The sequence below is a fragment of the Moraxella osloensis genome (assembly GCF_001553955.1).
Lineage (GTDB): Bacteria > Pseudomonadota > Gammaproteobacteria > Pseudomonadales > Moraxellaceae > Faucicola > Faucicola osloensis.
This window is the reverse complement of sequence record NZ_CP014234.1, coordinates 2,188,759-2,304,101: the sequence shown is the minus strand read 5'-3', so window position 1 is coordinate 2,304,101 and position 115,343 is coordinate 2,188,759. Positions and strand designations below refer to the sequence as shown.

At 44.3% G+C, this 115,343-nt stretch carries 103 protein-coding genes, 4 tRNA genes and 1 other RNA gene (2 of these 108 only partly in view); 52 read left to right on the top strand and 56 right to left on the bottom strand.

The window, feature by feature from the left end; all coding sequences use genetic code 11:
- The 7 genes from AXE82_RS10165 to AXE82_RS10135 form a co-directional block, all read left to right on the top strand.
- Window positions 1-1,849 carry the 3' portion of an HD domain-containing protein gene (locus AXE82_RS10165; protein ID WP_167541449.1) on the top strand. 317 nt of this gene lie to the left of the window's left edge, so the window shows 1,849 of its 2,166 coding nt (coding positions 318-2,166); its start codon lies beyond the left edge, outside the window; the stop codon is at window positions 1,847-1,849.
- 27 nt (window positions 1,850-1,876) lie between these two features.
- The gene (locus tag AXE82_RS10160) at window positions 1,877-2,257 is read left to right on the top strand and encodes a Rid family detoxifying hydrolase (RefSeq protein ID WP_062334358.1); all 381 of its coding nucleotides are present in this window, start codon (window positions 1,877-1,879) and stop codon (window positions 2,255-2,257) included.
- A gap of 148 nt (window positions 2,258-2,405) precedes the next feature.
- A complete protein-coding gene (locus AXE82_RS10155; RefSeq protein ID WP_062334355.1) occupies window positions 2,406-4,646 on the top strand; it encodes a primosomal protein N' in 2,241 nt (746 codons plus the stop codon).
- A gap of 131 nt (window positions 4,647-4,777) precedes the next feature.
- Window positions 4,778-5,911, top strand: coding sequence for a cation diffusion facilitator family transporter (locus AXE82_RS10150; protein WP_228140535.1), 1,134 nt, complete (start codon window positions 4,778-4,780; stop codon window positions 5,909-5,911).
- Window positions 5,912-6,195: 284 nt separating this feature from the next.
- Window positions 6,196-6,951, top strand: coding sequence for a hypothetical protein (locus AXE82_RS10145; RefSeq protein WP_100269686.1), 756 nt, complete (start codon window positions 6,196-6,198; stop codon window positions 6,949-6,951).
- A gap of 18 nt (window positions 6,952-6,969) precedes the next feature.
- On the top strand, window positions 6,970-8,838 hold the full coding sequence (locus AXE82_RS10140) for a monovalent cation:proton antiporter-2 (CPA2) family protein (protein ID WP_062334353.1): 1,869 nt from the start codon (window positions 6,970-6,972) through the stop codon (window positions 8,836-8,838).
- 62 nt (window positions 8,839-8,900) lie between these two features.
- Entirely contained in the window at window positions 8,901-9,428 is a 528-nt protein-coding gene (locus AXE82_RS10135; RefSeq protein ID WP_100269684.1) for an O-acetyl-ADP-ribose deacetylase, read from the top strand.
- Window positions 9,429-9,727: 299 nt separating this feature from the next.
- Here AXE82_RS10135 and AXE82_RS10130 read toward each other — a convergent pair whose 3' ends face one another.
- Both AXE82_RS10130 and AXE82_RS10125 read right to left on the bottom strand, forming a co-directional pair.
- Complete coding sequence (locus tag AXE82_RS10130) at window positions 9,728-10,012, bottom strand: YbdD/YjiX family protein (RefSeq protein WP_036598588.1); 285 nt, start codon at window positions 10,010-10,012, stop codon at window positions 9,728-9,730.
- An 85-nt stretch (window positions 10,013-10,097) separates the two neighbouring features.
- On the bottom strand, window positions 10,098-12,188 hold the full coding sequence (locus tag AXE82_RS10125) for a carbon starvation CstA family protein (RefSeq protein WP_406946765.1): 2,091 nt from the start codon (window positions 12,186-12,188) through the stop codon (window positions 10,098-10,100).
- Window positions 12,189-12,739: 551 nt separating this feature from the next.
- On the opposite strand from AXE82_RS10125, the gene AXE82_RS10120 reads away from it, so the two are divergent.
- From AXE82_RS10120 to scpB, 6 genes are all read left to right on the top strand, one after another.
- Window positions 12,740-13,729: an LpxL/LpxP family acyltransferase gene (locus AXE82_RS10120; RefSeq protein WP_062334955.1), complete on the top strand. Its 990-nt coding sequence runs from the start codon at window positions 12,740-12,742 to the stop codon at window positions 13,727-13,729.
- Between the two features lie 136 nt (window positions 13,730-13,865).
- Window positions 13,866-14,957, top strand: a complete 1,092-nt coding sequence (gene trpS, locus AXE82_RS10115; RefSeq protein ID WP_062334344.1) for a tryptophan--tRNA ligase — start codon at window positions 13,866-13,868, stop codon at window positions 14,955-14,957.
- A 10-nt stretch (window positions 14,958-14,967) separates the two neighbouring features.
- The gene (locus AXE82_RS10110) at window positions 14,968-15,582 is read left to right on the top strand and encodes an O-methyltransferase (RefSeq protein ID WP_062334340.1); all 615 of its coding nucleotides are present in this window, start codon (window positions 14,968-14,970) and stop codon (window positions 15,580-15,582) included.
- 109 nt (window positions 15,583-15,691) lie between these two features.
- Window positions 15,692-16,216: a nuclease-related domain-containing protein gene (locus AXE82_RS10105; protein WP_237049450.1), complete on the top strand. Its 525-nt coding sequence runs from the start codon at window positions 15,692-15,694 to the stop codon at window positions 16,214-16,216.
- Window positions 16,213-17,001 carry a segregation and condensation protein A gene (locus AXE82_RS10100; protein ID WP_062334333.1) on the top strand — a complete coding sequence of 263 codons (789 nt, stop codon included), beginning with the start codon at window positions 16,213-16,215 and terminating at the stop codon, window positions 16,999-17,001. Before AXE82_RS10105 ends, AXE82_RS10100 begins: the two co-directional genes overlap by 4 nt.
- Window positions 16,998-17,543 (top strand): SMC-Scp complex subunit ScpB, encoded by a 546-nt coding sequence (gene scpB, locus AXE82_RS10095; RefSeq protein ID WP_062334329.1) that lies wholly within the window; start codon window positions 16,998-17,000, stop codon window positions 17,541-17,543. The genes AXE82_RS10100 and scpB overlap by 4 nt, the downstream gene beginning before the upstream one ends.
- A gap of 13 nt (window positions 17,544-17,556) precedes the next feature.
- Here the strand turns inward: scpB and AXE82_RS10090 are convergent, their stop codons facing one another.
- Together AXE82_RS10090 and AXE82_RS11915 are read right to left on the bottom strand one after the other, a co-directional pair.
- Window positions 17,557-18,663: an RNA-guided endonuclease InsQ/TnpB family protein gene (locus AXE82_RS10090; protein WP_062334326.1), complete on the bottom strand. Its 1,107-nt coding sequence runs from the start codon at window positions 18,661-18,663 to the stop codon at window positions 17,557-17,559.
- Window positions 18,664-18,713: 50 nt separating this feature from the next.
- Window positions 18,714-18,875, bottom strand: a complete 162-nt coding sequence (locus AXE82_RS11915) for a DUF805 domain-containing protein (RefSeq protein WP_228140534.1) — start codon at window positions 18,873-18,875, stop codon at window positions 18,714-18,716.
- Between the two features lie 391 nt (window positions 18,876-19,266).
- On the opposite strand from AXE82_RS11915, the gene rluB reads away from it, so the two are divergent.
- On the top strand, window positions 19,267-20,130 hold the full coding sequence (gene rluB, locus AXE82_RS10085) for a 23S rRNA pseudouridine(2605) synthase RluB (RefSeq protein ID WP_062334324.1): 864 nt from the start codon (window positions 19,267-19,269) through the stop codon (window positions 20,128-20,130).
- Window positions 20,131-20,213: 83 nt separating this feature from the next.
- Here rluB and AXE82_RS10080 read toward each other — a convergent pair whose 3' ends face one another.
- The 5 genes from AXE82_RS10080 to AXE82_RS10060 all read right to left on the bottom strand — a co-directional run bounded on the left by AXE82_RS10080 (window position 20,214) and on the right by AXE82_RS10060 (window position 24,249).
- Entirely contained in the window at window positions 20,214-20,936 is a 723-nt protein-coding gene (locus tag AXE82_RS10080) for a hypothetical protein (protein ID WP_062334321.1), read from the bottom strand.
- Window positions 20,937-21,125: 189 nt separating this feature from the next.
- On the bottom strand, window positions 21,126-21,446 hold the full coding sequence (locus AXE82_RS10075) for a hypothetical protein (protein ID WP_007115494.1): 321 nt from the start codon (window positions 21,444-21,446) through the stop codon (window positions 21,126-21,128).
- A 104-nt stretch (window positions 21,447-21,550) separates the two neighbouring features.
- On the bottom strand, window positions 21,551-21,859 hold the full coding sequence (locus AXE82_RS10070; protein ID WP_227713355.1) for a hypothetical protein: 309 nt from the start codon (window positions 21,857-21,859) through the stop codon (window positions 21,551-21,553).
- Window positions 21,860-21,894: 35 nt separating this feature from the next.
- Window positions 21,895-22,653, bottom strand: coding sequence for a ribulose-phosphate 3-epimerase (rpe, locus tag AXE82_RS10065; RefSeq protein WP_406946750.1), 759 nt, complete (start codon window positions 22,651-22,653; stop codon window positions 21,895-21,897).
- A 474-nt stretch (window positions 22,654-23,127) separates the two neighbouring features.
- The gene (locus tag AXE82_RS10060) at window positions 23,128-24,249 is read right to left on the bottom strand and encodes an endonuclease/exonuclease/phosphatase family protein (RefSeq protein ID WP_062334316.1); all 1,122 of its coding nucleotides are present in this window, start codon (window positions 24,247-24,249) and stop codon (window positions 23,128-23,130) included.
- A 315-nt stretch (window positions 24,250-24,564) separates the two neighbouring features.
- Between AXE82_RS10060 and asd the strand changes: the two genes are divergently transcribed.
- From asd to AXE82_RS10045, 3 genes are all read left to right on the top strand, one after another.
- Window positions 24,565-25,707 (top strand): aspartate-semialdehyde dehydrogenase, encoded by a 1,143-nt coding sequence (asd, locus tag AXE82_RS10055; protein ID WP_062334313.1) that lies wholly within the window; start codon window positions 24,565-24,567, stop codon window positions 25,705-25,707.
- A gap of 454 nt (window positions 25,708-26,161) precedes the next feature.
- Complete coding sequence (locus tag AXE82_RS10050; protein ID WP_062334310.1) at window positions 26,162-27,631, top strand: type IV pilus assembly protein FimV; 1,470 nt, start codon at window positions 26,162-26,164, stop codon at window positions 27,629-27,631.
- A gap of 157 nt (window positions 27,632-27,788) precedes the next feature.
- The gene (locus AXE82_RS10045; RefSeq protein WP_062334307.1) at window positions 27,789-29,243 is read left to right on the top strand and encodes a hypothetical protein; all 1,455 of its coding nucleotides are present in this window, start codon (window positions 27,789-27,791) and stop codon (window positions 29,241-29,243) included.
- Between the two features lie 96 nt (window positions 29,244-29,339).
- Here the strand turns inward: AXE82_RS10045 and AXE82_RS10040 are convergent, their stop codons facing one another.
- The 4 genes from AXE82_RS10040 to AXE82_RS10025 form a co-directional block, all read right to left on the bottom strand.
- Window positions 29,340-29,876, bottom strand: coding sequence for a gamma carbonic anhydrase family protein (locus tag AXE82_RS10040; RefSeq protein ID WP_062334304.1), 537 nt, complete (start codon window positions 29,874-29,876; stop codon window positions 29,340-29,342).
- 105 nt (window positions 29,877-29,981) lie between these two features.
- Window positions 29,982-31,077, bottom strand: a protein-coding gene (gene prfB, locus AXE82_RS10035; RefSeq protein WP_115304597.1) for a peptide chain release factor 2 whose coding sequence is annotated in 2 segments (ribosomal slippage) — window positions 29,982-31,004 and window positions 31,006-31,077 — 1,095 coding nt in all. Because the reading frame shifts where the segments join, the coding sequence is not laid out codon by codon here.
- Window positions 31,078-31,178: 101 nt separating this feature from the next.
- Window positions 31,179-31,883 carry an HAD family hydrolase gene (locus AXE82_RS10030; RefSeq protein ID WP_062334298.1) on the bottom strand — a complete coding sequence of 235 codons (705 nt, stop codon included), beginning with the start codon at window positions 31,881-31,883 and terminating at the stop codon, window positions 31,179-31,181.
- A 30-nt stretch (window positions 31,884-31,913) separates the two neighbouring features.
- A complete protein-coding gene (locus AXE82_RS10025) occupies window positions 31,914-32,783 on the bottom strand; it encodes an energy transducer TonB (RefSeq protein ID WP_197931426.1) in 870 nt (289 codons plus the stop codon).
- 412 nt (window positions 32,784-33,195) lie between these two features.
- Between AXE82_RS10025 and AXE82_RS10020 the strand changes: the two genes are divergently transcribed.
- Window positions 33,196-33,912: a hypothetical protein gene (locus tag AXE82_RS10020; RefSeq protein ID WP_062334292.1), complete on the top strand. Its 717-nt coding sequence runs from the start codon at window positions 33,196-33,198 to the stop codon at window positions 33,910-33,912.
- Window positions 33,913-34,001: 89 nt separating this feature from the next.
- Here the strand turns inward: AXE82_RS10020 and AXE82_RS10015 are convergent, their stop codons facing one another.
- The 17 genes from AXE82_RS10015 to rplU form a co-directional block, all read right to left on the bottom strand.
- On the bottom strand, window positions 34,002-34,886 hold the full coding sequence (locus AXE82_RS10015) for a ferredoxin--NADP reductase (protein WP_062334952.1): 885 nt from the start codon (window positions 34,884-34,886) through the stop codon (window positions 34,002-34,004).
- Between the two features lie 94 nt (window positions 34,887-34,980).
- On the bottom strand, window positions 34,981-36,501 hold the full coding sequence (locus tag AXE82_RS10010) for an NADH-quinone oxidoreductase subunit N (protein WP_062334290.1): 1,521 nt from the start codon (window positions 36,499-36,501) through the stop codon (window positions 34,981-34,983).
- Window positions 36,502-38,088: an NADH-quinone oxidoreductase subunit M gene (nuoM, locus tag AXE82_RS10005; protein ID WP_062334287.1), complete on the bottom strand. Its 1,587-nt coding sequence runs from the start codon at window positions 38,086-38,088 to the stop codon at window positions 36,502-36,504.
- Between the two features lie 5 nt (window positions 38,089-38,093).
- Window positions 38,094-39,995 (bottom strand): NADH-quinone oxidoreductase subunit L, encoded by a 1,902-nt coding sequence (gene nuoL, locus AXE82_RS10000; protein WP_062334284.1) that lies wholly within the window; start codon window positions 39,993-39,995, stop codon window positions 38,094-38,096.
- 7 nt (window positions 39,996-40,002) lie between these two features.
- Window positions 40,003-40,326, bottom strand: a complete 324-nt coding sequence (nuoK, locus tag AXE82_RS09995) for an NADH-quinone oxidoreductase subunit NuoK (RefSeq protein WP_007115476.1) — start codon at window positions 40,324-40,326, stop codon at window positions 40,003-40,005.
- A complete protein-coding gene (gene nuoJ / locus AXE82_RS09990; RefSeq protein WP_060996375.1) occupies window positions 40,326-40,970 on the bottom strand; it encodes an NADH-quinone oxidoreductase subunit J in 645 nt (214 codons plus the stop codon). Before nuoJ ends, nuoK begins: the two co-directional genes overlap by 1 nt.
- Window positions 40,967-41,518, bottom strand: a complete 552-nt coding sequence (gene nuoI, locus AXE82_RS09985; protein WP_062334282.1) for an NADH-quinone oxidoreductase subunit NuoI — start codon at window positions 41,516-41,518, stop codon at window positions 40,967-40,969. The genes nuoJ and nuoI overlap by 4 nt, the downstream gene beginning before the upstream one ends.
- 15 nt (window positions 41,519-41,533) lie before the next feature.
- Window positions 41,534-42,589 (bottom strand): NADH-quinone oxidoreductase subunit NuoH, encoded by a 1,056-nt coding sequence (gene nuoH, locus AXE82_RS09980; protein WP_115304598.1) that lies wholly within the window; start codon window positions 42,587-42,589, stop codon window positions 41,534-41,536.
- The gene (gene nuoG / locus AXE82_RS09975; RefSeq protein ID WP_062334279.1) at window positions 42,589-45,591 is read right to left on the bottom strand and encodes an NADH-quinone oxidoreductase subunit NuoG; all 3,003 of its coding nucleotides are present in this window, start codon (window positions 45,589-45,591) and stop codon (window positions 42,589-42,591) included. The genes nuoH and nuoG overlap by 1 nt, the downstream gene beginning before the upstream one ends.
- A 9-nt stretch (window positions 45,592-45,600) precedes the next feature.
- On the bottom strand, window positions 45,601-47,073 hold the full coding sequence (gene nuoF / locus AXE82_RS09970) for an NADH-quinone oxidoreductase subunit NuoF (RefSeq protein ID WP_062334277.1): 1,473 nt from the start codon (window positions 47,071-47,073) through the stop codon (window positions 45,601-45,603).
- Window positions 47,070-47,579 (bottom strand): NADH-quinone oxidoreductase subunit NuoE, encoded by a 510-nt coding sequence (nuoE, locus tag AXE82_RS09965; protein ID WP_007115470.1) that lies wholly within the window; start codon window positions 47,577-47,579, stop codon window positions 47,070-47,072. Before nuoE ends, nuoF begins: the two co-directional genes overlap by 4 nt.
- Window positions 47,580-47,592: 13 nt before the next feature.
- Window positions 47,593-49,395 (bottom strand): NADH-quinone oxidoreductase subunit C/D, encoded by a 1,803-nt coding sequence (nuoC, locus tag AXE82_RS09960; protein ID WP_415622280.1) that lies wholly within the window; start codon window positions 49,393-49,395, stop codon window positions 47,593-47,595.
- Window positions 49,396-49,539: 144 nt separating this feature from the next.
- Entirely contained in the window at window positions 49,540-50,202 is a 663-nt protein-coding gene (locus AXE82_RS09955) for a NuoB/complex I 20 kDa subunit family protein (protein ID WP_062334271.1), read from the bottom strand.
- Window positions 50,203-50,295: 93 nt separating this feature from the next.
- Window positions 50,296-50,823: an NADH-quinone oxidoreductase subunit A gene (gene ndhC / locus AXE82_RS09950; protein WP_062334268.1), complete on the bottom strand. Its 528-nt coding sequence runs from the start codon at window positions 50,821-50,823 to the stop codon at window positions 50,296-50,298.
- Between the two features lie 528 nt (window positions 50,824-51,351).
- Window positions 51,352-52,041: an outer membrane lipoprotein periplasmic chaperone LolA gene (lolA, locus tag AXE82_RS09945; protein WP_062334266.1), complete on the bottom strand. Its 690-nt coding sequence runs from the start codon at window positions 52,039-52,041 to the stop codon at window positions 51,352-51,354.
- A 366-nt stretch (window positions 52,042-52,407) separates the two neighbouring features.
- Window positions 52,408-52,671 (bottom strand): 50S ribosomal protein L27, encoded by a 264-nt coding sequence (rpmA, locus tag AXE82_RS09940; RefSeq protein ID WP_036591251.1) that lies wholly within the window; start codon window positions 52,669-52,671, stop codon window positions 52,408-52,410.
- Window positions 52,672-52,711: 40 nt separating this feature from the next.
- On the bottom strand, window positions 52,712-53,023 hold the full coding sequence (gene rplU / locus AXE82_RS09935) for a 50S ribosomal protein L21 (protein WP_062334263.1): 312 nt from the start codon (window positions 53,021-53,023) through the stop codon (window positions 52,712-52,714).
- Window positions 53,024-53,463: 440 nt separating this feature from the next.
- Between rplU and AXE82_RS09930 the strand changes: the two genes are divergently transcribed.
- The gene (locus AXE82_RS09930) at window positions 53,464-54,384 is read left to right on the top strand and encodes a polyprenyl synthetase family protein (RefSeq protein ID WP_228140554.1); all 921 of its coding nucleotides are present in this window, start codon (window positions 53,464-53,466) and stop codon (window positions 54,382-54,384) included.
- A gap of 168 nt (window positions 54,385-54,552) precedes the next feature.
- The gene (locus AXE82_RS09925) at window positions 54,553-55,638 is read left to right on the top strand and encodes an alpha/beta fold hydrolase (protein WP_062334257.1); all 1,086 of its coding nucleotides are present in this window, start codon (window positions 54,553-54,555) and stop codon (window positions 55,636-55,638) included.
- Window positions 55,639-55,652: 14 nt separating this feature from the next.
- Here the strand turns inward: AXE82_RS09925 and AXE82_RS09920 are convergent, their stop codons facing one another.
- Entirely contained in the window at window positions 55,653-56,231 is a 579-nt protein-coding gene (locus AXE82_RS09920; protein WP_062334254.1) for a TetR/AcrR family transcriptional regulator, read from the bottom strand.
- A 288-nt stretch (window positions 56,232-56,519) separates the two neighbouring features.
- On the opposite strand from AXE82_RS09920, the gene AXE82_RS09915 reads away from it, so the two are divergent.
- The 3 genes from AXE82_RS09915 (at window position 56,520) to AXE82_RS09905 (ending at window position 62,834) form a co-directional block, all read left to right on the top strand.
- Window positions 56,520-57,905 carry an efflux RND transporter periplasmic adaptor subunit gene (locus AXE82_RS09915; protein ID WP_197931427.1) on the top strand — a complete coding sequence of 462 codons (1,386 nt, stop codon included), beginning with the start codon at window positions 56,520-56,522 and terminating at the stop codon, window positions 57,903-57,905.
- A 14-nt stretch (window positions 57,906-57,919) separates the two neighbouring features.
- Window positions 57,920-61,183, top strand: coding sequence for an efflux RND transporter permease subunit (locus tag AXE82_RS09910; RefSeq protein ID WP_062334251.1), 3,264 nt, complete (start codon window positions 57,920-57,922; stop codon window positions 61,181-61,183).
- Between the two features lie 76 nt (window positions 61,184-61,259).
- Window positions 61,260-62,834: an efflux transporter outer membrane subunit gene (locus tag AXE82_RS09905; protein ID WP_227713356.1), complete on the top strand. Its 1,575-nt coding sequence runs from the start codon at window positions 61,260-61,262 to the stop codon at window positions 62,832-62,834.
- A gap of 91 nt (window positions 62,835-62,925) precedes the next feature.
- Here the strand turns inward: AXE82_RS09905 and AXE82_RS09900 are convergent, their stop codons facing one another.
- Window positions 62,926-63,534 (bottom strand): thioesterase family protein, encoded by a 609-nt coding sequence (locus tag AXE82_RS09900; protein ID WP_082741464.1) that lies wholly within the window; start codon window positions 63,532-63,534, stop codon window positions 62,926-62,928.
- Between the two features lie 150 nt (window positions 63,535-63,684).
- On the opposite strand from AXE82_RS09900, the gene hemB reads away from it, so the two are divergent.
- The 8 genes from hemB to AXE82_RS09860 all read left to right on the top strand — a co-directional run bounded on the left by hemB (window position 63,685) and on the right by AXE82_RS09860 (window position 72,657).
- The gene (gene hemB, locus AXE82_RS09895) at window positions 63,685-64,689 is read left to right on the top strand and encodes a porphobilinogen synthase (protein WP_062334245.1); all 1,005 of its coding nucleotides are present in this window, start codon (window positions 63,685-63,687) and stop codon (window positions 64,687-64,689) included.
- A gap of 463 nt (window positions 64,690-65,152) precedes the next feature.
- Complete coding sequence (locus AXE82_RS09890; RefSeq protein WP_062334242.1) at window positions 65,153-65,365, top strand: hypothetical protein; 213 nt, start codon at window positions 65,153-65,155, stop codon at window positions 65,363-65,365.
- Window positions 65,366-65,588: 223 nt separating this feature from the next.
- Window positions 65,589-67,628, top strand: a complete 2,040-nt coding sequence (locus AXE82_RS09885) for a UvrD-helicase domain-containing protein (RefSeq protein WP_062334239.1) — start codon at window positions 65,589-65,591, stop codon at window positions 67,626-67,628.
- Window positions 67,629-68,027: 399 nt separating this feature from the next.
- Entirely contained in the window at window positions 68,028-68,597 is a 570-nt protein-coding gene (locus AXE82_RS09880) for a porin family protein (protein WP_062334236.1), read from the top strand.
- Window positions 68,598-68,772: 175 nt separating this feature from the next.
- Window positions 68,773-69,237 (top strand): dUTP diphosphatase, encoded by a 465-nt coding sequence (dut, locus tag AXE82_RS09875; protein ID WP_062334233.1) that lies wholly within the window; start codon window positions 68,773-68,775, stop codon window positions 69,235-69,237.
- A 112-nt stretch (window positions 69,238-69,349) separates the two neighbouring features.
- On the top strand, window positions 69,350-70,918 hold the full coding sequence (locus AXE82_RS09870; RefSeq protein ID WP_062334230.1) for a phosphomannomutase/phosphoglucomutase: 1,569 nt from the start codon (window positions 69,350-69,352) through the stop codon (window positions 70,916-70,918).
- A gap of 61 nt (window positions 70,919-70,979) precedes the next feature.
- Window positions 70,980-71,876, top strand: a complete 897-nt coding sequence (argB, locus tag AXE82_RS09865) for an acetylglutamate kinase (protein WP_062334228.1) — start codon at window positions 70,980-70,982, stop codon at window positions 71,874-71,876.
- Window positions 71,877-72,150: 274 nt separating this feature from the next.
- Complete coding sequence (locus tag AXE82_RS09860) at window positions 72,151-72,657, top strand: BLUF domain-containing protein (RefSeq protein WP_062334226.1); 507 nt, start codon at window positions 72,151-72,153, stop codon at window positions 72,655-72,657.
- Between the two features lie 132 nt (window positions 72,658-72,789).
- Here the strand turns inward: AXE82_RS09860 and rnpB are convergent.
- The 4 genes from rnpB to coaD form a co-directional block, all read right to left on the bottom strand.
- An RNA gene (gene rnpB / locus AXE82_RS09855) (RNase P RNA component class A) lies at window positions 72,790-73,144 on the bottom strand.
- Window positions 73,145-73,172: 28 nt separating this feature from the next.
- On the bottom strand, window positions 73,173-73,586 hold the full coding sequence (locus AXE82_RS09850; RefSeq protein ID WP_007115445.1) for a PaaI family thioesterase: 414 nt from the start codon (window positions 73,584-73,586) through the stop codon (window positions 73,173-73,175).
- Window positions 73,587-73,652: 66 nt separating this feature from the next.
- A complete protein-coding gene (locus AXE82_RS09845) occupies window positions 73,653-73,916 on the bottom strand; it encodes a YfhL family 4Fe-4S dicluster ferredoxin (protein WP_062334223.1) in 264 nt (87 codons plus the stop codon).
- 43 nt (window positions 73,917-73,959) lie between these two features.
- Complete coding sequence (coaD, locus tag AXE82_RS09840) at window positions 73,960-74,484, bottom strand: pantetheine-phosphate adenylyltransferase (RefSeq protein WP_062334220.1); 525 nt, start codon at window positions 74,482-74,484, stop codon at window positions 73,960-73,962.
- Window positions 74,485-74,903: 419 nt separating this feature from the next.
- Here coaD and smpB point away from each other — a divergent pair, with 419 nt between their 5' ends.
- Together smpB and AXE82_RS09830 are read left to right on the top strand one after the other, a co-directional pair.
- A complete protein-coding gene (smpB, locus tag AXE82_RS09835; protein WP_062334217.1) occupies window positions 74,904-75,374 on the top strand; it encodes an SsrA-binding protein SmpB in 471 nt (156 codons plus the stop codon).
- Entirely contained in the window at window positions 75,371-76,162 is a 792-nt protein-coding gene (locus tag AXE82_RS09830; RefSeq protein ID WP_062334214.1) for a methyltransferase domain-containing protein, read from the top strand. The genes smpB and AXE82_RS09830 overlap by 4 nt, the downstream gene beginning before the upstream one ends.
- Here the strand turns inward: AXE82_RS09830 and AXE82_RS09825 are convergent.
- Window positions 76,159-77,361, bottom strand: a complete 1,203-nt coding sequence (locus AXE82_RS09825) for an extracellular solute-binding protein (protein WP_197931428.1) — start codon at window positions 77,359-77,361, stop codon at window positions 76,159-76,161. The two genes, AXE82_RS09830 and AXE82_RS09825, sit on opposite strands and share 4 nt — an antisense overlap.
- 167 nt (window positions 77,362-77,528) lie before the next feature.
- Window positions 77,529-78,209 carry an alpha/beta fold hydrolase gene (locus tag AXE82_RS09820; protein ID WP_062334211.1) on the bottom strand — a complete coding sequence of 227 codons (681 nt, stop codon included), beginning with the start codon at window positions 78,207-78,209 and terminating at the stop codon, window positions 77,529-77,531.
- Between the two features lie 259 nt (window positions 78,210-78,468).
- Here AXE82_RS09820 and AXE82_RS09815 point away from each other — a divergent pair, with 259 nt between their 5' ends.
- Window positions 78,469-79,344, top strand: coding sequence for a rhomboid family intramembrane serine protease (locus AXE82_RS09815; RefSeq protein WP_062334209.1), 876 nt, complete (start codon window positions 78,469-78,471; stop codon window positions 79,342-79,344).
- 150 nt (window positions 79,345-79,494) lie between these two features.
- Complete coding sequence (locus tag AXE82_RS09810) at window positions 79,495-81,033, top strand: fumarate hydratase (RefSeq protein ID WP_062334208.1); 1,539 nt, start codon at window positions 79,495-79,497, stop codon at window positions 81,031-81,033.
- 252 nt (window positions 81,034-81,285) lie between these two features.
- On the opposite strand, the gene AXE82_RS09805 is transcribed toward AXE82_RS09810, so the two are convergent.
- Window positions 81,286-81,507 carry a PspC domain-containing protein gene (locus tag AXE82_RS09805; RefSeq protein ID WP_060996353.1) on the bottom strand — a complete coding sequence of 74 codons (222 nt, stop codon included), beginning with the start codon at window positions 81,505-81,507 and terminating at the stop codon, window positions 81,286-81,288.
- A gap of 483 nt (window positions 81,508-81,990) precedes the next feature.
- Here AXE82_RS09805 and nadR point away from each other — a divergent pair, with 483 nt between their 5' ends.
- From nadR to AXE82_RS09770, 7 genes are all read left to right on the top strand, one after another.
- Window positions 81,991-83,064: a multifunctional transcriptional regulator/nicotinamide-nucleotide adenylyltransferase/ribosylnicotinamide kinase NadR gene (gene nadR / locus AXE82_RS09800; RefSeq protein WP_065252132.1), complete on the top strand. Its 1,074-nt coding sequence runs from the start codon at window positions 81,991-81,993 to the stop codon at window positions 83,062-83,064.
- A 121-nt stretch (window positions 83,065-83,185) separates the two neighbouring features.
- On the top strand, window positions 83,186-83,932 hold the full coding sequence (gene pnuC / locus AXE82_RS09795; protein ID WP_062334204.1) for a nicotinamide riboside transporter PnuC: 747 nt from the start codon (window positions 83,186-83,188) through the stop codon (window positions 83,930-83,932).
- 182 nt (window positions 83,933-84,114) lie between these two features.
- The gene (locus tag AXE82_RS09790; protein WP_062334202.1) at window positions 84,115-84,570 is read left to right on the top strand and encodes an Mpo1 family 2-hydroxy fatty acid dioxygenase; all 456 of its coding nucleotides are present in this window, start codon (window positions 84,115-84,117) and stop codon (window positions 84,568-84,570) included.
- A 150-nt stretch (window positions 84,571-84,720) separates the two neighbouring features.
- Window positions 84,721-85,911, top strand: a complete 1,191-nt coding sequence (locus tag AXE82_RS09785) for a hypothetical protein (protein ID WP_062334200.1) — start codon at window positions 84,721-84,723, stop codon at window positions 85,909-85,911.
- 440 nt (window positions 85,912-86,351) lie between these two features.
- Complete coding sequence (locus tag AXE82_RS09780; RefSeq protein ID WP_062334198.1) at window positions 86,352-86,723, top strand: HAD-IIIC family phosphatase; 372 nt, start codon at window positions 86,352-86,354, stop codon at window positions 86,721-86,723.
- Between the two features lie 43 nt (window positions 86,724-86,766).
- Window positions 86,767-88,341 (top strand): aminoglycoside phosphotransferase family protein, encoded by a 1,575-nt coding sequence (locus tag AXE82_RS09775; protein WP_062334197.1) that lies wholly within the window; start codon window positions 86,767-86,769, stop codon window positions 88,339-88,341.
- Window positions 88,332-89,081, top strand: a complete 750-nt coding sequence (locus AXE82_RS09770) for a glycosyltransferase family 2 protein (RefSeq protein ID WP_062334194.1) — start codon at window positions 88,332-88,334, stop codon at window positions 89,079-89,081. The genes AXE82_RS09775 and AXE82_RS09770 overlap by 10 nt, the downstream gene beginning before the upstream one ends.
- A 74-nt stretch (window positions 89,082-89,155) precedes the next feature.
- Here AXE82_RS09770 and AXE82_RS09765 read toward each other — a convergent pair whose 3' ends face one another.
- The 6 genes from AXE82_RS09765 to AXE82_RS09740 all read right to left on the bottom strand — a co-directional run bounded on the left by AXE82_RS09765 (window position 89,156) and on the right by AXE82_RS09740 (window position 95,845).
- Window positions 89,156-90,232 carry a WavE lipopolysaccharide synthesis family protein gene (locus tag AXE82_RS09765; RefSeq protein ID WP_062334190.1) on the bottom strand — a complete coding sequence of 359 codons (1,077 nt, stop codon included), beginning with the start codon at window positions 90,230-90,232 and terminating at the stop codon, window positions 89,156-89,158.
- A 188-nt stretch (window positions 90,233-90,420) separates the two neighbouring features.
- Complete coding sequence (locus AXE82_RS09760) at window positions 90,421-91,392, bottom strand: HpcH/HpaI aldolase/citrate lyase family protein (RefSeq protein WP_062334187.1); 972 nt, start codon at window positions 91,390-91,392, stop codon at window positions 90,421-90,423.
- Window positions 91,393-91,469: 77 nt separating this feature from the next.
- Complete coding sequence (locus tag AXE82_RS09755) at window positions 91,470-92,606, bottom strand: cysteine protease StiP domain-containing protein (RefSeq protein WP_062334184.1); 1,137 nt, start codon at window positions 92,604-92,606, stop codon at window positions 91,470-91,472.
- Window positions 92,607-92,608: 2 nt separating this feature from the next.
- The gene (locus AXE82_RS09750) at window positions 92,609-93,439 is read right to left on the bottom strand and encodes an HAD family hydrolase (RefSeq protein WP_062334180.1); all 831 of its coding nucleotides are present in this window, start codon (window positions 93,437-93,439) and stop codon (window positions 92,609-92,611) included.
- 96 nt (window positions 93,440-93,535) lie between these two features.
- Complete coding sequence (locus AXE82_RS09745) at window positions 93,536-94,735, bottom strand: phosphoribosyltransferase domain-containing protein (RefSeq protein ID WP_062334177.1); 1,200 nt, start codon at window positions 94,733-94,735, stop codon at window positions 93,536-93,538.
- Window positions 94,736-94,762: 27 nt separating this feature from the next.
- Window positions 94,763-95,845, bottom strand: coding sequence for an ATP-grasp domain-containing protein (locus tag AXE82_RS09740; protein WP_062334173.1), 1,083 nt, complete (start codon window positions 95,843-95,845; stop codon window positions 94,763-94,765).
- A gap of 443 nt (window positions 95,846-96,288) precedes the next feature.
- Between AXE82_RS09740 and AXE82_RS09735 the strand changes: the two genes are divergently transcribed.
- Entirely contained in the window at window positions 96,289-98,340 is a 2,052-nt protein-coding gene (locus tag AXE82_RS09735; protein ID WP_082741462.1) for an OPT family oligopeptide transporter, read from the top strand.
- A 195-nt stretch (window positions 98,341-98,535) separates the two neighbouring features.
- On the opposite strand, the gene AXE82_RS09730 is transcribed toward AXE82_RS09735, so the two are convergent.
- Window positions 98,536-100,050, bottom strand: a complete 1,515-nt coding sequence (locus AXE82_RS09730) for an aminoacyl-histidine dipeptidase (RefSeq protein ID WP_062334170.1) — start codon at window positions 100,048-100,050, stop codon at window positions 98,536-98,538.
- 228 nt (window positions 100,051-100,278) lie between these two features.
- Here AXE82_RS09730 and tauA point away from each other — a divergent pair, with 228 nt between their 5' ends.
- The 4 genes from tauA (at window position 100,279) to tauD (ending at window position 104,019) form a co-directional block, all read left to right on the top strand.
- Window positions 100,279-101,358 carry a taurine ABC transporter substrate-binding protein gene (gene tauA, locus AXE82_RS09725; RefSeq protein WP_065252133.1) on the top strand — a complete coding sequence of 360 codons (1,080 nt, stop codon included), beginning with the start codon at window positions 100,279-100,281 and terminating at the stop codon, window positions 101,356-101,358.
- A gap of 29 nt (window positions 101,359-101,387) precedes the next feature.
- On the top strand, window positions 101,388-102,167 hold the full coding sequence (locus tag AXE82_RS09720; RefSeq protein WP_082741461.1) for a taurine ABC transporter ATP-binding protein: 780 nt from the start codon (window positions 101,388-101,390) through the stop codon (window positions 102,165-102,167).
- A gap of 154 nt (window positions 102,168-102,321) precedes the next feature.
- Window positions 102,322-103,125 carry an ABC transporter permease subunit gene (locus tag AXE82_RS09715; RefSeq protein WP_062334938.1) on the top strand — a complete coding sequence of 268 codons (804 nt, stop codon included), beginning with the start codon at window positions 102,322-102,324 and terminating at the stop codon, window positions 103,123-103,125.
- A 30-nt stretch (window positions 103,126-103,155) separates the two neighbouring features.
- Window positions 103,156-104,019, top strand: a complete 864-nt coding sequence (gene tauD / locus AXE82_RS09710; RefSeq protein ID WP_228140533.1) for a taurine dioxygenase — start codon at window positions 103,156-103,158, stop codon at window positions 104,017-104,019.
- Between the two features lie 138 nt (window positions 104,020-104,157).
- On the opposite strand, the gene AXE82_RS09705 is transcribed toward tauD, so the two are convergent.
- Window positions 104,158-104,233 (bottom strand) — tRNA-Arg (locus tag AXE82_RS09705).
- Between the two features lie 290 nt (window positions 104,234-104,523).
- Between AXE82_RS09705 and AXE82_RS09700 the strand changes: the two genes are divergently transcribed.
- From AXE82_RS09700 to nagZ, 5 genes are all read left to right on the top strand, one after another.
- Entirely contained in the window at window positions 104,524-105,117 is a 594-nt protein-coding gene (locus AXE82_RS09700) for a c-type cytochrome (protein WP_007116371.1), read from the top strand.
- Between the two features lie 159 nt (window positions 105,118-105,276).
- Window positions 105,277-106,236 carry an ABC transporter ATP-binding protein gene (locus AXE82_RS09695; protein ID WP_062334164.1) on the top strand — a complete coding sequence of 320 codons (960 nt, stop codon included), beginning with the start codon at window positions 105,277-105,279 and terminating at the stop codon, window positions 106,234-106,236.
- A 1-nt stretch (window position 106,237) separates the two neighbouring features.
- The gene (locus AXE82_RS09690) at window positions 106,238-107,011 is read left to right on the top strand and encodes an ABC transporter permease (protein WP_007116373.1); all 774 of its coding nucleotides are present in this window, start codon (window positions 106,238-106,240) and stop codon (window positions 107,009-107,011) included.
- Between the two features lie 29 nt (window positions 107,012-107,040).
- Window positions 107,041-107,892 (top strand): NADPH-dependent 7-cyano-7-deazaguanine reductase QueF, encoded by an 852-nt coding sequence (queF, locus tag AXE82_RS09685; RefSeq protein ID WP_062334161.1) that lies wholly within the window; start codon window positions 107,041-107,043, stop codon window positions 107,890-107,892.
- A gap of 135 nt (window positions 107,893-108,027) precedes the next feature.
- Entirely contained in the window at window positions 108,028-109,068 is a 1,041-nt protein-coding gene (nagZ, locus tag AXE82_RS09680; protein ID WP_062334157.1) for a beta-N-acetylhexosaminidase, read from the top strand.
- Window positions 109,069-109,216: 148 nt separating this feature from the next.
- On the opposite strand, the gene AXE82_RS09675 is transcribed toward nagZ, so the two are convergent.
- The 9 genes from AXE82_RS09675 to gltB all read right to left on the bottom strand — a co-directional run.
- Entirely contained in the window at window positions 109,217-109,741 is a 525-nt protein-coding gene (locus AXE82_RS09675) for a hypothetical protein (protein ID WP_065252134.1), read from the bottom strand.
- A 278-nt stretch (window positions 109,742-110,019) separates the two neighbouring features.
- Window positions 110,020-110,095: transfer RNA gene (locus AXE82_RS09670), tRNA-His, on the bottom strand.
- 31 nt (window positions 110,096-110,126) lie between these two features.
- Window positions 110,127-110,200, bottom strand: a tRNA-Arg gene (locus tag AXE82_RS09665).
- A gap of 61 nt (window positions 110,201-110,261) precedes the next feature.
- Window positions 110,262-110,338, bottom strand: a tRNA-Pro gene (locus tag AXE82_RS09660).
- A 152-nt stretch (window positions 110,339-110,490) separates the two neighbouring features.
- On the bottom strand, window positions 110,491-111,627 hold the full coding sequence (nadA, locus tag AXE82_RS09655) for a quinolinate synthase NadA (protein ID WP_062334152.1): 1,137 nt from the start codon (window positions 111,625-111,627) through the stop codon (window positions 110,491-110,493).
- Window positions 111,628-111,817: 190 nt separating this feature from the next.
- Window positions 111,818-113,257 carry a lipopolysaccharide biosynthesis protein gene (locus tag AXE82_RS09650; RefSeq protein WP_172460497.1) on the bottom strand — a complete coding sequence of 480 codons (1,440 nt, stop codon included), beginning with the start codon at window positions 113,255-113,257 and terminating at the stop codon, window positions 111,818-111,820.
- Window positions 113,258-113,290: 33 nt separating this feature from the next.
- Window positions 113,291-113,476 carry a hypothetical protein gene (locus AXE82_RS09645; RefSeq protein WP_062334149.1) on the bottom strand — a complete coding sequence of 62 codons (186 nt, stop codon included), beginning with the start codon at window positions 113,474-113,476 and terminating at the stop codon, window positions 113,291-113,293.
- 155 nt (window positions 113,477-113,631) lie between these two features.
- On the bottom strand, window positions 113,632-115,053 hold the full coding sequence (locus AXE82_RS09640) for an FAD-dependent oxidoreductase (protein ID WP_062334146.1): 1,422 nt from the start codon (window positions 115,051-115,053) through the stop codon (window positions 113,632-113,634).
- 164 nt (window positions 115,054-115,217) lie between these two features.
- Window positions 115,218-115,343, bottom strand: the end of a protein-coding gene (gene gltB / locus AXE82_RS09635) for a glutamate synthase large subunit (protein ID WP_062334143.1). The gene runs 4,344 nt beyond the window's last position; 126 of the gene's 4,470 nt are visible here — the last part of the coding sequence; the start codon falls outside the window, past its right edge; the stop codon is at window positions 115,218-115,220.

The window sequence follows — 115,343 nt, the reverse complement described above, 5'->3', positions numbered from 1 at the left end:
CGCGACTTTTTACCGCATTATTACCGCAACGCTAGAAGACCCGCGCGTGTTGATTGTCAAATTGGCTGACCGCTTGCACAATATGACCACCATTGAAGCTGTGCCTGAAAAAAAACAACAGGCAACCGCACAAGAAACGTTGGATTTTTATGTGCCGTTTGCTCGTACGCTTGGGCTTAATGATTTAGCCGACTATATCGAGATTTTATGTTATCGCAGCCTAAATGCGCCTATGTATAACAAGTTATCCGATAAGCTTATGCAGCATGGTTTGGGGCGCACCTTTCAACAAGAAGCTATTCATAACTATTTAAATATCGTTTTGAGCCGACTGGATGTTAAAGGTTATGTCAAAGATGTCGATAATCGCGTGACTTTGTTTCGCCAGTTCTTTAAAAACCGCGGCGAAATCACCGATTTGCTGTGGCATTATGAATTTATGCTGGTCATGGATAAAGTGGAAGACTGCGACCAAATCGCCAAGTATTTTATCAATAAATACCAAATTGCGCCTGAGTGTATCGAAGACAATATCCGCCATCCGCGTGCGGGGGGCAACCAATCACTGACCATTACCTATAAAAACGGCCATGATACCATCAAAGTGGTCATTCTGACTAAAACCATGCTCAAAACCACCCGTTTAGGGATTTTGATGGGTGAAGCAGCATCGCCTCTTAGCCAGTCAGTGATTCAGGCTTCTCTACGCAATCTGCAAAACTTGATTGCCGACAATCAAAGCGATATCGAAGAGCAGCCATCTGATGCGGTGACGGTGGTCGATAAACTGATTGGCTATCTTCACGAACGTAAAATTATTTGCTATACCCCAAACGGTGATGCCTATGAGTTGCCGCGCGGCTCCACAGCGCTTGACTTTGCTTATACTATCAGCACCCATATCGGTAACCGTGCAACGGGCGCTGAAATCAATGGCGTAGAAGCCAAACTGGGTACGATTTTGAAAACTGGCAATAGGGTCAAAATTCATACCGACCCCAATGCGATTCCAAAAGCCGAGTGGCTGGGTTTTGTGGCAACCAATAAAGCGCGGCGTGCGTTATTTGAATGGTTAAAAGGCTTAAATCCTGAGCAAAAAGAGCACGAAGGTAAAACTGCCTTTGAGCGCGCGCTTAAAACGCAAAATCTTTCACTCGCTGATTTGAGCGATGAACAATGGCAATTGCTACTTGATTGGCGTGGCTTACAGGATAAAAGTGCGTTCTTTACCGAGTTTACCACAGGTAAATTGCTGCCGCAAATTGCCGTTTCGCGCTTATTGACCCAAGAGCAGCTTGCCAAAAACCAAGCCAGCGCCCATGCCGCTAACCAACCACAAAGCTTGATTGCGGATGCAGCCAACATGGAGATGAATTTTTCCAGCTGTTGTCATCCTGTGTATGGCGACCCGATTGTCGGGCATATTTCAAAAAATGGCTTGGTGGTGCATCGACATAAATGTTTTTCAATTGATGAAATTCGCCGTGTCAATGAATACCAAGTGATTCCGCTACATTGGCGAGTGTCTAACAGTGAGGATGAAGTATCGAAGCGTATTTATTTTGATGCTGCGCTAAAAATTAATCAAAACCTGACCGATGAGCAAATCAGCGATTTAATCTTTATCGTGCGTGACACTCAAGCAGGTTTTGAATATATCGAACAGCGTAATGGCTATACCTTGCTGTTTGTGGTGGTGCAAAGCCGTGACCAGATTGCAAGCTTAATCCAGCGCCTACGCACCTTCTTGGGCTACCCCAATATTGTAAGGCTGTATCAATGGAATGACGAAGTGCTACTTTCTCAGAGCCAGAACACGTCTGCGCCAAAAAATAAAGATATTTTATAAACCCATCATACTGTAATAGGAAATAATATGAGCCGTGACATCATTCATACTGACAATGCGCCTGCTGCGGTCGGCACTTATTCACAAGCCGTGAAAGTTGATAAGACTGTCTATATTTCAGGTCAAATCGGACTCGACCCAAACACCATGACCCTAGCCGATGGCTTTGTGGCGCAGGCCAACCAAGTCATGTCAAACATCGATGCTATCTGCCAAGCTGCAGGCGGCTCGCTTGCCAATGTGGTGAAATTTAATGTCTCCCTTACCGATTTGGCAGATTTTACTGCCTTAAATGAGATTTTTGCGGCGCGCCTAACTGCGCCTTACCCTGCCCGTGCGGCGGTGCAAGTGGCCGCCTTGCCAAAAGGTGCAGTAGTCGAAATTGAAGCGATTTTGGTTTTAGATTGATTTTGGTTTTATAATGTTAACCCGCTCAAATGGAAGGTGAGTTACCAGACTTGCCTTTTTTTATGTCAAATTTTTGTCCATCTCACAACAGTTTAACGTATAGAATTGGGCTATAATCCAACCCTACAACAATTTTTAAAGGTGTGTTTTGCTAATCCAAGTTGCCTTACCTGTGCCCATTGATTCGGTGTTCGATTATCGCGTTGTGGGCGATGCGTTGCCCGCGATTGGCTGCCGCGTCCGAGTACCGTTTGGTGCGCGCAAATTGGTCGGCATTGTGGTGGCGCATATTGAGCACAGTCAGCTTACGCAAAATGCCATTAAACCTGTATTGGACATACTTGATGAGCGGCCGATTGTCGATGAGGCGTTGCTAAAACTCGCTTATTGGCTGTCTGCTTATTACTGCTATCCGCTTGGCGATGTGTTCGCTGTCATGCTGCCGACTTTGATTCGTCAAGGGATGACGCTTGACTACCGACAATTATGTTGGCGACAACTACGTGATGCCACTGACGAGGATTTTTCTGCCAGTGCAAAAAAGCAACGCCAACAATTTGCTTTATGTGAACTGGTCATCAACTCGCATGGCAATTCACATCGCAATTCGCATGGCAATGCCACAAAACTTGTAAGTGAGTTTGCGCTGGTAGACAACGGTGTCGAGCCCGCTTATTTAAAAAAATTTGAGCAAAAAGGTCTGATTGCGCCTGTTTATCAAATGCCATCTTTACCCAAGCTTGCTAAGCTTGCCACCACACCGCTCACCTTAAATTTGCAGCAACAACAAGCGGTGCAAAAAATCACCCGCGCCTGCCAGCAGCCCCACTATGAAGGTTTTTTGCTCAATGGGATTACCGGAAGTGGCAAGACCGAAGTGTATTTGCAGGTGATGCAAACGGTGCTGGCGCAAGGCAAACAAGTGCTTATCTTAGTGCCAGAAATTGGGCTGACCCCACAGACCAGACAGCGATTTGCCGAACGATTTGACGCCCAAGTATTGATGTTACATTCGGGACTTAATGACACCGTGCGGCTTGATGGCTGGCAACAATGCCGACTGGGCTATGCGCAAATTATTATCGGTACCCGTTCATCAGTGTTATACCCATTTGCCAATTTAGGGCTGATTATTGTCGATGAGTCGCATGACCAATCTTACAAACAGCAAGACTCACTGCGCTATCACGCCAGTGACGTGGCGCTCTATCGTGGGTTTCAGCTTAATTGTCCGGTGATTTTGGGCACCGCGACGCCATCGCTTGAAAGCCTGTATTTGGTACAACAAGGTAAACTTACCGAGCTTACTTTGACCCAGCGTGCAGGCGATGCCAAACCTGCCATCATGCAGCTGATTGATGCGCGCCAACAGGCATGGCAACACGGTTTGGCGCAAAGCTTAATTCAAGCCATTCGGCAAACGTTGGATAAAGATGAGCAAGTATTGGTATTTTTAAACCGTCGTGGCTACGCGCCCATCTTATTGTGTGATGCTTGCGGTTGGCAAGCAGACTGCCCGCGCTGTGATGCGCATTTGACAGTGCATTTTCAGCCAGTGGCAATGCTAAAATGCCACCACTGCGATTGGCAGCAAGCCATCCCGAACCATTGCCCCAGCTGTGGTAGTAGCAATCTTGACCCTGTGGGCATGGGTACGGCGCGGATGGTTGAAGGATTAACTGAGCTTTTCCCCGATGTGCCTGTGATTCAAATTGACCGCGATACCACGCGTAAAAAAAACAGTTGGGAGCAAGTGTATCAGCGTATTGCTGACAATCCCAAAGCCATTTTGGTGGGTACGCAAATGGTGGCAAAAGGGCATCATTTCCCCAATGTGACCTTGGTGGCAATCCCCAATGCTGACCGCGGTTTTTTATCCTCAGATTTTCGTTCGCCTGAGCATACTGCCCAGCTGATTATCCAAGTGGCGGGTCGTGCGGGTCGTGCCGATAAAGCAGGTTTGGTACTGATACAAACCCTGCAACCTGAAAATCCTGCGTTACTGACTTTGGTACGTGAAGGATATCTGAATTTCGCCCAGCAATTATTGGTTGAGCGGCGCATGTTGGGATTACCGCCATTTACTTACGCTTGTTTAGTACGGGTGGAAAGCAAATCGTTAGAAAACAATCAGCAAATTTTGCATCAAGCGATTGCGCTATTGCCCTCACGCCAGCACATGACAGCCTTGGGTATTGCCATTAATGGCCCGGTGGATGCGCCGATGGCAAAGAAAAACAGTCGCTATCACTCGCATTTATTGATTTTGACCAAAACACGCCACGTTCGCCAGCAGCTATTGTCGGACTGGTGGCGACAGACAATTGCGTTGCCATCGGCAAAGTATGCCAGACTATCGATTGACATTGATCCGATGAGCTGGTCTTAACCTGACTTGCAAAACCATTGCTTTTGCTAAACCGCTTATTTCACGCTGATGTTTAAATGGGCTTTTTTCAACTCGCTGATTGGGCTACAATTTAGCTAATTTTTGCCATTGATTAGGGTAAGTAAATAACAATGACCCCAAAACCGCTTCAAGATTCAAAGCAGCCTACTGATGTGCACCCTAATGCGCATAGTCATGGCAACAATCATCACCATAAGGACATAACAATGACCCCAAAACCGCTTCAAGATTCAAAGCAGCCTACTGATGTGCACCCTAATGCGCATGGTCATGGCAACAATCACCGCCATGAGGATGCTGACCACAGCCCCAGTCACAGTCACAGTCACAGCCATACCGATAATCAGCGTATCATCACCATAGCGTTTGCCATCATTGCAAGCTATATGATTGTTGAAGTCATCGGCGGTTATATTACCGGCAGTTTGGCGTTGTTATCAGATGCAGGTCATATGTTTAGTGATGCGGTGTCACTTGCCATGACTTTGTTTGCGTTTATCATCGGTAAAAAATCTGCTACCTCCCATAAAACTTTTGGCTATCGCCGTTTTGAGATTTTGATTGCGCTCATCAATGGTCTGACGCTACTGATTATCAGTGCAGGTATTATCTATGAAGCGGTGCTGCGTTTTCAGCAGCCGCCACAAATCGCCACTACGGGTATGCTAGTTATCAGTACTATTGGACTTATCGTCAATTTGGTGGTGGTCAAACTGATGCACGGTGGTGATACTGATAATCTAAATATGAAAAGCGCTTATTTACATGTATTAAGTGACTTGCTAGGCTCGGTGGCTGCGATTATTGCTGCTATTGTGATTATGCTGTTTGGCTGGGTGTGGGCGGATGCGGCAGTGAGTATTTTGGTGGCGCTACTGATTGTTCGCAGTGGTTATGCTGTTGTTAAAAATGCCGCCCATATCTTAATGGAAGGCGCGCCCAATGATATTGACCAAAGCGTTATTATCCAAACCCTCTCTGCCCACCCAAACGTGTTATCGGTTCATGACCTACATATCTGGACGATTACCAGCGGCTTACATAGCTTATCTTGTCATATCATCGTCCCAAGCTCGCTTACCCTGCAGCAAACTGATGCGCTATTATCAGACTTACAACACGAGTTACAGCATTTAGGCATTGGGCACAGTACACTGCAATTTGAAAGTGATTTGCATGCGCACTCCGCGCAGTTTAATTGTGGTATTACCAGCAAACCCCCTGTCCATGCGCACGCACACTAACCGACTTTTTGACCCGAAGTGCAAAAAGTCGATGTTGCCGCTGAGCATTTTTAGTTTTTGTTTTGTGGTGTTTGCTGTTTGTTTGCTTGCTTAATTTTTCTTACGATTAATTGCTTAATTGTGCGCATTACTTAGGCTAAATATGTTAGGATGAATCAGCACCCTGCTGTGACAAGCCTTGTTTGCTAAACGCTTGCCAGACAATTAAACATCTGTATTAAATATCTATTTAATTTTCTATTAAATCTACATAAAAATCATTAGCTTACTTCGGTTAAACGCGTATGACACACCGTTCTGCACCTTTCGTGGCACCCAACTTGCATCTCACCCAATCTGATGGCTCAGACAACTCAGATAATGGCAACCCCTCAGCATTGCTGGTTGATGAAAAGGCGCATAAAAAACAGGTCAAATTATTGCTATCGACCTTGCAAGCCGATATTGCCCAGTTTCGGGATAATTTTTTTCCGCCGCCCTATCTCACCCAAATTCAAGACTTGCCTATTTATGCAGGCAATTTGGCAGAGGTGCAAAGCTATGAGCAAACCTGGCAAGCTTTGATTGACCGTGCCAAAGGCTTTTACCCTTCAGCAGGATTGCCGCCTGATTATCTGCCATTACCCGCAAGCCTTGAGATACCGCAGTTTATTTATCATGTGCAAAAACTACATTTGACCCGTACCAAAGCCAAGGAATCCAAAAATTTTGGCTCGGTGGGTGCACTGGTTGAAAAATGCGGTCCGTATGAGGATGCCCAGTTGATAGCAATGGAAAATGCCCTAGCCAAAGGCAAAGACGTGCGGCTGGTAGCGCATCGTGAATTTATTGATTTACGTGCTTATGTGTTTTGTCGCAATCGCAAAGGTGAATTGCTAGAGCCTGAGAGGATTCGTTTTTATCGCACAGGTTTGGTCATTCAAACATTAGCAGACTTTAAAGTGGTGGACAGTCGGCAAACTCCCCGTAAAAAACGCAATGACGCCTATAAAAATGCCATTGCCGATAACGGGATTTGGAAAATTTTTGTCAAAAATTAAAAATAATTGAGGTTTTGTATGTTTGTGCTTGCTGCCAGTGCTGATAGTTCTATGATGCTTGACGCAACTATCTTTTTGGGTGCGGCAGTGATTTTGATACCGCTTGCAAAGCGTTTTGGTATCGCCACGGTATTGGGTTATTTGTTTACAGGCTTATTGCTGGGTCCAAGTTTTTTAAAAGTTGCGAGCAACCCCGATGACTTGCTGCATTTTTCTGAATTTGGCGTCGTGCTGTTATTATTTATTATTGGTTTAGAGCTACAGCCCTCTCGGCTTTGGGCACTTCGGCAACAGATTTTTGTGTTAGGCGGGCTGCAGGTGATTGTCACCGGTGTGGTGCTGATGCTGCTATCGTGGTATTTTTTAGATATTCGGCTATCAAATAGCTTTGTCATCGGTTTTGGCTTGGCGCTGTCATCAACGGCGTTTGTGTTGCAGTTATTGGGTGAAAAAAAGCAGCTTGCCACCACGCATGGTCAACAAGCCTTTACTATTTTATTATTTCAAGATATCGCAGTTATTCCTTTACTTGCGGCATTGCCATTTTTGTCGGGCGCGCAAGAGCAAAATTACGATTGGATTTATTTTGCCAAAGTCATCAGTGTTTTTACTGGCTTGATATTTGTCAGTCGGTTTATGGTACGCCCTTTCTTTAAGTTCGTGGCGTCTAGTGACGCCACCGAGCTGCTCACCGCCACAGCGTTGTTTATCATACTGAGTGTGTCGCTATTGATGAATTATATAGGCTTGTCAATGGCACTTGGGGCATTTTTAACCGGTGTGCTACTGGCTGACTCCGAATACCGCCACGAGTTACAGGCGAGTATTGAGCCCTTTAAGGGGCTGCTGCTTGGGCTGTTTTTTATGTCAGTTGGTATGCTCATCAACGTCAAATTAATTGTGGCCAAGCCCTTACTCATCATTGGCTTGGCAGGATTGCTGATGCTCATTAAGTTTGTGGTGCTGACAATCATTGCGCGGCTCATGGGCAACAAAAACGAAAGTAGTATCCGTCTTGGGGTGACGCTAGCGCAAGGTGGGGAATTTGCGTTTGTACTGTTTAGCGTAGCAACCGCCCAGCATCTGTTAACCCGTGAACAACAAAATATTCTAAACCTTGTGGTGACTGTCTCAATGGCAATGACGCCTCTGGCATTTTTATTACTAGAAAAATTTGGCAATCCGCTATTTGCCAACGCTACGCCTAGTAAAGAATACGACAAAATACCCAACCATGAGCACGCGGTGGTGATTGCAGGATTTGGACGTGTCGGGCAAATCATCGGTCGTGTGCTACGCATGCACAATATTGAGTTTACTGCGATTGAAAAATCTGCCAACCAAGTCGATTTCGTCCGCAAATTTGGTAACCAAGTATACTACGGCAATCCCAAAAACCCAGAAATTTTGCGGGCGGCAGGGCTGGAAAACGCCAAGGTTTTTATCATCGCGATTGGTGATATTGAACTATCTGAGACGGTCGCCGCTTATGTCGTACGCAATTATCCGCATCTGACCATCTTGGCACGTGCCAAAAACCGTGAGCATTATTATCGTTTGCGCGATGTGGGTGTTAAGTATATTTGGCGAGAGACTTACCTAACTTCGCTGGATATGTCACGCGAAACCTTGGAAATATTGGGCATGGATCCAAAAACCGCCCGAAAAACCGTGCAAATGTTCCGCGATTATGATGACGCATTGATTGAACGCCAGCGCGCCATCTATCAAGATGAAGCAGAGATGATTGCCTCAGCACAATCGGCGATTCAAGAACTCGAAAGCTTATTCGATAGCGATATGACCACCGCAAAACATGAACTCAATAAAGAAAAAGAGCGATTAGAAAAATTGGCCGATGAATCCTACTCGCAAACAAAAAAATAACCCAAACAAACCATCAATAGAAACGAACATTTAAAATGTTAAAAATAATAAGGAGTACAAGCATGCAAATTCGTGTCGTACAACAAGATATTACGACCTTAGCTGTTGATGCGATTGTCAACGCTGCCAACAATTCATTGCTCGGTGGTGGCGGGGTTGATGGCGCTATTCACCGTAAAGCGGGCACGTCACTACTTGCGGCTTGTCGAGTGATTCATGATGAGCAAGGCGGTTGTCCTACTGGCAAAGCCGTGATTACCCCTGCAGGGAATTTGCCCGCCAAATATGTGATTCACACCGTCGGACCTGTTTGGCATGGCGGACAGTCAAATGAGTCAGCGCTACTAGCAAGCTGTTACACCGAGTCGCTGAAACTTGCTGAGCAAAACGGCGTTAAAACCATTGCTTTTCCCAATATTTCAACCGGTGTGTATCGTTTTCCAAAACAACAAGCCGCACAAATTGCGGTAAACACCGTAAAAGATTTTATCAAGCAAAACGAAAATCATGAATTTGAAGACATTATCTTTGTCTGTTTTGATGCAGAAAATTATCAGCTTTATCTAAATTTAGTCCAACCCGAAAATTAAAATATGCAAATTTTACCTGATGGCGAAGCTTTGACTATCGCAAAGCAGTATCTAAATGCAATATCTAAACCCATGGGTGACTGCCAACTTGCAATCATGAAAAATGAAACAATAAACCGCCTAAAGCGTGCATGATATCCGAGCCTGCACACACTGCGACCAACCCTGCCAAAGGCGATTGTGTATAAATCTTGGGTCATTATTGCCGACAATCCTTGCCAATATTTACAAAAATTAACAATTCAATTTTTAATAAAAAAACAGTCTAATTTTAGACTGTTTTTTACCGATTTATAGCGTTAGCAAGGACATCGCTTCATGCTCCCGCCATTACTCGGGTAGCGCGCATCGACGCAGTAGCGAAAAAAGGTCTTTTCATCCATCGGCTCTAGGTCAGGATGCTGCTCCTGCATATGGCTGACGTAGGTCGCATAATCAGGGACACCGACCATCAAACGAAAGCTTTGTTGCATCCGTTTGACCAGCGTAATTAGCCGGGTCATATTTTTTGGGCTAAAAATTACCTCCTTCTGCGCCTTTAAGGTCATTTTAATCAAGTTAGCGATTAATGCATTATTACTCATGTGACTCTCCTTCTATCTGCCTAGCATGGTTTTGGTGAAACCCAAGCGATTGCACAATATAAGTGCAATCTCTGGTAGTTTTTCACTAATGCGGTGCAGAAATATTTAATGGTTTTGGATCTTCATAAATCGCCTCACCTTCAACCACGGTAGGTTTATCACTTGCCAAGGCTTTTGTTAATGCGCGAATGGTACCAACTATCATCACAATCAGCACAATCATAAAGAAGCCACAAAGCACGGCATCCACATAGTTTGAGAATACGATGGTCTGCATCTCATCCAAGGTTTTGGCAGGTTTTAACACTTCACCTTTGGCAATCGCGGCACTGTATTTTTGTGCTTGTGCTAAGAAACCAATCGCTGGGTTTTCATGGAAGATTTTTTGCCAACCCGCCGTCAGACAGGTAATCAATAAGAAAACCGTGGGTGCCACAGTGACCCAAGCATACTTTTGTTTTTTCATTTTGAATAAAACTGCGGTACCTAGGGTTAATGCCATGGCTGCCAAAATTTGGTTACCGATGCCAAACAGCGGCCACAATGAGTTAATACCGCCAAGCGGATCAATGACGCCTTGGTAGACGAAGAAGCCCCAAGCGGCGACTGCAATCAAAGTCGCAAGCAAATGCACGCCAAGATTGGTTGAGCCACGTACCGATGGCACCACGATGCCGATGGTATCTTGTACCATAAAACGACAAGCACGCGTCCCTGCATCGACTGCCGTCAAAATAAACAAGGCTTCAAATAAAATCGCAAAGTGATACCAAAACCCCATCATCGCGGTACTACCAAAGATAGACGACAGGATATGCGCCATCCCAATGGCAAAGGTCGGTGCACCGCCTGTCCGTGAGATAATAGAGCTTTCACCCACTTGCTGCGCTAGTGTCGTAAGCGCATCGGGGGTAATTACAAATCCCAATTTTTGGATAGCGGCTGCCGCTGTCTCTGGGGTCGTGCCAAGAAGCGCTGCTGGGGCATTAATCGCAAAATACATACCAGGGTCAAGAATGGTGGCACAGATCATTGCCATGATACCAACCATCGACTCCATGAGCATAGCACCATAACCAATGGCGCGAGTATCTACTTCATTGTCCACAAGTTTTGGGGTCGTACCACTCGATACCAATGCGTGAAAACCAGAGATAGCACCACAAGCAATGGTAATAAACAAGAACGGAAATAACCCGCCTTTAAATACCGGACCCGTGCCATCGATAAATTTGGTAACCGCGGGCATTTTTAACTCTGGCATGGTAAAGACAATCGCTAGTGCCAAACCTACAATTACCCCTATTTTTAAAAAAGTTGATAAATAATCACGCGGCGCAAGCAGCAGCCACACAGGCAATACCGAGGCTACCACCCCATAAATCATCAAAGCCCAAGTCAGCTGGGTACCTGTCAGGGTAAACAATTCAGCCATCGCAGGGTCTTTGGCAATATCGCCACCAAAAACAATCGCCGCCATCATCAACACAAAGCCGATGATAGATACTTCCATGATTCTACCTGGGCGCAAATAACGCATATAGACGCCCATTAGCAGCGCGATAGGAATCGTTGCCGCGATGGTAAATAGCCCCCAAGGACTGTGCGCCAATGCTTTGACGACTACCAGTGCCAGTACGGCAAGAATGATGACCATCACGCCGAGTGCACCGAGCATCACCGTAATACCCGTAAAAGTACCCAGCTCGTCTTTTGCCATTTCACCCAGTGATTTACCATCACGGCGAGTGGACAAAAATAGCACAGTAAAATCTTGTACCGCACCTGCGAATACCACACCAATGATGAGCCATAGCGTACCAGGCAAATAACCCATTTGTGCCGCTAAGATAGGACCGACTAATGGACCTGCCCCAGCAATCGCAGCAAAGTGGTGACCAAATAAGACGTATTTATTGGTAGGAACATAATCTAAGCCATCTTTTAGGCGGTGAGCGGGTGTCACGCGTCGCGGATTGAGTTCAAAGACTTTTTTGGCGATAAATAAACTATAGTAGCGATAAGCAATGCTATACGAACACACGGCAGCGGCGACGAGCCACACTGCATTGATACTTTCGCCGCGGTGCAGGGCGATTGTCCCTAATGCCACTGCGCCAATAATTGCAACAAGTAACCATACTATCTTTGATAGCATGGGGGAGTTACTTGTCATTGCGGAATTTGTCTGCATGTCAACTCCTTTTTATATGAAGATCATCCTAGGGTAGAGATAAACGCAACTATATTAAAAAGCAAGTATGTTAAATGGAACTAAATCAACATGTAATTACGTTAAAGCATTATTGCTTCTTTTTTGTAATATTTTGCAAATTGTAACACGGATTGATGGTTAGTCGTCATTGAATAAATGCCTGTTACCCAATATATACCAAATTTACTGGCTTTAGCCTGCGTCGTTGTTTGGTATAATGACCCAATGAGCTTAAAAGCCTGTACATTTTAGCCCGTATTTTTTGACCAGTTTTACAAACTTAATCATCCAAGTCACTGCTACGGCATTTATTTTTGCATTTTTTATGTCTTTTCTTATATATTTTTTTATGTATTTTTTATGAAACATACCCTATGAAACCGACCCAAAATCATCAGCCTCAAATATTTGACCCGGCAGCCAAAATGCCCTCGGTTGATACTGCCAGTAATGATAGTGCCAGTAATGTTGATGCCAATCTGCTGCATCAGTCAACCGTAACACTTGAAGGCATGCCAAAGGTGAGCGAGTTGCAAAAACTGCAATCAGATAACCGTACAGCGCATAAGCCTTTTCAGTGGCAGTTTTTGTTGCCGCAATATTGGGGGATTTGGCTTGGGGTCGCGCTCATTTTGCCATTGATTTATTTGCCGTTACGTTATCAATTTAAAATCGGTCATTTTTTGGGAAAATTATTATTTGGACTGATTAAGAGCCGCCGAGCCGATACTTTGACCAATCTGTCATTGGCGTTTCCAGAGCTCAGTGAAGATGAGCGTTTAGAGATGGCAGAGAAGATTTTTATCAATGCCGGTGTGGGTGTGTTTGAAAGCCTGTGCGCGTGGTATCGACCTGATGTATTTACCCGCTGCGTCACTGTATCTGGGCTGCACCATGTCAAAAACGCCCAATCGCAAGGTAAAGCGGTGATTTTACTCGGTATCCATTCGACTTTGCTCGATTTGGGTGGACGGCTGACCACCATGTTTACCCCACTGGATGTGGTGTATCGACCGCAAAACAATGCACTGCTTGATTGGTTTATTTTTAACGCGCGCGCCAAGGTTTATAACGACCAAATCAGTCATCGCGATATGCGCCATTTTGCCAAAAACCTCAAAGACAACCATGTGATATGGATCACCCCCGACCAAGATTTTGGGCTTAAACAAGGCGTGATGGCAGACTTTTTCGGGGTGCCAGCTGCCACTTTGACTGCACCACGTCGCATGGCAAAACTGGGCAATAAAGCCAATCCGCCTGCCGTGATGATGTTGCATTTTTATCGGGAAACCCCGGATGAGATGCCAAAGGGTCGCAAACCGCATTATCACATTATCTTTTCGCCTGTCATTGACAACTACCCAACCGAAGATGAATTAGCGGATGCCAAACGCATCAATCAGCTATTAGAAAATTATATCCGTATCGACCCGACCCAATACATGTGGTTTCATCGGCGCTATAAAACCCAGCCTACTGGTATCCGCTATTACCGCTAATTTTGCTCATGCGAGTCATGTGGCTCATGTGGCTCAGCCAATTTTTGGCATGAATTTGTAGTCAAAAACCGCTATACTAACGGACAATTTTTTTGCCTATTTTGTACTTTTTTTGCTTTTGTTTGGAATTTTGAATATGAATGATAAAACAGCCGCGCCGCGCCGCATTTTAACTGGTATTACTACCAGTGGCATTCCCCATCTTGGCAACTATGTCGGTGCCATTCGCCCAGCCATACAATCGGCGATACAAGGCGCCAGTACGGGAGAAAGCGACGCTTATTTTTTCTTGGCGGATTTGCATGCACTCATCAAATGCCACGACCCTGAGGCGATTCATGCATCCACCAAGGCAATTGCTGCAACGTGGCTTGCGTGTGGTCTCGACCCTGATCGCGTGGTGTTTTACCGCCAGTCGGATATTATCGAAATTCCAGAGCTAACTTGGGTACTCAACTGTAACTGTGCTAAAGGTTTGATGAACCGTGCGCACGCCTACAAAGCCGCCGTAGATGCTAACCGTGAAACGCCAGACACTGACCCTGATTTTGGCATTTCGATGGGATTATTTAGTTATCCTGTGCTAATGGCGGCAGATATTTTGATGTTCAATGCCACCCATGTGCCTGTGGGGAAAGACCAAATCCAGCATATCGAGATGGCACGTGATATCGCAGGTACTTTTAACTTCCGCTATTGTGACCCAGAAAAACCGATTTTTGTATTGCCCGAAGCCATGGTAGATGATGACACGCCGCTACTGACGGGGCTTGATGGTCGTAAAATGTCAAAAAGCTATGGCAATACCATTCCGTTATTTGGCGACCCTTCATCAAATCAGCCACAAATAGATGGTGAAAAAGCGCTGCGAAAAGCCATCATGCGTATTGTCACCAATTCACAATTGCCAGAAGAACCCAAAAACCCCGATGACTCCACGATTTTTGAGATTTATCGTGCATTTGCTAGCACAGAAGAACAACAACTACTGCGTCAACGTTTTGAGCAAGGTATCGGTTGGGGGGATGCCAAAGAAGTGTTGTTTGAAAAAATCAACAGCGAAATTGCCCCTTTCCGAGCTCGTTACAATGAATTGATGGCGAATCCAAAAGAATTGGAAGAAATCCTACAAATGGGCGCAGAAAAAGCCCGCCGTGATGCGCGCAAACGCCTAGAAAAAGTACGAAAAGCCATTGGTATTAAGCCCCTTGCCAAACTCAAAAAATAACGAGTCACTCATGTCATTTGCCCACTTTAAAGCCTACACCGATAGGCTTTATCAAATCGATAAAGCCTTTGACGATGCGCAGCCCAACCGTCTCAACCGACATCGCCACCTTGAGCCTGATTCAGCCGAGTTTCTTGCCAGTCTGGTTATCAGCAAGCGGGCTAAAAATATATTAGAAATCGGCACATCAACGGGCTATTCTACGCTATGGCTAGGCTATGCGTTAGCCCAAATCAATCGCGCCAATACCGCGGATACTGCCACGTTGACATCGATTGATATCGATGAGTGGCGATTACTAACCGCGCGCAATCACCTGCGTACCTTGCAGTTTGACCACAATATCACGCTACAACAAGTCGATGCGAAGGATTTTTTACGTCAGTCGACCGCCCATTTTGATGTGATTTTCTTGGATGCAGAACGCAGGTTTTATGGTGACTATGTGGCTGACTTTAAGCGATTGCTGACCTTTGGCGATATGCTGATTGTCGATAATGTCATTTCTCATGCCGATGAAGTAGCAGCGTTTTTGTCAGCCTTTGAACAGGACAGCAACTATCTGTGCTCTACCCTATCCATTGGGGCAGGATTGTTTTTAGCAGTTAAACAATCAAAGGATTAATAACAAAATGCTATGGGAATTATTAAAACAAATTTGGTGGTTAATTCCTCTTTTTCTTATCATTAGTTTTTTAAAATCGCCTACTTTTAAAGGTTGGTTTGGCGAAAAAATGGTTGAAAAAGCTGCTAATCGCAAGCTGCCACATGATAGCTACCATGATTTTCAAAACGTCACTTTAGCAACTGATGAGGGTTCTACGCAAATTGACCATATTTATGTGTCGCGTTTTGGTATTTTCGTGGTTGAAACTAAAAACTATAAAGGGTGGATTTATGGTAAAGTCAAAGATGCCAAATGGACGCAAAACATTTATGGCAAAAAACATCTTTTCCAAAATCCGTTACGACAAAATTATAAACATATCAAAACATTAGAGAATTTATTAGATTTACCGAATGACGTTTTTCATTCAGTTATTGTATTCACAGGTGAATGTGAATTAAAAAGTAATTTTCCAGCCAATATCTGCCGCTTGGGAAATTTCACAGATTATATTTTGTCATTTGACCAACAAAAACTCAGCGACATACAAGTTCAGCAAATCTGCCAATTATTGGCTAAAAATCGTCTTGATAATACGCTCAAAACTCGCCATCAGCATATTCAAAACCTAAAAAAACAACATCACAAATGACCAATTTAGCCATTCGAATTTTTGAGACGCCCGTTCAAAGTCTGCCCGAAGACCTTTATATTCCGCCTGAAGCCTTTGCCATTTGGCTGGAGCAGTTTGAAGGTCCGCTGGATTTTTTGTTGTACTTGGTCAAAAAAAATAACTTTGATATCACCACCACAGCGATTTTGCCGATTACCGAGCAGTACCTGACTTATATTGATGAGCTCGATGACAATCATTTTGAGTTGGCAGGCGATTATTTGCTGATGGCAAGTACCTTAATTGCTATCAAAAGTGAATTGTTACTACCAAGTCCGCAACAGCCAGAGGATGAAAAAAACCCCACCAAGCAGCTGATTGACAGACTTGAACAATACGCCCAAATCAAACACGCCAGTCAGCGTATCGATGCGTTAATGCGGCTTGAGCGCGATGTATTTTTGGCATACGCCAGTTTGCCAAGTCCTGATATATTGGCCAAAGAGATGGCACCCTATCCTGCCACCATGCTTGCCGACAGCTTAATCAAAATGCAGCTAAAGCCCGATTACCAAATGCACCATGTCAAAGCCGATATCGTGCCACTGGCAGAGCGTATGGCAAGTATTAGCCGTATGTTGGCAAGTCTTGGTCAAGGCACTTTTCACGACATATTAGATAAGTCACAAGGCAAACTGGGTGTGGTGGTGAGTTTTGTCGCCATTTTGGAATTAGCAAAACAGCGGATGCTAAAATTTGTCGCACAAGAGGATGACAACGCTTCCGATGTAAGCGAACTAACCTTGATATGGGCATCGTCATGACCGATTTTAACCAACAACATCAGCTTGCCCAGCAGCATAGCAAATCTATCGAAGCGATTTTACATGCCTCAGAAACCCCGATTACTGCCAAACAGCTATGTCACTGGCTGTCAATTAACCCAAACCAACTGAGCATGGCGCTCACGGTCTTGCAGCAGCGTCTATCGCAAGGCGCGTTAACCTTAGCGGATACCGCGAGCGGCTACCGATTGCAAATCGCCAATGACTTTAGCCCACTGATTCAGCAAGTTTTTCCTCAGCGTCAAGAAACCTTAAGCCAAGCGTTATTAGAAACGTTAAGTGTGATTGCTTACAAACAACCAGTGACGCGTGGCGATATTGAGCAAATTCGTGGCGTGACTGTATCGAGCAATATTTTACGGCAACTATTTGATAAAGGCTGGATTATTGAGCAAGGCTTTCGCGATACGCTGGGACGTCCTGCACTACTGCATACCACCCCAGCGTTTTTAGCCGCCTTTGGGCTTAAAAGCTTGCAAGATTTACCAAAGCTGCCTGATGTGCAACAGCTTGAGATTTGACTTCCTCCCCTCCCTATCGTTCGGGGATTCCTTCTGCAAGACGGTGAAGCCCCACCGCAAGAATGTTCTTACTGGCATTGATATCTCTATCATGCCATGTGCCACACGAAGCACATATCCATTCTCTTATTCCAAGCGATTTTCTACCTTTCGGACTATTGGCGGTGATTTCACCGCAACACGAACATCGCTGGGTCGTGTATCTCTCATTCACGATTTCAAAACGGCAACCTGCGTTCTCGCACTTATAGGTCAGTTGTCGTTTGAGTTCAAACCAACCTGCATCGTAAACCGATTTGGCTAGTTTGCCTTTTTTACTGTTAAATTGGGTGGTTTTCACATCACCGACCACGATTAGGGCATTGTCTTTGACTAATTGGGTGGTAAATTTGTGGATTAGGTCTTGGCGTGTATTTTTGATTTTGGCATGAATCGCTTTGACACGTTGTTTGTTTTTAGCTCGTTGAGCAATGGCTAAATCTTTGGCATATTTGAGCGTTTGCTTGATGGTGAGTTTGTCACCGCTTGAGGTAGTGGCACTGTCTTTTAAGCCTAAATCAATCCCAACGCTACCCATTCCGCAAGTAGTTTTAGGGTATTGTTTGACGGTAATACAGGCATACCAACGGTTACGGCTGTCTTGGACGATTTCTAGTGTGTTAATTTGATATAGGCTAAGGTTGTAGCTGTCCCATAGGTCGATGATTAGTTTCTGCCCTTTGGCTAAAGATAGTTGTAAGGTGGATTTTAAGCCCTTTTTGCCTGTTTGGTGCGTGGCAATATGCTTAATAGCCGATTTTTTAAACGGTAGCCAACCCAAGCTTTTACGTTTTGATTTTGGGTTATTGGTTCGCCATGATAGTTTGGCTTTTTTGAATTGTTTTCTAGCTTTGGCGTGGGTTTCGTTGATGGCTTGAATGGTTTGCGAGTGTAAGCCAACCAGTTCACCGCTACCTTTGGTGTATTCGTTCAAATCATAAGCTGAAAAGAATTTACCAGTCTTTTGCAGATGCTTGTAACTCAAGTCATTCACATAGTTCCATACGAAATTCACTAAACCGCTTAGGCGGTTGAGTTTATCAGTATGTTTATCTCGTATGCGTAGCTTGAGTGTTTTCATGCAAATTATTTTAGCAAAATTTATGCAAGCGTTATAGTGTACAAGTTGCCTTATATCCACCGCCTAAAGTCGGTGGTTTTACGGCAACGGATGATAAAGACAATCAGCATCCACCAACCTGATTTATTAACATCATGCAAACGGCGAACACCGACTGCGATATTGGGAATCATCAACGCCAAAGAAATAAGCCCCGACAACTGCCACCGCATAACCCTCTGCATCGACACTAAATTCTACTTGTTGTCCTACCATCGGTGCCGTGGCTTGTTGCCATTATTGGCTAGTAAATGGGTAATTTTTGCCGTCCTCCGCCATGATGATACCTTGACCCTGTTGCGGCGAGAAATTGGCTATTTGCCCTTTTATTGTTATCATTCCTTTTAGTTGTATTGATTCACTTATGTCGATGATTATAACGTAAAATAATTTTTACAATGTGACGTTATTTATGTTAAATTTTTGGTTAAAATACTGGTTAAAATTTAGCCACGTGACTTTATACTAGCATTCAACCATCGCTTGTCCTACAATACGCACAAGTATGAAGTTTCATGCTAGCACAACATTGTGAAATGTTGCTACCTATTAAAGGATTATTGAATGAAAGACGAAAAACTGCAAAAAGCCCTTGCCCGTCTAGGCTTAGGTTCGCGCCGCCAAATGGAAGATGTGATTCGCGAAGGTCGCGTCAGTGTTAACGGGACTGTCGCTACTATTGGTGACCGTGTCGGACAAGGCGATGAAATCCGAGTCGATGGACGTTTGCTACGCTATACCGCAGAAAACGAAAAACGCCGCCGTATCTTGATGTATTACAAGCCAGAAGGCGAAATTTGCTCAGCCCATGACCCAGAAGGTCGTCCTACGGTGTTTGAGCGCCTGCCACCTCTGAACCATGACCGCTGGGTAATGGTGGGTCGGTTGGACATCAACTCAACGGGTTTATTGCTATTTACCAATGATGGTGAACTGGCTCACCGTCTGATGCACCCATCGAATGAAATAGAACGCGAATATGCGGTGCGTGTGATGGGCGAAGTCACCCCTGAGATTATGTTAAATCTCAAACGTGGCGTCATGCTAGAAGATGGTATGGCACAGTTTGACGACATCGTTGAAAAAGGCGGTGAAGGTATCAATAAATGGTACCAAGTCAAACTCAAAGAAGGTCGCAATCGTGAAGTACGCCGCTTATTTGAATCGCAAGGCTTAAAAGTAAGCCGACTACTGCGTATCCGTTACGGCTCTGTTAGTCTCCCAAGGGAGCTTCGCACGGGTCGCTATCTTGAGCTAGATCGCCGTGAGATTGACACCTTAGCAGGACTTGTCAACATTCGCCCGCGCCAAGGCACAGGGCTTTACGGCATTGCCAAACGCCGCCAAGAACGCTTTGAGAAAAAACCGCTGAAAGCGCGCCGCGGCGGTCATCACTTACGCCGCGATAAAGAAAAAAGAAGTAGCTAACCGCTATAAAATTTACACAAAAAGCAACTTACAAAAAAAGCGTATCAAATTGATACGCTTTTTTTATGTTAATTTGCCATCAACTACGTGCGATTTTTGACATAGCGGTAAGTTGACGCAAATTGCTGGCTGACTTCATGAAACATCTCATTGAGCAATTCATCTAATTGCAGATTGACCCGAACCAATACCTCAATTAGCATCTCGCCTGCGGTCATCTCACCCTGAATTTTTTGATTGAGCTGACTGGGATGATACTTGGCAATTTGGTCATACTGGTGTACAGCTTCGGGAATCGTCTGCTCAATCAAGCGGTTGACCACAAACTTATTTTCAGTCAACCATTGGGTTTGCGGATGGTCTGGTTGATTGGCTGACTGACTTTGGTCGCGTTGCCACGCCTGATAACGAATGAGTTTGTCATGGATGGTATCAAGCAGCATCACGGCAGCTGTTGGCATACGTTCAATTGACGCGCCATCAATACCCAAAATCGAAGGTGAAGATAATCGCGGTTGTTGAGTTTTTGCTTTAAACCATTTTTTGTCGTGTACTTTTTTGCTAGTACGTGGCATTAAGTCAAAACGGCTATCACTACCGAAGGTATTGGGAATTGGCAGGTTTGATTGGTACGCCAAGCGCATGGTTTCTGATTTTGCCAGTGATGCTGTGGGCGGCACGGAATATTGAGACATACCGACCTCAATGCCTGCCATGTCATGCAATTTATACCAAGCCAGCCTTATCCATCGATACACCAAAAAGCTTATCAATACAGTCAACAATATACCAAGCAAAATATTCATCTATACGCCCTAACAGCTTGTCTATCAATAATAGCCTGCCTATAAAAAGAAAAAGCAAATATAGCATTACTATGATTGCAACTGTTTAAAAATTCAAGCATGTTAGTTTTGGGTAAGCCTAAAAATTCATCGGTCAAAAAAAAGTATTGCGCAAAACTTTTAGCTATTACTTACCCTAAATTGTCATATTTACATGGTATGCCAATAGCGAAGTTTATTAATTTCAAATAAGAATGCCACAAACATACCGAGATAATACGCCAATTTAAGCTCAAAACTGTCATCCCGTAACTTAAAAGGTAATGCGCAAAGGGTGACGGCAAGCGGAATCCACAATAGCATAAACACCCAATTTTCGATGACATTGAGCCAGCCTTGCATTCCCTTGCTGCTACGTAAAGCCGCCAATCCTAACAACAAACAGGCAACTATCAGTGTGTTGATTAAGCCTTTTGGAAGATTGCTGGGATAAATCGATAATTCTTGCTTAGTATAATGTGGCAATGCCATTCAATAAATTCCTAAATAATTACTGGGGATTGATGTTATGTGTAGCGTCAATTTTTAGCGTTAATGTCAATGTCTTGATGGGTGCCGACTCGCCGAAAGAACTGCTAAGAATATGCCGCCATCATCCATAGCATCGCCACACAGCTAAATAACAAACCCAAGGTTAACGCATTGCGGTGTTGAATCGGTGCACGCCCCGAGTAGCGATTTAACACCTTTGAGCCCACGACAAAAGCCAATGGAATACCCAGCCAAAAAATCGCAATGGTACTCACCAGTGAGGGCAGTATTGATGATAAACTATCGCCAAACATCAACCTAAACCCAAAACCTGCCAACCCTAGCAACACCGCAAATATTGCCAGTCCAATTGTCAGCCCTTTGGGTACCAAAGACGGGGATTGAACGTCCATACCAATTTCCTTGTGTATCATTGCTTGTGTAGCACTTAAACTGGCAAGCGACTGACCAATGCCAGTTCGGCACGCATCGCATCAATCGCTTGGCGATAATCAGGTTGATTAAATATCGCTGAACCTGCGACGAACATATCAGCCCCTGCTTCGGCAACCGCACCAATATTACTGGCTTTGATACCGCCATCGACTTCAAGGCGAATATTGCGACCCGATAGCCTAATCATTTCGCGCACCGCTTCAATTTTTTTGAGGGTACCATCAATAAATGCTTGCCCACCAAACCCTGGGTTGACACTCATCAATAAAATCTGGTCAACTTTATCCATCACATAGTCTAGATAGTGTAGCGGCGTGGCAGGATTGAGCACCAGTCCACAGTCAGCGCCGCCATCTTTGATGAGCTGTAACGAGCGATCGACATGTTGCGTGGCTTCTGGATGAAAGGTAATGATGCTAGCGCCTGCCTTTAAGAACTGCTCAATCATACTATCAACCGGTGACACCATCAAATGCACATCTATCGGGGCAGTTATCCCATAATCACGCAGTGCCTGACAAATCATGCTACCAAAGGTCAAATTTGGGACATAATGATTGTCCATCACGTCAAAATGCACCACATCTGCACCTGCGGCAATAACCTTTTCGACTTCCTCGCCCAGACGGGCAAAATCTGCCGACAAAATCGAAGGAGCAATCAAAAATTGGCTATCATTGTTGGGATGGGCAAATTTATTAGGGGCTTGTTTAGGTGAGTCTTCAAGAATTTCAGACTGGTTCATCATCATTGTCCGTCAGCTTTGATTAAAAAGTGCGGATATTTTAGCAAAGATTATTTTAAAAAACTTCGACTATTTGGTGACTAGGACTATTGACAGCGACTATTTGCTGCCCGTGAAAATAAATACCGCCATAAGGCTTGCAGCATTTGCATGTAAGTAGTCAAAACAAGCAAAAAACAAGGTAGCTAGACTATGCTAAATTAGGCTAGATTATAATTGATAAGTACCAAAAAAGATAAAACCCAAGTCTTAGGGCAATAGACTTGGGTTTTAGGGCACTTCATGTCAACTATGTTATTATTATTGGCTTTCCATGATATTACTCATCCTGAGCGTCTCAACACTACCATTCCTTGGTATCATCCTTGTGTTGATGAGTTCATTGTAGGTTGTTGCACGGTTGGTTACTAGCCGCAAAAGGCGGAATCTGTTGTAAGCAAATGCTTACATGCAGTTTTACCTTGCCCGCTGCTTGCTTTCTCATGCGCCTTTCAATAATTTGCTAGCATCATTAGCGCTATCAGTCTGAGCTTCCGATAGTTTTTCGCCTTCTTTGACCCCTTCTTTGATGGTTTCTTTCGCCTCTTGATAATCGGCGATGCTTGGCAAAGGTTCAGGCTGCTCATCCATGACTTCAGGCTCATATTGTAAAGTAGTGAGCACGGGGAAATGGTCGGAGCCAATGTTGGGCATACGCGCCATGGATACCAGGGTGAAGTGATTGCTGTGAAAAACATGGTCAAGCGCCCAGCGCAAAAATGGGTAACTGGCATGAAAGGTATTGATGAATTTGCGCCCAATGCGGGGGTCTAGTAGCCCTGAGATACGCTGAAACATGCGTGTGGTATGCGACCAAGCCACATCGTTGAGATCGCCTGCAACAATCACCGTCAAGTCGTTGGCATTGATGTGTTTGCCTACCATTAATAGCTCAGCATCCCGTGTCACCGATTTATCGGCTTCGGTTGGACTCGGTGGCATGGGGTGCAAGCAGTATAGCCAAACAACCTTCCCCATGGCTAGGCGAACTTGGGTATGGATCGATGGAATATCATCAACCACCAGATATTTTACTTGCGGATTGATAAGCTCAAGCTTTGAATACAAATGCATACCATACAAGTTATCGAGTGGTACTTTGACGTTAAATGGATAGTCAGCCTCAATGGCGCTTAAAGCGTCTTGCCACGCTTGGTCAGTTTCGAGTGTCAATACAATATCGGGTTGATGGGTATGGATAAGGTCAATCAAAGCTTGTTTATTTGGATTGGTCGTCAACACATTGGCAACCAACAATTTCACTTGATAATCGCGTGATTTTGGCTGTGCCGTTTGCACTTGTTTCTTCCACAAAAACGTATAAGGCAACACCATGTACGCTTGCATAGCCAGCGCAATAAGCAGCAGCAAAATCAATCCCATCTGCCAACGACTGTCAAAAGCGCCCAGCCAAAGTAAGCCAATGAGCGCCACCAACCCCAAAAAAATCAATTGATTTCTGGGAAAATCAGCAATCCTAAACCACCATTCAAACCTAGGGATGGTTGCCCAAAAAGTTGCAAAAACCACAAAACCTGCTAGCAACTGTAACAACAGCGTCATTGTCTATCCTTTCATGTTATATTGCATTTCACATTGGTCAATATTAGCTTGTTATCATTAGCATGGCGATATAGTAGCCACAAAAATACGGCTGATAAATTGCAGTTGTGTTGCCAAACGCTATTTTTCACCCTGACATCGCTATCAGCCTATCATCTACAGCTAACTACCATCTATAGCTAAATAGATGCCCCATCTTAAAAAAAATTCACTTGCAAAACCTTACAAATACAGGCAAGGTAACAGGTTACTAATTGAAAAATCAATGTGGATTTTCTGCACTATTTATTTTGTTTACAGTAAGGAAGGGTTATCATGAGTCAGCTACGCGTAGGTTTGGTCGGATGGCGTGGAATGGTCGGTTCGGTATTAATGCAACGTATGATGGATGAAAACGACTTTGAAGGGATTACCCCAGTGTTTTTCTCTACCAGTAATGCCGGTGGCGATGCCCCTACCCCAAATGGCATTGCCCCTAGCAAGCTTGAAGATGCGCATGACTTAGCGGCCTTAGCGGCTTGTGATGCCATTATTACTTGTCAAGGCGGCGACTATACTAAAGAAGTCCATCAACCGCTACGTGATAAAGGCTGGACAGGTTACTGGATTGATGCAGCAAGCACCCTACGTATGGCGGACAATAGCATCATCGTCCTAGACCCAGTCAACCGCAATGTCATTGATGACGCTATCAAAAATGGTCAAAAAGACTTTATCGGTGGTAACTGTACGGTATCTTTGATGTTGATGGCGATTGGCGAGCTGTTCAAACGCGATTGGGTTGAATGGGTATCTGCGATGACTTACCAAGCGGCAAGTGGTGCGGGCGCCAACAACATGCGTGAGCTTATCAAGGGCATGGGCTATATCCATGATGGCGTCGCAGACGAACTCAATAACCCAGCAGGCGCAATTTTAGAGATTGACCGTAAAGTAGCCGAATTACAACGTAGCAGCGAGTTCCCGAAACAATACTTTGGTGCACCGCTTGCTGGTAGCTTAATTCCATACATTGATGTACAACTAGAAAACGGTCAATCAAAAGAAGAATGGAAAGGCTGTGTTGAAACCAACAAAATCTTAGGCAATGATGCAGACAAGACCAATGCCAACATTGTGCCGATTGATGGTATCTGCGTGCGTATCGGTGCCATGCGTTGTCACTCACAAGGCTTGACCATCAAACTAAAAAAAGACATCCCGCTAGAAGAAATTGAAGCTGCGCTTCGTAACAGTGGCAATGAGTGGCTAGATGTGGTAGAAAATGACAAAGCAGCAAGCGTTGAGCGGTTAACCCCAGTGGCGGTCACTGGCACCCTTAAAGTTGCCGTAGGTCGTCTTCGTAAGATGAATCTAGGTGGCGAATATTTATCCGCCTTTACCGTGGGCGATCAGTTGTTATGGGGCGCGGCAGAGCCATTACGCCGCACACTTGCGATTATCCGTAATCAATTATAAACCCAAGGTTTTATAAAAAACACGCTGACTAGGGCGTGTTTTTTTATGCCTGAGTAGATAGACCTGATAGTGTTAATGCGTTATTTACCCCTAAAAAAACGCCATGACCAGTAGATAGGGATTGCCGTTATCAAGGTATTGTCAGGGTATTGATAGTACAGCGTCATTATCCAAGCATCAATCCACGTATCAATCCAAGCTCAAATTGCTATCAACAGCGGGCTTTATCCCAAGCTTTATGCCAATAATAAGCGAGCCAGACTATTGAGAGTTTTGGACAAAAAGTGTAAAGTTGAGCAGATAATTTGACTGAAACTTTTGTCAAGTTGTTGGACTATCGATTAATTTGATATTTGAATATTGCCTGTCGGTATATTGACTACCATGCGACCACACAAGTAGGCATTTTTTAACACCCCTAACTAGGCTATGATACCTTCAGCAAGGATTTTTTATGTCTTGGCAAAAATACTCTGTACACTTGGTATTGGGTTTTCCATTATCGCTTCCAATTGTCGCTTATGCCGTCAATATTGGCGATACTTATGTACAAACCCAACAAAACCAACCTTTAAACGCCATTATTAATGTCAGTGATATCAATCCAAGAACTTTTTCTGTCAAAGTCGCCCAAGCTGATGTGTATCGCCAGCTAGGCTTGTCAAAAGATGCCGATATTCAAATCAAATTTGTCCCAACCAGTAGCAATGGCGGTCAGATTGTATTGACCAGCAAACGGCCGATTAATGCCCCATTTACCGATGTGGTGCTCAATATCACGGAAAATGGCGTGACCAAAACGCTGCCAAAAACCTTGTTGATGCCCATCGACAGCTCACAAAAAATCACCACGCAAGCCAATACCACGGCTTTGCAATCACCGGCGCAAAACATCGTCATAGGTTCGGCCAATCCTGTGCAGTTGCCTGTTATGTCGCCCGACGCTATGCCCATGCAGGCGATAACATTGCCATCAACCACCATCAACCAGCTGCCTAATTTACCTACAACTGGTATCCCCGCTGGCGCCGCCGCAATGACGGTGGTTAGCGAAAACAGTGACAACTTGCGTATCCAAGAGACGCGAACGGTTCGATCTGTTCAGCCAAATGGCGCTGTCTATACGCAAGACTCGCCACAAATGCAAAACCCCATCCAAACAAACGCCGCAGATAATCAATTGCCAAGCCCAGCCGCTAGTTATGGCAACCAATCTTTAGACAAATCCAAATCCAAATCCAAATCCCAATTTAAGTATAGCGCCAAAAACCCGCAAATCATTGGCGAGACAACCATTTATACATTACAGCGCAATGACAACCTTTGGACCATCGCCAGTAATATCGCAGCGGCAAACCGCAAAGATATCGATCAAGTGATGGCAGATATCATGGCAGCCAACCCGACCGCGTTCCCAGATAATGACCCAAGCAAACTTGTCGCCAATACCCAATTACAAATCCCAAAATACAACGTAGTCCCTTCACAAATTGGGATAAAATCAGCCAATAAAGCGCGACAACAATATCGTCAAAATAAAAGACGTGTCGCAAGCAAAAAATCTGCCATTGCAGCAAAATCTGCTACCAAACAACCAGCCACCCCAAAAACGACAAAAAAGACACTCAAAGCACAAAAAACACCGCGTCCATACGCAGCGACTAAAAAATCTGAAATGACCATCATCGCACCTAATCATACCAATGGTTCAGTACAAGGTCAGCGTACCAAGAACAAGGTGGGCAAAGGGATGTCATCCCAAGTGGCGGCTCAAGTTCAGCAAAAACGCCAAGCCACCGCCCAGCAAGCCACTAAAGTTAACAAACTCAATCAACACTTAGTGGGCGCTGAAAATCGCTTGAAAATACAAAACACCAAGCTTGCCCAATTAGAAAAACGCTTAAAAGAGTTAAACAAAAAATAATACAGCGCGTGGATGATATTGCCTGTGTGCTGTGTCATTTCATACCGTACAACAAATTTGTGGTGATTCATTAGTCGCATCAAGCGGTAGCTTATATCTTGCTATGCCCTAATGATAACTATCTACCGTAACGATGAGGTGAAAGATGGATCCGATAATGATAGGTATCGCAGCAGTGGTGATTTTGGTAATCGTTGCTGGCGTTTTCTTGATGAAAAAAGGTAAGAACGAGACAACGGTTGCTACTCAGACCCAAGTCAAACGTCCAAAAACCTTGGCTGAGCAGCAGCGCGAACTAGAACTGCAACGTCAATCGCAGATGCCAAGCCCAGCTACCCCTGACCTACCGCAAACGACTTTACAGACTGTTCAAACCCTCAATCTCACCACCCAAGCCAATAACCTAAAAATGCTGGTAGATGAAGAACAATCGATAACTGCACGCAGCGCAGCGATGCCTCATACCGCTGAAGGTGTTGAATCAGATGGACTTGATTTTGATTTGCCAGGCTTTAATAATCAAGACAATAACCAAGACAGTGATAAGCCCGCCATCAACCGCACTTTACAGGCTGCCATGCCGAGCGTCACTAAAGTGGCACAGCCAGTAACCCAGATTGATAGTATTAGCAGCAATGCCGATGATGAATTAGATTTTGACTTTGCACTCGATGTGCCTGAAACCAAATCTACACCTGTCACCACCGCAACCAAGCCTACTACCGAGACTACCGCGGCGCAATCTCAATCAAATGAGTTAACTTTTGACGATTTTGATTTTGACTTTAGTTTGCCAGATACTCCGTCAACGAATGCCGCAACTGCTGTAGAACCAATGATAACGCCCCCAACGGCTGCACCGAGCGGTGACAACAATATCGCAGATGAGTTTGATTTCGACTTTGATTTGAACGCTGAGCCAGCGGTTACCCCAGCCAATGACGCTACTACAGAACCAGCCTTAAGCTTTGACGCGTCAAATACCAAAGCATCTAGCAATCTAACTTCCGATGCAGCAATTTCTGTACCGGTTGCAAGTGATGAAGCTACAGATATTGCATCGTTTGCTTTGGATGATGAATTACTACGCCAAGCAGAAGCAGCCACATTAGCCACGCCTGCTACCCCATCAGTCGCTGAGCCTGTCGTTGACTTGGCAGAAGTCAGCGCCCCTAGCCAATCTGATTCGCTACTTATCTCAGATGATATGTTTGATTTTATGCTAGACGATGACACGACCAAAGCGCAAGACGCTACGTCAAATGTCTTGGTCACTGAGCCTACCCCATCAGATGACTTGATTGATTTGTCTTTTGATGACACAGCTACTCAAGCAACTAATCAGACAACTACGACCCCAACCGCTAGTCCTGAAACGCCATCGGTGGCAGATGAGGGAAGCCCAACAACGGCACCAGTTGTTGAAGATTTATCAGCGATACTCGATGTGATTAAGGATATCGACACGGATACGTTAAACGTAGATTTGGCAGAACAGTATGTGAATTTAGGGGAATACGACAGTGCCAAACGCTTGCTTGATGAAATCAAAGACAGCAACAACACGGCATTGGTAGAACGTGCAGCAGCGTTAAGACAACGTATTGCTTAATCATGTATTGCATAAAAAAGGATAGTAAATTGACTATCCTTTTTTTCGGTCTAATTTTTTTTGAATTACTTTATAGCAACTTAAAACGCAAAAAACTTAATACTCAAGCGCTATGGGTGTAAGTCCAGCTTTAAAAGCATGGGCTTTATCAACATAATGTAAAGCTGATTGTTGCAGCATCACTTCACGCGCCTGCGGCAAGGTTTTGACAACTTTAGCCGGGCTTCCCATCACGATGGAATTATCTGGGATTTGCATATTTTCGGTGACAAGCGCATTGGCACCGATGATGCAGTTTTTGCCGATTTGGGCATTATTGAGCACAATCGCACCGATACCAATCAAGCTATTATCACCAACGGTGCAGCCGTGAAGCATCGCCAAATGCCCAATCGTCACGCCTTCGCCAATGGTGACGGCAATGCCTTCATCGGTGTGTATCACACTGTTTTCTTGCACATTACTATTTTTGCCCAAATAAATCGGTGCATTGTCCGCGCGTATCACCGCGCCAAACCACACACTGACGTTATCAGCTAGATGTACATCGCCGATGATTTCAGCCGAGTCTGCGACCCAGCCTGTGAAGGGTGCCTGATAAGTAGGTTTTTTGTCTTGCCATTGGTACAGCATATCAAATCCTTATGAAAAAAAAGAGCGTCAATTAAAAAATTGACCCTCTAATTTTAGCAAGTGCGGATAAATTAGCAATGGGTTATTGTGGCCAATGCAGTTAAATCAAAGCCCTGCTTTTAGGCTCGCTTCGATAAATTTATCCAAATCACCATCCAGCACCGCTTGGGTATTGGAAGTTTCCACCCCTGTACGCAAATCCTTAATCCGCGAGTCATCGAGCACATACGAGCGAATTTGACTACCCCAACCGATATCCGATTTGGTTTCTTCTAGCGCTTGTTGTTTTTCCATACGCTGCATCATTTCACGCTCGTACAGTTTGGCACGTAGCATTTTCATTGCCGTGTCTTTGTTGGCATGTTGGCTACGTTCATTTTGACACGCCACCACAATCCCAGTCGGTTGGTGGGTGATACGCACCGCAGAGTCGGTGGTATTAACGTGCTGACCGCCGGCACCGCTTGAGCGATAAGTATCGATGCGTAAATCGGCAGGATTGATATCAATCTCGATATTATCATCAATCTCAGGCGATACAAACACCGCTGCAAACGACGTGTGGCGACCGTTGTTGCTATCAAACGGTGATTTTCTCACCAAACGATGCACACCAATTTCGGTACGTAACCAGCCAAACGCATAGTCACCTTTGACATGAATTGATGCGCTTTTAATCCCTGCGACACCACCTGCTGATAGTTCCATGATTTCGGCTTTAAAGCCATGTGATTCACACCAACGCAAATACATCCGCAGCAGCATCTCTGCCCAGTCTTGGGCTTCGGTACCGCCTGAGCCTGACTGGATATCAACATAGCAGTTGTTGCCATCCATCTCACCGCTAAACATCCGCTTAAACTCTAAATCTGCGACTTTGGCTTCGGCCTCATCGAGTTCCGTTTGTACGTCTGCCAGTAGGGTCGCATCATCGGCTTCCACCGCTAAGTCAATCATGGCTTTGGCGTCTTCCAACTTGTCATCTAAAGCGGTAATCACGCCAATGACATTATCAAGCTGCGATTTTTCTTTACTGATTTTGGTGGCACGCTCTGGGTCGTTCCACAATTCTGGGTTTTCAAGCTCTAAATTGACTTCTTCCAAACGCTCTTGCTTGGCTTCGATGTCAAAGATACCCCCGAAGCTGGTTGCCACGGTCAGTTAAGTCTTTGATATGCTCTAAATACGGGTTAATTTCCATGCGAGGTTACCTTAACGTGTTACTATGAAAAATGCGCTATTATACCTGAATCTGTCACTGGATTCATCTTAGCTGTTGCCATTCATCTTAGCTGTCGCCTACTACGCCTGTGCTTTCATCGACCAATCTTCCACTGCCCAATGATGCGCTAAGGCATGCGCGTGTAGGGTATCATCGGGGCATACCGCAATCGCCACATCCGCCCATTCTAATAGCGGCAAATCATTTTTTGAATCCGAATAGGCATAAGTTTTGGTGTAAGTAATGCCTTGTGCGTTTTTTTGAGCAATCCAATTTTTTAAATGAATGATTTTGCCTTCTTTAAAGTTTGGCTGCCCTGCGACCTTACCCGTGTACCCCTGCTCGGTGACTTCAAGCTCAGTGGCTAAAATATTATCTTCCGCTACCAAAAATAATTTGTTAGCAATCGCTTTGACCACAAAGGCATTGGTGGCAGAAATCACCACCACATCGTGCCCTGCTTGTAAATGTAACTGGATAGCGTTAACCGCTTTTGGACGCACTTTTGGCGCAATTTCTTCTTGCAAATATTGTTCACGCCATTCGTGTAACTGGGCTAAAGTATGCTGTTTTAAAAAGCCTGCCACAAACTCATTATAGACGACCGCATCGAGCGTCCCTGCGATATAGTGCTCATAGAACTCCCGATTTTTAGCACGATACAGCGATTCTTCTACCAGATTATGTTTGACCAAAAACTCGCCCCACATATAGTCACTATCAGTATCAATGAGGGTGTTATCGAGGTCAAATAGCGCCAATTCTTTGTGTAGTACGGTTGACATAGGACAGCCTTTAGCATAGTTAGTGAAAAGTTAAATTGCGGGGTTTTGGTCATCGACGGTTAAGGTATCACCAAATCGCCAAGTACGGATAATGCGCAGCTCCAAATAATCTTGCATTTCCTTTGAGAACTTACCAAATGGCGCGGCTTTACGCACCGAATTTTTTGCTGCTTCATCCAAGATGGTAGCGCCTGATGACTGTAACACTTTGATGGATTTGACTTGCCCGTTAGGCTCGATAATCACCATCAGCATGACATCGCCTTTGATGCCTTTGGCGCGGGCTTCTTGCGGATATTGCTGGTTGCCAATATGATAGGCTTGTTGGCGAAAGTTCTCGATATAGCGCGCGGCTTCACCGGTGGTGGTGGAGTTACTGCTGATAGTTTTGACCGCAGATTTTTTGGCTAGTAATTGGCGGTTACTGCTGATTTTGGTTTCAAGGGTGGCGATTTGTGCCTGTACCCGTTGTTCTTGCGCGGCTAGATTTTCGCTATCGTCTTGTTTTTTATTATTATTTTCTTTGCGGATTTTTTCAAAACTTAACGTGGTACGTAAATAACTTTCTTGAAATGCTTGTTGACGCGTTTGGCGTTCTTGACTCACGATATCATCGGTTTCATTGATGGCTTCATCTTCTAAAGGGCTCATGGTATTGTTTTCAAGCCGTAGCTTTTCGTTAGATTCACCGCCACCTTGCTGGCCGGCATTGGCAATAAAATCGGCTTTTTCATTCTTTTGCAGATTTTCGGTCAACACCGTGGTGACTTCTTGCACCGCTGCGGTGGGTGAGCTTTTATCTTCAAATTGGATACCAAAAATAACAGCCGCATGAATTGCCACCGCCGTAATGGTAGCAAATAGCATGACGCTGTCTTTGCAAGCCGCAGTATGTGGCATTAACTTTTGAAAAAGATAACTGTGACTGTCTTTGCTATACACCAAACTATAACCCTTTGAACGATTAGGACACTATCACTAGGAAACTAGCACTAGGAAACTAGCACTACAACCTTGCTAAAAAAATACAAATCACTCATGTATTATAACGCCCAAATACTATAAATTAAAAAATTAAATTATTATAGATTAAATCAAACATTGGCTGAAGCTAAATTGATACGCCATCAGCAATCAGTGGTTAGCAATTAACAAGTAGCAATCAATGTTTAGCAGTTAATGGTACAAGATTTTTTGTAGACGGACCAGCGACTTTATGATTAGTGGCTTTATGATTAGCAACTTTACAATGCCCAAAAACTGACTACAATAATAGCTTTCAATACAAATATAAAAAAACTGAGAAACGATAGTGATAACAAGCAAAACGCAACTGGATAAATTTTTTGCCACCCATTCTGAAGAAATCGCACGTGAACTGATGCAAAAATCGCAAACGTGGTATGAAAAAATTGAAGATTTTGCCGGTCAAGAGTTTATCGTGCCCGCCACTGAAAAACAGCTGAACGATGCCATTCAAAAATTTGTGGTTGAAAAAGTCAAAGCGATATTGAGTATGCATCTGGAGATTCATGAAGGCTGGCTTCGACTGTATGCAACGATTAACTATAGTGGCATCTACGCTGACCTCGCTGTCAATTTAGGTGTGGTACATGCCCAATTTGACCGTTATCGCCAACGCTTTGTATTTCAGCAATTGACTGACACCGATGTCATCGCCTTGTATTCAGATTCGTATCTAAAATCAAAAGCGATTCATGCGGCGCTTTGGTTTTTTAAACGGGGGTTAAAAAAAGACCCGCTCGGCATGATTTTGGAGAAAATCAATTTGGTGCACCAAAAAGATGATATCTTGTATCTCGATATTGGTCGCTGGCTGAAGAAAAACGAAAAAATCATGGCAACGCTGCGCAAAGTGCAGGTGAATCATGGCTATCTTGCTGAACAGCAGCTCCTAATGATAGCCAATGCCAATATCGGTGAAATTCTCAATATAGGTAGTAGTGACCAATTAATTACCGAAGCGGATAATCCTGCAGTGACCAATAACGCAACAAAAGCGGCTTAGTATTTTTCATGGGTATCAACCCTCACCCTTTACCGCTTTTGCTTCACCAATTTTCTTTACCGATTGTGCTTTGGCAATTAACGGGATGCTTACCAATAGTTTTCAACGGCGATATTGCCTTCGCCGCGCCGATTCATAGTCAATCCAATCGATTTTAAGGCCTCTTTGGTATCTTCGACCATCTGTGGATTACCACACAGCATTACATGACTACGCTCTTTATCCAGTTTTTGCCCTACCAACTCGGTTAACTTGCCCGACAATATCAAGTTAGGAATACGCGCTTTTTCTCCCGCATAATCCGCTTCTCGCGTGACAATGGGCAAAAATACAAACGCTGCGCCATTGTCGCCATAGATTGACTTAATTGAGCTAATCTGCGCTTGATAAGCCAGCTCTTGCGAGGTGCGTGCGCTGTACACCAAAATAATGCGCTGATATTGCTGCCATACATCAATGGTCTTTAAAATCGATAAAAATGGGGCTAAACCCGTGCCTGTTGCCAGTAACCACAAATCATTGGGCAGGGGCAACTGGTAGCGGGCTAAGGTCAAATAACCAAATGGCGTGGTATTAAGCAATAAACTATCACCCACTTGGATATGATTAACCTTACTGGTAAATTCCCCCTCAGGAATGACCACCGAGAAAAATTCAATAAATTCATCATAGGGCGAAGATGCGACAGAATACGGGCGAAACACATAGCCATCAAGGTCAATGGGCTTATCTTGCGCCTCATGACCTTGCGCCTCATGACCTTGCGCCTCATCACCCTGTGTCTCAGAAGTTATTAACTTGGCGTCATGGTTTTGTGCAAAATATTGCAAATCTTTACCATGGATACCGAGCCTAACAAATTGCCCTGCGGTAAATTTAAAGCCATCGGGACGCGTGACTTTGAAACTTAGCAGAGTCGGTGCCCAACGGGTCACTTCAATCACTTTAACGCGAATACTTTTATCATCTGACATGTTATCTTGACCATTTTTTTGCATCATTATAAACAAAAAAGCGTACCTTAATGAACTAAGATACGCTTTTTTATGTCGCAGTGTTAAAATTGGATTAATATATGCGAACTAGCGTGATAATTTTTGATAACGTTTCGGGGAAAATACCGAAGTACAATACCGCTAGCGTCACCAACAATACCATGATGCCGCCTGCTTGAACACCCCAATGATTGACTGCATCGTGCGGCTGTACTTCTTGGGGACGTCTAAACAAGGTGACCATAAGATTTAGATAGTAATACAAGCTAATTGCACTACCCACGATAATCATGGCAGTGAGCCACCAACTTTGGGCAGAAACGGTAGCAAAAATCGCAAAGAATTTGCTGATAAAGCCTGCGGTCAATGGAATACCTGCCAATGATAAGAGCATCACAGTCAATACGGCGGTCAGTACAGGACGTTGCCAAAAAATACCTTGGAAGTTTTCAAGCAATTCCGCCTCGCCTTGACGTTTGTACGGGCTTGACATGATAGTCACGACACCGAACGCACCAATGGTGGTAAACGCATACACTGCCATGTAAAGGCTGACAAAACCTGCTGATTCAACTTTTACGGCGCTGATGATGGCTAACACATAGCCGATATGCGCAATGGAAGAATAAGCTAACAGACGTTTTATATTTTGCTGACGAAGCGCCAGTACGTTACCGATAATCATCGATAAACTGGCAATCACCACAATCAAGGTATTGACTGCTGGCAAGGCTAAGGTCGCCGTAGACAATAAGAAACGTAATCCTAGCGCCATCATAGCTACTTTGGAAACACTGCCTAAGAAAGTCGCCACAGGCGCAGGCGCACCTTGGTAAACGTCTGGCGTCCAAGTATGGAATGGTACTGCTGAGAGTTTAAAGGCAATACCAAATAACATTAATGCAGTCCCCACCACCAAAATCGGCATAACGATACCATTTTGAAACATGGGTACGATTGCCATACCAATTTGACGGAATGACAAAGTACCTGTGTTTGAGTAGATTAATGCCATACCCATCAACATGGTAGCAGAGGCTGTCGCCGATAAAATGAGGTATTTAAAACCCGCTTCTAACGATTTACCACGCGCATAAGTATAAGCCAACATACCATATAGTGGTACCGACAATAACTCTAAGCTGACAAAGAAAGAGGCTAAGTTATCAGCGCATACCATAAACAACGCGCCCAATGTTGAGATAAGCAGTAGCAAATACAATTCTTCTTTGTTGTCGCCATAGCCCCCAATGTAACCATACGCTAAGGTAAAACACGCAAGCGAGCTGATTAAAATAATCACCATATTGAACTGGGCAAAACTATCCACCACAAATAAGGGAGCAATCAAGCCTTGCGATGGCGTAAATAATTCATACAGACCATGCAACATACTATCAGCATTGCCACCCAATAATTGTATAAGGACAACAAACAAGGCGGCATTAAGGCCAATCACACTAAGGGTGCCTGCCACAAAATTTGAACGCTTCATGGCAATGGCAATCATCACCACCGCCGTGGTAATTGAAATTAAAATCATTGGAAACAATGGCATGAGCACATTGCTAGCAAATGGAATAATAGGATTCATCTATTTTACCTCCATATGAGCAAATGGCTCTTGAGAAGTAGGTACAACTTGCTGGACATGATATGCCTCACTAATCCACTGCATACTGTGATCGGAGGTATCTAAGAATGATTGCGGATATAGACCTAACCATATTAAGCCAAACGCAAGCACCAACAAGATTGCCGCTTCACGCGCATTGATATCACGCATCGGTGACATTTTTTCAATCGTCGCTGTTGGCGTACCAAATAATGCTTTATAAATCATAATTAATGCGTATAAACCTGCAACGACTAAGCTAAAGGTGGCAAACACCACTGCCACGGGATGCGAGGCAAAAGACCCTAGAAGAATTAAGAACTCACCAATAAAGTTACCGGTACCTGGAATACCTAATAACGCCGCGGCGAAGAACATAAGTAACGGTGGGAAATAACGCATTTGACCCCACATACCACCCATTTGGCTCAAATCACGGGTATGTAGACGCTCATAAAGCTGACCGCTCATGATAAATAATGCCGCTGAACTAAGACCATGTGCCAACATTTGAATCATCAAGCCTTGGAAACTAATTAAGGTACCGGCATACAACGCAAGTACCACAAAACCCATGTGTGAAATACTCGTATAAGCAAGTAACCGCTTGATATCTTGCTGCATAAACGCAAGCCAAGCCCCATAAAAAATACCAATACCGCCCAAGGTAATCGCAATCGGTGCAAACTGGGCACTGGCTTCTGGGAAAAGAGGTAGGACAAAGCGCAATAAACCATACGCCGCGGTTTTAATCAAAATACCCGCCAAATCCACCGAACCTGCCGTCGGTGCCTGCGCGTGCGCATCGGGTAACCAGCCATGCAGTGGGAAAATTGGTAATTTAACCGCAAAGCCAATAAAGAACATCAGCATGATGGGGTATTGCCATTTACCAAGATCTGTACCTAGCAAGTCCATATAGTTAAAGGTTATTTGACCTGTGGTTGATGCATGAATCATCACCAAAATCAAAATACCAATCAACATAATCAGACCCGATGCTTGGGTATAAATAAAGAATTTGGTTGCGGCATATTCTTTGGTTTTACCACCAATCGCATTGTGTCCCCAAATTGCAATCAAGAAATAGATAGGAACTAACATCATCTCCCAAAAGAAGAAGAACAAAAACATATCGATTGCTAGGAAAACACCAATAACACCGCCCAGACTCCAAAGCAGATTAAGATGGAAGAAGCCCACACGGCGAGTAATCTCACCCCATGAACACGCCACCGCCATCATACCTAAGAAGGCTGTTAGGCTCACCATCAACAGCGATAAACCATCAATGGCTAAATGGAAACTGACCCCCAATGAGGGCATCCAAGGTAATTGAAACTCTGCCAACCATGTCGGTTTAGCAGTCACCTCAGCAATGGTTTGTGCTGAACCAATAAAGTTACCGTTTTGCCAAATAGCTACCGTAATCAAAAACGTTAATAGCATGCCAAGAAACGCAATCCAACGCGGAAAACGTTCATCAACTTTTTCAACCAACCAGCACAGAAAACCTGCAATGATTGGAATAAATATCAAGGCGGGTAATAAGAGATTATTTTGCATAACTGTTACTTCCCTATCATCATCATTACCAACACCAACAACACTGCCATGCCAAGACCGAAGCTTGCAGCATACCCACGAATCGAGCCTGATTGGAACCATGTCGCCACTCGGTTACCTGCCAGCGATAGGGCTGGTAAAATATTCCAAGTACGGTCAATCGGGTCAATTTTAATTAATTTACCAATCAATAAGAATGGTTTAACAAATACAATGTCATACAAAGCATCAAAGCCTAAACCATGATAGCACCAGTAATTAAGCGCACGGCCCAAACCTGTTTGGGTAAACTTACTCACGATGCGACCTTTATCTAGGGCAAACAAGAAAGCACCAACAATCAAACCCGCCAACATCGCAGCCATCACAATCATTTCTGCCGTGTGCTTACCATGTTCTACTTCAGGATGAATCACGCTAAAACTCTGTGGCAATACACCTGCTAATGGTGGATGAATCATCGCCCCCACCGCAGTTGATAACACTAGCAATACCGCGAGCGGCAGCCAGTATGTCCAACCCTTAAGATCGTGAATAGGCGTTTTTTCTTCCCCAAAAAACACAATCCAAATCATACGAAACGTATAAATCGAGGTTAAAAACGCACCCACCACGGCCATCCAAAATAAATTCATATGACCTGATGCAAAGGTTTCCCAAATGATTTCATCTTTTGAGTAATAACCCACCGTAATCCAAGGAATCGCAGCAAGTGCACCACCACCAATCGCAAACACCGCAAATAGGAATTTATTTTTATAAAACAAGCCACCCATTTTAAAGATGTTTTGCTCATGATGGTAAGCCAAGATAACAGCGCCCGACCCTAGGAATAATAAAGCTTTAAAGAACGCATGGGTCATCAAGTGAAAAATCGCAACTTGCCAAGCGCCTACCCCTAATGCCAAGAACATATAGCCGATTTGACTCATGGTCGAATAAGCTAATATACGTTTGATATCGGTTTGTGCCAGCGCACAGAAACCAGCAACCAACAATGTTGTTGCCCCAACGACACCCACCCAACTTGCCAATACATCAGGGGTCAATAAGAACACAGGATGTAAACGAGCAATTAAATACACACCTGCGGTAACCATCGTTGCCGCATGAATCAAGGCTGAAACAGGCGTAGGACCTGCCATCGCATCGGCAAGCCAAGAATGCAGTGGAATCTGTGCAGATTTACCCATCGCACCGAGCACTAACATCACAGCCGCAACTTTGATGGTAGGATAGCTATGACCAAAAATCGTCACCGTTGACCCTGCCGACGTTAGCATTTGCGATACATTGGCATTGATATCTGAGATGTTTAACGTACCCAATTCACGGAACAACAAGAATAAGCCAAATGCTAAGAACACATCACCCACACGGGTTACGGTAAAAGCTTTCATCGCAGCACGGCCATTGGCGCGCTCGTGATAATAAAAACCAATCAATAAGTAAGAACAGATACCAACGCCTTCCCAACCTAAGTACAACAGCACTAAATTGTCAGCAAGCACAAGTAACAACATACTTGCGACAAACAGGTTCATATAGCTAAAAAATCTTGCGTAGCCTGTTTCACCGCGCATATACCATGACGCGAAAATATGAATTAAAAAACCGACACCGGTAATTACGCCCATCATGGTCACGCCCAAACCATCGAGCATGAGACCAAATTTTGGGGCAAAACTACCAACTTGCATCCACGTCCACAATGGCTGATTAATGACAGCGCCTTGTGGGTGGTTCATTAAAAAATCACTGCCTGCCATCAAGGCACACAAAGCAGCCAAACCCATACTACCGACACCGACCACTGCGGCTGCGTTTTCGCTTAAGCGGTCACGCATGGTCGCTAGAATCAGAAAGCCAATCAGCGGCAGCATAAAGGTTAAAGGTAACATACTCATTTTGATTTCACCCTTTCATCTCATTTGCCGTATCGACATCTAAATGACCACGCTTATGATAAAACTGTAAAAGAATAGCCAACCCAATTGCGACTTCAGCGGCTGCCAAAGTCAGCACCAAAATAAACATAATTTGTCCGTCAGGACTGACCCAGCGACTACCTGCCACTACAAATGCTAAGGCAGCAGCATTCATCATAATCTCAAGACTCATCAACATAAACAAAAAATTACGTCGTACCATCACACCACAAAAACCAATGGCAAACAAAATCGCTGACAAGATTAGACCGTGCTCTAATGGCACATGCTCTAATGGAAAGTGTCCCATTATGCCTTCTCCTCCTGAACTTCGCGTAACACAGCCGGTTGGCTGGGCTCTTTATCAATAAAATTCGTTAAGGCAGGTTGTATGGTATTACCAAGCTCACTATTATGACTTTCATTCTCATCATCCAAGGAAGATCTTGCCAAATGATAAGCCGCCACCAAACCCGCTAGTAATAAAAACCCTGCAATTTCGACCAACAATAAATATTCGGTAAATAATTTGGCACCGATCATTTTTGCCGTGACTGGCTCCACCCCGATAAACGCTGGCATCATTCCTTCAAAACCATGTTTCATGCCAATCAAACTAAACAGCGTCAAACCCACAATAAATGCAAGTCCTGCCGGCACTGCCCAAGCTGAGGATGTCAACCAGCTTTCTTCTTCTAAGGTACTTTGGGTACCTAAGTTTAGCATCATCACCACAAAGACGAACAGAACCATAATCGCCCCGGCATAAACGATGATTTCAAGCGCACCAGCAAATGGCGCGCCTAAGGCAAAGAAAATACCGGATAACGCCAGCAGCGTGACAATCATGTTTAATAACGCATGCACAGGATTGGTGCGAGTAATCACGCGCAAACTAGCCAAAATAGCGACAATCGCTAATAAATAAAACCCTATCGTTGCTCCGGTTATCATGGCAATAAACTCCGTAAATCAATCGGCGCAGACTCATTTTGGTGTGCCCCTTTAGGTTTATCTTTGGTCGCCATCCCAGTCACACGGTAATAATTGTAGTCAGGAAATTTACCCGGGCCTGAAATTAACAAATGCTCTTTTTCATACACCAAGTTTTGACGGTTATATTCACCCATCTCAAAATCTGGCGTCATCTGAATGGCCGTTGTCGGGCACGCTTCTTCACACATACCACAAAAGATACAACGCGAAAAATTAATACGGAAAAACTCTGGATACCAGCGTCCGTCTTCACGTTCTGCTTTTTGTAGTGCAATACAACCCACTGGGCAAGCGACAGCACATAAATTACAGGCAACACAGCGCTCATCCCCATCTGGATCACGTGTCAGTACAATCCGCCCCCGAAAACGCGGCGGTACAGGGACAGGTTGTTCTGGGTATAAAATCGTATCACGTTTACGGGTCGCGTGACTTGCGACCATGATTAGGGTGCGCAGAATTGAGCCAAAACCCGTAATCGTGTTTTTTACCATAGTCAAATACATACGTTAATCTCCACCTTACCCTACACCATGGGTGCGCCATAATATGAAGGCCGCCGTCGCGAGTAAATTAATCAAGGTAATGGGTAGACAAATTTTCCAGCCAAAGTTCATTACTTGGTCATAACGTGGACGCATCAGCGCACCACGCGCTAATACAAACATGGTCATGAAAAATAGCGTTTTTAACATGAACCAAATAATCGGCGGGATAAAACTCAGTCCATCAAATAATGGTAACCAACCACCAAAGAATAAAATAGTAATCAGCGATGATACCAACACGATATTCACATACTCACCGACAAAGAACATACCAAATTTCATACCTGAGTATTCAACATGATAACCTTCTGCCAATTCTTGCTCTGCTTCTGGCTGGTCAAATGGGAAACGGTGGGTGACTGCCACACCTGCGACCATAAAGGTTAAAAACCCTAAAATTTGACCAAACACATTCCAGTGCCAAAAACCACCCGCTTGTGAGTATACGATATCGCGTAAGTTAAATGACCCTGCCAACGCCACCACACCCATTAGCGATAATCCGAGAAAGACTTCATAACTAATGGTTTGGGCAGCAGAACGTAGACCACCGAGCAAGGCATATTTATTGGCTGATGCCCAACCACCAAACATCACCGCATAAACCGCCAACCCTGCCATCGCAAAAAAGAACAAAATACCGATGCTCCAGTCTGCACCACCGAGTGATGGCGTAACTGGCACAATGATATAAGCGGCTAAAGCGGTAAACAATGAAATCGCAGGCGCCAAGATAAAGATAAATTTATCGGCAAATTTGGGGGTCCAGTCTTCTTTAAAGAAGATTTTGACCATATCCGCGGCAACTTGTAGCGAACCTTGCCAACCCACACGGTTTGGACCATAACGGTCTTGCCACAGTGCCAACATGCGACGTTCATAAGGAATCATCAACGCGGCAAAAATCACCACCGCCAAGAAAATAACAATTGATTGCACTGCCAAAAATACAATTGACCAAGCTTCAGGGGACATTACCCCACCCAGCCATGCAGGTAAATCGGGCATCTGTCTAACAGAATAATCCATTATACCCCCTCCCCTGGAGTTACTTGAGCTGTCACAACACCATTATTAGCTGGTGATACCGCTTGGGTGACAGTGTTGGTAGTTGCTGATTTTACAATACTGATGTCCGTATAGGGCTGCGCAAGCAGGGCTTCTAATTCACCCGCCTGACCCACAGGATAGCCCACACAGCTTTCAGCTAAGTAATCGACAAGCTGCACAGGTAATGTGGTCGCTACACCCTTCACTGTGACCGTTAACATATCACCTGATTGCAGCTGCCATTTATTCGCATCATCCGTTGATACACTAAAAGCAGCTGGCATCAATTGTGACGCGACCACTTCACTACGGGCGGTTAATTCATCACTAGCAAAAATATTATACACCGGCACTAGCTGGGTGGAACCTCGTTGGCTAGCTGCCGCAGGCGCAATATACTCACGTTTTGGCAATGCGGTTAACGCATCAAAAATACGCACCCCTGGATCGCCATGTTTTAGATGACCACCCACTTTATCTTGGTATTTATTCCAAGCTTGCGGTGAGTTCCAACCTGGAGACCAAGCAAATGGAATCAGTGATGAATCCGTTTGGGTACCTACATAACCTTCTTGGGAGAAGGTCAGGGCTGTATCGATATCTTTTGGCTGCTCTGGCTCATGCACAGAAATCGGCGCCCGCATCGCTGTACGACCGGAATAACGGCGTGGCTCACGCGCGACTTTTAGACCAGTAATACGGTAATCGGCTGATGGCGCTGCTTGTCTGATTGCGGCTAATTGTGGATTGGTGTCTGCGACTGCAGTAATCACATCATCAAGCTGCGTCCAGTCAATCGCACGGCCATTGAGCTCAGACTCTATTGCATGCAACCAACGCCAGCTTTCTTTCACCATACTTTGCGGGCGATAGTAAACAGGATCATAAACTTGGAAGAAACGCTGTGCACGACCTTCTGCTGAGATTAGTGTACCGTCCGCTTCTGCAAAGGTTGCTACAGGCACTATCACATCAGCCTGGTTATGCCATTGGTAAGCTTCATGATCAAGTACAATCAGTGATTTGTTGATTAGCAATTGGTTCATTTGCTCCGCAGTTAGGCGGCGGCTGATGTCATTTTCCATGACAATCACCACATCGGCATCATCACCTAATTCATCAATCGCTTTACCACCGAGTAAGTTGACACCTATACTATTGGCAGCAGGTACTGACAAGTATAAACCGGCTTTTTGTTGATAGCCTTTGGTTGGGTTCATACGGCTTGGGCGTTTAACTTGCTTGGCTTGTTCAGCAAATGCCGCTTCATCCATCTCTTGTTTGAGCTTAGCTTGCTCTGCATCGATTTTGGCAATTTCTGCATCCACTTGGATGTTGTGGGCATCAACCACGCCTTTTTCATAGATGACCACTTCACCGCGTTTTTGCTCAGCGATATTGGCAATTTGTGCCGCCGCTTCTATGATGGCGGTGTGGTACAGTGACGAGCCTGAGATAATAAGGGGTTTGGTTGCTTTAAGCAGCGTCTGCGCGATATGTTTAGCAAATGCTTGCATATCAGCATTATCGTCTTCATCGACGACCAAATCTTTTGGTAATTGTGAGGTAGCCAACGTTTTCATGTGCTCAGCAATGCTAAAGCCTAGTTCAGCGATATCGCTTGGGGTAGCAACGCAGCTTACTTTGGCGATATCATCAAGGCGCGTATCTTTGACATCCACAATAAAGATTGGGCTATAGTCTTTTTGACCGATACGAGCCACAGGCTCTGCCAAGAAATCTGGCGTTTTTAGCGCATCTGCCATTTGTTTGGCACGATTTTTTGCCGCTTGACGTACTGCCAGTGCAATACGTGGACTGGTTTGGGTAATATCTTCACCCAAAATCAATACCGCATCATAATCCTCAATCTCACGCATGCTTGGATTATGAATATTTTCTGTGGTCAACACATCGATACATTTTTGTACCACGGTTTTTTCTTGACTGGTAATACCAATGCTAAAATTTTCGGCACCGACTAAGCGTTTGAGCGCATGGTTTGATTCAAGGCTGGCAACAGGTGAACCAATACCGATGGCTTTTTTGCCTTGCAACCGGTTTTTGATGGCATCGATAGTATGGTCAATGCTTAGATTGGTTTGTTTACCATTGATACGCTCTACCGCTAAGATCGGACGGTCAGCACGATTGACATAGCCATAGCCGAAACGACCACGGTCACACAGGAAGTAAGCATTGACTTCCCCATTAAAACGGTTTTCGATACGGCGCAATTCACCATAGCGCTCACCCGCTGAGATATTACAACCTGCCGAACAGCCATGACAAATGCTTGGGGCATATTGCATGTCCCATTTACGATTGTAGCGATCCGAGTGAGTTTTGTCAGTAAATACCCCAGTTGGACAAACTTCGGTAAGGTTACCTGAAAATTCACTTTCAAACTGACCGTCTTTATCACGACCAAAGTACACACGGCTTGCTGATGCGTAAACCCCTAAATCTTCACCACCTGCGTAGTCTTTGTAATAACGTACGCAGCGATAACAGGCGATACAGCGGTTCATTTCATGATTGATAAATGGACCCAAATCTTGGTTTTGGTGGGTACGTTTAGTAAAGCGGTATTTACGATGATTGTGACCTGACATGTAGGTAATATCTTGCAAGTGACAATGACCGCCCTCTTCACAGGTTGGACAGTCATGGGGGTGGTTAGTCATTAAGAACTCAACCAAGCTTTTACGGAAGTTTTTCACTTCTGCATCAGTCACTGAGATCCACATGTCTGGTGTCGGGTTGACCATACACGACATGACCAAACGACCACGACCGGCTTCATAATCTTCTTTGTTATTATATTGCTTGACGGCACACTGGCGGCAAGAACCCACCGAGCCCAATGCAGGGTGATAACAAAAATAAGGGATATCGATGCCAAGCGATAAACAAGCTTGTAGCAAGTTATCGGCACCATCAACTTCGACGTCTTGACCGTCTATATGAATAATTGCCATGCTAATTCCTTACACTGATTGCCCATTGGTGGCCTTAACCGGTTGATACACTTCAACTTTTTCGCTGTTTGCGAATGAAGGCACGCCCGTTGGGGACAATTGTTCTTCAGGCGCCACATTGTTACCAATTTTAGCTTCAAATTCTGGTAAAAAGTATTTTAACGCACTTTGTAATGGCTCAACCGCACCCGGTGCGTGGGCGCAGAAGGTTTTACCTAACCACAAATCTTTGGTCAATTGGCGCAATACGTCAATATCGACAGGTTGACCATTGCCTGTATCGATGGCATGCAAGGTTTTGACTCCCCATGGCAACCCATCACGGCAAGGCGTACACCAACCGCAGGATTCACGGGCAAAGAATTTTTGCAAATTGAGCGACAGTGACACCATATCTTGCGATTCATCTACCACCATAATCAAGCAGGTACCTAAACGGCTACCTGCTTTCATGATGGGTTCAAAGTCCATTGGCAGGTCTAAATGCTCGTCACTGGCGGTTAAAAAGTCAGTTGACGCACCGCCTGGCAACCAAGCTTTTAATTTACGGCCGTCTTTCATGCCTTTGGCATAATCAAAAATAATTTCGCGAGCTGTGGTACCAAATGGCAGTTCCCATAGACCAGGCTCATTGACTAGACCTGAACAACCCATGATTTTGGTGCCGGGGTTTTCTGATTTGCCTTGTGCCAAGCCTTTATACCATTCTACGCCATGTAGCATGATGCCCGGCATGTTGTTTAAAGACTCGACGTTATTGACCACAGTGGGACGACCCCATGCCCCTGATACTTGTGGGAAGGGTGGCTTAGTACGTGGATTGGCACGGCGACCCTCAAGCGAGTTAATGAGCGCAGTTTCTTCACCACAGATATAACGACCTGCACCGGTATGCACATGTATATCAAAGCTATAGCCTGAACCTAGAATATTATCACCCAAATAACCTTTGGCACGGCATTCATCCAATGCGTTATTCAAGCGTTTGGCGGCTTCAATGTACTCACCACGGATAAAAATATACCCTGCGGTTGCACCAATGGCATAACCTGAGATAATCATCCCTTCAATCAGCTGAAATGGTAGGCGCTCCATCAATAGACGGTCTTTAAACGTGCCTGGCTCCATCTCATCTGCGTTACAAATCAAGTAACGGGGTCCGCCATCGGGTGGCGTCATAAAGGTCCATTTAAGACCTGCATTAAAGCCTGCACCACCACGTCCACGCACGTTGGCATCTTTAATCATGTTGCCCACTTCTTTGGCAGATTTAGCCAAGGCATTTTTTAGACCTTCAAACCCTTTTAGGCTTTCATAGGTTGCCAAATCTAGCACTGAATCATAATGCGCCAAACGCCAAGTCAGCGGCTTGGTCTCACTGGTGGCTGTCGCTTTATCACCATAAATAGGAATGCTTTGCTCGCCTAATTGACTGGGTGATTTGCCAATTTTTCGATTATTAATTTGACGGGTTATATTCATGCGTATTGCTCCAGCAATTCAGCAATCTCTTCAATTTGGACAGGACCGTAGGTATCTTCATCAATCAAAACCGCTGGACCTTTATCACAGTTGCCCAAACAACAAATAGGTAATAAGGTAAAACGATTGTCTGGGGTGGTTTGACCAAAACTAATGCCTAAAGTGCGCTCAAAAGCTTGACCTAAATTCTCTGCACCTACCAGATAACAACCAATTGAGTCACAGACCAAAATCACATGACGACCAACCGGTGAGCGGTAGATACGGTTATAAAATGTTGCAACCCCTTCCACATCGGTGACTGGGATTTTTAAGATATTAGCAATCGCGTTGACTTGTGCATCATCCACCCAGCCATTACGGCGTTGGACAATTTTTAGCGCATCAAGGGATGCCGCGCGGCTTTGTGGGTAATGATGCATAAATTCATGAATGTCGTGAATTTCTGCTTCGGTTAGAATGCTTGCGACATCCACCTTTGGGGTTTTATCAGTTACAATCTTCATCGGTGGTTTTCTCCTAACGGTCAACGTCTGCCATAACAACGTCAATTGACGCTAGATAAATAATTAAGTCAGAAACCAAGCTACCATTAATGACTGACGGCATTTGCTGTAAATGCGCAAAGGTCGGTGTACGAATACGGGTACGGTAACTCATGGTTGAGCGATCAGACGTAATATAATAGTTGGTAATGCCTTTCACTGCTTCCACCATAAAGGAGGACTCGCCTTCTGGCATGACAGGACCCCACGATACTGAAATAAAGTGGTTAATCAGGGTCTCAATGTCATTTAAGGTGCGGTCTTTGGGTGGTGGGACAGCCAGTGGGTGATCGGCTTTGTATGCCCCCATTGGCATGTTGTTAAGACATTGCTCAATGATACGCAGTGACTGACGAATCTCTTCAATTTTGACCAAACAGCGGTCATACGCATCGCCATTAAACTCAATTGGCACTTCAAAATCAAAATTTTCATAGCCAAGATAAGGACGCGCTTTACGCACATCGTAAGGGATACCTGTGGCACGTAGACCATGACCTGATACGCCCCAAGCCAGTGCAGATTTAGCATCGTATTGGGCAACGTTTTGGGTACGCAGTTGTAGCACCTTGTTTTTCATGGTGGCTTTGACGTATTCATCGATACGTTTTGGCATCCAATCTAAGAATTCACGAACCAGTTTGTGCCAGCCGTTTGGCAAGTCCATCGCGGTACCGCCGATACGAAACCACGCTGGGTGCATACGATAACCGGTTACCGCTTCAATCACATCATACGCTTTTTGACGGTCGGCGAACATATAAAATACTGGCGTCATACCGCCCGCATCTTGAATAAAGGTACCCCAGTACAGCAAATTATTGGTGATACGGAAGAACTCACTCATCATGATACGAATGGTATTCGCGCGGTCTGGTACCGTAATACCTGCCAATTTTTCCACTGACATGAGGTACGGTAATTCATTCATCACCCCCCCAAGATAATCGATACGGTCAGTGTAAGGAATGAATGAATGCCAAGTTTGACGTTCGGCGATTTTTTCAGCGCCGCGATGGTGATAACCAATGTCTGGGATACAGTCGATGACTTCCTCACCGTCTAGCTGAAGCACAACGCGAAATGCACCGTGTGCCGAAGGATGGTTAGGACCCAAGTTTAGGAACATAAAGTCTTCGTCACGGCCACTACGTTTCATGCCCCACTCTTCGGGGACAAATCGTAGGTTCTCCTGCTCAAACATCTGCTTGCCTTTATCGAGATAATAAGGCGGTACTTCAGTTGCACGAGAGGCGTATTCTTTACGCAGTGGATGACCTTCCCAGTATTTTGGCAATAAAATACGGGTTAAATGGGGGTGACCATCAAAGGTAATGCCAAACATATCCCACGCTTCGCGCTCATACCAGTTGGCATTGGGCCAAATGCGGGTTGCCGTTGGGATGTGTAAATCAGCTTCTTTGAGCGCCACTTTGATACGGATATCCGTGTTGCGCTCTAACGACATTAGATGATAGAACACGGTGAAATCACTGTCAGGTAAGGCATTGCCATCCCTATCTTTACGATGTTGGCGTAAGCGCTCATCAATCGCTGAGATATCCAGTAACATCACATAAGGCTGTGGCAAGGTGCGAAGGTACAGGAGTACTTCGATGACCTGTTCACGGCTGACCCAAATAGTGGGAAAAGCGTCAAAGGTTTTTTGTACAACAAACTGCCCCTCAAACTTGCGATTTAATTCCGCAATCACTGCTGGGACATCAGTTTGTGCTTGATTATCAGTTACCGTTACCATGAGTGGCACTTTCCTCATTCACAATTATTAAGAAGGTAGTGGAATACCTTTTTTGTTTTGAACGCAATTCGATAAGCTTTTACTTAGCGAAAATTCATCCTAAATCTATCCAAAGACTTGCTCTAGCAATCATCAATCTCTAGCATTAATCAATCTCTAGCATTACTCAATGTTATCTGGGCTGCGTAGATTTTTGACCGCGATGCGCTCGGCTTGTTTACGGTCACGTTCTGGCTGCATGACAGGTTGGTAGATACCTTGGTCATTGACATGAATACCGAGTGGACGACGTTCTTTAGTAATCGATTCTTGCAGCAGCATGATGGCTTGAATCAAGGCTTCTGGACGTGGGGGGCAACCAGGGATATACACATCAACGGGAATGATTTTATCAACGCCTTGCACCACTGAATACACATCGTACATACCGCCTGAATTGGCACAGGCACCCATTGAGATAACCCATTTAGGCTCAAGCATTTGCTCATAGAGACGCTGAATAACAGGCGCCATCTTCATAAAGCAAGTACCTGCCACAATCATCACATCAGCTTGGCGCGGTGACGCACGAATAACCTCAGCGCCAAAGCGCGACAAGTCATGCACGCCTGTTAATGTCGTTGCGTATTCTACATAGCAGCACGAGGTACCAAAGTTAAATGGCCACAATGAATGCTTACGACCCCAGTTTGCAAGGCTATGGGTCAAATCTTCTAATCGCGTCATGACGACGTTTTTATTGACTTCCGCTTCGTCAATAATTTGACGGGTTTGGGCTGGAAATCTGTCGGCATCTGGATTGGCTTTGGTTAATGTATATTTCATAATGCTCGATCACCTTGATTTTTAAAGCAGGATTTCGCTCTACGTCACTACAAATGCAAAAGACCTTGCAACATAGATTGCAAAGTCGGTTTATTATTTTATCGCGTTATTGTTTTGGTTCATTGCGCCAGACAACTGGGCAGGGATTTTACCAGTCGGATCAACTTCTAACTCTTCAACACCATTAAAGCGGGTAATATCCGCCAGATTAAAGCCCGCAGGCGCAGCAGCCAAACGTTTTGGTTTTGGCTTTTTGTCTGCAGGTGACCAGTTAAGCGCCCCTAGTTTGAGCAGATAATATAGACCGATTAACAACTCTACCACAAATAGCACAGCGGTCCAAAATCCCAGCCAACCTGCTTCTCTGACCGATACCGCATAGGTATATAGGTATAATGCTTCTAAGTCAAAGATAACAAAGAAAATGGCGACGATATAGAATTTTGCAGATAAACGGATTCTGGCAGAACCAGCACTGACCACACCCGACTCGAAATTTTCTTGCTTTTGAAAGCCTTTAGAAGTACCACCTAACAATCTTGGCACAACAAGCATGAAAATACAAAGTCCTATGGCTGCCAAAATAAATACAATTGCAGACCAATCAATGACTGGAATCATGAGGATACTCCTGGGCAATACGACTAACCGTTACGTAGGTTAAGCACTTCAAGTTGGGACGATATTTTTGATACTTCCACCAAGCCCTTCTGGCTTAAGCGTAATATCACAAAGACGATGGCAGATAACGTCTTAAGAACTATTTTCCTTAAGATTACCTCGTACCAGCTAACAAGCTGCCCCGCTGCACATCCATTGACCATTATTGTAATCGGTGAGTGATTGGCTAGTTACTAAACAGGCTAGTCAAATATATTGCTAAAACCACGATGAAAACCTAATATAAAGTAGCATTACATCACTTTATAAAAATGCGTATTTTAACAAAAGTAACTATATATTGCTGTTAACTGGCTAAAACACAGATAGTTTACTCATTTTATGTAAAAAATGCTAGTAGCAGGCTTCAATCTTCCGGTAATTAACCGTTAATTAAATAGCAACACTTTAGCAAAAAAACCCTGCCATAAGCAGGGTTTGTCAGCCAAAAATCATTTAAACAATTCATTGAATGAAATAGTTAACTACTTATTGGTTAATCACATCAACGCCTTTAGGTGGTGTGAAGCTAAATTGATTACTGGCAATTGAAGCATTGCGTTTCACATTGGAGAATCGAATAGTGGTGGTTTGTCCCAAATTATCATTTAATACCATCATCACAGGATTACCGCTATTAAAAGCGATGCCTAAGCTTTTAAAGTTGGCATTGCCACTTTTTGGGTAGAGCACATAATAATTTTTTGAGGCAATCGGCTGGGTCACATTAAAACTATTGGCGATTTTGCTTGGGTCACCTGACAAAATCAGTGCTGGGGTATCCCCTACTTGATTGCTCACGCTTTGCTTGGTCGCTTGATTTAAGTCTTTATCGTACACCCAAAGCGTATTGCCATTGGCAACAATCAGTTGCGACGCTGTACCATCAATCTGCCAACGAAACTGGTTTGGACGTTGCACCGCCATAGTACCTGAGAAATTCTTTGATGCTTTACTTAAGCCCTTGCCACCCGTGCCAGAGGTGGTTTGACTAAAATTGGCTGTCATGCTTTTGACATTTTTAAGTAGGTTGTTTAAGTTTTTTGCCGCAGTTGCTGAATTGGCTACAGCGGCATTGGCTGATTGCATGGCGACTGTCATCGGCATACTGGTAATCAATAGTGCTGATAATGTAGCCTTGGCTAATTTATTGATAATTTTATTGGTAGATGTTGTCATAGTAGGTTCCTCATTCAATAAAAATTGTTAAAAGTTTATAAAAAGTATTCAAAAATAATATTAGCCCAACAGGCTAATCAATAAATTAAAAATTAACAAGTTAAGCTAAATTCGCTGACAGATATTGTCGCTAAATTTTTCTTACCCTACTAGACGCCCCATGCAATGATTGTTGTTGAAGTTGTAACAAATGTAACAATAGCTGAGCGATAAGAAAGTTTTGACTATGTACTGGTTTGGCACTGGCTTGGTAATACCAAGCCATTGAAGACTATCTAAAAATCGTTAAGATGCTTGACTACCAACAATAAAAAACCCAATAAGTGCGACTTATTGGGTTAATTTGTTTAACAACAAGCTGAGTGATTATTCAGCTGCGCCTTCAACAAATACGTAGCGACGATTGAATTTACCTTTAACGGCAAATTTTACCACGCCGTCAGTTAAAGCAAATAATGTATGGTCACGACCCATACCTACACCTTCACCTGCGTGAAATTCTGTACCACGTTGACGTACAATGATGTTACCAGCAACAACTTGTTGACCGCCAAAGATTTTTACGCCAAGCATTTTTGGGTTTGAATCACGACCGTTACGGGTAGAACCTGCGGCTTTTTTATGTGCCATGTCGATGTCTCCTAGAGATTAATGTGTTTGAAATAGTCAATTAAGCAGTGATTGCTTTGATTTTTAACAAAGTATACCATTGACGGTGACCTTGTTCTTTATGATAGTGTTTACGACGTTTGTGTTTGACAATACGTACTTTCTCGCCACGACCATGTTCTACTACTTCAGCTTCGACCACTGCACCGGCAACCACAGGTTGACCAATTTTGATATCGCTGCCATCAACGACCATTAAAACGTCTTCAATTTTGATGGTATCGCCTTTTTCAGCTTTTAGTAATTCAACTTTTAAAAATTCATCTTGAACGACGCGATGTTGTTTACCACCACTTTTGATTACTGCATACATCTTGGTTGCTCCAATAAACCCGTACACCGTGGCTACCAAGGGCGATAACACTTCTACGACGGATACACAGGGAAATATAAGGTCGCGATTTTAACGTTTTTAGTGTTTAAAATCAAGTAAAACTTCACGGATGCGGGTGCGATTTTGGCTGATAAATTATTGCGCATTTCTCAACGCCATGGACGCCCAGTAATACAAGTCGCCAATAAAAATACAGAGCAATAACTTACACAAAAAACGGCAGTATGGTATGATTTTGCCGACTTTCACCACACGCCAAATTTCACGAATTTTCACTCCAAGCTTTGAGCCAACCTATGCTAGACAATGAACAATTAAATCCTACATCCACTGCTATCAATGCGGTTACCAAAGACAGTAACAGCACGCCTGTCACCTATCAGCAGATTCAATCTATTATCGCTGACGATTTCGAGATTATGGACAAGCAGGTGTATGGCAGTCTAAGCTCAAAAGTCAAACTGGTCATGTCGGTGAGTCAGCATGTCATCAACGCAGGTGGCAAGCGTATGCGCCCGCTTATTTCGCTACTTTGCTCACGTATTTGTAACGATCAGCCCTCACAAGCTGCCATGCATCTGGGCGCAATCACTGAAATGCTGCATACCGCAACGTTAGTACATGATGATGTGATTGATGCGTCAGGTATGCGCCGTGGTAAGCCGACCGCGAATGCAACGTGGGATAATGCAACGGCTGTATTGGTGGGTGACTATCTGATTGCCCGTTCATTTAATCTTTTGGTGGGTTTTGGCTCGTTGCCGTTATTGCAGTTATTCTCAGATGGCACTTGTGATATCGCTGAAGGGGAAGTATTGCAGCTACAACATCAGCATGACCCCAAAGCCACCGAAGCTGATTATATGAAAATCATTGACGGTAAAACCTCTCGGCTATTTATGATGGCAAGTCAAGGCGTGGCTATTTTGGAAAATCGCCCTGAATACAATGACGCCTTCGCCAAATTTGGTCAGCACTTTGGTAATGCCTTCCAAATCATTGATGACGTGCTCGATTTTGTCGGTGATAGTGAGGTGCTCGGCAAAAACGTGGGTGATGATATCGCTGAAGGCAAGCCCACCTTGCCGCTGATTAAAGCGCTTGAAATGACCACGGGTGATACGCATGAAAAATTACGGATTGCCATTCAGACAGGGGAAGTGCAAGACACAGGCGAGATTATTGAGATTGTCAAAACCAGTGGTGCACTGGCGTATTGTCGTGACAAAGCAATGCAAGAAAGCGAGATTGCTAGACAAGCCGTACTGACCTTACCAGATTCACGATACCGTCAAGGTTTACTCGATTTGATGACGCTTGCCAGCCAACGGCTTTATTAATTTTTAATCAGGGCTGGGTGGTAATCAGTTTGATGTCCAATTCGATGCGTGGTAAACCATACGTCATTAAATCGTCATACAAGTTTGCTAATTTTTTGATAGCTTTTTGATTAATAGTTTTATGATTGATGGCTTTTTGATTGTTAGCTTTTTAATTATGGATGCTGTATGTCTGATGCTATGCCCACTTTATTACCAGATATCAAACAACAACTTATCAAAGAAAAAACCAAAGAAATTCAAGCGCAATCGGTATTAGACACCCTTCAATCACCTGCCACCCCCAACATTAAATTCCGACCTTCCAAACACGCGGAGTTTATGCAGGCCGCCAAGGTGCATACCCCAAAGTATAAATTCTACGTTGAAGTCGGTGGCGACCCTACCCACCCTACCATCGTACTGATTATGGGCTTAGGCGCGCAAAGCTTGGTATGGCCCAATGAATTTTGCTATGCGTTAATCAATGCTGGATTTCGGGTGGTGCGATTTGACAATCGCGACATAGGCAAATCCAGCAAACTTAAGCACAAAAAACTAACTCCTGCTCATGATTCGCCCATTTATAAAGCCAAATTACTGGGCAGATTCGGACTGGGTTTACCGCTTAAAAACCTGCAAACTCCGTATGATTTGTACGATATGGCAGAAGATGCCTATCAACTGCTCAAAATGTTGGGTATCAAAAAATACTTTGTGATTGGTCAATCAATGGGCGGTATGATTGCGCAAATCATGGCGGTGCGTTATCCACACCAAGTAGAAAAATTGGGACTATTATCCACCAGTAACAATCGACCCTTTTCGCGCCCACCCGCCATTGAAGCCATCAGGGCCTTTACCCAGCCACTACCCAAAAGCCAAGATACTGACGCATTGACCCAGCAGTTCGTGCAGACCATCAAGACCATCGCCAGCCCCGATTACTTTGATGAACAAGCGGCGTTCAGCAAAGCTAAAAAACTATTTAAACGGCGTTTTTACCCAAAAGGTACGCAGCGGCAGTTACTGGCGATTTTGGCGACGGGGTCACTGGTCGATATTGACAAACAAATCCACCAGCCCACCCTCATCATTCATGGCAAACAAGACAAACTCATTCCATTTAGTCATGCCTATTCGCTTGCCAAGCACATTGCGCACAGTCAATTGATACTCATTGATGAGCTCGGTCACGATATGCCACTTGCGCTCATAGAAAAACTGGCAAGCCAGTTTATCGCGCATTTTAGTTACAATGCGCCAATCAATTGATTGTGATGCGAAAATTAACTCATTGTGATGATAAGCATTTGCTCCCATTCAACCTTTAAATCGGCTGGGATTGGCAAATCTTTTTCAAAATAGTATTTAAAACTTGCCATAAAGATAGTTGCCATCATGGTGGCTTGGTAATCAATCGCCTCCGCCGTTAAATAATCTGTCGCCTTTTGTTTTTTAGCCAGTTCAATAAAGTTTTGTTTACCCATCAAAAACATATCATGATAAAGATTGTGGTGTTGGGTGCGGATTTTCCACAGGGCAAGCATCTCTTGGCGGCGTTCAAAGAGCTTTTGTGAATGGTTTTCCATAATCATTTGCAGCATTTGACTATCGGCATTGAGCCTGTCTTGAAATAGCTGGCTGACTTCCTGCTTGAAATCATCAATCATCTGCCCTGCCAAATCACCCTTACCACTGTAGTATTTATAAAAAGTAGCACGATTGACTTTGGCGCGCTCCAAAATTGCTTGGATAGCGATATCGTTGTACTCCTGCTCGGACAACAATATAATAAAGGCTTCACGGATGGCTTTATGGGTTTTGACAACACGTAAATCAGGTGACTTGTTACGACTTAAAGTCATGGGGAAATGTTTCCTTATTAAAAAAATCTATCAATGGCTTTGAAATTTTAAAATTTTTATGTATACAAATAGGCAATAATTGTTGCTTAAACACTTACTTTGTTTAATATTGTTGGTTTCCCAATTACAGATTTTTTTTTAAAATAACCGCTGCCGATCACTAGGTAGTAATGTAGCTATCCTTTAGTCATCCTAATGTTTTGTGTCTTATTGTAAATATTGCGACAACAATGTCGCATTTATTTTATAATATTTTTTCAAAGATTCCCTATTTTTTATGAGGTTGGTATGAGATACCCAGTGTGGTTCATGGTGTCATTAGCGAGTTGTAGCTTATTAATCGGGTGTAATAAGTCAGACACAGCTGCCCAGCAACAAAGTGGCGGCGGTGCAGCAGGTGCACAGGCGCAAATGCCACCCACGATAGTCAATGTAAAACCTGTAACATTCCAAACGATTCCACTTACCAAAGAGTTATCAGGTAAAGTTGTCGCCTATCAAGAAGCCACCGTTAAGCCGCAAGTATCAGGTATTATTGAGCGCCAGTTGTTTCGTGAAGGCACTTTTGTCAAACAAAATCAGCCGTTATATCAAATCAATAATGATAGCTACTCCAGTGCACTTGCCGCTAGTCGCGCAAGCCTTGACCAAAGCCTTGCTAATGTCAATACCGCAAAAGCCAACTATAATGACGCCTTAGCGCGGCTAGAAACCCGCCAAGCCGAACTTGCGCTGGCTCAAACCAATTTAAACCGTCTAAAACAGCTACGTGGTACTGAAGCTATCTCCAGTCAAGAATATGACCAAGGGGCAACCGCCGTGCGTACCGCTCAAGCAGCGGTTAAAAATGCGCAGGCGCAAGTCGGGGTGGCACAAGCCAATATTGATGCCGCCCAAGCAGCGGCTCGCGGCGCACAGCAATCAGTCAATAGCAATCAGCTCACCGTGAGCCGTACTGTGGTTAAAGCGCCTATCAGTGGTATCACCAGTCGCTCAAATGTCAATGTCGGTGCGCTTGTCACTGCGGACACGACGCAGATGGTAACCGTCTCGCAACTCAATCCAATTTATGTCGATATCAGTCAATCATCCGCCGAGTTATTGGCGCTTCGTCAGCAATTTGCGGCTGGTAAACTTAGCACACCGCGTACCACACAGGTTCAGTTAGAGCTCGCCGATGGCTCAACCTACCCGATGGTGGGGCAACTTCGCTTTGAAGAAGCTAAAGTGGATAGTACCACAGGCACGGTCAATCTGCGCGCGGTATTTAGCAATGATAACTTTGTGCTGTTGCCAGGGATGATGGTGAATGCCCAGTTGATTCAAGGTATTATCAACAATGCTGTATTATTGCCACAAAGTGCCATTAATCGTACAGCCAAAGGTGAATCAACCGTGTATGTGGTTGACGCCAATAATAAAATCCAAGTACGCCCAGTTACGGTTCAAGGTACCCACCAAGGTCAATGGATTGTCACTAGCGGTCTAAAACAAGGTGAGCAAGTGGTGATGGTGGGCGGCGCCAAAGTCAAACCAGATCAACAAGTCAAAGCCATGCCATATGTGGCGTCTACATCAGCCTCAACCGCAGTGCCGACCAATGCTTCTACCACGACGACCACCAAAACGACCGTAACAAATAGCTCAACTACCGCCAAAACTGCGCAACCATAAGCACGGGAGATATCATGTCACGTTTTTTTATTGATAGACCCATCTTTGCTTGGGTGATTGCCATGCTCATCATGCTGATGGGTATCTTGGCACTTTTTAAATTACCGATTGAGCAGTACCCACGTATTGCCCCACCTACCATTAGTATCTCAGCAACCTACCCAGGTGCCTCTGCCCAAACCATTGAGGACTCTGTCACGCAGGTGATTGAGCAAAAAATGAAAGGGCTTGATGGATTGATGTATATGTCCTCAAGTTCATCATCAAGTGGGTCTGCGCAAATTACCTTAACCTTTGAAAATGGTACAGATCCTGATACAGCGCAAGTCCAAGTCCAAAACAAACTGCAATCTGCCATGAGTTCGCTGCCAGAGATGGTGCAGCGCATGGGGGTCAACGTCAATAAGTCCACGAGTGGCTTCTTGATGGTACTGGCTATGACATCCGAAGATGGCAGTATGGATCGTGCCGATATTGCCGATTATCTCAACTCCAACGTGGTCGACCAGCTCAGCCGTGTCGATGGTGTCGGTAACGTCAACGTGTTTGGCTCTGCGTATGCCATGCGTATTTGGTTAGACCCTGAAAAACTTCGTACCTATGGGTTAATACCCTCGGATATCACCAGCGCAATTCAAGCGCAAAACGCGCAAGTATCAGCCGGTCAGCTAGGACAAATGCCGACTGACGAAGCCCGTCAAGTCATTAATGCCACCGTGACTGTGCAAAGTTACTTACAAACCCCAGAGCAATTTCGTAATATTTTACTTAAAAGTAATACAAATGGCGCGAAAATTCGCTTGGGCGATGTCGCCAAAGTGGAAATTGGTAGTGAAAGCTACAGCGAAATTGCCCGCTACAATGGCAAGGATGCGGCAGGTATCGGTATCTCACTGTCATCTGGCGCCAATGCTTTGAGCACACGTAACGCCGTAGAAGCCAAACTTAAAGAGCTTGAACCTAATTTTCCTGCGGGCTTAAAAGCCTCGGTTGCCTATGACACCACGCCGTTTGTACGTTTGTCGATTGAGGAAGTAGTCAGAACACTTGCTGAAGCGATTGCGCTGGTATTCTTAGTGATGTTTTTGTTTTTACAAAGCTGGCGCGCAACGATTATTCCTACGTTGGCAGTACCTGTGGTACTACTAGGTACGTTTGGTATTTTGTACGCATTTGGCTATAGCATCAATGTGTTGACGCTGTTTGCCATGGTATTATCAATCGGTCTATTAGTCGACGACGCGATTGTCGTGGTGGAAAACGTTGAGCGTTTGCTGGAAGAAAATCCAGACATGACGCCACTGGAAGCCACCCGTGAATCGATGCGCGAAATCAGTAAAGTGGTGATTGGTATTGCCTTGATTTTGTCGGCGGTATTTTTACCGATGGCATTCTTTGGCGGCTCAACTGGGGTGATTTATCGCCAGTTCTCAGTGACACTCATCAGCAGTATGGTACTATCCGCCTTAGTTGCCTTGATTTTCACCCCTGCCCTATGTGCGACTATCCTCAAACGCACTAAAGCCCATGACAAACACAGCGGGCATCAGACCGGTTTCTTTGGCGCATTTAACCGTATGTTTATGCGTCTTAGTAAAGGCTATGAAAAATTTGTGGGTCGCAGTATCAAAATGCGCTGGCTGTATATGATTCCTTATGCGTTGGTGATTGTGGCATTGGTGTTCTTATTTACCCGTATTCCAAGTTCATTTATTCCCGAAGAAGACCAAGGTGTGCTGTTGACATTGGTGCAACTGCCTGCCGGTAGTACCCAAAATCAAACGCAAGCGGTTATCGAAAAGGTCAACGCCTATTATAAAACCCAAGAAAAAGACCTTGTGCAGTCTGTATTTACGGTCAATGGCTTTAGTTTTGCCGGTCAAGGGCAAAACATGGGATTGGCATTTGTGCGCTTAAAAGATTGGGATGAGCGCCCTGGTAAAGAAAATACCGCACAATCGATTGCCAAACGCGCCATGGGTTATTTTATGACCCAAGTCAATGAAGCCCAAGTATATGCCATTTCACCGCCTGCTATTCAAGGTTTGGGTACGGCAACGGGTTTTGATCTGCAGCTACAAGACTCAGGCAACTTAGGTCACGAAGGCTTATTGCAAGCCCGTAACATGCTACTGGGCATGGCGGCGCAAAATAAACAAGTCAGTGGCGTGCGTCCAAATGGACAAGAAGATTCACCCCAATACAAAGTCAACGTCAATTATGATTCTGCTGCGGCTATGGGTGTCGCGCCGAGCGTGATTAATAGTGTTCTTAGTACCGCTTGGGGTGGTAGCTACGTCAATGACTTTATGGATCGTGGTCGTATCAAAAAAGTGTATATGCAAGGTGAAGCTGAGAGCCGTACCACCCCAGAGGACATCAACAAATGGTATGTACGTAACAGTGACAATCAGATGGTTCCGTTTAGCTCATTTGCTACCGGTGAATGGCAGTATGGCTCGCCGACCCTTACGCGTTACAACAGTTTGTCATCAATGAACTTGCAAGGTAACGCAGCGCCGGGACTTAGTACCGGTCAAGCGATGGCAGCAATGGAGCAAATGATTGCCAAACTGCCAAAAGGCATCAGTTACGAATGGACAGGTTTATCCTTAGAAGAGAAAAAATCTGGCGCCCAAGCACCCATGCTGTACGCCATTTCGATTTTAGTGGTGTTCTTATGTTTAGCTGCACTGTATGAAAGCTGGTCCATTCCCTTTGCAGTGCTACTTGTTGTGCCACTTGGGGTATTAGGTGCTGCACTGTTTACGGGTTTACGTGGGCTTTCAAACGATATTTATTTGCAAGTGGGTCTGCTGACCGTTGTGGGTTTATCAGCCAAAAATGCGATTTTGATTATTGAATTTGCCAAAGAACGACAAGATTTGGGACATAATCTATATGACTCGGTTACGGTCGCTGCTCGCCAACGCTTACGCCCGATTATTATGACATCATTGGCGTTTGGTATTGGCGTGGTACCCTTATTCTTGGCAACAGGCGCAGGCTCAGGTAGCCAAAATGCGATTGGTACGAGTGTGTTAGGCGGTGTGGTCAGTGCAACTATCCTAGGGGTGTTCTTTATCCCAATGTTCTATGTGTGGATACGCTCACTGATTAAAGGTAACAAACCGCATGACCCCAATGACGGCAATAATGGTGACTTACAACCCGTATCACCTTACTCACCTAATGCCGCTGAACCTGTCGCTGTCACTCAGCCAACACAGGTGAGCCTCTATAAGCCTGATGGCGGTTCACCATCAAACCATCAATAAGACATAAATGGGTAAACATTTTACCCATTTAATCTTTTACAATAACAAACACATTATGTTGATACAGGTAAGTTATATGGATTCTACCTTTCGCCTAGTACCCCTGACCGCTATAGTAGCCACCCTACTATCGCTCAGCGCTTGTCAAACCATTCCAAAAGCCAAAACTGAGCCTGTCGTAGCACAGCCGCATATCGCAATTAATCAGCCTTATGAAACCTATGACAGTCAGACCGTCAGCGGCACCAGTCAGCCGAGTATCGCGGCTCAGCGTTGGCAGGATTTTTATAGCGATGCCAAGCTAAAACAACTGATTCAATTGGGGTTAGACAACAACAAAGACATCAGTGCCACGATTTTGGCGATTCAAAAAGCCCGCGCGCAGTATCAAATTCAAGACATCGCAGATGTGCCTACTATCAATTCATCTGCCAATGTAAATCGTGCAGGTGATTTTAAGGGCAATGCTGCCAACACTTATAATGTTGGACTAGCCATGTCAAGTTACGAGTTTGACTTTTGGGGACGTATTGCTAGCCTCAAAGATGCCGCCTTACAAAACTATCTTGCCACCACTGCTGCCAAAGATGCCGCGCAAATTAGCTTGATTAGTAACATTGCACAAAGCTATGTGGCATACAGCTATAGTCTGGCACAACTGCAACTTGCCAAACAAACCTTAGCCACGCGCCAAGATTCACTTCGCATTAACCAGCTGCGTTTTAAAGCAGGTCTTGATTCGCAGCTAAGTAGCGTACAAGCACAAGCGGCGGTTGAAGCTGCCAAAGTGGCTATCGCCCAAGCACAAACCAATTTGTTGACCAACCAAAATGCCTTACGCTACCTAGTAGGCGCCCCTGTGGATAATAGCCTGCTACCCGCTGCGGGCATTAGTAGCATCACCAATAATCGTATTTTTGGCACGGGCTTACCCAGTGATTTGTTATTGTATCGTCCTGATTTGCGTCAAGCGGAATATAACTTAAAAGCCGCAGGGGCAAATATTAACGCCGCGCGCGCTGCGTTTTATCCAACCATTAGCCTATCAGGCAATGTGGGTGCTGCCAGTTCAAGCTTAGGCGATTTGTTTAAAACAGGCGCATTTAGCTGGGGTTTTGGACCGAGCGTGAGCTTACCGATTTTTGATGCAGGTCTACGTAAAGCCAACTACCAAGTGAGTGAAATCGAGCAACAACAAGCGCTAAATACTTATGAAAAAGCGATTCAAACCGCTTTTAAAGAAGTCAATGACGTATTTGCCAATCGCGCAACATTAAATCAGCAGTTGACCGCGTACAACCAGTCGCTCGCTGCCAACCAAAAATACTATCAAATTGTTCAAGCCCGCTTCAAAGCAGGTTTAGACAATTATTTGGGCGTATTAGATGCGCAGCGTTCGATTTATAGCAGCCAACAAAATATCCTAAATACCAAGCAGTCGCAATTACTCAGTCAAATTCAGCTATACCAAGTTTTAGGTGGCGGGGTGAGTCGCGATGTGCCGCTTGACACACCCATAGAAAAACATACAAATTTCAGCACCAAGTTGTCACAGGTTGCCAACAATGCCCAGCAAAAAATTACTGATGTAGCCCATCAGCCTGCCCAAGTGACTACTAAAACCACCACTACAACCACCGTTCAACCCTAATACATTAGAGCTCACGCCTTCTTAGATTAGGTATAAGCTGTTATAGTAAAAAACCCACATCACTGTGGGTTTTTTACTATGAATGGCTGCTTTAAAACGCATAACTGGCGATGCCATGCGCGATGAGTTTTCCTTCATCATTGACCAACATCATCCGCGTGGTGCAGCCTTTGCGTCCCATACGAATCACTTCGGCTGTGACCATAAACTCATGACCGCGCCCAGGGGCTAGATAATCAACACGCAAATCGACGGTTGCCATGCGTTTGATTTTTTTGGTCTGCTCTTCAAATGTGCCTTGGTCACGACGATAGATTTCAAGCATCCCTTCAAGCCCGCCTATGGTATCTAATAGCGTCGCCGTCATACCGCCATGCAAAATCTCAAAATTTGGATTGCCGATGAGGGCGGGATTGGACTTGACCTTACCATATACTTTGCCATCTTCATAATGATAGGTAGTAAAGGTATGCGCCACAAACGGGCTTTGCGACATGATGTTAGCGAGCTGCTGCCCTAGCACATCAATACTAGGTTTGCTGATGGCGTGATGCTCACTGTCTTCATTGAGCTGCAGTTGCGACTCGTTTGCCAAATCAGAATGCTCGTCATTTTCTTTAGACGTCGTGTCAGTCATATTAGTGCTGTCAGTCGATGACTGAGCGGCTAATTGATTGGCATTTACAGGGTTTAAACTCACGGTGCCCTCCATGCGTAAGTAGATTGTGGTAAGATAGCTTTTTAAAAAATTATCATTCTAGCAAATTTTGCTTATTTAGCCTTATACAATTTCTGCGTTACTTGATAACGTTACTTGATAATAAGCTTCACTCGATAATAAGAGGTCTTCATGAGTTATATTTTTAACCGTTCATTCCCCAATACTCGCTTACGTCGCCTACGTTACAACGATAATATCCGCGCCATGGTGCAAGAAACCAGCATTGAACCCAAGCATCTGATTGCGCCCGTGTTTGTCATTGAGGGTAAACAGCAGCGCCAAGCCGTAGCAAGCATGCCAGGCGTTGAGCGTTTGAGCGTGGACTTGCTAATCGAGTATGCTAAGCAATTACTTAGTCTCGGCGTGACCACCATTGATTTATTCCCTGTCATTAGCCCAAGCCTTAAATCGCTACAGGCTGAACACGCCTATGATGAGAACGGCCTTGCCTGCACTGCTATCAAAGCGATTAAAGATGCTGTGCCAGAGATGGTGGTGATGACTGATGTGGCACTCGACCCCTATACCACCCATGGTCAAGACGGTATTGTCGATGACAATGGCTACGTGCTCAATGACATCACCGTTGACATCCTCGCCAAACAAGCCCTGAGCCATGCCCGTGCAGGCGCGGATATCATCTCACCAAGCGATATGATGGATGGTCGTATTGCCGCGCTACGCCAAGCGTTGGATGGAGAAAATTTCATTAATACCGCCATTATGGCGTATTCTGCCAAATACGCGTCTGCGTATTATGGACCGTTTCGTGATGCCGTTGGCAGTGCAGGCAACCTTAAAGGCGGACACAAAAAACAATACCAAATGGATTTTGGTAATCGCGCCGAAGCCCTGCATGAAGTCGCCCTCGACATCCAAGAAGGCGCGGACATGGTCATGGTAAAACCAGGTCAACCTTACCTTGATTTGGTACGCGAGGTCAAAGACACGTTTGGCGTACCGACTTATGCGTATCAAGTATCAGGTGAATATGCCATGCACATGGCAGCGATACAAAACGGCTGGTTAAGCGAGGACGTTATTTTGGAATCGCTGTTAGGGTTTCGCCGTGCAGGTGCCGACGGTATCTTAACTTATTTTGCAATGACAGCAGCCCAAAAGCTCAATCAATAACGTTCTAAAGTTTGATTAAAACTAAAGGCGACACTGGTTTTTACATCAGTGTCGCCTTTTTTGTGATGTTACACTCGTTAACTTAAAGCCATCGAGCGCGCTAACAAGCGTGATAAAAAGTTACTTAATGTCATAGACACTAACAAATCTGCTAACTTTTATTATTTTTTTACCCATTTATTTACTAAATAGAAACTTAGTTTATCCCTCAATTTCATGCACAATAAGTTAAAGTAAAAAAGCTAAAGCAAAAATACACACTCTTATTTACCCCTATTGGCTAAGCTTACTAATTTTGGCTTACTAATTTTGGACGAGCCTTTTTTGGCGTCATTTTTAGCGTTTTGCAATAATTGATTACTTTTTGGCATTATATTTTTGAAAAAAATAAGCAGATAATGGGGTTAATAACAAATAAAAGACGAGAGTGGTATCTGTTAGCTAATTAATCGAGGATAAGATGATGAGTAATGCACCAATTTCTAATAGTTCGATTGCTAATAGCCCAATTAAAAACGCCATGATGGCAGTGGCTATGATGTTATTTTTGGCACTCAGCTTTAAACTTTCTGCTAATTTGACAACAGATACTCAGCCATCAATAAGTCCGACTGATGCGGTTGTTAGTACCTTAAATCAGCCGAGCCAACAGGTGGTATTTTCTACCCATAATTAATACATTGTTATCAATTCAATTAACAGAAAATTAAATCAACAGAAGATGCGATCCCGCATCTTTTTTTTATGGCAGTCATTGACGACCACCGGCTTATGGATTATTGCACGGATTAATTCTTAAAATTTTACCGTCAACTATGCCCTTATCTTTTGCGCTTTAGACTATAATAGTCGATTGTCCATTTTTTACTGAGCAACTTTTATTAACGGTGGAAGCGACTATGAGCCAATTAAACCCTCGCCAACAAGAAGCCATGCAATATGTCTCTGGACCCTTGCTGGTACTGGCAGGTGCAGGTTCGGGTAAGACATCGGTGATTACTCGTAAAATCGCTTATCTGATTGAAGAATGTCAAATGCCAGCCGAGCGTATTACCGCGGTCACCTTTACCAATAAAGCGGCTCGCGAGATGAAAGCCCGTGTGCAAAAATTATTGCCAAGTGATAAAACCAAAGGCTTAACTGTCTCGACTTTTCACCAGTTTGGCTTGCAATTTTTACGTTACGAGTTATTGCATACCCCGCTTAAAGGCAATTTTTCCATCATGGACGCCGAAGATAGCAAGCGGCTGTTGATGGATTTGATGGTACGGGACAACATGAGCGGTGCCGAGAGCCGTGAATTGGTCGGTAAAGCTATCAAAATGATTTCGGATTGGAAAAATGACCTAGTCCCGCCTGAAAAAGCAGCGGATACGCTGACCGACCCTGAAGATATGCTATTTGCAACGCTGTATCAACTCTACGAGCGTAACCTACGTGCCTACAATGCGGTGGATTTTGATGACTTAATTGTGATGCCGACACGGCTATTGCAAGAAAATACCCAAGTACGTGACAAATGGCAAAATCGCATACGCTATCTATTGGTAGATGAATACCAAGACACCAATACCGCGCAATATGAATTGATTAAACTGCTCGTTGGCGTGCAGCCGCGTTTTACGGTGGTGGGTGATGATGACCAATCCATCTATGCGTGGCGTGGGGCAAAACCTGAAAACATGGCACTGCTGCAAGAGGATTTTCCCAAATTAAAAGTGGTTAAACTTGAGCAAAACTATCGCTCTACGTCGCGTATTTTGCACGCTGCCAACTCAGTGATTACCAATAATGAGCATTTATTTGAAAAAAAATTATGGTCAGATAAAGGGCATGGCGAGCTGATTCGCATCATCAATTGTCGTAACGATGATGATGAAGCAGAGCGCGTTGCCAAAGAAATTATCACTCACAAACTTCGCAATGCCAATGACTGGCAAGATTATGCGGTACTGTATCGTAGTAATTTTCAAGCGCGTATGTTGGAAGCCCAGCTACGTCAGCTGCAAATTCCTTATAAGTTATCGGGCGGCACGTCGTTCTTTGCCCGTAGTGAAATCAAAGACATTATGAGCTATTTGCGCTTGATTCTAAATCCTGAAGACGACAGTGCCTTTTTACGCATTATCAATACCCCAAAACGTGGGCTTGGACCTGCCAGTCTTGAAAAGCTCGGACTATTTGCCCAAGAACACCAAGTCTCGCTCTTGATGGCAAGTGGTCATAGTGGACTGACGCATGTGTTACCCAAAAAAGCCAGTGGTGAGCTTAAAGAATTTGCTGATTTTATTGAGCGTTACACCCAAGAGCTATACCAGCATCCCGACCCTGTGCCGCTGGTTAAGCAAATGATTGATGAAACTGGCTATATTGATTTGGTACGAAGCGAAGCAAAAACGCCACAGCAAGAAAAAATTCGTATTGATAATATCGAAACCCTATACGCCAGTATCCAAAACTTGATTAACCGCGCGGATGATGACGATGATCGCACCATTGATGCAGTCATTCGTAAGCTTGTGCTACTTGATATGCTTGAGCAGCAGCAGGAAGAAGAAAATACCAATAAAGTCAATCTGATGACGCTACACGCCGCTAAAGGGCTTGAGTTTGATTATGTCTATATCATGGGACTTGAAGAAGAACTATTACCGCATAAAAACTCCATTATTGCTGAATCCATCGAGGAAGAACGACGTTTGATGTACGTGGGGATTACCCGTGCCCGTAAAGAGCTTACCATGACGATGGCTGCACAGCGCCGTGCAGGCGGGCAAATGAAAACCACCACCCCTAGCCGATTTATCGACGAGTTGCCGACGGAACATATCGATGCTCCTGGTATGAAAAAATCAGTGGCAGCGCACCAACCCAAGAAAACCGCAGAGGATTATTTGGCCAATATTCAGGCGTTACTCAAAAGCAAAGCCGCCAAATAATTAATTGATAAAAAAAACGGCATAGCAGAAAGAGCGTAAAAAAAAGGGCAAAAAGGTAACTTTAAGCCCTTTTTTTATTGCAAAACAGCCTGTATGACAAAGATTTGACCCAATCACTCAAGTAAATGTAACTAAATATTTCTTGGGAAACAGGTGTTTGATAGGAGATGTAACAAAAAATTTCAAATAGGTAGCTTAGTTACCTTTTTGGCAAATTTCATTTCATAACTTAACGTCCGACCTGTTAAACACAGACAGTAATCTAAATTTATTTTGCTATGATGGCTTTAACAAAACAAGCAGGGCAATATTTGAATTCCACAGATTCAAATTAACTTAACTAATAATTTTACATGGCTTGTTGTGATACTTTTCAAAAAACTTCTGAAGGAGAAGACGATGAAAACTTTAAATAAAACCCTTTTAGCTTTAATTGCAGGTACAGTTGTGACTGCAGGTGCAAATGCTGCACTTTACCAAACCAATACTGTTGGCTACACCGGTCAACCCTATGTCGGTGTAAAAGCGGGTCAATTTAATACTGATGCTGACCGTTTTGATGCTGACAATCAAACAGCTTATGGTGTATATGCAGGCTATAACTTTACCCCTAACTTTGGTGCAGAAGTAGAATATGTGGATTCTTCAAAAGAAGATCTAAAATATAGCAGTACGAAAAGAGGTGAAATTAGCACTAACACGGCGGGTTTATATGGTACTTATAAATACCAATTTCCAGCATCGAATGTTTATGCCAAAGGTAAATTAGGTATTGCGCAAACCCAAGTTGATTTTGGTGATGATAAATATGACAAGTCGGGTGTAGCAGGTGGTGTCGGCTTAGGTTATAACCTTTCACCAAATGCATCTGTAGAAGCTGAATATACGCGTCTGCCTTCAGTTGACGTAACAAATAATGTTTCAGTTGATACAGACTTAGTCACTGTCGGTGCTCACTATAAATTCTAATTGAATTGATAGATGAGGACTGAAGAAAAAAGAGTAGCTTATGGCTGCTCTTTTTTTTGGTTACTTTTTTTGTTTAAGAAAACTTACTTTGGTATTCGCTCAGTATCGTGCCATTTAGGTTTATAATATAGGGGTTTTTTACAATTTTTTATAAATTCAAGATAAGTTGGTAAGCATGAAGCAAGTACAAGTCAAGATTTTAAGCCCTAAAATTGGTAATGATGATAAATTTCCCCTACCTCATCGGGCGACAGACGGCTCGGCGGGTATAGATTTGCGCGCTTGTATCGATGAGCCTATCACCATAAAAGCTGGTGAAAGCCAGTTGATTGGTACAGGACTCGCCATCTACATCCAAGACCCGGATTATGTCGGTTTTATCATGCCGCGCTCAGGGCTGGGACATAAGCATGGCATTGTACTGGGTAATCTGACGGGTGTGATTGATGCGGATTACCAAGGCGAATTAATGGTCTCTATCTGGAACCGTAGTCAAACCGATTATGTGTTACAACCTAGCGAGAAAATGGCGCAGTACTTGGTCGTGCCGATTGCGCGTCCGACTTTTGAGATTGTAGCGGAGTTTTCTGATATCAGTGTACGCGGTGAAGGCGGCTTTGGCTCAACGGGAACCCATTAATTGTTACCGTTTTCTCATTTTTTTTTAACAATTTATAACAGAGTATTTAATTATTTTGCCAAATTTCAATGCTATGATTTTGGTAGTATAAAATCAGTTAGATGTTTTTTTTATGAATACTCTGTTTATTCATCCTTTTTTTCCGCAAAAATCCCTTTTTAAAGCTTACGATATTCGTGGTGATGTCACCTTATTTACTGATGATTTTGTGTGGTCATTGGCAAGGGTATTTGCTGAGCTTTTTGTCTATGCTCACCAAACGACAGCAACAACGCCAACTTTAGCGGTGAACAAACCTACGGTTGTCATCGGCTACGATGCTCGCCACCAAAGCCAAGAAATTGCCAAATATATGGCGTATGCTTGCCAGCAAGCCGGTCTAGTAGTGCAGTGGTTGGGATTGACAACCACGCCGATGATGGCATTTATGGCACAGCAATTTTCCGGTAATGGGCTGATGGTCACCGCCAGTCATTCGCAAAAACATATCAATGGCATTAAATGGCTTATCAATCATGAGTCGCCAAGCGGTGATGATGTGCAGCAGCTTTATGAGGCTTTAATTGGCTACAAAGCCATCGTGCCTGATGACAGGCTTATTGATGCCATCAGGCAAACCCACTATTCAACGCCCAAAGATTTTTTTGCAGCTTATATCCAAGCTATCCAGCAGGCTTTTACTCACATCAATCAAGCCAAACTCACTCAGACCACCTATTTTCATGCCCCACAGCAAATTGTCATCGACTGTATGCATGGTGCGACCAGTGATTTTGCAGAGGCTCTATTTAGCCAGCTTGGCTATTATTGCATCATGCTAAACGCCTCCCCCGATGGCAATTTCCCCCAAGGTAACCCAGACCCAACGCAATCCAATCGCTTGACGCAGTTAGCTCACACAGTCAAAGCTACAGGCTCAGATATTGGCTTGGCTTTTGATGGCGATGGCGATCGGGTGATGGTAATTGATGCACAGGGTCAGATGATTAGCCCTGACAATTTGCTTTATCTACTCTCTCGCATTGCCATTGAAGAATTGCCCAGTACGTATACATCAACTGATAAAAAAGTCATTTTTGATGTCAAATGCTCGCATCACGTACCCAGTCTCATCGCTTCGCATGGTGCCACCCCGATGATGACCAAAACTGGCAGTAGCTTGATGCGAAAGTCGTTACAAAACAAATCAGACAACGCGATTTTTGCAGGTGAGTTATCAGGGCATTTTATTTTTAACGATGGCTATTTTGTGCTACATGACGACGCCATGTACGCAGCTGCCCGCTTGCTCAATTGGCTGAGCCATCAACCTATCAGCCTTAACGATATTCTAGCAAGTTTGCCCACTTGCATTAGTACGGCGGATATGTACCTACCTATCGCTGATAATCATTATGGTCAAACCGTGATTGCCCGTATCACGGCACTGGGGAAAAAGCCGTTTAAACGGTTAAAATCCTCATTTGCGGTCAAAAATGTCAATACGATTGATGGGTTGCGCTTGGATTTTGCGGAGGGATTTGGTATTTTACGCAAGTCAAATACGGGCAGTTTTTTGACCGTGCGTTTTTCTGCCAATGACGTTGCTGAGCTGCGGCATATTCAATCTATTTTTGTTGACTTATGCCGTACGATTGATGACAACCTTGCCGAACAAGTCGCACAAATTCAGCCTGTATAAACACCGCTGTTAAAAACGCATTTTAAAAAACGTCTCTAGCAAAATTATATAAGGATTTGAAATGGCATTAGATCTTGAGCAGGCCATGCATACCGCTGACGTATTGACCGAAGCACTACCCTACATCCAGCGTTTTGAAGGTAAAGTGATGGTGGTCAAATACGGCGGCAATGCCATGACTGATCCGATATTAGAGAGTTCTTTTGCCAGAGATATCGTCATGCTAAAAACCGTAGGCATTCATCCCGTAGTTGTCCATGGCGGCGGTCCACAAGTCGATAACTTGCTTAAAGAATTGGGGCGCAGCTCTGACCGCATTGATGGCATGCGAGTGACCGATAAAGCCACCATGGATGTGGTGGAAATGGTACTGGGTGGTAGCGTCAACAAATCTATCGTCAATCTCATCAACAAACACGGTGGTCGTGCTATTGGCTTAACGGGTAAAGATGCCAGTCTCATTCGCGCTAAAAAATTACCGATGACCAAAACGGATGAACAAGGCAACCAACAACAAATTGATTTGGGATTTGTGGGTGATGTGGTCAGCATCAATCGCGATGTGATTGATTTGATGATTGCCTCTAACTTTATTCCTGTCATCGCACCGCTTGGCGTGGATGATGAAGGCAATACTTACAATATCAATGCCGATGTGGTGGCGGGGAAAGTCGCTGAGTTCATGCTCGCGGAAAAACTGATTTTACTCACCAACATCAAAGGGGTGCTTGATAAAGAAGGCAATGTTGCCACTGGACTTACCCCAAGCAAGGTGGATGAGATGATTGCCGATGGCACTATCTCTGGCGGCATGATTCCAAAAATCAGCTATGCACTAGAAGCGGTAAAAAACGGGGTAAAAAGTGCGGTGATTGTCGATGGTCGTGTCCCGCATGCGACTTTGCTAGAGGTCTTTACTGATAAAGGTGTTGGCACCCTCATCAGCCGTCATCCTTGAAGTAGCTTTTGCGTTACTTATGTTTCTGAGTGGTTTTTGGGTTGCTTTTGGGTTAATAAGCCGCTGATTCACGCGGTTTTTTTTCGCTGATGATATGGGTCAAATATAGGATATATTTTAGTATTACAACACAAATGTAATTGGTATTTTTTCTAATATTGACTATCATGACTATTTTAATTTGCAAATTTATATAATGTTGCAAGCGGCTGTAGCAGATAATAGCAATTATTTGGAATTCATATTCACGTACCACTTACCAAGGACTGTTGGGATGTCACAAAAATACTTTATGGCTTATTGTAGTGAGATAACGCTGACTGCGGCGTTGAATCAACATACATTTACCCACATTCTGAACCAATCTATCAAAAACAATACCAGCTCTGGTATCACTGGTTTTTTGCTGTACGATGCCGGTAAGTTTTTTCAGTATTTTGAAGGCGATGAGTTAGCGTGTGCAAACTTGCTGCATGCTTTAAAACAAGATAATCGCCACACCCATATCAAAATCATTGGTCAAGGCTATATTTCAAACGCCGTATTTAACAACTGGTTTATGGGTTGTTTTGATTTATCCAAGCATTCCTATCTCTTTAAACACCATGCTTTTATAGAATCATTTGATGTGTATAGTTGGGGCATGCAAGAAGTCGTCAAGCTAATTGATATCATGTCAGAGCAAAGAATCACTTACATCACGCCGCAAAAACCTATCAAGTCACTGTTTAGTAAACGCTTTATGCGTATTCGAAATTTCACCCTGCCGTTTCAAGGTTAGTGGCTAATGTCAAATCTGCTAAATCAGGAGATTAAGACAGCTTCACGCTTTGTAATAATCAGCAAGTTAAAACGGTATAATTGTCGTCCACAAAAATAAAAAACCTATTGATAACAATAGGCTGATTAAAATAAGCATGGCAAACCGATAAGCCGGGTTCTGTCTAGGACGAACATTCATCTAGGCGTATCGTTACCAATACGCTCAAGCAACCTACCCGTGTCCAACGCGGGCAACGCCATACGGACACCTATTTGGTCTTGCTACGAGTGGAGTTTACCTTGCCATGAGCTGTTACCAGTCATGCGGTGGGCTCTTACCCCACCCTTTCACCCTTACCTTATTGCTAAGGCGGTCTACTCTCTGCTGCACTTGTCGTAGGCTTACGCCCCCCAGCCGTTAGCTGGCACTCTGCCCTGTGTAGCCCGGACTTTCCTCCCTACCGCTTGATAAAATCTTGCGGTACAGCGTTCGTCTGGTCTGCCAAGGCAAGCATTATAACAGGCTTTATCTATTTAGTCACGGTCAGCAGGCAACGCATATGTACCGACTGCATGCGCTACAGGTCTGTCATCACCTTCTGAATAAATCAATACATCGCCTACTGCAAGCGTGCGCCCGACTTTGATAAGCTGGCATTTGGCGATAAGGTTGGCTTGTGCAGAGGGTTTTCGCAGAAAAGACACATTAAGATTGGTGGTCACTGCCAATGGTACGATACCGATTTCGCCCAAAATAGCCACATATAGCGCAACATCAGCCACTTTCATCATCACAGGCCCTGATACCGTGCCACCGGGTCGTAACTCATCGTCACCAATAGGATGCGACACAATGGCTTGACCGTTACCAACCGATTCGATATGGCAGTTGGCTTGGGGGAAAGATTGCTTCAGAAAAGCACTCAGTTCAGCTTTATTGGCGGGCATAGACATTCCTTATCTACAATAGCGTTGTTAAAAATCGACGTTGTGAAAAATAGCGGTCGTGAAAATTTATTGACTGGTTTTAGTTTGGGTGAGGCGCTCAAATTTGAGCAGCAACTGCGCTGGCGTCTCCAGATAGTTGGGATCTTTGGGGATACAATTAGGTACGGGACAAAACAGCGAACACTGCGGCTCATCAAAATGACCGACACACTCGGTACACAGCGCAGGGTCAATTTCATAAATCAACTCGCCCACATAAATCGCATCGTTGGGGCAAAGGGGCTCGCAGACATCGCAGTTGATACATTCATCAGTGATTATTAATGCCATAGCTTTTAAAACATTTACCAAGAAACGTTTATTTTACCACGACTTACCAACCCTGTTGTTTTTTTCGTTCAAATGCTTCTTCGACACACGGCGGTACAAATTTACTGACATCACCATCTAACTTGCCAATTTCGCGCACCAGCGTTGAGGAGATAAAAGAATATTGCTGCGATGGGGTTAAAAACACCGCTTCAAAGTTTGGGTCTAGTTCACGATTGAGATTAGCGAGCTGGAATTCATACTCAAAATCTGACATTGCCCGCAATCCACGGAGCACACCTGTGGCTTGTTGATTCTTTGCCAAATCCACTAACAACCCATCAAAGCCAATCACAGATATATTGCTCAAGCCTTTATCATGACAGGCTTTTTCTACCAATCCAATCCGTTCCTCTAAAGTAAATAACGGTTTTTTATGATGCCCAATCGCCACCGCGACAATCACCTCATCAAACAGGCGGCAAGCGCGCTTAATCAAATCAAGGTGCCCTTTGGTAATCGGGTCAAATGTACCCGGATAGATAATTTTAGTATAAGGGGTGGCAAATGGCTGGCTGGCTGCTGACATGGCTGTCTCTTTATGATAAATAATGCGCTATTTGGTGCTAACAATATGATTAAAACAAAGATTGCTAGTTTGTTGCTAATCCTAGCAAAATTTGACCCCAATTAACAATCAAATCTCACTATCAATTTGTGTTTAGCGTGTTATCATGACAGCTTTGCAGCCTTTTACCCAAAGCCTAATTAAAATTTAGGGTAAAGCCTAGCAATCAAAAACTTAGCAGTCCAAAGCCCCATAATCAAAAAATTAAACTTAGTAATCAAAACCCAAGAATTGATTTATTAGGATTTATCGCCATATTAAACGGCTTGTCATACTGATTTATGTAGCACGACTCTTGTAATAAGATTATGGCAATAACATGATTAAAACACGCTGTGCAGCATTGGGTACGTCCGCGATGTTGCAGCAAGGAAACCTAAATGACTAAAAAACCAAAAATGCCTAGCCTGATTGCTAGCAACAAAAAAGCGCGTCACGAATACTTTATTGAAGAAAGCTTTGAAGCAGGGCTTGAGCTACTCGGCTGGGAAGTCAAATCCATCCGTGCCGGTAAAATGCGTATCACCGAAAGCTATGTGATTTTTAAAGATGGTGAAGCCTTTTTGTTTGGCGCGCACATTCAGCCGCTGCTATCGGCATCGACTCACATTGTCGCTGACCCCCTTCGCACCCGTAAGCTGCTACTACACCGCCGCGAGATTGATAAGCTCTTTGGCATGGTCAACCAAAAAGGTCATACCTGTGTGGCGCTTAAAGTGTACTGGAGTCATGGACGCGTCAAATGCGAAATTGCCCTTGCTAAAGGTAAAAAACTGCACGATAAACGCGCCACCTTAAAAGAGCGTGACTATCAACGCGAAAAACAGCGCGGACTGAAAAATCTTGTATGATGAACCAAGACCGCAATTTTGATGACATCAGCGCGCATTTTGAAAAAAAAATTTACGGCGGCTTAAAAGGTCAAATTCGCCTTGCCGTGCTGCGCCATGATATCTTTGGCTGGGTAAAATCCTGGCAACAGACACACAACCGCCCCCTTCGCGTATTGGATGTTGGTGCAGGCTTGGCGCAAATCAGTATTGAGCTTGCCAAAGACGGACATGACGTCACCATCAATGACATCTCCGCCAATATGCTTGAGATTGCCAAACAAAACGCAGGCGAGGCGGCACAAAATATCACCTGGCATACCTGCCCTTATCAGCAATTGGATGATAAATTAACGGGCAAATACGATTTGATTCTGTGCCATGCGGTGCTTGAGTGGTTGGCTGAGCCCAAACTGATTATGGATTTTTTTGATCGGTGGCTTGTCGATGACAGGGCTGAAAAAGGGGTGCTATCGCTGTGTTTTTATAACCCTGCCAGCTTTGTGTATCGTAACTTGGTGATGGGCAATTTTAATCTACTACATAACAAAGATTTTAAAGCCGATAATGGCAGTTTGACGCCCAATCACCCGGTGGCAAAAGATGAGGTGCTTGCTTGGATTAATGACCATTACTACCAAATCTTGCACACTTCAGGGTTACGGGTGTTTCATGATTACTCACCGCTCAAGCGTGGTGGACATACCAATCCACAAGCGGTGATTGAGATGGAAGTTGCCTATAGCGGACAAGACCCTTACAAATGGCTTGGGCGTTATTTGCATTTTTTGGTGAGCAAAGCTAATTAGTAATAACCTGCTTGCTGCATTAAATCAACTGCCAGCGCTTGTCTTTCGCCATACAGTCTGACAGGTATCGGGCTAACTTCGATATCCCCCCAAGACTTGAGTAATACTGAGGCTTCGGCATTGGGGTCAATCGGAAAGGTATTACTTAAACTGGCATACAGTGATTGCTGATCTTTGGCAGCCAGCCATTCAATCAGCCCTAGCGCCAACTCGGTATGCTTGGCGGCATGGGGAATAGCCACCGCTGTGATGTTGGTACTGACGCCGCCGTAGCCCTTATTGATCCATTTGATTTTAATCGGGGTATCGGGATGCGCTTGTAGATAGCGTCCGTAGTGGTTGCTGTTAACCAGACCGATTTGGCATTTGCCGCTTTCTATGGCTTTTAGCACTTCATTGTCATCAAGTAGCACAGGTACACTTAGATTGGCAAGCCAGCCTTGCATCACTTCTTGGGTGCGTTTATCGCCCAGATTATTGATGAGATTGACCACCAGTGATTGATTAGGGATGTATTTGCCTTGGCTTAGGCACAGTTTTTGTGACCATTTTGGTTTCGACAAGTCGGCATAGCTTGAGATATCATTGCTATGGAGTACACGACTATCGTACACCGCGGTACGCGCGTAGCTAGATAACGCAATCCAATTGCCATCAGGATCGCGGTAACGCTCTGGGACATGCGCCACTGCTTTTTCGGCATTAAAGGGTTGTAACAGTCCCTCTTTGACTGCGATACTAAAAATACCCGCATCTTCAGTCAAAATCACATCTGCAGGGCTATTGCCACCTTCTGCTTTTAACCGTGCCAAAATTGACATTGGCTCATCTTGCACGATATGAATCGGCACATTGACTTGCTTAGCATAGCTAGTTAATAACGGCTCAAGCGCCGCTTTGTCAATGGAGGTGTAAATCGTGAGTTGATTGGGCACTGCTGCAGTTGTACTCGCAATACTTGCATTTGGCGTCGCATCGGTATTACTGGCATGATTGCCATTAGCGCTCGAAGCGGTGGTCGAAGCCGATTGTGAGGTTGTGGATGGCTTAGTCGATGACGGACTACAGGCAGTTAAGGTCGCACCCGATATACTCACCGAGGCAATTAACAAAGCGCTGATGGCTGATGATTGCGCATTGACATTGGTACGCACCTTATGACCCATCATACAACCCATCCCATCACTTGCTTTCAACACCGCTTAACCTTCTTCAACAGCTTTGCCTGACCATCGCTCAATGGATTAGGGCTAAATACATCATCGCTCAATAGAGCGCCTAAAAAACTTTGGATGATTATAGCATTTTGCCCGAAGATAATTCTTAAAAAAACGTTGAATGAATAGTTTTTTAACGCTATTTTGTCTCAACAATTTTTTGGATGCAAAAAATGTCCTTGTTGCAAAAAATGATGGATTTGTATCGCCACTTCATCATTTATCAGGAGTCCCGTATGGGACGCATTGACGGTGATATGGTCTTTGGCAGTGGCAAGCTGGGTTTCATGCACAAATACCGTGCCGTCATTGGGCTGCAGATGCGGCTCAAGCTTGGCAAGCTCACGGTTACGGGGTAATACCACTTTGCCAAGCCCCACCGAACGAACCCCAGCAATACTACCTAGCTGTACCTCATCGTTGAGTACCGGCGCATTGCCATCAAGCCCCTGCAGATACGAGCGACCGACGAATTTGGGCAGAATTTTGACGATGTTGTTGGCACTGATGCTGCCATTATGCGGCGTCCCAAGTGTCACACAGCGCGTAATCTGCCACTGTGGATAGCGCTGCAAAAAGTCGCGAATGACCAGCCCACCCAGGCTATGACCGACCAAATAAATGGGCACACCTGTTTTTTCATGTTTGGTCAGCCAGCGGTGCAAACGGCGGCTATGGTTGGCAAGGTTATGCGCGACGCTAAAATAGCCAAATCTGTGGCATTCGTAGCCAAGTTTACTGAGTTTTTTGGCAAGCGGTCGCATCGCCCAGGCATGCATGTGCAGACCATGAATAAGGATGACAATCGGTTTGGGTTGGCGTTTTATCATAAAGCCTTTTGTATCTATGATTTGTATTTATGATTTGTATTTATGATGCTAAAAATTTGGCGAAAATGCCTCCCGCTTAGCTTATCATTTTCTGGATTGAGCAGACGGATTTGCAAAACATTGTTACCATTTCATACTATAATTGCGATTTGTGAATTGATGATAATGAGTTTTACAGAGTTTTTCTTTTGAACTTTTGGCTTAAATTGGTTTACACTTAAATTGGTTTACACTTAAATTGGCTTATATAAGGCGCACTATGGCATTTGAATCCCCAATCCAACAAGCTTTACAACACTACCCTATCACGTTGGCGCTGGTGGTAATGTGTGTTGGGGTATTTGCATTACAGCTATTTTTTGGCGTCAATCCGACCAATCCTACCAACCAAGCGTTAATTGCTTGGGGTGCCAATTTTTTACCCTTTTCGCTGGGTGAAGCCCCGTGGCGATTGGTGACCAGCCTGTTTTTGCATATTGGTTTTATGCATTTGCTGTTTAATATGTTTGCTTTGTATTATTTTGGACAAGTGGCTGAGCGGATGTTTGGCGCTGTCAATTTTTTAGCGTTGTTTTTGTTATCAGGTGTTGGCGGCAATTTGCTCAATAACTATTTGGGCTTGCATAGCGTGATGGCAGGTGAGCCGCCGATTATTAGTGCCGGTGCGTCAGGTGGTATCATGGGCATTGGGATGGCGCTATTGGTGACAGCGCTAACCAAAACATCGTTTAATAATTTTGCGTTAAATTTTCGCTCGTTACTGATAGTGATGGCGATTAATTTGGGCTATGGTTTTTTGGTGGGCGGTATCGATAATGCCAGTCACGTTGGTGGTGCGATTGTTGGGGGTTTGCTAGGAGTGGTGTATGTCATGCAGTATCGCGCTATCCGCCAGCAGCAACTATTCGCCCATAAAGCCGGTGGCGTGCCTTGGCAACCCAATACTTTAGCAAATAGTGAAATTTCTGGCATTACTAGTCATCAATCAACACCACCCTCTTCCCATGCCTTATCGGGCAAAATTGTCCGTTCTAGCTATATGATTTTAACAGTGCTCTTTATCGGTATTTACTGGTGGTTACATACCAATTTTATGCAATTGTTAAATACTACCTTGCCAAGTATCATCCATTAACTGTTAATAATTTTTTAATGGGATAAAAATTTTAGGGGTTAACCGTTTAAAACGCTTATTCCTGCGCCCTTTTGCCAATCTTGTTTGCCAATCTAGCAAATGACAATGCTATAATAGCGCCACTATTTAGCCAGTGAAAAGGACTAGCCAATGACCGTCATCAAGAAAGACGACTTTATCAATTCTATCGCCAACGCCTTTCAATACATCAGTTATTATCACCCAAAAGACTTCGTTGATGCTGTATATGAAGCATGGCAAAAAGAAACCAACCAATCTGCCAAAAACGCCATGGGGCAAATCCTCACCAATAGCCGTATGTCAGCGATGGGTCATCGTCCGATTTGCCAAGATACTGGTAGTGCGGTGGTGTTCCTTGATATCGGTATGAACGTGCAATGGGACTTGCAAGGCTCAGCGATGAGCGTTGAAGACATGGTTAATGAAGGGGTACGCCGTGCTTACAACAATCCAGACAACCCACTACGGGCATCCATCTTAGTAGACCCAATTGGCAAACGTCAAAATACCAAAGACAACACGCCAGCGGTGGTTCACATGAGCGTGGTACCGGGTGACAAAGTTGATGTGATTTGTGCCGCAAAAGGTGGCGGTTCAGAAAACAAAGCAAAATTTGCCATGCTAAACCCCTCAGACTCGATTGAAGAATGGGTGTTAAAAACCGTTCCCCAAATGGGGGCAGGTTGGTGTCCACCTGGTATTTTAGGTATTGGTGTCGGCGGCACGCCAGAAAAAGCCATGATGCTTGCCAAGCGCTCACTCATGGAACACATCGATATCCATGAGTTACAAGCCAAAGCCCAAAGCGGCGCCGAGCTTGATAGCGTCGAGCGCTTACGTCTCAATATGTATGACAAAGTGAACCAGCTTGGCGTTGGCGCTCAAGGTCTTGGCGGCTTGACTACCGTGCTAGATGTGAAAGTACTAGACTTTCCTACCCATGCCGCAAGTAAAGCCGTTGCCATGATTCCAAACTGTGCGGCGACTCGTCATATTCACTTTACCCTAGACGGTCAAGGTGAAGCAGCCTTGCCTGTGCCTTCACTATCCGATTGGCCAGAAGTGTCCTTTGGCTCCGATGACGTGATTAAAGTCAATGTTAACGACTTAACCAAAGAAACCTTAGGTCAGTTTAACATCGGTGATACTTTACTACTTAGCGGTAAAATCTTGACGGGTCGTGATGCCGCGCATAAACGCATGGTCGATATGCTTGCCAATGGCGAAGCGCTACCCGTGGATTTACAAAATCGCTTTATTTATTATGTCGGTCCTGTCGATGCCGTGGGCGATGAAGTGGTCGGTCCTGCGGGTCCCACCACCTCAACGCGTATGGATAAATTCACCGACACAATCTTGCATCAAGGCTTGATTGGGATGATCGGTAAATCCGAGCGTAGTCCTGCGACCTGTGAAGTCATTGCCAAACATGGCGCAATTTATCTCATTGCAGTGGGTGGTGCCGCTTATCTGGTATCAAAAGCTATCAAAGGCGCTAAAGTGCTTGCCTTCCCAGAGCTAGGCATGGAAGCAATTTATGAGTTTGAAGTAGAAGATATGCCGGTGACCGTCGCTGTTGACAATCAAGGTAACAGTATCCACCGTTTTGATAAAGTCGCTGAACGCGCCCAGCAAGTGATTGCCGAGCCTGTACGTTTTGTGCCTTAGTCAATTTTTTCAAGATTTTTGATACAAGATTTTTGATATAAACAAAGCCTTAAGTATTCCCTTAAGGCTTTGTTTAGGTTAAAAAAATACCCAGATAATGTATTATCTGGGCAGGAGGAAAATTGGAGAAGTTTATAGTTATTGTTATAGCGAGTTGTTATTATTCATCATATTTTTAATTTTTTTGGCTGTGTTTCTTGCTATTTAACAGTTATACAAATTAACAGTTATACAAAGAAACCTATAGACCAATCAAACCGTACGATAGGAATTTTGGGTGGCATTTGGCATGACAATCCATAACACGATATATATCAAAATGCCTGGCACTGCGACACTTGCCGTTGAGATAATCACAAACAACAAACGCACCAAGGTTACATTCCAGCCTAGATACTCTGCAATACCTCCCAGCACACCTGCAATCATACGATGATTCTGAGAGCGATGAAGTTTTACCAGTTTATTTGCCATTCAATTTTTACCTGTTAAAAATAAAGAAAACTACTTATAGCTTAGTTAAAACCTAACATCTTTAAAATTTGACGCCTTTAAAACTCAATGCTAAAACTTAATGCCATCAGCTAAAATTATTGATTAAAAATGCTATGTTTTGGTTATGATTTATTATAAGCAAATGCAGGGTGTAGTTGGGTGACAAAACGTAGAATGATGTTTCTTTTAGTAACTTTTTCTACCGCATTATTATCATGAATGATTATAACGAGCGCAGTTTTGCGGCTATACAGCGTGTGTGGTAGTGTGTGCACTGATTCTTACAAATTGTGATACTAGCGTTACAAACGATTGTAACTTCATAGCAGCTAATCGATTATCATAGCGTTACTTTTTTATAGCCTTACTAGGATATCCTTACTAGGGATATGTATCCAAGTAATCAAAAAATCAAGTCGCTAAAAGATAGTTAAAAAACCATGATGAAGTGTTGAGGAAAGCATGATGCAAGATGTGGGTATCATAATTGGGCATTTTGAGCCGCTGCATTTGGGGCATGTAAGAACGATTTTGCATGCGTCTGGGCAAGTCAAAGATTTATATATTTTTATTACCGCTCACCCCGCGCCCAATCCAAATTTTTTCATTGATTTGAAAGACAAAGCGCGCTGGATGACCATGGCATTTGCTGATTTGCCATTTGTGCATATAGAGATTTTACCTGATTTGGTAAGCCCCTCGTATGAAGACAATTATCAAGATTTGAGCGTTGAAAAAGTCAATGCAGTATTAGCGGATTTGCAACAACGATACCCTAAGTTGAGCGTGTCCAATAATAAAGGCGAAACGGTGATGCCCGTGGTGTTTATGGATGAAACCCATCCGTTTGTCGATTATGATTTACAGTTACCTGTAGTGACTACGCCACGCCAGCACGGCTTTGATAGCCGCAAGATTCACAATAACCCCGCGCTGTATTGGTCAGCCATTCACCCGCAAGCGCGAGGTGACTACACCAAAACTGTGGCTTTGGTGGGTGGTGAAAGCTCAGGTAAAACCACACTACTGCATAAATTAGCCAACTATTATGGTGCAAGCTATGGGTTAGAGATGGGACGGCTGTTTGTGCAAACCGATTTGGGGGGTACTGAGCTTGGTATGCAATACGATGACTATCCGCTCATGGCAACTGACCATGAACAAGCGATACGCGCCGCCAAACGCTTTGCCCCTGCCCCGATCACCTTGGTGGATACAGATTTTGTGACCACGCAAGCATTCTGTGAAGAATACGAAGGGCGTACCCACCCGTTTTTGACCGCCTGTATCGATGAGTTTCGCTTAGATTACACCCTGATGCTTGCCAATAACACCCCTTGGGTTGCCGATGGGATGCGCTCTTTAGGCAGCGAGTCCCAGCGTGAGCGTTTTGAAAACCGTTTAAAACAAATCTTTGCCCGTCATCATATTGCGCCGCTGTTTATTGATAGTCCAGACTATCATCAGCGATTCTTAGATGCGATTGCACTCATTGATGCACACGTTTTTCACCACTATCAAGATATCGAGGCATAAAATAATTTTCTAGACATACTTAGTAGACATGCTTGGTAAATATGCTAAAAATTTTTGGTTTTATTTTTTGAAACTTAATTAAAAAAATGTTGTCATGGTTGTATTGACTGTTGGAGGCGAAATGCGAATTGCAATTTTGGATAAAATTACCGGTGAATGGGCACAACAATGGACGGTGGTATGGTTCTTTTTTGGGGTGGTGGCATTGACTACAGTCTTTTGGTTGACCACAGAACATCGAGCGTTAGACTGGTTTTATTTGGGGGTGTCTTTTATCGGGCTATTGTGTGTGGTATCGCTGAGTTTTCGCCGCAATATCGCAGGTAATGGCTTTGGTATGTTGGCAACGGCGGGTGAAACCATTGTACAGGGAACTGCAGGTGCGGTGGGTTTGATGCTCGCGCCGCTGTTTAACTTTTTCACCCATTTATATGGCATTTTTTATTGGTCAAAAAACACCGATGGCGATGGCAATATGATTCCCAAATCAGCCAATAAAATTGTTTGGTTGGTAACCATTGCCTTTATCGCGATTGGCTTGGCATTATTTCCAACTGTCAATAATTGGCTCGCGTCGATGGGTTATGGCGTGGTCGCCGACGATGGCAGTAAATTTTTGGGCGTGATTGATTTTTTTTGGATTAACGTGTTGGCATTTGTGCTATCTATCACAGCGCAAGCCACGATGATTTTACGCTATTCATTCAACTGGTGGTTATGGATTGCGGTGAATTTTGTTTGGCTGATTGTCAACTTGATGTCGCAAAATTATATTTTTGCCATTCAAACCATGGTGTACCAAATCAATGCGTTTGTGGGTCTGTATGAGTGGTATCGCAGTGAGCAAAAAGCCAAAGGATTGGCGTAATAGTCACTGGTATCAAAAGCCCTGATATCAAAAGCCACTGATATCAACACCTATCAGGGTAAATTCGCTGATTTGACAAACGACTAGGGTGTGATACGATTCAGTGGTAACTGATGGGATTCACACCCATTTTTTATCAGCAATTTTTTTCATTGTGTTTATTATCTTTAAGGAAGAAGATTATGGCAAGCGTGACCCTGCTTCATTCAAAAAAATCCCTACAAAGCTGGCTGGCTGACTACGCTGTGAGCCACCAACATCCTATCAATAAAAAAATTCATTGGTTGTGCGTACCCACGATTTTTGCCAGTATCTTAGGCATGGGAATGTCATGGCAGGCGGCGTTTACGTTGGTATTGATTGCTTTGGTCATGTTGTTTTATTTACGTCTGTCTACGCAATTATTTATTGCCATGGGCATGTTTGTGCTGTTTTGCTTGGCAGCGATTGCTATCTTGCCATTTGGGTTTAAGTTTTGGTTTGGCGTATTTGTGGTAGCGTGGATTGGGCAATTTGTCGGTCACAAAATTGAAGGCAAAAAACCGTCATTTTTTGAAGACTTACAATTTTTGTTGATTGGTCCTGCCTGGGTCGCAAATTCGTTGAGTAAAAAATTGGCAAAACCTAAAACGTCATAAAAAACTTCATATTCACTAAGAAAACCCAACATATTACAGCGGCTATTTCCTAGATAATTGCAATGGCTTTGACTATCGCTAGGCTTTTTGGCGATGTATGGTCGACCTACTCATTTTGAGTACCATATCACTTGTTAGCTTGCTGTTATTATGATTAAAAAAGTATCCAACCGTTGGCAACGTATTGACGTGCCGCAAACCTTCCCGACTATTCACGCGGCTTTGGCTTATTGTAAAAGCCAATTAAATAACTTGGGTGATAAAGGCTTTATCCAAATCAAAATTGCCGATGGCGAGTATTATTTAAGCCAAGTTGAAATTGATTTTTTTAGTGATCGGGTAGAGATTATTGGCAATTTGGACGATCCTGATAAGGTGCAATTACATTTCGATGATGCCCATAACCGCTGTGGCTTTTTGATGCAACGGGGCAATGGTATTTTTAAAATCGATGGCATGACTATCAATGGTACGAAGGCGTTTTTGGGCTATGGACAGTGGCAAGATGAAGGCTATGGTGCCGGTATCATGTGCAATTACAATAGCCAAGTGCTCGTGGGGTCAAAGGTTCGTATCAATAAGTTTTATTATGGGGTTGCTGCCCGCTTTGGCTCAAGTATCCGCTGTGAGCCTGGGGTGATTGTACAGTTTGCGGGGGATGTCGGGTTTTTTGCGTATGGTGGCTCGATAGATGCCCAGCAATGCGAGGCGTATCACTGTGCACATTTGGATGAAGAGTTGGGTTTTGGATTTTGCGCGGAATCTAGCGGCTTTGTCAATGCCGACAACAGTGTTTCTTCACACAACCATATCGCAGGGTTTTATGCACTCACCAATGGCTCGATGTGGTGTCATGATACCAGTGCCAGCGAAAACAAACATGGCTTTTTGGCGCTGCACAATGGTATGCTAAGCTGCAACAGCATCAACCGACGTACTAATGCCTTTCGCAATTATGGCTATGGCTATTTTGCCGACAATGGCGGGCGTATTTTAGCCAATCGCAGTCTTGGCAATGAAAACGTGATCGGTGGCTATTTTGCCCGTCATCACGCCAGTATCGATATCACCCACGCCAATGCCAACCACAATCAAGGCCACGGCTATACCGCAATCAATGCTACCTTGCTCGGTAACGGTGCTGAAGCGCGATTTAATCAAGGTAACGGCTTTGTTATAGGGCAGTCAGGCTTTTTGGATGGCAGTTTTTTGATGGCGTATGGCAATGCAGGCTATGGCTATCACTTAGATCATTGCCAAGCCTTTATGCCCAATGCCCGTGGCTGGAAAAACGCGCTGGGTCGTATGTACAAAGTCCATAGTTACGTCGCTATCAAATAAATTTTTCGCGCCTTGCTGTGTGTTTTTGCTTACTGTTCTTTTAGCTTTTTCGCCTTTTAATCTTTTAGCCTATCAATCCATCATTAGTAAAAGCCAATTTTTCATCAAATCACAACCTATTTCATTTAGATTCATTAGGCTCTTACCCGCTTTTCCCGCATTTTTGGTGCTGTAACCTACTCTCAAAAATTGTCAACATCGATTGATTAATTGGTTAAAAGCGGTCTAACCCATATTAAGCATTGTGATTAAGCCCTATAATCGATTTTTTTCTCGCATTCTTACCTAAATTTACAATAAGTAATGAATAAGTAATATCATTTGGTAGGGATTCGTTTTAAGGTATTGAAATTAAAATAACAATCAAATACTTGATTTTATTAAAAATACAAAAAATTTTAGTTTAAGTCTATCACTGCAATATTAGGAACATAATAACAATGAAGCGGCTAATCTTTGACCTAGATGATACCCTATGCACCACCCAAAACGGCGACTATGCCAATGCCCAACCCATCACCGAAGTTGTCGAAAAACTTAAAGAATACCATCGACAAGGGTTTACCATTGTCATCAATACCAGTCGCAATATGCGCACCTATCAAGGCAATATTGGCGCTATTAATAAAAACACGTTGCCAATTATCATCAATTGGCTGGCACAACATGATATCCCGTATGATGAATTATATGTGGGTAAGCCTTGGTGCGGCTTTGAAGGGTTTTATGTTGATGACAAAGCTATTCGACCCGACGAATTGGTCAAGTTAAGCTATGCAGAGATTTGCCAGCTACTTGATTTAACACCTTAATAAAAAATAAAAACAATAACGACCTTTAAGGTAATTTAACGCCATGATACTCATTAATGCCTCTTCCTATGTCAATGCTGAATTTGAAGCAGAAATTGGGCGCATTCCACCTTGCATGCTGCCCATCGGTAATAAAAAACTATTACAGCTGCAAGTCGATGTGGTACGCCAACAATTCCCCCATGAAAAAATTCTATTGTCACTACCTGAAGCTTATACTTTGACCCTCAATGAAAAAGCAGTGATTAAGTCTCTACCCATTGAAGTGGTGACAATCGCTGAAAATTTGGCATTGGCTGAGACGATTCTATATGTGCTTAATCTAGCCATTGATAAATCTTACCAGCATATTCGTATTATCCAAGGGGATGTATTTTTACCCCAGTTAGTTGATTGCTCAGATTGTATTGGCGTGTCGGATAAAACGCGCCAATACGATTGGCAACAAACCAAAAAAGTGAAAGAAAGTCCCACCGATTGGATTGGGTATTTTGCCTTTTCCTCACGATTGGAGTTGATTAAAGCGCTGGCGATTAGTAAGAAAAATTTTGTGCGGGCGATTTATTTGTACCAACAGACGATGCCAATGAAATCGGTCAACATTGAGCCGTATTATGATTGCAGTAATTTTGTGCATTATATTCATGCCCGTGCCAATATGACCACCGAACGCGCCTTTAATTCACTGCAGATTCGTGAAGGCATTGTCACCAAAAGCAGTGATGACAACAATAAAATTGAAGCAGAAATTTATTGGTACACCCATATTCCTGCACCACTCAGACGTTTTACCCCGCAGTTGATTGATTATCAGCAAGTGGACGGACAGTTTAGTTATAGCTTAGAGTTTTTGCCGTTATTACCGCTCAATGAGTTGTATGTGCATGGCTTAAATACCACTGAATTTTGGCAACATATTTTTCAGCTATTAAAAGAATTTTTTAGTATGGCCAATCAGTCCGACGTCCATCGCCATATCGAAACAGGGTTTGCCAAATCGTATGCCGAAGATTTATACCATAAAAAAACCTTAAAGCGGCTGTATGCGTATGCCGATGATGCCGATGTCGATTTGAACCAACCTGTGATATATGATGAAACGATGCTTGGCAGTACGCTAGAGATTGCGCAGCACTGTATCCACAAAGCCTTGTCACTGCCAAACACCGTGAGTGTGATGCATGGCGATTTATGTTTTAGCAACATCATGTATGACATGCGCGGTCGCCGGGTAAAAGTTTTTGACCCACGCGGCACGGATTCTAATGGCAATTTTAGTATTTTTGGTAACGCAAGCTATGATTTGGCCAAGCTCACCCATTCTGTGATTGGTATGTATGATTTTATCATCGCAGGGCGTTATGAAATTATCGACAGCCCTAGCGGTAGCGATATACGATTTGACATTGATAAGCGTTTGGAGCAAATCCAGCAAGAATTTTTTGCCGGCACCTGGGTCAATGACATGACCACAGAATCTATCATGCCAGCGGTGGTGTTATTGTTTTTATCCATGCTACCCTTGCACGCAGATAGACCTGACCGCCAGCGCGCCATGTTGCTCAATGCATATCGTCTATACAAAATGTATGTGATGGAGGCAGTGACATGTTCGTAATTCCAATGGCAGGGCTAAGCAGTCGTTTTTTTAAGGCGGGTTTTGAGGTGCCTAAGTATCAATTGTCGATTGCCGATACCATTGTATTTGATTTGGCAATCAAGTCGTTTGAGCGCTATTTTAGCACCGATTTATTTTTGCTTATCGTGCGCGATGTGTATGACACCCCGCAATTTGTTGCTGAGCGATTAACGCGCCTGGGTGTGCGCAATTTTATGATTCATACGCTTGATGGCGAGACAGCGGGGCAAGCTGAAACAGTAGCGCTTGGACTGGGACTTGAACAGGGACTCGGCAATCCTAGCATTGATGACGACGAGCCGATTTATATTTTTAACATCGATACCTTTCGCTATGGGTTTGAAAAACCTAACTGGGTAGAGTCCGTTGATGGTTATTTAGAAGTATTTGAAGGCGAAGGCGACCATTGGTCATTTATTGCCGTCGATGACGATGACAGAGTGATTAAAACCACCGAAAAACAGCGTATCTCTAATCTTTGCAGTGATGGCTTGTATTATTTTAAATCCAAGCAGCAGTATCTATCGTTGTTTCAACAAGCGATTGCCCAACAGTTGACGGTTAACAATGAATATTATATCGCCCCGATGTATAATTTATTAATCGCACAAGGCGGCAGGGTTGGCTATGTCAAAATCACGGAGGACGACATTGATTTTTGCGGTACGCCGGATGAGTACCAAGCGCTTAAAGCCCACGGTTTAAAGGTTGATGTTTAAAATTGGCGTTTAATTGTTTAACTGTTGAAAAAAAAGCTTACCATCTGTTGGGTAAGCTTTTTTATTTAGCGGATTTAGGGATAAAGACGGGAGAAAATCTGCTGTTGATCAACTGGGCTAGTTTGATAAAACTCTGCCGCAGCGATACTTTTCATCACCGCTCGTTCATCTGCATGCGCCAAGCGGGTTTCGTCAACTTGGTTGGGATACCAATATTGATAAAATAACTGATACCAGTCATCATGGCTGATGCAGTTCATCGCCATAAAAGCATCGGTCAATGTCCACTCGTATTTGGGTAACCGCAGCCCGTAGTCTGTCATATCAAGCACAATCACTTCACTCGCCAAAAATGCCTTATGCGCGTCTAGAATCTGCTCGTTGAGCTCATTGTAATAGCTTGGCGTGGCAGCGTAGCCGATTTGATTGGCATAATGAGTGGCAATATGCTGCTCGACAGCCAACCGGGTGCGAAAGGTATTGTCCGCAAATTTGGCATCGATATCTTGTGCATGCGACTCAAAATAAGTGGCATTGTCACGACTCATCAGCGGTGCCGACCAAAACGCCTGCAGTCGCTCGGTCTTGCCAAACTGCGCCCAATCGCTGATATGAAACGCCATATGCTCAAACATGCTAGGGTCGATGGTAAAAAACGACGGCACTACAATCGGCGAATAGTCGGTTGCTTTAGTTTTTGAGGATAAATGGGTCTGGGAATGTACCGTTACTTGCTGGGTATAATAGCGATAAAATTGCAGCAGATTGTCATTGAGCAAGTAGCTATCGGTGCGTAGTTTGAGCGCATATTCGGTGCTGACTTGGCTTAAACCCGCTTGCGTGGAGATGATTTGTCGATTGACGTTGTTAGGGGCGTCGTAGCCAAATTTGATATTGGGTAGACCACCAGGATCTGGGTTTAAAATCAGCTGATCGATACCTAATTTGTCGGCGCTGTCAAACTCGGTGGGCAACGCAAGCGTATCCCAAGTCGATAATACAATGGTTGCCTGGGGCAAGGCTGCTCGGGTTTTGGCGACGTTAGCTATGAAATCGCTGCCGTCATCGCCGCCCTGCCCTAGCTGATGAACGTTGATACCACCTTGAAAAATAACCGTCACTGACTGACTGGGGAGAGTGTTTGCTTGCATAGGTTTCCATGATGCTGATTATCAGTTAAATTGTTATCATTAATTATTGTTATCTGCTAACCCGTCATCATAGCGCAAATTTGTTCAATTATCGGTCAGTGATTTGTTATCTGACTTTGATGTGACAAACTGTTAGACAGTGGCTTTTAGACACTGGCTGTTAAACCTTAGCTTTTAAACATTGTCTGTTAGACATTGGCACGGAGCATCACACTGGTCGCCCACGCGCGATGCGTGGCTGGCTCAAGCATACTGTTGTCTTGCTTGAATACCGCCTTGGCATCAGTAGCAAGAATCGCGGTGGCTTGACTGCGCTCTATGTCATTGACATAAAAAGCTTGTTTGACTGCAGCAATTTGGTCAGGGTGAATGATGGTTTTTCCCACCAGTCCCAAGGCGACATCTTGCCGCAATTCTTCAGCAAACAAGGTAGGTTTATCCAAATATTCAAACACGGGCGCGGTCAAATAAAAACCTTGCGGCACGAAACACGCAATTAACTGATAGATGAGTATGCCGACTGGGGTTTGATAGATCGTCACATCAGACGGACGACGCAAGCGCAGCGAGGCAAATAAATCATTGCCGCCAATACGCAGTGCCAAAATCGACTGGCTAAACCCTTCGCTAAACGCTAGCGCCAGTTCTTGGTTGTGTATCGGGTTAAAGATGAGTCGAGTCTCAAGGGTCGGCATCAATAACTGTGTCGATGGCAATGCCTGACAAGCCAATCGCCAATCAGCAAGGCTTTGCATATCAATTTTTGGTAACACAAAGCCATCTACCAAAGCAATCGACTGCCAACTAGCAAGCTCGCTGAGCATCAAGGCGTTACGCGGTCGGATAAACACCATCGGGCGTGAGCCTCGCGGTGAAATTGGACACGATTCATCGTTAACACCATGCGTCTGGGCGTGCTGAGCCCATGTTGCAAGCAGCTGCTTTAAATTTGCGAGCGCGGCAGGAATCTCACTTTCACTTACCGCATCTTCCAAACAAATCACGATACTGTCAATCTCAGCCAATTTTTGCTGGCTAATAATTTGCCAAATATCTTGGCGCGTGGCTGGCATATAAAGCGTCGCACCCAGCTGATAGGGATTGATAGTCGGCGCAACAGACGCAGGTAAAAAATGATTTACAGGGTGTAATAGTGTCATAAAAGTACAATGTGCGTAAAAGAGCGGTTAGGATAAATGGGCGGTTAACAAGATCGATGAGCGCAAAGACGCGGTTATCATTGGCTTCTGTTCTTAATAATGGTGACAGCTTGGTAGGGTGCAATACTGGCATCTTCAATTAATTGAATATTTTTTTCTTTACAAAGATGACGCAGTAATGCCGTATCTTGTCCGTCTGCCATCTCATTGACCAATACATACTCAGGGTCGCGCCGTAATATCGCGCGGGTCGCTTCAGCAATGGTGGGTTTGATACGGTTGCGATTGTTGATGGCAAAGCGCGCCGCTAAGTCATCTATCACAGACTGGGTGGCAAAAGTCGGCAACAACTTGCCCGTTAGCGGCGTTGGTAAAGGTATTTGCTGACGCAACCCATCAATGGTTTGGATAAACTCGCCACTGCGGTCCCAAGGCTGTAACTTGTCATAATACACTGCTTGGTGCAGTCCATCACTGGGCTCACGATACAGGGTACGCGATATCAGCCCAGAGACAGTGCTATTGAGCAAACTTGCCGGCATCAGCCAATCATCATTACTTGCCGATAGCCAAGCCACCCCAGCAGGATCTGCCAACGTCACCAGTGGAATCACCCCGTCACCTTGGTGAAACAGTTGCGCTTGTTGCCGCTTATCAGTGATTTGGGCTAAACTTCGTTGCAATTCACCATAGATAGCCCCTTTACCCGTCCAACCATCGACAAACACAATCGGGCTATGGGGATGTTGCTGCAAAATATATTGCAAGGCAACCGGGTCAAGCCCGCGGTCACGGATGATACTCACCCCGTAATGCTGACTGGCTAACGTATAACTGGCAGATGCATCACTAAGCGCTTTTTGCAGCAATACCCCAATCGGCAATCCTGCCCGCACGAGACTGACCAATATCAGCGGCTGCGAGGCACTCACGCAAGCATGAAATAGCTGATGTAAGCTAAAGGCAAGGCTTGTGACATCATTTGCCATGCGCTGTTTGCCTGCCATCAATGCTTGATTGTACAAGGCTTCATGCGTGGCGCTGGGCGGCTTTTCAAGCGTCAGCATATCTGAATAATGGCGCTGACCTGATTGGATTAACGCTTCTTTTTGGGTTGGGCTGATATCATTGACGCTATCAGCACTGACGATATCGAGCAGCAAGGTAACATAAGAAGGTAAATAACTACCCGAAAAATTCGCTTGAATTGTCATGATTATAAGCACCCTTGGCTGATAGCATCATGTAGTTGCCCTCGATTGGGCGTGCCATACCAGTCCAATAATTGTAAAAACGGCAAATCTGCCAAGCTATCACCAAAACCAAAACAAGGGCGGTTTTTATCCAAATGATAATCGAGCAAAAAACGCATCGCGTGATGTTTGTTGACGACGTGCGGCAACAATGCCAAGTTATTGGCATTAACATGGATATAAAACTCATCGCCCAAATCAGCCGCCTCATTTAGCAGGCTCGGCAGCTGTGCCGCAAACTGCAGCAAAGCATCGTGGTCTTTATGCTGATGTTTGATGGCGACATATACCATCAAATCCGCCGCGTTATCGTCTACTATAAAGTGTTCATAATGTGGGGTTATGCGTAGTGCTTCAAACCCTGCCAATCGCGCCATAAGCTGGGTCAGTTTGGGTTGTAGCGCCACCAATTGCCCTGCCATTAGCCGCTGCCAACGCGCACAAAGCTGCCCCGATGGCTCGATAATCACCGCACCATGGGTCAAGACTTGCCAACTATCAAACGGCAGTTTCACGCGCATAATCTCAGTGGTATCTCTTGCAGTGACGGGGATGAGCTCCGTTGATTGGGATAACCAATTAAAAAAATGGCGCTGCTTTGGGGTCAAAAAGCTCAATGGCGCATTCTGCTTATCGACGGTCGCCGCCACCAACCCATCCATAGGCAATTGCCAAGCGGCAATTTTTCGCTGGGTTTGAAACAAGGTATCATCCAAATCCATCAACGCATAAGGCTTGACTAGCGCGACGTTTGATTCAAAAAAACGGGCTTCGGGTTTAAAAAAATCGGTCATTCACACTCACTTTTATCAAACTTAACTTTTATCGATTTTGTGGCTAATTGGGTTTTGGTTGTCGGACTTCAGATATCGGACTTCGGTTGCCAAGTGTCAGATTTTGGGTCTTGGTGAAATTACCATGACATTATCAAAGCGCTGCCAAATCTCATCCACGCTATCTTGGGGGGTTTCCACGCACAACAGCACCCAATCCCACGCCTCAGGCGTCACGTTGTAAACAAAATTGGTCATGCCCAAGCCATAATGATCAAAGAACTTGATGACGCTAGTCACGGCGCTATCAGCATGGATGGCGATGGGTGAGCGCGTCAAGGCGGAAAATTTGACATCCGCTTGATACTGCGCCAAGCGTTCGGCAAGCAGCAACGGCAACCAAACAAACTCATTACTGCCCAGTACCAAGATTTTTTGATGGGCGAATGACGCTAGGGTCAATTGCCTTTGGCGAAGCGTATGATGCAAACCTTGCAGCAAAAAATCCAATCCTGATGTACTATCGCGTGTCGGTTGTCTACCCCAATTGCCGGTAGGCAGCAGTGGCTGACTGCCTGCCTCTGTGGTTGACACATTTGGCATGGTAACCGCGGGCGCATTCACCCTATCTGTCCACGTCCAATCTCCTGCCAGCAAATGGTGGCGAAAAAAAGCGATGTCATTAAAAATATTATTATCCGTTTTGCCCAGTTTCTTGCCCAGTTTCTTGCTCAGTGACCAATCAACTAGCGTCGCCAAATGCACTTGCTCAAGCTTACTCATTCCTGCTTGACGCAGGGCATTGACCACATTTTGGCAGGTATTACCTGTGGAGGCTTCGTCATCGACCATAATCAAGGTTTTGGCGTTTTCAACGTTCGCTTGTAGCGTGCTGTCATCACTTTGGTAAATCAAATGCACGCTGGCATGACTATGATCTTCGCTAAACGTGGCAAACAGCGCTGCTGCCTGTGCATGCCGCGTCGAGTTGAGCAAAATGGCTTGTGGATAACGCGCCTGCAGCACTTGATGCACCCCTGCCGACAGTCCGACTGCGGTCTCCGCCATGCCAATCACCACAATCGGCTCGGGCAAATCATCGGGTATGAGAGTTGCCAACTGGGTGAAAGCTTGTCGCATCTTATCGGGAGATACCGGAATATGTCGCCCCAATACTTTGGATACAAACAAAAACGCGCGCTTGGGATTGATACGCTCAGCAAACCCCAACAAATCATCAAGCTGATAATCAGCGCTGGTTTGATAACGTAAAGTAAGCTCGCCACGCGATAACGAAATGGTTTTTTGCTCGGTCATGGCGTCTATTATCCTGTTACTTTTGCGTTAGCCGATTTTGACACTGGTCATCAGCGGACGCACGATGCAAGGCGTGATAGTATCACGTACCGCTGCCAACTGCGGTTTGGTAATACAGCCTGACCAATAGGCAAAAGCTAATTGGGTTAAATTCATCGTACCGTTGTCAAAGGCGTGATCGGTATAACCAATCCCACCTGACGGGCGGCTATTGATTTCCAGTACCTTGTGCGTCCCATTTTCATCAGCTTTGGTTTGGATGCTCACAATACCATCGGCTTTTAGGGCTGCCACCAGACGCTTGACAAGTTCCATCACTGCTTCGTCATAGCCCACATGCTGCTCACTGCCTTCTTTATAGCGCGTCACTGCGGCTAACACTTCCCCTGTCTCACATACCACATCAATCGAATATTCTTTGCCTGCTAAATATGGCATCAATAGCATGGCAATGGGTTTGTCAGTTACCATTTGGCTATGGTTATAGGCGTGTAAAAATTGTGCAAGATGAATTTTTTTAGCATCGGTGAAATATAAATGCTCAAAACTATCCCACGCCTCAACCGCTGCGGTATCGAGTCGCCAAAACCCTTGCGCAAATATGCCTTTAACGGGTTTTACACATAACGGCTGCCCACCATGCAAGGCTAGCAGTGCCATTAATTCATCTGTATTAGCAAACTGCCAGCCACTTGCCACAGGGATGTCATGTTGCTGGCAAAAAGCTGTAAAAGCGGCTTTATCATCCATTAATTCAAGCGTGGCTGTGTCAGTTGCGCCTGTCAATAACCGAATACCGGCTGCTTTGAAGTCTTGACGTCTGGCTTCGTAATCTTGGCTATTGCGCCCTGTGAGCACCACTTTACTATTGTGCTTTTTGGCCTGTTCAAGTACAAACCCAACCCGCTCACTTGGCTCGGATGGCTCTTGGTACGCTATGTCGGCACAGTTTAAGATTTCTGGTCGTGGTTGTCGATGGGATGCCACGATGGTCATCGGTAAGTTATATTGGCATTTCATGGCTTGCATGGCACGTAGCATCTCACGCTGGCTTGACTGCCCTTCTGCCAACCAAATTGAAAACGGGGTATTACTGGGGTTTAAAATCATTCAATTTCCATTAGCAAATCTTCATACAACTTTAATCGATTGTCATTGAGATATAACATGCTGAGTGTGTAGCAAGAATTATATAGTAGATGATGCGAAATTTTAATCTATCTTGCTAAATAAACCCTGGCTGCCACTGCAGGATATGCTTGACTACTTGTCTTTACTTTACTTAATTTTTCTTTGCTTAGTAGGTAAGACTTATTATTTTACTAATCACATAGATATCTTATATCTATATGCATGAGGCGCAACTATTATTGGCGTGCTTTGCCAAACAACGTTTGCTGCACAATGATAGCCATATTCAGACCCGTAGGGTTTCGATGTTTCGAGGGTGAGGGTGCTAGATAAAAGTTATTGTTTTAGCCATAAAACGCAGTATAATCCATAAGATTTTTTTTACTCACCATCAACTTTTGCTTTTACATGGAGATTTGCCCATGCAAGTTCAGCCTATCGGTGATATGTATGCCAATCACAAAGAATTGACGCTAAGGGGCATTATTCTTGGGGCATTAATCACTGTTATCTTTACCGCGTCCAATGTATATCTTGGACTTAAAGTCGGTTTAACGTTTGCCTCGTCCATTCCGGCGGCGGTGATATCAATGGCAGTTTTAAAATTTGCCAAAGATAGCAATATTCTTGAAAATAATATTGTACAAACCCAAGCTTCTGCGGCAGGTACTTTATCGTCCATTATCTTTGTGTTGCCAGCGTTATTAATGCTCGGTTACTGGACAGGGTTTCCATTTTGGCAAACCACTATTTTATGTATCGCTGGCGGTATCTTGGGGGTGATTTTTACTATTCCACTTCGCTATGCGATGGTGGTAAACAGTGATTTGCCGTACCCTGAAGGCGTTGCCGCTGCTGAAATTTTGCGGGCAGGCGAACAGGATACATCAGATGATACCCCCGCTCAGTCAGATGCCTCAACAGGCGCCAAGGATATTGTGATTGGTGGCGCGTTATCAGGCATTGTAGCGTTTTTGACCGGTGGACTTAGGGTATTGGCAGATTCGGCAGGCTACTGGTTTAAAGCAGGCTCGGCGATTACCCAATTACCCATGGGGTTTTCCTTGGCGCTACTTGGCGCAGGCTATCTAGTTGGTGTAGCGGGCGGTATTGCTATTTTGCTGGGTATCATTATTGCTTGGGGTGCAGCGGTGCCGATATTGACGAGCATGACGCCTCAGCCCAGTGACGTAGAAATGTCGGCATTTGCCATGAAAATCTGGAAGGAAAACGTCCGTTTTATTGGTGCAGGTACCATTGGTGTTGCCGCAATTTGGACGCTACTGACGCTCATGAAGCCAATGATTGAGGGATTAAAAATTTCCATGCAGGCGCTCAAAGGTGGCAATTCATCAAACCTCAGTCGTATGGAGCAGGATTTATCGCCCAAGGTTATGATCGGCTGGACGGTGGTAATGACGTTGTTATTGGCGGTTAGTTTCTATCAGTTTGTGGCGGATGCAAGCTTGCCAGCGGGTTTGGCATGGTTGCTGGTGTTGGTTTGTACCGCGGTCACCTTTATCATTGGTTTCTTGGTAGCGGCAGCGTGTGGTTATATGGCGGGCTTGGTTGGATCGTCGTCTAGCCCAATTTCAGGTATTGGTATTATCTCAATTGTGGTGATTTCGCTCATTTTATTGCTCGTTGGTAATGCCTATCCGCAATTGTTAACCACGGGTGATGGCAAATTTGTCACCGCGTTGGCGTTGTTCTGTGGTTCAGCGGTATTATGTGTGGCGACGATTTCAAATGATAATTTGCAAGACTTAAAAACGGGTTACTTGGTAAAAGCCACACCTTGGCGTCAGCAAATTGCCTTAATGATTGGTGTCGTGGTAGGTGCATTGGTAATCTCCCCTATTTTAGAACTACTGTACAAAGCTTACGGCTTTACTGGGGCATTGCCTCGCCCTGATATGGATGCCTCGCAAGCCTTGGGCGCACCGCAAGCAACCTTGATGACCACGATTGCCAAAGGGATTTTCGCGCATAATTTGAACTGGGACTTTATCCTTATCGGTGTGCTGATTGGTGCGGTACTGATTGTCGCTGATACCTTATTACGCAAAACTTCAGCGGGTAAATACAGCTTGCCAGTATTGGCAGTGGGTATGGGCATTTATTTGCCACCTACCATTAATATGCCGATTTTTATAGGCTCGGTGTTGGCATGGTGGATTAAAAACCATATCACCAAAAACAGTGCAGCGGCGCAACGTGAGCGCAACTTAAAGCTTGCAGAGCGCAAAGGTACGTTATTTGCTGCAGGGTTAATTGTGGGCGAAAGCTTGATTGGCGTTATTATGGCGTTTATTATCGCTGCGTCAGTCACGACGGGCGGCTCAGATGCACCGCTGGCGCTTAAACTTGCTAATTGGGACAATATTGCCCAATGGCTAGGGTTATTGGCATTTATATTGGCTATCGTGATACTAGCAAGACGCGTGTTGAGCAGTGCCAAAACATCGGCATAACAAGCATTAAAACCCAATATCTCTATACATCCTTGAAAATCAGTAAACCCTTGAAAATCAGTTTTTTCAAGGGTTTTTTATGTATCGCGGTTTGAGAAAATAGGCTCAAAACCCTAGATTTAAAATCCTAGATTTAAAACCTTAGCAACGACATTTTTTCACAACTGTGATAGCAGCATGAGCAATCATTAGCAATTACAAAACTTTTAATAAGTCTAATAACACCTGCCAAGTTTTTGCCACGCTGGCGATTTCTACGCGTTCTTTGGGTGAGTGCGCCGCACGGATATTTGGACCAAAAGAAATCATGTCCATGTTTGGCGCTTTACCCTTAAATATGCCGCATTCAAGACCGGCATGAATCACCTGCAGTTTTGGCTCGCCTGCAAAATGGCTCGCCATCACAGATTTTGCCACTGCCAATAGCTTAGAATCTGGGTCAGGTTGCCAGCCTGGATAATCATCGCTTAACTCTAGCGCTGCCCCTGCCAAATCTGCTAAAGCTTGTAGCCGCTGGGCAATGTCATCTTTTGGGGTTTCACCCAAAGATCGCATCAGACAACGTATCTCAAGGGTGGCGGTGTGATTATTGTCGTGAGTTTGTTCAAGCTTTACCACACCCGTGCTAATTGATGTATCTACCACGCCGGCAAAACTATCGCTCATCCGTATTACGCCATTGGGTAGGCTACGCAGCAAGTTAAGCACACGCTGACTGTCGGCTATACTAAGAGCGGACAGGTCGGTAGATGCCAGTGACAACGCGTCCGTCGCTACTAGTTTTTCAACAGTGACGGTGAGGTTGGGTTCCGTGATTTTATATTCAGCTTGTAGCGTTTGCAAGATAGTGGGAAGCAACTGGCTGATACGCTCAAAATCACCCAACACCGCCGCAGAGGCTTCGCGCGTAATCACATTTCGCAGTACCCCACCTGTCCAGTGTTGTAGATAAAAAGGCGATGAGCCAAAAAGGCTTGCCAGCACGCGCGCCAGTAATAAGTTAGCATTGGCTAAGCCTTTATGAATATCAATACCAGAGTGCCCACCTTGTAGCCCGCTCACCTTAATTACCATCGGCGTGACATCCTCGGTTACGGTAATAAGCGGACAAGTTAACTGGAATGTGGCATCACGCCCGCCAGCACAGCCAATAAACAGTTCACCTTCATCTTCCGAGTCAAGGTTAATCATCGCAGGTGCGGTCAGCCACTCAGGGTGAATGGCTTGGACGCCGCCCATGCCGATTTCTTCTTCACAAGTCAAAATCAATTCAAGTGGTGGATGGACAATATCATCACTAAACGCCACCGCCAATGCCATAGCAAGCCCAATACCATTATCTGCCCCAAGCGTCGTATCGCTTGCCCAGACCCAATCATCTTTAATCACCGGTTTGATAGGGTCAGTGATGAAATCATGGTTGGTGGTTTCCCCTTTTTGTGCCACCATGTCAAAATGCGCTTGGATAGCCACCGCAGGATGGTTTGCCATCTTGCTATCAAGCTGTACGCTTGCTGGTTTATAGATAAAAATATTGCCTTTTTCATCTTTTTTGACCGTTAACCCGTATGGCTGTCCGCGGGTTTGTACTGCTTGAACAATAAAGTCACCCAATGCGTGTTCATGAAAAGTAGGATGTGGAATAGCACAAATTTGATCAAACCATTGCCAAACAGCAGTGGGTGACAGTTGAGAGAGATTGGTTGTCATGGTATTGCCCGATTTTTAGTGTATTAACTATCAAAGGCAATATTGTAGCGAATTTTACATACGAATGGTCAGCTTATTTCTGGTTAGCTTAGTTATAGGGCGATTGGCAAACGCACAGTATTATTCCATTTTAGAAAATACAATATTTTTAATATTATTTTACAGAATATACAGGTTTTTACATAATAATTCACATAAAGAATATCTATGATGAATTAAGAGGTAAAAATGACTAAGCAAAATAAATTATTCGCCGCAGGATTGACCGCAGGGATTGTAGCGATTGGCGCGGGCTATGTTTATTCTCAATCAAATTCGCAGTCACAAACACAGTCGCAAAACCAAGCAACGCCCACCAGCGCATCCGCAGCAGGCAACACATCAACCGCAGATAGCAAGCAAGCCGTTACCATTGCTTATCAAACGGGGGTTGACCCAGCCAAACTTGCTCAAGCCGACAAAACCTATGAACAAACCACGCAGCGTGATATCAATTGGCGAAAGTTTGATACCGGTGCAGACGTCGTTGCTGCCATCAGTGCCGGCAGCATTGATATTGGCAATATCGGCTCAAGTCCACTGGCAGCCGCTGCCACCAAAGGCGTACCGCTTCAAGTTTTTTTGGTGACCAGTGAAATCGGTGAAGCAGAAAGCTTGGTCGTCAGAAATGCTAGTAATATCAAAACACCGCAAGATTTAATCGGTAAAAAAATTGCCGTGCCCTATGTTTCTACCACCCATTACAGCTTACTTGCCGCGCTGAAGCATTGGAACATTGACCCAAACAAAGTCACCATTATTAACCTTCGTCCACCGGAAATCAATGCGGCTTGGGAGCGAGGAGATATTGATGCCACGTATGTTTGGGAGCCTGTTTTAAGTAAAGTCAAAGCCACTGGGCATGTTTTGACGACTTCAAAAGAAGTGGCTAGCTGGGGTAGTCCGACCTATGACTTATGGGTGGCACGTAAAGATTTTGCCCAAAAAAATCCTGACTTCTTAAAACAGTTCGTCAAAATCAGCACCGATGCCACCGGTAAATATAGCCAAGACCCTAAAGCATTCATTGGTAATGCTAGCAACGTGCAAAAAATTGCGCAAATTACCGGTTCAACACCGAGCGATATCAGCACCCTACTGGCAGGCAATCGTTATCTACCCGTCAGTGAACAGCAGACTTTGCTACAAAAACCATTTGCTGACAACATCCGCAAAACGGCTGAATTTCTTAAGTCACAAGGCAAGGTGGATACTGTATTAGCTGATTATTCAGATTTTGTCACCAATCAATATTTGGATAGCAAGTAATAGCAAGGCTTAATAAGGAATGAGATAGCATGAGCGGATTAGTGATTGAAAATTTAAGCGTACAGTATCCAACTACCCAGTCCAATAGCCATCCCACCTTGGCACTTGATAAGGTGAATTTATCATTGGCAGCGCAAAGTTTTTGTGTGGTGCTTGGCGCATCAGGCTGCGGTAAAAGCACTTTGCTCAACAGCATTGCAGGCTTTATTCCTGTGACCCAAGGCGCGTTAAGCCTAGACGGTCAAGCCATTACCAAACCCAGTGTGGATAGAGCGGTGGTATTTCAAAACCATGCGTTATTCCCTTGGCTCAATGTCGCTGATAACGTCAGTTTTGCTGGCAAATTAGCAGGGGTCGATGCCAAAACCCAAGCCAAACAAACCGAGCAAATTTTGCAGTGGGTAGGACTAGAACATGCTGCGGACAAATCGATTTGGGAATTATCAGGCGGGATGCAACAACGTGTGGGCATCGCTCGCGTATTGGCATCAAAAGCCAAAATGTTGTTACTAGATGAGCCGTTTGCTGCCCTTGATGCTTTTATGCGCGAATCCATGCAAGAGCTACTGCTCAATATTTGGCAACAAAGCAAACGACAAATATTGTTGATTTCGCATGATATTGAAGAAGCGTTATTTTTGGCAACCGACTTGGTGGTGATGGGTCAAGGAAAAATTTTGCACCATTACCAGCCGACTTTTAGCCAACGCTTTGCCCAAGGACAAAGCACCCGATCCATAAAATCTGACCGTGAGTTTATTGAATGGCGAGAACAGTTATTTCAGCAAATTGTGGCGGGTCGTATTTGACAGCTGCTAAAACTGCGCCAATTCATCATAATAATTTAACAGGAATTAGGTCATGACGAGCCAAACAATTTCTAAGATTGATACCGCAACACGCGCCGCTGATAAACCAATCGACCATCAATCAGTGCCAACTGCAGCCGTTATTGAGACTACCATGACAACACCCCCCACCCGTGCCTCATCTTTTGTGTCCCAACATCATGGGGTGGTCTGGGGCTTTATCAGTGTGGTTACTGCGTTAACAATTTGGTGGGCGGTGACTGCGACAGGACTGGTGCCAAGTTTATTTTTACCAAACCCTACCAGTGTGTGGCAACAGTTTGTCAAAGTCTCCACGGAAGGCTATATGTCGGCAACCTTGATACAGCATACCTTTGCCAGCCTAGGACGGGTATTTATTGCCTTGGTTTTGGCAGTGGTTGTAGGTGTGCCTATCGCAATTTGGATGGGAACCAATCGCACAGTTCAGGCTATTTTTGACCCGTTACTCGAGTTTTATCGCCCGATTCCCCCGCTCGCTTATTTGCCATTATTGGTGATTTGGTTAGGGATTGGTGAGCTGACCAAAATCACGCTTATCTTTTTATCGATTTTAGCGCCGATTATTATCTCAACGTTGCAGGGTATTTTAACGGTTAATAAAAGCCGCCAATTTGCTGCCCTATCGCTCGGTGCGACCCCATCGCAATTACTTTGGCATGTGACATTACCATCGGCTTTACCGCATATCCTAACAGGTATTCGTATTGGGTTGGGTGTGGGTTGGTCGACTTTGGTGGCAGCTGAATTGGTAGCAGCAACTAAAGGATTAGGCTTTATGATTCAGTCGGCCGCGCAGTTTCTATCGACGGATATTGTCATTCTAGGGATTATAATTATTGCGGTGATTGCGTTTATTTTAGAAATTTTATTAAGAAAATTACAAGCCAACCTTGCCCCTTGGTACGGCAAATATTAAAACAGCTGTAACAACTGATAACTGAACAATTTGGAGATCATCATGACCACATTAACAATCGAAAAAATTACCCCAAATATTGGCGCGGTGGTGACAGGTGTCGACTTTAGCAAACCTTTGGTAGACGCTCAACAACACGAAATTGAACAAGCATTATTGACGCATCAAGTCTTATTCTTTCGTCAACAGGCAATTACCCCAAAACAACAAGCGGATTTTGCGCGTCAATTTGGCTCACTGCATATTCACCCGATTTTCCCTCAAGCCGATAACCAGCCAGAGATTGTACTGCTTGATAATCATAAAACCGATTTGCGAGACAATGCCATTTGGCATACCGATGTGACTTTTAGCGAAACGCCACCGCTTGGCAGTATTTTGGCAGCCAAACAAGTCCCAAGCTTTGGTGGTGATACGCTGTGGTCAAGCAGCTATGCGGCGTATGATAATTTATCGCCTGCGTTTCGCGCTTTTTTGGCAGGGTTGACGGCAACGCACAATATTATTCAATCCTTCCCGCAAGAGCGATTTGGCAATACCCCCGAGGGCTTTGCCCAGTGGCAACAAGCGCAAGTTGACAATCCGCCTGTGGTGCATCCTGTCATTCGCACTCACCCTGTCACTGGTAAAAAATTGATTTTTGTGAATGAAGGCTTTACCACAAAGATAAATGAATTGTCCGACTCAGAAAGTAAAGCGGTACTCAATTTTTTATTCCAACATATTAGCAAACCTGAGTTTACGGTAAGATGGCACTGGCAAAATGATGACATTGCGTTTTGGGATAATCGCGCCACGCAGCACTATGCGACCCATGATTATGGCGATACCGTACATCGTGTCATGCACCGTGCCACTATTAATGGGGATAAACCGTTTTATCATTCAATCTAATTGTTGGTCAATTAATAGATTAAACAAACTTTTTATCAAGGATAAAACAATCAATGATAATGAAGTAAACTAAAGGGCAGATGATAGTGAATTTATCAATAGAATTAATGTTTTATATTAAGGATAAAATCAATAAAATGGTGCGCTCGGCGGGACTCGAACCCACGCCACAGGCTTCGGAGACCTGTACTCTATCCAGTTGAGCTACGAACGCTTTGATTGGCATTGAAAAAAAGCAGTGGGCTATTTTAGCAAACTTTTCGTGTAATAAGCAAATCATCAAAATTACTGCTAAAAACTGCTCGGCAAAGTTGATAGCACATATCAAATAAGCATAGCTTTTTCAGATAATTTTCCCTTATAATAGTATGGAAAATAAATCTATGTAACATTTATCGCATCAATATTGCACCAACGGATACAATCGAGCAATCTAATGGCTAATGTTGTCCGTTTTAAAAGTATTACGATAATTTAATTCACCTGTTTGAGAGAACGTGACGAATGAAAAAAGTAGTGATGTTATCAGCGGTTACTATGCTAAGTCTTGCGGGTATCGCTGTCAGCCAAGCTGAGGATAAAGCCAGTGCCCCCGCAGCGGCATCAGCTACCGCTAGCGCTTCAAGTACCGCGACAGCCTCAAGTACGGCAACTGCTTCAGCCCCTGCATCCTCTGCTGCTCCCGCAAAAAAGGAAGCAGAAAAAGCACCTGAAGACCCACCTCAAGTTGCAAAATTGGTTGCATTATACCCAAATCTAATCGCACGTATTGCCCCCCAAGGTAAAGTTTGTTTTGAAGGTAAAGAGTGTGATATCACTATTGCCGCTGCATTGGGTGCCGCTGATCCAGATAAACCACGTGAAGGCAAAGTAATTTATGAAGGTGTTTGCCATACTTGTCATACTGCAGGTCTGTTAGGTGCACCAAAATTTGGTGATAAAGGCGCTTGGGGTCCCCGTATCGCTAAAGGTACCGCTACCCTTCACCAACACGCGCTACAAGGCTTTAATGCCATGCCAGCCAAAGGCGGTAACGCTGATTTGCTAGATGTGGAAGTGACCAATGCGGTTGATTATATGGTGTCTCAATCCAAATAGTCATTTTTAGTCCAGATGAAGCCTATCAACTGATAGGCTTTTTTAATTGTATCATTGATATAATTTAACTTAACCACTATAAACTTAGTTCACCTAAATCTTTAAACTGTCCAACCCATCCCCATTAAGGTCTCACCTTTAACCAGAACCTGCATTGCTATGGCAAACTTTGACACTACCATCCCTGCTCTAAAAATCACCCAGCTCACCAAAACCTATCCAAATGGTTTTGCCGCACTCAAAGGCATTGATTTGACCGTACCCCAAGGTGGATTTTTTGCCCTACTCGGTCCCAATGGTGCGGGTAAATCCACTACCATTGGTATTATCAGCTCGCTATTTAAACCCAGCTCAGGCTCGGTAGAAATTTTTGGGGTAGATTTGCTTAAACAGCCTGCCAAAGCCAAGCAGTTCTTAGGTGTGGTGCCGCAAGAATTTAACTTTATGCAGTTTGAAAAAATCGAAGATATTTTGATTGCCCAAGCGGGCTATTTCGGTATACCTGCCAAGGAATCTCGCCCGCATGCCGAAAAACTCCTTAAAGCGTTGGGGCTTTGGGAAAAACGCGATGACAAAGCGCGCATGCTCTCTGGCGGTATGAAACGCCGTTTGATGATTGCGCGTGCTTTAATGCACCATCCCAAACTGCTGATTTTGGATGAGCCGACTGCAGGGGTCGATATTGAACTGCGCCGCTCGATGTGGGATTTTATGCAGCAAATTAACACGGAAGAAGGTACGACCATTATTTTAACCACCCATTACCTAGAAGAAGCTGAGCAGCTGTGTAAAAACATTGCTATCCTTGACCAGGGTGAAATTCGTATCAATACCGATATGAAAAGTTTGCTTACCAGCCTTGATGTGGAAAGCTTTGTGTTTGATTTGGCGCAACCTTATCTGTCATCAATTGCTTTAACCAATGTGGTAAAAACCAAGCAGCCAGACCCGTTGACCCTTGAAGTCACGCTCAAAAAAGGCGACAGTTTAAATGATGTCTTTGCCCAGTTAAATGCTCAAAATATTCAGGTAGCGAGTATGCGTAACAAAGCCAATCGCCTTGAAGAGCTGTTTTTAGGGATTGTTGAAAATAATTTGACTGAAAAATTGGAGAATTAACATGGATTTTCAGCACCAGTTGGTCGCATTTAACACCTTGTTAGTCAAGGAAATCCGCCGAATTCTTCGCATTTGGCCGCAAACGCTGTTGCCCCCTGCCATCACCATGAGTTTGTATTTTATCATCTTTGGTAAAATGATTGGCTCTCGGGTTGGCGATATGGGCGGTGTCTCCTACATGCAGTTTATCGTGCCTGGCTTGATTATGATGTCGGTGATTACCAATAGCTACTCCAATGTGGTATCGAGTTTTTTTGCCACCAAGTTTCATGGTAATATCGAAGAGATGCTGGTCAGTCCGATTTCTAAACATACCATTTTACTGGGCTTTATCGCGGGCGGTTTGTTTCGGGGGTTGACCATTGGCGCGATTGTGACGGTGCTCGCGTTGTTTTTTACTCAGTTATCACTGGTGCATGCGTTTGTCACGATTTTTACCGTGGTGATGACCTCGGCATTATTTTCACTGGGCGGTATGATTAATGCGGTATTTGCGCGCTCGTTTGATGATATTTCCATCGTACCCAGTTTTGTGTTGACACCCTTGACGTATCTAGGCGGCGTGTTTTATTCACTTAAAGATTTATCAGGATTTTGGCAAAACATATCGCTACTAAACCCCATTGTTTATATGGTCAATGCTTTTCGCTATGGTATTTTGGGTCATTCAGATGTCAATGTATGGTCATCTTTGGTGGCGATTGGGATTTTTACCGCGATATTTTATGGCATTGCGTATTATCTTTTAGCAGATGGCTCACGCGTTCGTTTATAACTTAGATAACTTAGTTAAATTAAAAAAATATGAAACCACTTGAAACTCACGGTATTTTGGGTCAATCCACTAGCTACCCAAAAACCTATGCCCCCGATATGCTCTACCCCATTCCGCGCGCATTAGGACGGGCGAAGCTAGCGCTGCCTGCTGACGCCTTAAGCATCGGCATGGACTGGTGGCAGGTTTTTGAAATGTCTTGGCTGAATTCGCACGGTATTTCACAGGTGGCAATGGTGCGCCTTGCCATCCCTGCCACATCAGACTATATTGTCGAATCAAAATCACTCAAACTTTATTTTAATAGCCTAAATTTCACTGAATTTGACAATCAACAAGCTGTTAAAGCAGCGGTGGAAAAAGACTTATCCGCTTGTCTAAAAACTGATGTGACGCTTGAGATTTTTGAGGTAAACATCGCAAATAGCTTACCCATCAGCGCGCCACAGGGTGACTGTATTGATAACGCGTTAGATAATAGCGGTAAAAAAATCGCCATTGTCAGTGATGTCGATTCCTCAAGCTTGACCGTTGCCGATCAAGGCGCCTCGGATAGCCAGTTACAAATTTTGCATTCGCATTTACTGCGCTCAAACTGCCCTGTCACCAATCAACCAGATTGGGGAACACTGGAAATTCAGATAGATAGCCAACCAATTGACCGAGCAGGACTGCTTGAGTATATTTTGAGCTTTCGTCAGCATAATGGCTTTCATGAACAATGCGTTGAGCAGATTTTTAGTGATTTAACCCAAGCCTTTGCGCCAAAAACGCTCATGGTACGCGCATGGTACACACGCCGTGGCGGGATTGATATCAATCCTTGTCGGGTGAGTGATGTCAGTTTGTTGCCGTCACCATCACGGCTTAACCGTCAGTAATATTCGCTAATAATAATCGCCAGTAAGCTAGTCGCATTTTTATCAAAAAAAGCGTATGCTATGTTTTTTCAAAACTTTTCTGCCGCCAACTATATCTAACCGTTGGCGGCAAGCAATACCCAGAAGGATTACCGCATGCAAGCAGTCGGTCAACTCATGCTCGATATTGAAGGCACAGCGCTTAGCCTAGCAGACGAAGCGCTGCTACGCCAACCGGAAGTTGGCGGGGTGATTTTGTTTGGGCGCAATGTAGAAAGCCCTGAGCAAGTACGCGAACTGACCGATAGTATGCGTGCCATCAAACCCAATATTCTAATTGCCGTTGACCAAGAAGGTGGACGTGTCGCTCGCTTGCGCGCGGGTTTTTCGCCGCTACCTGCGATGGGTAAACTTGGTGAAAGGTTTGAGCATGACCCGATCACTGCGCTTGATCTGGCTTATTGCGCGGGCTATTTGATGGCAAGCGAAGTACTAGCAGTTGGGATTGATTTTAGTTTTGCGCCTGTACTTGATATCAATGGGGTGAGCCGCGTGATTGGGGATCGCGCGTTTCACGCCCATCCGATTGCAATCACTGCCTTATCTGCTGAATTTATGCGAGGCATGAAGCTTGCTGGAATGGCAACCACGGGCAAGCATTTTCCCGGTCACGGCTCAGTTGCCCCGGATTCTCATGTGGATGATGCCACCGATGAGCGCAGTTATGATGAGATTCGCCAATATGATATGCAGCCGTTTATTCGCAACAAGCCGCTACTAGATGCACTCATGCCGGCTCATGTGGTATTTAGCACAGTTGATAACAAACCTGCAGGGTTTTCATCGATTTGGCTGCAGCAAATTATCCGTGGCAAACTAGGGTTTAATGGGGTATTGTTCTCCGATGACCTGTCGATGAAAGCGGCACATGTTGCAGGTGATGCAGGTGACCGTATTGCGGCTGCCTTAACGGCAGGTTGCGATATGGGATTATTGTGTAATGACCGCCCTGCTGCCTTGGTTGCGCTTGAGCGTTTGCAAAAACAGCCGACACTGCTCAATACCACCAGCCAACATCGGTTATCTAGCATGAAAGGTAATATCAAAGGCTGGCGGGGCTCACTGGCGGACTCTGCCAAAGACTGGTCACACTGGCAAAGCAGTCAACGTAAGGTGCTAGAAAATTTCTTTGCATAACTTTGCTTAAAACAAGAAAATTTAAAACGAGCAACTTTCAAAAAAAACAAATTCGAAAAAAAGAAATTTTCCAAGAAAGCAACGCGGCAACGTTGCTTTTTTTATGGCTACTTTTTTATAGCTATTTTTTTAGCTACTGTTTGATTCATCAATTGACATAGCGTAATTGACCAATCATTTTTTGCAGATGCTCACTACTTAACTGACTCCAAATGTTATAAAAACAGCCATTGTTCAGCACTATATAAGCCAGCATTTTACCCTGTGGGTTATTGCCTTCTCGCCCAAGCGTCACATAACTGCCATCGGCATAGTTTTTACGATATGCCCAGCCCTCATACAAGTCACGCTTAGACGTCGTACCGGCATTGGCTACGCCGTAAGCACTGCGCAAAGGCTTGCCTTTATAGTTCTTCAAATCATACGCCACCGCAAAGCCACCTGAAAAATTGGCAGCGCGGGATTGTGCAGTTTTAACATTCACTGATGAATGATTAGCAATGGCTAAAATTGGGCAATATTTATAATCAGATTGTCGCCATTGCTGGTGGTAAATTGGGCTAACTTGGCTACTTTTGAGTGATGCATGCGATTGCCAAGGGGATTTTGGCAACCTAGTAGCCGCTTGGGCTGTATTGACAAGTAAGCAAGCACTTATAGCAAAGCTGGTCATAACAAGTTGATGACACATAGCGTTACGTCGTCTCATATTCAGGGTCTCACGCGATTTTATTTTAGGTTTGTTATCAGGTAAAGTTACGCTATTGCCAATTTACCTTTACGAGCTTATCTTTTAGTACACTATATGACCCTAATATATAAAATAAATAATGGTGCATCATAAAAAAGTGTAGCACAACCATTGTTTTTTATAACAAATTTGCAAACACGATAAATAGATAAGGGATAAAAAAAACCCCTAATTCATTGAATTAAGGGCTTTTTAGAATATGGGGCGAATGATGGGACTCGAACCCACGACAACCGAGATCACAACCCGGGGCTCTACCAACTGAGCTACATCCGCCATAAGGTAGGTTTTACAGACTAGCAAAATGCGCGCCTGACAGGATTCGAACCTGTGACCACCCACTTAGAAGGCGGGTGCTCTATCCAACTGAGCTACAGGCGCATAAAAAAAGCCTGCTCGGCTCTTGATTCATCTTTTAACTTGGTTAAGTTTAAAGAATGAATGGTCGGAGTGAAAGGATTCGAACCTTCGACCCCCTGGTCCCAAACCAGGTGCACTACCAAGCTGTGCTACACTCCGATTGCCTAACTAGGCTTGATTGTTACTTCAATACCTTAACAATGGTGAGCTTAAAGGCTATCATCGCTAAGTGGTGCGTATATTAAAGCAAGTTAGTTAGGCTGTCAACGACTTTTTTCAATATTTTAAAAACAGACAATGGTTGTTAACGCCTATTTTTTGAGCGTGGCACCAAACGCGAGCATTCGATCTAAGGGTTTTTTAGCTTGTTCGATTAGCTGCGCATCAACAAAAATCTCGTGCGGTACGGCGTCAGGCGTGCCTACTTTCTCCAGTGCATGGATGATTTGGTCTAAATCATTCATCGCCATCCACGGGCAGTGCGCACAGGAACGACAGGTTGCACCTTCCCCACGCGTCGGTGCTTCGATAAACACCTTATCTGGCGCGGCTTGCTGCATTTTATAAAAAATACCGCGATCGGTGGCGACGATGAACATCTTGTGCGGTAGGGTTTGTGCCGCTTTAATCAGCTGACTGGTACTACCGACGGCATCTGCCATTTGGGTCATCTCAATCGGTGATTCTGGGTGCACTAGCACCGCCGCATCGGGGTACATCTCTTTCATGGTTTTTAGGCTGCGGCTACGGAACTCTTCATGCACGATACAAGCGCCATCCCACAGTAGCATATCTGCACCCACTTTTTGCTGGATATAACGCCCCAAATGCTGGTCAGGTGCCCAAATGATTTTTTCACCTTGGCTGTCTAGATGGTCAATGAGCTCAACTGCGATACTCGATGTCACCACCCAATCTGCTCGCGCTTTAACAGCCGCTGAGGTATTGGCATACACCACCACAGTACGGTCAGGATGTTGGTCACAAAACGCGCTAAAATCTTCAATCGGACAACCCAAATCTAGTGAGCAAGTGGCTTCTAGCGTTGGCATTAATACCGTTTTTGCTGGGCTTAAGATTTTAGCGGTTTCACCCATAAATTTGACGCCTGCAACAATCAACACATCAGCATCACTATCACGCCCAAACCTTGCCATCTCTAAACTATCCGACACGATACCGCCTGTGGCTTCGGCAATTGCTTGGATTTTTGGGTCGGTATAATAGTGAGCAATTAACGTGGCATTATGCTGTTTTAACAAATCGGCAATGCGCTGTTTTTTTTCTGCAAATTCGGCATCATCAATCTCAATATCTTGGGGTATACCGAGCTTATCGAGATGTTGTTTGACAATGTCTTTGGCAGACACTGCTATCAGTTGCTCATTATTCGCTAATAGAGGATTGGCAAGCTCGGTAGCTGCTTGTGGCGTACTTGATTGTTGCATGAAAAACTCCTTCTCATGAGATGACTTACCCATGTCTATCACAGGTAAGTAGCAATTCATTGATTCTCCTGCTGTTACTATAGCAAACTTTTTTGCGCAAGGTGAATCAATTGCGACTAGTAACTGATATAAGGATAATTTGGCTAAATTAAATACTGAAACCCATTAAAATGTTATTAAGGCTCAATCATTACGCTTTTACTTTTACCAAACGTTTTAATAGCGCGCGCTCGCTATAGCCGATTAAGCCAATATAGACCAGTAATAAGGTATTGGATAACCAAAAATTCATTTGAAAAGCACTGACGATTATCACACTAAACAGCATCAGCGTGCCCAAAAAGAAAACGATTTTTTTGGTTTGGTAAGGTATCGGATAAAAATGCTGTCCAAGCGCGTACGATACTATCATCATGAGGAAATAAACAAAAAGCGTCACCCACGCCGACACCATAAAGCCATACTGCTTTAAAAACAGCATATGAAGCAAAATAGTCAGTCCCGCCCCAAGCCACGAGATGGCTGAGCCAATCCCAGTACGGTCAGTTACTTTATACCAAGTTGATAGGTTGTAATAAATCCCAAAACATAGGTTCGCAATGACGATAATCGGTACGATATTAATCGCTGTCCAATAACTGGGATCGGTGATAAATAACCGTTTAAGCCATGAAATATTGGCAATAATCCCAAGCGCCACCACCGATGCAAATAAAGCAAAGTACTCTGTCATCACGGCATAAGTATGTTTGGCATTGGCGTGGTGCATTTGTTTGAATAAAAACGGCTCAATCCCCATCCGATACGCGGTCACAAACAAAGTCATTAATACCGCTAATTTGTAGCAGCCACCGTATGCCCCTGCATCGCCTTTATCAATCATATAATATTGGATGATTTTATCGAAGTTTTCATTCACCATAAACGCCAACCCTGCCAGCATGACCGGATAAGAATAGCGAATCATACGTTTGAACAAGGCTTTATCAAAATGTAAGCGTACTTTTTTGATAATCGGAAACAGCATCATAAAAGTGGCGAGACTGGCAACCAAATTGGCAAAAAACGGATACGCCACTTGCTCGGTCAAGCCAAAACTTTTGGCAGCCTCAATAGGCACAAAACGAAACAGCGCAATAACTACCACAGTTTGTATCAAAATTGACACTACCCGCACCACCGAATACTTCACAGGCTGGTTGTGATAACGTAGCCAAGCAAACGGAATGGTACAAATCGCATCAAAAAACGCAATCCAAGCAAACCAGCGCAAAAATTCAGGATGATTGCCATAATCCATCAGGATTGATAACGGATTGCTAAATAGCAACACCATGACCAAAAACCCGCCTGCCAACATGGCAATAAACCAAAACGCCGTGCTAAACACATTTTTTTCGGCGGCGCCTGTTTTATCTTCTCCTGAAAAGCGAAAATACGATGTTTCAAAACCAAAAGTGAGCAAAATATTGATAAAAGCAATCCAAGCATATAGGCTGGTAAAGATAGCAAAGGCTTCTTTATCGATGTAATTGATATACAACGGATTGAGTAAAAAGGTAATGACACGGGGTAAAATCGCACCGATACCATAGATAATGGTTTCACCTAACAGTCGTTTGATATTCACAGGCTATCCAAAGTTAATGTCGCTTGATGGGTTTTAAGGTTGGCTAATAATAGGCTTTTGGCGTTGTAGCGCTAACAAAGCGTGTTGCACTTCTTGCACTTTTTTCTCGGTCAATAAATTGCTGATATTAATCCAAATCCAGTGAAAGCCATACCCGCCGTCCTGCATTTCGATTTTGGCATGTTCAATCGTCCAGTTTTGTACCAAAATGCTGCGCAAATGGCATATCATTGACCTAGTAGTATGATGAATTTATGCGACATAATAGCCCAAAGTGGACAAAAACGCACCGAAATTTAGCTGTAAAAAAACCCAATCGATATTGGGTTTTTTGGTGTAATTAACAGTAATTCTTAGCTAAAAAAGGTTTATGCTTAAACATCTAGGTAATCTAGGATACCTTTAGCGGCCTCGCGACCTTCCCAAATCGCGGTTACCACCAAGTCTGAACCCCGAACCATATCGCCACCTGCGAAGATTTTTGGATTCTTAGTTTGGTACTTATAGGTTTGTAATTCAGGTGCAATCACCCGTCCGCTATTATCCATCTCAATGCCTTGGGTGGTAAACCAATCAGCAGGGCTGGTGCGAAAACCAAATGCCATAATCACCGCATCGGCTGGCAAGATTTCTTCTGAATTGGGAATAGGCTCTGGGCTACGACGACCGCGGTTGTCAGGTTCGCCAAGTTTAGTGGTCACCACTTTTACGCCCGTTACTTTACCGTTTAAACCGATAATTTCAATCGGCTGACGGTTAAATAAAAACTGTACGCCTTCTTCACGCGCGTTACGCACTTCACGGCGTGAGCCTGGCATATTCTCCTCATCACGGCGATAGGCACAAGTCACAGAAGTTGCACCTTGGCGGATACTGGTACGGTTACAGTCCATCGCGGTATCACCACCGCCAAGAACGACCACTTTTTTACCTTGTAAGTCGATGTACTCTTGTGGGTTCGTTTCCCAACCTTGGCAGCGGTTGACGTTTGCGATTAAAAAATCAAGCGCATCATACACGCCAGATAACTCTTCGCCGGCATAACCGCCACGCATATAGGTATAGGTACCCATACCCATAAACACCGCGTCATACTCACTGAGTAACTCATCAATGGTGACATCTTTACCAATCTCGGTATTTAAACGAAATTCAATGCCCATGCTTTCGAAGACTTCGCGGCGACGACGCATGACATTTTTTTCCATTTTAAATTCTGGAATACCAAAGGTCAGTAGTCCGCCAATTTCAGGGCGTTTGTCAAATACCACAGGTTTGACGCCATGACGTACCAATATGTCAGCACAGCCAAGACCGGCAGGACCTGCGCCAATCACCGCAACTTTTTTATCCGTCCAAGTCACACCACTCATATCTGGACGCCAGCCTAGCGCAAACGCAGTATCGGTGATGTATTTTTCCACGTTACCAATGGTGACCGCCCCAAAGCCATCATTGAGGGTACAAGCCCCTTCACACAGACGGTCTTGTGGACATACTCGCCCACAGACTTCTGGCAACGTGTTGGTTTGGTGGCATAAATCTGCCGCTTGGAAAATATGACCTTCGGCAGCCAGTTTTAGCCAGTTTGGAATATAGTTGTGAACGGGACATTTCCATTCACAGTAAGGGTTACCACATTCAAGACAGCGGTGCGCTTGCTCAGTCACCTGGTCTTGCTCGAATGGATAGTAAATCTCAACAAACTCGTGAGTACGGGTATTAATGTCTTTTTTTGAAGGATCGACACGTGCGACGTCTAAAAACTGAAAATCGTTGTGTAATCGTTTTGCCATGCCCCAATGCTCCTAAAGCAATGCTCCTAAGTGAGTGGTATCCAGCGATTCACTGTATACCGACCTGCTTGACAGCGAACTTTTAAAATTTAAGTTAAAGGTAGAGCGGTGGTCACGCGCTACCTTTAGCAATCCAATATCATCAAATTATGCGACACAATCGCTTATTGTGGGTCTGCCATGGTCGTTTTTAGTAGCGAAGTAATGTTCGCGGCTTTTGGTTTGACCAAATAGAACTTACGAACATAATGCTCAAAGTCGTCAAGGATGGTTTGACCCCATTGGCTACC

What these genes read in the sequence shown, in the direction of transcription:
- AXE82_RS09815 (WP_062334209.1), top strand. Translation starts at nt 78,469, where the DNA reads ATGGCATTTGAATCCCCAATCCAACAAGCTTTACAACACTACCCTATC.
- AXE82_RS09730 (WP_062334170.1), bottom strand. Translation starts at nt 100,050, where the DNA reads ATGACAACCAATCTCTCTCAACTGTCACCCACTGCTGTTTGGCAATGG.
- AXE82_RS09890 (WP_062334242.1), top strand. Translation starts at nt 65,153, where the DNA reads ATGAGTAATGCACCAATTTCTAATAGTTCGATTGCTAATAGCCCAATT.
- AXE82_RS09740 (WP_062334173.1), bottom strand. Translation starts at nt 95,845, where the DNA reads ATGATTTTAAACCCCAGTAATACCCCGTTTTCAATTTGGTTGGCAGAA.
- nuoI (WP_062334282.1), bottom strand. Translation starts at nt 41,518, where the DNA reads ATGTATTTGACTATGGTAAAAAACACGATTACGGGTTTTGGCTCAATT.
- AXE82_RS09845 (WP_062334223.1), bottom strand. Translation starts at nt 73,916, where the DNA reads ATGGCATTAATAATCACTGATGAATGTATCAACTGCGATGTCTGCGAG.
- AXE82_RS09695 (WP_062334164.1), top strand. Translation starts at nt 105,277, where the DNA reads ATGGCAAACTTTGACACTACCATCCCTGCTCTAAAAATCACCCAGCTC.
- AXE82_RS09920 (WP_062334254.1), bottom strand. Translation starts at nt 56,231, where the DNA reads ATGACTTTAAGTCGTAACAAGTCACCTGATTTACGTGTTGTCAAAACC.
- nadR (WP_065252132.1), top strand. Translation starts at nt 81,991, where the DNA reads ATGATGCAAGATGTGGGTATCATAATTGGGCATTTTGAGCCGCTGCAT.
- AXE82_RS09930 (WP_228140554.1), top strand. Translation starts at nt 53,464, where the DNA reads ATGGACAAGCAGGTGTATGGCAGTCTAAGCTCAAAAGTCAAACTGGTC.
- lolA (WP_062334266.1), bottom strand. Translation starts at nt 52,041, where the DNA reads ATGACAACATCTACCAATAAAATTATCAATAAATTAGCCAAGGCTACA.
- AXE82_RS10060 (WP_062334316.1), bottom strand. Translation starts at nt 24,249, where the DNA reads ATGACGCTGTTGTTACAGTTGCTAGCAGGTTTTGTGGTTTTTGCAACT.
- AXE82_RS09770 (WP_062334194.1), top strand. Translation starts at nt 88,332, where the DNA reads ATGTTCGTAATTCCAATGGCAGGGCTAAGCAGTCGTTTTTTTAAGGCG.
- pnuC (WP_062334204.1), top strand. Translation starts at nt 83,186, where the DNA reads ATGCGAATTGCAATTTTGGATAAAATTACCGGTGAATGGGCACAACAA.
- AXE82_RS10110 (WP_062334340.1), top strand. Translation starts at nt 14,968, where the DNA reads ATGTCATTTGCCCACTTTAAAGCCTACACCGATAGGCTTTATCAAATC.
- nuoG (WP_062334279.1), bottom strand. Translation starts at nt 45,591, where the DNA reads ATGGCAATTATTCATATAGACGGTCAAGACGTCGAAGTTGATGGTGCC.
- AXE82_RS09700 (WP_007116371.1), top strand. Translation starts at nt 104,524, where the DNA reads ATGAAAAAAGTAGTGATGTTATCAGCGGTTACTATGCTAAGTCTTGCG.
- AXE82_RS09735 (WP_082741462.1), top strand. Translation starts at nt 96,289, where the DNA reads ATGCAAGTTCAGCCTATCGGTGATATGTATGCCAATCACAAAGAATTG.
- nadA (WP_062334152.1), bottom strand. Translation starts at nt 111,627, where the DNA reads ATGCAACAATCAAGTACGCCACAAGCAGCTACCGAGCTTGCCAATCCT.
- nuoK (WP_007115476.1), bottom strand. Translation starts at nt 40,326, where the DNA reads ATGGGACACTTTCCATTAGAGCATGTGCCATTAGAGCACGGTCTAATC.
- smpB (WP_062334217.1), top strand. Translation starts at nt 74,904, where the DNA reads ATGACTAAAAAACCAAAAATGCCTAGCCTGATTGCTAGCAACAAAAAA.
- AXE82_RS09805 (WP_060996353.1), bottom strand. Translation starts at nt 81,507, where the DNA reads ATGGCAAATAAACTGGTAAAACTTCATCGCTCTCAGAATCATCGTATG.
- AXE82_RS10150 (WP_228140535.1), top strand. Translation starts at nt 4,778, where the DNA reads ATGACCCCAAAACCGCTTCAAGATTCAAAGCAGCCTACTGATGTGCAC.
- nuoJ (WP_060996375.1), bottom strand. Translation starts at nt 40,970, where the DNA reads ATGATAACCGGAGCAACGATAGGGTTTTATTTATTAGCGATTGTCGCT.
- AXE82_RS10160 (WP_062334358.1), top strand. Translation starts at nt 1,877, where the DNA reads ATGAGCCGTGACATCATTCATACTGACAATGCGCCTGCTGCGGTCGGC.
- nuoM (WP_062334287.1), bottom strand. Translation starts at nt 38,088, where the DNA reads ATGCAAAATAATCTCTTATTACCCGCCTTGATATTTATTCCAATCATT.
- rpe (WP_406946750.1), bottom strand. Translation starts at nt 22,653, where the DNA reads ATGATGATGAACCAGTCTGAAATTCTTGAAGACTCACCTAAACAAGCC.
- rplU (WP_062334263.1), bottom strand. Translation starts at nt 53,023, where the DNA reads ATGTATGCAGTAATCAAAAGTGGTGGTAAACAACATCGCGTCGTTCAA.
- rpmA (WP_036591251.1), bottom strand. Translation starts at nt 52,671, where the DNA reads ATGGCACATAAAAAAGCCGCAGGTTCTACCCGTAACGGTCGTGATTCA.
- AXE82_RS09765 (WP_062334190.1), bottom strand. Translation starts at nt 90,232, where the DNA reads ATGCAAGCAAACACTCTCCCCAGTCAGTCAGTGACGGTTATTTTTCAA.
- AXE82_RS10125 (WP_406946765.1), bottom strand. Translation starts at nt 12,188, where the DNA reads ATGACAAGTAACTCCCCCATGCTATCAAAGATAGTATGGTTACTTGTT.
- AXE82_RS10045 (WP_062334307.1), top strand. Translation starts at nt 27,789, where the DNA reads ATGATAGGTATCGCAGCAGTGGTGATTTTGGTAATCGTTGCTGGCGTT.
- AXE82_RS09780 (WP_062334198.1), top strand. Translation starts at nt 86,352, where the DNA reads ATGAAGCGGCTAATCTTTGACCTAGATGATACCCTATGCACCACCCAA.
- AXE82_RS09880 (WP_062334236.1), top strand. Translation starts at nt 68,028, where the DNA reads ATGAAAACTTTAAATAAAACCCTTTTAGCTTTAATTGCAGGTACAGTT.
- AXE82_RS10145 (WP_100269686.1), top strand. Translation starts at nt 6,196, where the DNA reads ATGACACACCGTTCTGCACCTTTCGTGGCACCCAACTTGCATCTCACC.
- AXE82_RS09870 (WP_062334230.1), top strand. Translation starts at nt 69,350, where the DNA reads ATGAATACTCTGTTTATTCATCCTTTTTTTCCGCAAAAATCCCTTTTT.
- AXE82_RS10050 (WP_062334310.1), top strand. Translation starts at nt 26,162, where the DNA reads ATGTCTTGGCAAAAATACTCTGTACACTTGGTATTGGGTTTTCCATTA.
- AXE82_RS09745 (WP_062334177.1), bottom strand. Translation starts at nt 94,735, where the DNA reads ATGACCGAGCAAAAAACCATTTCGTTATCGCGTGGCGAGCTTACTTTA.
- AXE82_RS09720 (WP_082741461.1), top strand. Translation starts at nt 101,388, where the DNA reads ATGAGCGGATTAGTGATTGAAAATTTAAGCGTACAGTATCCAACTACC.
- AXE82_RS09955 (WP_062334271.1), bottom strand. Translation starts at nt 50,202, where the DNA reads ATGAAATATACATTAACCAAAGCCAATCCAGATGCCGACAGATTTCCA.
- dut (WP_062334233.1), top strand. Translation starts at nt 68,773, where the DNA reads ATGAAGCAAGTACAAGTCAAGATTTTAAGCCCTAAAATTGGTAATGAT.
- AXE82_RS09790 (WP_062334202.1), top strand. Translation starts at nt 84,115, where the DNA reads ATGGCAAGCGTGACCCTGCTTCATTCAAAAAAATCCCTACAAAGCTGG.
- AXE82_RS10075 (WP_007115494.1), bottom strand. Translation starts at nt 21,446, where the DNA reads ATGGCATTGCCACATTATACTAAGCAAGAATTATCGATTTATCCCAGC.
- AXE82_RS09820 (WP_062334211.1), bottom strand. Translation starts at nt 78,209, where the DNA reads ATGATAAAACGCCAACCCAAACCGATTGTCATCCTTATTCATGGTCTG.
- nuoC (WP_415622280.1), bottom strand. Translation starts at nt 49,395, where the DNA reads ATGAGGAAAGTGCCACTCATGGTAACGGTAACTGATAATCAAGCACAA.
- AXE82_RS10130 (WP_036598588.1), bottom strand. Translation starts at nt 10,012, where the DNA reads ATGAGTAATAATGCATTAATCGCTAACTTGATTAAAATGACCTTAAAG.
- AXE82_RS10080 (WP_062334321.1), bottom strand. Translation starts at nt 20,936, where the DNA reads ATGAATATTTTGCTTGGTATATTGTTGACTGTATTGATAAGCTTTTTG.
- trpS (WP_062334344.1), top strand. Translation starts at nt 13,866, where the DNA reads ATGAATGATAAAACAGCCGCGCCGCGCCGCATTTTAACTGGTATTACT.
- AXE82_RS09915 (WP_197931427.1), top strand. Translation starts at nt 56,520, where the DNA reads ATGAGATACCCAGTGTGGTTCATGGTGTCATTAGCGAGTTGTAGCTTA.
- AXE82_RS09810 (WP_062334208.1), top strand. Translation starts at nt 79,495, where the DNA reads ATGACCGTCATCAAGAAAGACGACTTTATCAATTCTATCGCCAACGCC.
- AXE82_RS09905 (WP_227713356.1), top strand. Translation starts at nt 61,260, where the DNA reads ATGGATTCTACCTTTCGCCTAGTACCCCTGACCGCTATAGTAGCCACC.
- AXE82_RS09850 (WP_007115445.1), bottom strand. Translation starts at nt 73,586, where the DNA reads ATGCCCGCCAATAAAGCTGAACTGAGTGCTTTTCTGAAGCAATCTTTC.
- AXE82_RS10015 (WP_062334952.1), bottom strand. Translation starts at nt 34,886, where the DNA reads ATGTCAGATGATAAAAGTATTCGCGTTAAAGTGATTGAAGTGACCCGT.
- AXE82_RS09750 (WP_062334180.1), bottom strand. Translation starts at nt 93,439, where the DNA reads ATGACCGATTTTTTTAAACCCGAAGCCCGTTTTTTTGAATCAAACGTC.
- scpB (WP_062334329.1), top strand. Translation starts at nt 16,998, where the DNA reads ATGACCGATTTTAACCAACAACATCAGCTTGCCCAGCAGCATAGCAAA.
- nagZ (WP_062334157.1), top strand. Translation starts at nt 108,028, where the DNA reads ATGCAAGCAGTCGGTCAACTCATGCTCGATATTGAAGGCACAGCGCTT.
- nuoH (WP_115304598.1), bottom strand. Translation starts at nt 42,589, where the DNA reads ATGGATTATTCTGTTAGACAGATGCCCGATTTACCTGCATGGCTGGGT.
- queF (WP_062334161.1), top strand. Translation starts at nt 107,041, where the DNA reads ATGAAACCACTTGAAACTCACGGTATTTTGGGTCAATCCACTAGCTAC.
- AXE82_RS11915 (WP_228140534.1), bottom strand. Translation starts at nt 18,875, where the DNA reads ATGCGGTGGCAGTTGTCGGGGCTTATTTCTTTGGCGTTGATGATTCCC.
- argB (WP_062334228.1), top strand. Translation starts at nt 70,980, where the DNA reads ATGGCATTAGATCTTGAGCAGGCCATGCATACCGCTGACGTATTGACC.
- rluB (WP_062334324.1), top strand. Translation starts at nt 19,267, where the DNA reads ATGAAAGACGAAAAACTGCAAAAAGCCCTTGCCCGTCTAGGCTTAGGT.
- tauA (WP_065252133.1), top strand. Translation starts at nt 100,279, where the DNA reads ATGACTAAGCAAAATAAATTATTCGCCGCAGGATTGACCGCAGGGATT.
- AXE82_RS09640 (WP_062334146.1), bottom strand. Translation starts at nt 115,053, where the DNA reads ATGGCAAAACGATTACACAACGATTTTCAGTTTTTAGACGTCGCACGT.
- AXE82_RS10010 (WP_062334290.1), bottom strand. Translation starts at nt 36,501, where the DNA reads ATGAATCCTATTATTCCATTTGCTAGCAATGTGCTCATGCCATTGTTT.
- nuoL (WP_062334284.1), bottom strand. Translation starts at nt 39,995, where the DNA reads ATGAGTATGTTACCTTTAACCTTTATGCTGCCGCTGATTGGCTTTCTG.
- ndhC (WP_062334268.1), bottom strand. Translation starts at nt 50,823, where the DNA reads ATGATTCCAGTCATTGATTGGTCTGCAATTGTATTTATTTTGGCAGCC.
- coaD (WP_062334220.1), bottom strand. Translation starts at nt 74,484, where the DNA reads ATGTCAGCAGCCAGCCAGCCATTTGCCACCCCTTATACTAAAATTATC.
- AXE82_RS10070 (WP_227713355.1), bottom strand. Translation starts at nt 21,859, where the DNA reads ATGGACGTTCAATCCCCGTCTTTGGTACCCAAAGGGCTGACAATTGGA.
- AXE82_RS09675 (WP_065252134.1), bottom strand. Translation starts at nt 109,741, where the DNA reads ATGACCAGCTTTGCTATAAGTGCTTGCTTACTTGTCAATACAGCCCAA.
- AXE82_RS09775 (WP_062334197.1), top strand. Translation starts at nt 86,767, where the DNA reads ATGATACTCATTAATGCCTCTTCCTATGTCAATGCTGAATTTGAAGCA.
- asd (WP_062334313.1), top strand. Translation starts at nt 24,565, where the DNA reads ATGAGTCAGCTACGCGTAGGTTTGGTCGGATGGCGTGGAATGGTCGGT.
- AXE82_RS09925 (WP_062334257.1), top strand. Translation starts at nt 54,553, where the DNA reads ATGTCTGATGCTATGCCCACTTTATTACCAGATATCAAACAACAACTT.
- AXE82_RS09830 (WP_062334214.1), top strand. Translation starts at nt 75,371, where the DNA reads ATGATGAACCAAGACCGCAATTTTGATGACATCAGCGCGCATTTTGAA.
- AXE82_RS10100 (WP_062334333.1), top strand. Translation starts at nt 16,213, where the DNA reads ATGACCAATTTAGCCATTCGAATTTTTGAGACGCCCGTTCAAAGTCTG.
- AXE82_RS10030 (WP_062334298.1), bottom strand. Translation starts at nt 31,883, where the DNA reads ATGTCAACCGTACTACACAAAGAATTGGCGCTATTTGACCTCGATAAC.
- AXE82_RS10135 (WP_100269684.1), top strand. Translation starts at nt 8,901, where the DNA reads ATGCAAATTCGTGTCGTACAACAAGATATTACGACCTTAGCTGTTGAT.
- AXE82_RS09760 (WP_062334187.1), bottom strand. Translation starts at nt 91,392, where the DNA reads ATGACACTATTACACCCTGTAAATCATTTTTTACCTGCGTCTGTTGCG.
- AXE82_RS10105 (WP_237049450.1), top strand. Translation starts at nt 15,692, where the DNA reads ATGGTTGAAAAAGCTGCTAATCGCAAGCTGCCACATGATAGCTACCAT.
- nuoF (WP_062334277.1), bottom strand. Translation starts at nt 47,073, where the DNA reads ATGAATATAACCCGTCAAATTAATAATCGAAAAATTGGCAAATCACCC.
- AXE82_RS09860 (WP_062334226.1), top strand. Translation starts at nt 72,151, where the DNA reads ATGTCACAAAAATACTTTATGGCTTATTGTAGTGAGATAACGCTGACT.
- AXE82_RS09690 (WP_007116373.1), top strand. Translation starts at nt 106,238, where the DNA reads ATGGATTTTCAGCACCAGTTGGTCGCATTTAACACCTTGTTAGTCAAG.
- AXE82_RS09910 (WP_062334251.1), top strand. Translation starts at nt 57,920, where the DNA reads ATGTCACGTTTTTTTATTGATAGACCCATCTTTGCTTGGGTGATTGCC.
- AXE82_RS10025 (WP_197931426.1), bottom strand. Translation starts at nt 32,783, where the DNA reads ATGCCACATACTGCGGCTTGCAAAGACAGCGTCATGCTATTTGCTACC.
- nuoE (WP_007115470.1), bottom strand. Translation starts at nt 47,579, where the DNA reads ATGAAGATTGTAACTGATAAAACCCCAAAGGTGGATGTCGCAAGCATT.
- AXE82_RS10140 (WP_062334353.1), top strand. Translation starts at nt 6,970, where the DNA reads ATGTTTGTGCTTGCTGCCAGTGCTGATAGTTCTATGATGCTTGACGCA.
- AXE82_RS10120 (WP_062334955.1), top strand. Translation starts at nt 12,740, where the DNA reads ATGCCAAAGGTGAGCGAGTTGCAAAAACTGCAATCAGATAACCGTACA.
- AXE82_RS09885 (WP_062334239.1), top strand. Translation starts at nt 65,589, where the DNA reads ATGAGCCAATTAAACCCTCGCCAACAAGAAGCCATGCAATATGTCTCT.
- AXE82_RS09785 (WP_062334200.1), top strand. Translation starts at nt 84,721, where the DNA reads ATGATTAAAAAAGTATCCAACCGTTGGCAACGTATTGACGTGCCGCAA.
- AXE82_RS10090 (WP_062334326.1), bottom strand. Translation starts at nt 18,663, where the DNA reads ATGAAAACACTCAAGCTACGCATACGAGATAAACATACTGATAAACTC.
- AXE82_RS10040 (WP_062334304.1), bottom strand. Translation starts at nt 29,876, where the DNA reads ATGCTGTACCAATGGCAAGACAAAAAACCTACTTATCAGGCACCCTTC.
- AXE82_RS09715 (WP_062334938.1), top strand. Translation starts at nt 102,322, where the DNA reads ATGACAACACCCCCCACCCGTGCCTCATCTTTTGTGTCCCAACATCAT.
- AXE82_RS09755 (WP_062334184.1), bottom strand. Translation starts at nt 92,606, where the DNA reads ATGACAATTCAAGCGAATTTTTCGGGTAGTTATTTACCTTCTTATGTT.
- hemB (WP_062334245.1), top strand. Translation starts at nt 63,685, where the DNA reads ATGAGTTATATTTTTAACCGTTCATTCCCCAATACTCGCTTACGTCGC.